Below are 94,052 nucleotides of genomic sequence, written 5' to 3' on the forward strand. Positions count from 1 at the left end.
GGCACCCAAAATCCCTACCGCCAGACCCCCGGCGCTGGATTTTTTATCATCCGGTGGCGCAATACGGTTAGAGACTACGACTAAGCGACCCATAATGTTTTCTCCTATTGTGATGCGCTATTTTTTCTTCTTGTTGCTGGTTAGCGATTTCAGTGATCCACTGCCAGACGCTGGCAACACTCGCCAGTCGCCAATTCGCACAGGTTTCACCCTGCCCGACTTTTACTGATATACCCTTTTCCTGATTCACGACGCTAAAACCGCTTTCATCGGTCAGGTCGTCACCGACAAAGACAGGTGTTCTCCCTTTAAACGGCATTTCGGCCATGAACGCCTTAAGCGCCTCGCCTTTGTTGATGCCTCGTGGTTTGATTTCAACCACGCATTTGCCCGGCTGAATCGCCAGCAGAGCGTTAGCCTCAACAACAGAGGCCGCAAGCTCGGTTATGGCCTGCTCATGCTCAGGGGCACCGCGATAGTGCAGCGCAAAGGCCATCCCTTTTGCTTCCAGTTCCGTCCCCGGAAAATGAGAAAGCGCCGTCGTGAGTTTCGCATGCAGCGTCTTCACGAGCGGTTCAGGGAGAGAGACGATATGCGATTGATCATGGATGTCGCGGCGCTCCGCTCCGTGCACACCGGCAAGCGGAAAACGGTAAGGCCTTGCGAGTTCATCAAGTTCGGCCATTGAGCGCCCTGATATCAATGCCAGAGCGCCCTGATTCAGTTCTGATAGCTGATTCAACATCCGGAGAATATCGGCAGGTATAACCACCTCGTCGGGATGCGGTTTGATCTCCGCCAGCGTCCCGTCGAGATCGAAAAAGAATGCATAATCTCCGGTCAGCACAGGCGGTGCGATTAACGTGTCTGCCACCCTTGTCCTCCTTACAGTTTGAGAGATGTCGAAACGGTTAGCATCTCAGTAGCCATGTAAGTATAGACAGTGTGACGGGGCTCGCCATTTAGCAAACCGCCTACCAGCAAAGCTGGCAAGCGGTTGGAGGGGACGACTAGACTTAAAAGTTGGGTCGTTGGGAGGGGAAAATCGCTTAAACGGTGCGTTTCGCTTTTTGCTTGTAACGGTCGAAAATCACCGCCGCCAGTAGGATCAGGCCGCGAACCACGTACTGAGAGAACGGGGAAATGTTCAGCAGGTTCATGGCGTTCTCTACCGTGCCGAGGATCAGAATACCCGCCACCACATATGAGATTTTTCCGATGCCGCCTTTGAGGGATACACCGCCCAAAACGCAGGCTGAGATGACAATGAGCTCATAACCAATCGACGTCATTGGCTGTCCGCTGGTCATTCGCGAAGCCAAAATAATCCCCGCCGCTGCCGACACCAGCCCGGAAAGCACAAAGATAATAATCTTCGTGCGCACAACCGGGACACCCGCCAGACGCGCAGCTTCTTCATTACCACCAATCGCCAGCGTGTTGCGTCCGAAAGTGGTTCTGTTCAGCAAGAAACCGAAAATGATCAGGCACCCCACCGTGAGCCAGATTGGCGCGGGCAGACCCAGCCAGTTGGCATAGCCCAGCGCAAAAAAGCGCTCGTCTTCAATGCCCACCGCTTTACCATCAGAGATGATGTACGCCAGACCGCGCACAATCTGCATGGTAGCAAGGGTCGTAATCAGTGCGTTGATTTTCAGACGCGCGATAACAAAGCCGTTCACCAGGCCGCTGAGCATACCGAGCAACAGGCCGGCAAAAACACCGATCCACAGGCTTTCCGTCATGTTGATGACAACAGCCGTTGTCACGCCAGCACAGGCAATCACCGAGGCAACGGAGAGATCGAAATCACCGGAAGCCAGACAGAAGAGCATGCCGCAGGCCACCATGCCTGACATGGAAATCGCAAGCCCAAGGCCTTTCATATTAATGAAGCTGGCGAAGTTAGGCACAAATATCGCACAGCCGATAAACAGGACGGCAAACACCACCAGCATTCCGTATTGATCCCAAATGCGACCAAGGCTAAAAGCCGACTTCTGCGTTTGCGATGTAGTAACAGAGGACATCATTAACTCCTTACTCAGGCGACAGCCTGGCTGACTTTAGGCATGGCGAGGCTCAACGCCTGTTGTTCATTCGCCTGTTCATGGTGTAACTCGCCGGCGATATCACCTTCGCGCATCACGATGATGCGGTCCGCAACGCCAAGCACTTCGGGAAGATCGCTGGAAGCAAACAGCACTGCTACGCCGCGTTTCGCCAGTTCATAGATGACGTTATAGATCTCGTGTTTGGCCCCAACGTCGATGCCGCGGGTCGGTTCATCGAGCAAAATGACCTTCATCTCTTCTGACAGCCAGCGGCCCAAAATCGCCTTCTGCTGGTTGCCACCGGAGAGGTTCATGATCAGCTGTTCAGCACCCGGCGTTTTGATATTCAGCGAACGAATATGATGATCCGCATTGCTGGATTCCCAGCCGTCATTAATCAGGCAGCCCGCACGGATAAACTTGCGCCGCGCTGAAATATTAATGTTGTCGCGAACCGAGTGAACCGGAATGATGCCGTCGGCTTTACGGTCTTCTGGACACAGCATCATGCCCGCGCGAATCGCGTGCGCTGGTTTTTGGATATTTACCGGCTGGCCGTCGATGTAGACCTGGCCTTCCGTGATACGCGTCCCGCCAAACAGCCCTTTCATTAATTCACTGCGTCCAGCGCCCACCAGACCGAACAGGCCGACGATTTCGCCGCTGCGCACCGTCAGGCTGATTGGCATTCTTACGCCGGGTGCTTTCACATTCTCAAGGCGCAAACGCTCAGTGCCGTACGGCCGCGGTTGCCAGTGATAGATATCGCCCAACTCGCGTCCGACCATCGCCTGCACCAGCTGATCATGATTGACCTGCTGCATGTCGGTGAAGGTACGCACATAGCGACCATCCTTGAAAACAGTAATCGCGTCGCTCAGGGCAAAAATTTCTTCCATACGGTGTGAAACGTATAAAATGATGCGCCCTTCTTTGCGCAGTTCGCGAATGACGCGGAACAGATTTTCGATTTCACGCGCGGAGAGTGAACTTGTTGGCTCATCAAAGGCGATAATCTTCGCGTTTCTCGCCAGCGCCTTGGCAATCTCCACCATCTGCCACTGACCGATAGACAGGTATTTCAAGGGGATTTGCGGATCAATATCCAGGCCCAGATGTTTTAGCTGCAGCCCGGCTTCATAATTGAGTAATGAGCGATTAACGAAACCGCCTTTGTGCGGGAGTTGCCCCAGATAAATATTTTCCGCTACCGTCATCTCAGGGACCAGATGCAGCTCCTGATAGATAATAGCGACTCCGGCATTTAGCGCAGCGGTGGTATCCGCAAACGCCATCTCTTCACCGCGAATGGCGATGGTTCCGGTGGTAGGGGAATAGTTTCCGCTGAGGATTTTTAACAGCGTGGATTTTCCCGCGCCGTTCTCGCCCATCAGGGCATGAACCTGACCCGGATAGCAGTCAAAGCTGATATCGGTCAGCGCATTAACACCGGGAAACGTTTTACCGATGCCGCGGAAAGAGAGATACGGGTCAGACTGTTGCATAACGTCTCCGTGATTCCAGTAGTGTACGGCTGGCCCCTCGTAATGAGGGGCACAATCACAACGAATTACTTACCGCCCAGTCCTTTTTTGGCGAGTTCCTCTTTGAAGTTGTCACGGGTGATCAGCACCACATCAGTGACCTCCGTAAACTTCGGTGGCTCAGCGTCTTTGGTCACCCAGTTGTAGAGCATTTCGCTGGATTTATAGCCGTGGACATCCGGGCTTGGCAGCAAGGAGCCATAGAAGCCGGTCGCCTGTGCTTTTGACAGCTCGCTCACCGCATCAACACCGTTAATGCCCACACCAATCACATCAGCGGCTTTAAAGCCCTGTCCTTCCGTTGCGCGCACGCCGCCCAGCACGGTGTTGTCGTTCATGCCCAGCACCAGCCAGTGTTTCACTTCAGGATGCTGAACCAGCATGGAGTTAGCGGCATCAAATGCGCCAGGGATATCGTTCGATTTCGTCGGCACTTTATAGATTTGCGCTACCGGGAAACCTGCGGCTTTAAGCGCATCCATGGAGCCGGTTGTACGGCGGCGAGCGGTGTCCAGCTCATCGGCCGTAATCGCCATCACAGCGGTTTCTTTCACGTCCCAACCGCGTTTCTGCATCTCTTTATACAGTTCCTGACCCTGACGCTCCCCGATTTTGGTGGCCGCCATCATCACCAGTGGAACGGTATCCATCGGTTTGCCTTTTGCGGTAACGAACTGATCGTCAACCGCAATGACTTTCATCCCGTAACCCTTCGCTTTAGCGACAATAGCCGAGCCGAGTTTCGGGTCCGGCGTACAAATCACGAAACCTTTCGCGCCGCTTGCCGCGAGGCTATCAATCGCATTTAACGTTTTTTCACCATCGGGAACGGCGATTTTAATGACTTCAAAACCCAGATCTTTCCCGGCTTTATCCGCGAATTTCCACTCGGTCTGGAACCAGGGTTCTTCTGGCTGTTTAACCAAAAAACCGAGTTTTAAATTCTCTGCCATAGCGGATTGTGACATAACGGCAGCCAGACCGATGGCCGCGAGCGTTTTAGTAAATTTGTGCATGGTTATCTCCAGCTTTAGCGTTCTTTTATGTAGGGAACAAAGACGTACTTTTTATTTAATCGGACTTAAAACAAGGTATTAGAGAAAACCTGTTATAAGTGATAGTGCTGGAGATAGTTTTAGCGGGAAATTAATCATCCATAAGAGAGCGCCATCACACCGCAGAATTACAGTAATTGCGTGCATAGATTCAGCGAGAAATGACATAAAAATGACGGGGTTTGTCGGACAAATCAGAAGGGGTTAAGCAAGATTATCCATAAGGTCAGCTAAGAAGTCCCTGTAAGCCGAACGCCATAGCGCCCGGCTCAGAAATTACCAGGTGTAATAAATGTGATCAGCGTGATCGCGAACCGGCGTTTCATCATCCAGTAAACGTGCCGCGAGCGTCAGGGCAAAATCGAACGCATGTCCAAGACCTTTTCCGCTCAGTAGGTTTTGATCCTCAACAACGGGCGCATCGATATATTCGCCGTCGGTTACGGATTGCCATAAATCGCCAGAGCAGACATAGCGCCGTCCCTTGAGCAGCCCATTCCCGCCTAATACCCGCGCCGCTGCAGAACAAATAGGGCATATTAATTTGCCTGCTTCATCATGCATGGATATAAAACGGATAACGTCCTGACTGGCAGCCAGATTCACACTGCCCTGTGGCCCGCCAGGCAATACCACGGCATCGTACAGCGTATCCATCCGCTCCCTTAGCGTGCTGTCAGCCACCATTGGAATATCATGGTAACTCACCACCGCTCGCGACTCAGCACAGGCCAGCATTTCAACGTCAATGTGCATGCGTCGCAGAATATCAATAGTGATAATGGCTTCTGCTTCTTCGAATCCTGGTGCTAACAACACCGCGACTTTCACCATAGAGCCTCCATTTTTGAAATAATTTAAAACAGCGTTTCATCCTCATGGAAAGTGCAAAATCAAAAATACGTCTGGATCACAGTTTTGAGTATTTAAGTTAAAGTGATCCATCTCAAAATAGGCTCTCTAGCGAGAATAATAATGTCATGATATTTATGACACCGAAGAGAATAAATCTTCTAACAAGCTGTAATTTATGAGCAATATAATATTTTTTCTTCCCGAGAAATATGAACAGAGCTTACCGCTAATGCGTGAATAAATAATAAAAAATGTCATTGTTCGTAAATCCAACCGATTAAGCATTTTCTTAGAGCTGCGATAACGCTATGCTGATTTTAGTCAGTAAAGAAAGTGAACAGTCGATCACATTCAGGACATGCTGAACAGCTCTATTCTTGTATCAATGATCGGGTTCCAGAAATAAGGATATTATTATGACGACACCAGGAATGATTCAGAAACTCAACGCCCAGATGAATCTTGAATTCAATACTTCCAACCTTTATCTCCATTTAAGCGACTGGTGCGCCGAGCACAGTCTCAACGGTACAGCCACTTTCCTGCGCAACCAGGCGCAAAGCAACATTACGCAAATGATGCGTGTCTTCGACTTTATGAAAAGTGCCGGGGGTAATCCCGTGGTAAAAGCACTAAATATGACTGATGGCTCATATTCTTCTCTGGAAGAGCTATTCCAAAAAACGCTCGACGATTATGAAACACGTTTTACCACGCTGAACAAACTTGCCGATGAAGCAGAATTCCTTCAGGACAGCGCGACGCTAGATTTTCTACATGATATGGAAAAAGACCAGCAGCACGACGGTGTATTGCTGAAAACCATTCTTGATGAAGTGCGTAGCGCGAAATGTGCAGGACTTTGTGCTGAGCAAACCGATCAACATTTACTGAATTTGGTGAATTGCCAGCGTCATTAATGATGTGGTCTGTGGCCGACTGGCCCACAGACCACGCTATAATTGTTAATCATTCGTTACCAACTCATTGCTTTTATTGAAATTATACAAATCTGATCTGGCTCCCAGCCAATACCCATACAAAATGAAATGATTTAGGCAATTTCATTGTTATTGACGAGGGAGCTTCATGATCACCATCGAGTTTATAGTCATCATTCTTTGCCTGCTGGTTGGAACACGGTTTGGCGGCATGGGGCTTGGGCTGATAAGCGGCATCGGCCTGTTCATTTTAACCTTTATCTTTGGACTCCAACCCGGCAAACCACCTGTTGACGTGATGCTCACGATTCTGGCGGTGATTGGCTGCGCGGCGACGTTACAAACGGCTGGCGGGCTGAACGTGATGATGCAGTTTGCCGAACGCCTGTTAAGACGACATCCTCAGCACATTACCCTCCTCGCCCCCTTCACCACCTGGATGCTGACTTTCCTGTGCGGAACAGGACACGTGGTCTACACCATGTTTCCAATTATCGCTGATATCGCGCTTAAAAAAGGGATTAGGCCGGAACGTCCTATGGCCGTCGCGTCTATCGCTTCACAGATGGCGATAACCGCCTCGCCCGTTTCCGTTGCCGTGGTGTCGTTGGTTTCTATCATTGGCGCGCAACACGGGATTGGACAGGCGTGGGGGATTCTCGAGATCCTGGCCATTTCGGTTCCCGCCTCACTTTTCGGGGTGATGATCGCCGCACTCTGGAGCCTACGTCGCGGGAAAGATCTGGCCGATGACGTGGAGTTTCAGGAAAAGATAAAAGATCCCAAACAGCGCGAGTTTATTTTCGGCAGTACTGAAACCTTAATGAATCAACGATTCCCTAAAGAATCTTACTGGTCCACGTGGATTTTCTTCGCGGGGATAGCCGTCGTAGTTCTGCTGGGTGCGCTTCCTGACTTGCGTCCCGCTTTCGAAATTAAAGGGAAAATGACCGCATTGTCGATGAATCTGGTGATTCAAATGATGATGCTGATTGCTGGGGCCGTCATGCTGATGGTGTGTAAGGTCAAAGCCTCTGCCATCTCGAACGGAGCGGTGTTTAAAGCCGGTATGGTGGCGATTTTCTCGGTATTCGGCGTTGCCTGGATGAGTGATACGTTTTTCCAGGCCCACCTCGACGAGCTGAAAATGGCGCTGGAAGGGGTGGTAAAAAGCCATCCGTGGACCTACGCCATCGTGCTGTTTTTGGTTTCTAAGTTGGTGAACAGCCAGGCTGCCGCGTTGACAGCGGTCGCGCCGATGGGGTTGATGCTAGGCATCGAACCCAAAATGCTGATTGCCTTCTTCCCCGCATCGTACGGCTACTTTGTTCTACCAACTTACCCGAGTGATTTGGCATGTATCGGCTTTGATCGGTCCGGAACCACGCGCATCGGTAAATTTATCATCAACCACAGCTTTATTTTACCGGGCCTGATCGGCGTCAGTTGTGCCTGTGCAGCAAGCTATCTACTGGTACAAACCTTCTTTTAACCTGCCAACAGGGCGACGCTCTCCGTCGCCCTCTGCGTTTTTTATCAAAAACCTTTCTAATTTCAAAACATCGGTTTATTTTAGTGCGACTCACCCTGCGGTGTGAACTTGAGTTCGATTAACGCGATAGCTTTTTGAATTGCGCGAAGCGTAACCGGATCCGCTGCAGCAGGATGGCTGGTGAAATCGATGTTTTTCAGTTGAGTGGACATTTTTTCACGCACTTCGATTGGTGCGATAATGTCTAATACATCAAGGATTTGTTTGATAACCAACTGGCACGCGACGACGTCAGATACCAGTTCCTGATCGGCGCTCAGATTTTGAGACATAGGCTGCTCCTTTAATAAAGAGCGCCATAGTAGCAAAACGCCAGCCCTTTCATCTTCCCTCTCGTCGATCGCAGACATAAAAAAACCTGCCGAAGCAGGTTTTTTTATCAGAACATTGCGCCTGGCGGGACGTCTTTAAACGTATTGCAGTAGTTGGCCCACATGCTTTTCAGGATTTTGCGCAATTTCATGGTCATGCTCCGGTAATTTGTTATGCAGGTGTAATTCTCTATCCGCATATAATATGACCAGAGTCACAAAAATCAATGATTATGTGATGTACATCACAGTTGCCAGACCGGCAATGCTGCCGGATTGTTAATAAAACCAGCGACAAATCCGTGAGTTAGCGCCTTATAAGTTCCAGTAAATTTTTATCATTTTTTTGATACGGCAAGGTAGAGATGACAGAAAATATCAGCGGGAAGCAGAGCCGGGGGATATCCCCAGCGGCACTTTTAGTCGCCGGCGCGTTCTTTATGGAGTTTCTCGACGGAACCGTGATTGCGACTGCCCTTCCGGCTATGGCGAAGAGTTTTGGCGTTGAGGCGGTAGAGTTAAACATCGGTATCAGTGCTTATCTCATCACGCTGGCGGTACTGATCCCCGCCAGCGGCTGGATTGCCGATCGCTTCGGCGCCCGGAAAGTGTTTGCGGTAGCATTAGCTATCTTTACGCTGGCATCGGTATTTTGCGGATTGTCGACAACAGTCGATCAGTTTGTCGCCATGCGCATATTACAAGGCATGGGTGGCGCGCTGATGGTGCCGGTGGGTCGGCTGGCCGTCCTGCGCACCACACCAAAGCATCTGCTGATTACCGCTATCGCAACGTTAACCTGGCCTGCTCTGGTTGCACCGATCATCGGGCCACCGCTCGGCGGATTTATTACTCGCTACGCCGACTGGCGTTGGATCTTCTTTATTAACGTTCCGCTTGGGATCATCGCGATTATTCTGGCGCTGCGTATTATTCCGGACTTGCATGAAGATGCCCGCCGCCCTTTCGATCTGCCGGGATTCATCGCAACAACCCTCGCCATGGTGAGTCTGGTGTATGCGATGGAGTCAATGGGTGCTCAGCAGACAGATAGCGTTGTAACGATCGCGCTTTTGGCTATCGGATGCGTGACGTTATTTTACGCTTTGCGCCATTTCCAACGCGCCAAATGGCCGATGATCCGCCTCGACGCTATGCAGGTACCCACCTTTCGCGTGACGATGTACGGCGGTTCCCTCTTTCGTGCCTCTATTAGCGCCGTTCCTTTCCTTCTGCCGCTGATGTTTCAGGTCGGCTTTGGCATGGATGCGTTTCACTCTGGCCTGCTGGTGCTGGCCGTTTTCGTCGGTAACCTGACCATCAAACCCGCCACAACGCCGCTGATCCGTCGCCTGGGTTTTCGGAAATTACTGCTGATTAATGGTGCATTGAACGTCCTGTCGCTGTTGGCCTGCGCGCTTATCACCCCGCAAACGCCTGTCTGGCTTATCTTGCTGATCCTGTATCTGGGTGGGGTTTTCCGTTCCATTCAGTTTACCGCCGTCAGCACGCTGGCCTTTTCTGATGTGCCTTCCGCGCAGATGAGCTACGCCAACACCCTCTTTTCGACGGCCACGCAGCTCGCCGTGGGACTGGGAATTACACTGGGGGCAATTGGGATACGCATTGGTGAGAAAGTGAGTCATGCGCTAGGTATGGCTGCGATCCCCGGTCTGAGCTTCCGGCTGGCCTTTGTCGCTGTCGCCATCATCTGTCTGGTCGGAATGTTTGATACGCTTAGCCTGACCAAAGATGCAGGCAGCGCGGTCTCGAAAAAAAGAGAATAAAAAAAGCCAGCGCGATGCTGGCTTTTCGACTTAGCGGCTGATCGTAAGATTAGCCGACGATACCGCGAACAAAGGCTTCAATCTCTTTGTCCTGGCAGTTTTCAAAGAAGCACTGCTGGAAGCGCTGACCTGACACGGCGGTTTTCACCAGTTCCGGGTCGATTGCGCGCAGCGTATCCAGGTAGTTGTCCTTCACTACTGCGGCTTTAACCTGATTCAGGATACCGGCATTACGAACCTGCGGCTCTTTACGCTCTGGTGGGTAGCCTTCGCCTTTACGGCCAGTGAATGCTTTTTCAAAGATAAAGCGCACGTTCAGTTCCGCGCCCCAACCGAAGCCTTTGGCAAACGGCAGCGCAAGTGCGTTACCGTTGTTGATCTGGGCAAACAGGAAGGCGTCAGCCGGATCGATACAGTAGCCGCAGTTCACGCCAGGATGGATGTTCAGAGACATCAACGCGCCCTGGCCGGTGCCGCAGCCGGTCACGACGAAATCAACAGCCTTAGAATTGATCAGAATGCTGGCCATGATACCCAGGTGGATATACGTCAGGTGATGATCGTTCTCATCGCTCATCCCAACGTTAAACACCGGGAAGCCTTTCTCATCGGCTACCGCTTTCAATTCATTAAGGATAATGGCGTTTTTTGCCGCCTGGCTGTTTTCCATCATCAGTGCAATTTTCATTCTTTATCTCCTGAATGCGATGCGGGTTTTCCCGCCACAGATAGCTCGTCCACTCAACTCTACTATCTGGCAAACATACTTTCAAATTAACTGAAAAAATGTTTTAAAAAATTAAGGTGACTTCACACATTTCTGTTTTGCGGTTGAAATTTGTGCGCCCGCATAAACTGAAGAAATTTTTACTCGCGAATCCGGCAGTTAGCTAGACTGCATTTAAAAGACAGTAAAATCCTTTGGGGAACATCTGTGAATATGCGCCGCCGGAAGCCTCGCATCACATGGCTAATCGGGTTAATTATCCTTGATGCCCTACTCTGGGCAAGAATATCTTTTGCACAGCCCACACCTGATTCACCCCCCGTTCCCGTCTGGATTTATAACGCCGACAGTTTCGAATTCTGGCGCACTCCTCAGGGTGAATTACTGGGTTTCTACCCCGAACTCGTGCGCGCGATTAACCTCAAATATGACACACATCTGGAACTCAGGCCGGTCGGTGGGTCTGAAATCGGGCAGCGTTTTAATGCCGATAGCTACGGAGTGTATGCCGGAGTCCTGCGAACAGAGTCGAGGGCGCGCACCAAAATCCTCTCATCACAGCTTTTTATCAACGAGGTGGTGGCTGCAAGCCCATCGATGTCGGTGAATACTGCGGAAGAGTTGACGAACGCACGCGTTCTGTTTCGCCAGAATGATGCCACGCTTGAGAGCGTGCAAAAGCGTTATCCGGATCTGACGTTTCGCTCGATTCACCTGGTCGCCACCAGCGAAGAAGCCTTCCGTTTGCTGAGCGAGCGCAAAGCAGATTTCTACATTAATGACGCCAGCGAAATGGAAAACACCCAGCGCTACTACCTGCTCTCCCATCCTTTTCCTGAACTGCGTATCCCCGTGGTGCTAGCGTTCAGCCCGGAGCTGCGCGATTTACGCGAAAAGGTAAATACCTTTATTGGTGAGTGGTACCGCAGCGGGGCGTTACGCCAGGCGCTGGAGGAGAGTCAGCGACAATACCTTCTCAGTCGTATTGTTATTTCAAATGATGAAAAAGCCTGGCTTGCCAATAATCATCTGGAAATCTGGTTACCTAAAAATGAAAACTTTGCGCCGATAATCTGGAAAGACAACCGCGGTTATCAGGGAACCGCGATCAATATGATTAATGACATGCGCGAATTACTCGGCATGGAAGTGGATGTTCATTTTATTGATAATTATGCCGAAACGCTGGAAAAACAGCGCTGGCCTGTTCGTCTTGTTGATGTCGCCGAAAGCAGCAATACCGAGCATGCAGCAGGTCGAATTGGGCCGGACATTGCCTGGCACAACGTCTATTACAATCGAATCAAACAGCCATTTTTGTGGGATGAGGAGAGTATTCGCAGCCAGCGTGTCGGCGTGCTGGAGGGATCGTTCTCCGCCCGCTATTTACAGGAACGATTCGGTAATGACGTCGTTATCGTGACCCAACCCAACCTTAACGGCCTGATCGATGCTATCGAAAATAATAAAATTGACTATATCCTGGGCGATTTAAGTTCGCTGGAGTCGACGCTTCGCGGCAATGAGTTGTTCCGGGGCGTGCTAAAAGTCGCTGGCATCACGCGATCTGAGTTTATTGTCGGCCCCTGGGTTCAGCCCGATCACCCTCTCTTTCAACTGCTCACTCAGATTCACCGCCTCTCCAGCTTCCGTACGCAACTCGAGCGCCAGGAAGAGCCTGATTTCTTTCCTGATTTAACCAAAAACACGCTGAAAATAATCAGCGTCATTTTGCTTGTGACGGCACTGTTTAGCCTGTTTATGCTGATAATGATGCGCCGCCATATAAAAGAGAACCGGTTAATAAACCGCAATATTGTGCAGGCGCTGGAAAAGGTCAACCGTGCGCACGATGACGAGACCGGAAGCCATATCCAGCGTGTCGCGAAATACTGCGCAATGATGGCCCGTGAGCTGAAATTATCCCGCAAGATGATCGCAGAAATTGAACATTTCGCTTCCCTGCATGATGTCGGGAAAATCGCCGTCCCCGACCACATTTTGCGCAAGCAGGGGCCGCTAACGCCTCAAGAATTCAGCGAAATGAAACTGCATACGACGAAAGGCTATATGATTATTCAGGGCCTGGCGCTGGGTCCGGTCGCGGAAAATATTATTCACTTCCATCACGAAAAATGGGACGGCAGCGGCTATCCCGAGGGGCTTCGCGGCGAGAATATTCCGCTAGAAGCACGCATCCTGGCGTTGGCGGATGTGTACGACGCATTGCGGCAAAAACGCGTGTATAAACCTGCATTTAGTCACGAAAAAGCATGCGAGGTGATCTTTGATGGCGCTGGACGCCACTTCGATCCGCAACTCATCGCGTTATTCCGCAAACATCATCTCAAGTTTCGCACGATATTTGACAGTCTGGCGGATTGAGCCCCGCCGTCGCGAAGAGAAAGAGCGGATTGACTGGCTATTCCAGGCATTGCGCGCCGGATCAGACGGTAGGATAGAGTGTTTTCAATGACTCAGAGCGAAATATGAAGAGATTATTCCTTGCAGGCGCGCTTCTGATACTCGCGGGTTGTAATGTGACCCGCCAGGCCGAAGTGAACAGCGTGGACAGCACCAGCGGCGTTGTCAGGCTCAATATGGGTCAGGCAATACTGCAAAATAGCCACTATGATGATTACGTGACTAACGGTACGGCGACACGTGAATGCCAGGCAATGGGTTATGCGACCGCTTCAGCCTATGGCCAGCCGATAAAAACCTGCACTGTTGTCAGCGGTTCGGTGTGCCTGAATGAAAGCGTAACTATCCAGTACAAATGCCAGGGTTACGCGATTAATCCCTCGGCAAAGCAAACCTACTATTAATAGTAGGTATTAATAATAGTGCTGCCAGAATCGCGCTGGCAGCATATTCAAATAAGAAACAGAACAATTCTCATTAAAATATTAACCATTGCCAATGCGTTTTATTCCCATTCGTATTTTAAATAAATAATATCTTTATTTTACCTTTTGCAAATAATTTAATAACAAATTATAGTGACGCTCTGCCCGACTCATTAATAATTATATGGAGCCGCACCATGCTGAAAACTGAAATGATCGATAAGCTCAACGAGCAAATGAACCTTGAGCTTTTTTCATCCCTGCTTTATCAACAGATGAGTGCCTGGTGCAGCTTCCACAGTTTTGAAGGCGCGGCCGCATTTCTGCGTCGTCACGCTCAGGAAGAGATGACGCATATGCAGCGTCTGTTTGATTATCTGGCCGATACCGGCAGTCTGCCGCGCATCAACCCTGTTGCGTCCCCTTTCGCAGAGTATGCTTCTCTGGATGAACTGTTCCGTGCAACCTACGAACATGAACAGCTGATCACGCAAAAAATTAATGAATTAACCCACGCCGCGATGATTGGTCAGGATTATCCAACCTTTAATTTCCTGCAGTGGTATGTGGCAGAACAACACGAAGAAGAGAAATTGTTTAAATCCGTTCTGGATAAATTGTCACTGGCAGGTAAATCCGGCGAAGGTCTGTACTTTATTGATAAAGAGCTTGCCACGCTCGACACACAGAATTAATTAAAAAAGGGAGCCCATTGGCTCCCTTTTTTAATGCCGACATATTTTACTTTCGTGCGTAGAAAACCCTTCCTTTAAGGGAATAAATTTCCCTTTATTCTTCAGCAACTCCACCATCTGCGCGGCCGTCATATTTTCAGCAGAACAGGTATGAAAATGGGCGCTATCGCCGAATCGCATGTGAATAGCCTGAATCAGGCTGGTTTCCGAATAGTGCTCATCAGACTCCAGCATCATATTGAGCACCTCGTGCCCGTGAATTGACGTCATAACCCCTCCGCAAAGAAAGGCTCAGACTACACGCGAAGTCCGTGTCGCGCCTTGCGCTGGCACAGGTTTACATGCACCCGGCACAGCTAGTGCATCGCCAGTCATGAGGGTTAATCGCCTGATAAAAAGCGCGATAATTGTCGGTTTCGAGCGGAATGCCATTGTCGAAGAACAGATCGGTTAGCCAGTCGACGTGTTCAATTATCCACTCATCCTCTTTCAAACCCTGGGCAAAAATCTCATCGTCCGGATCCATAATGTTGTAGATCGCCCACGTCCCCATATCTTTTTCACGACGCGGCTCAGGCAATTCAATTAACTCGCCGTTCCAGTGAATAATCCAGTGTCCGTGACACAGCAAATTGCCTGAACGACTCCATGCGGCCTTAAAGGGATTATCCCCTGCCATCAGCTTCTCACTTTTTTTGATTATTTATATTTACTGTTTAAGGTACGCCTGATTTTCGCGCGAAAGTATTGCCCTTATGAAGTAGGCAAAACCCTCAAAAGTATCAGCCAGTTGCACTAAATATCGTACCCAGCCGGAATCGTAAATATTTTATTACACCACTTGTAACGGTGATTTGACGAATTGGTGCTTTTCACTTACTCTGCGCCGCAGAATGGGTTGCGATTTGTTGTTGCGGTAGAGGAAAGCGTGAGAAATAGAACTCTGGGAAGTATTTTTATCGTCGCAGGCACGACGATTGGCGCAGGAATGCTGGCGATGCCGCTGGCCGCCGCGGGTGTTGGCTTTAGCGTCACTTTACTGCTTTTAGGCTGCCTGTGGGCGCTGATGTGCTACACGGCATTGCTGCTGCTTGAAGTCTATCAGCACGTTCCTGCTGACACGGGGCTTGGCTCGCTGGCGGCACGCTATCTCGGCCGTTACGGTCAATGGATCACCGGTTTCAGCATGATGTTCCTGATGTACGCGCTGACTGCGGCTTATATAAGCGGCGCGGGTGAATTGATCGCCTCGAGTGTGAATGATTGGTTTGGTACGGACATTTCCCCGGCGACCGGCGTTATCTTTTTCACCGTAATCGGTGGCGGCGTGGTGTGTGTCGGGACCTCTCTCGTCGATCTGTTTAACCGTTTTCTGTTTAGCGCCAAAATTATTTTCCTTGTGGTGATGCTCGTTCTGCTTGCCCCGCATGTGCACAAAGTCAATTTACTGACACTTCCGCTTCAGCAAGGCCTGGCGCTTTCCGCCATCCCGGTGATTTTCACTTCATTTGGCTTTCACGGCAGCGTGCCGAGCATTGTGAGCTACATGAACGGTGATATCCGCAAGCTGCGTCGGGTATTTATCATCGGCAGCGCCATTCCATTAATTGCTTATATCTTCTGGCAACTGGTGACGTTGGGCAGCATCGATTCCTCGACGTTTATCGGCTTAATGGCTGACCATTCCGGTTTGAATGGATTCCTACAGGTGCTGCGTGAAGTGGTAGCCTCGCCACATGTTGAGCTGGCGGTTCATCTGTTTGCTGACCTTGCGCTGGCGACCTCTTTCCTTGGCGTGGCGCTGGGTCTGTTCGATTATCTGGCGGACTTGTTCCAGCGCCGTCGCTCCCTCGGTGGCCGCATCCAGACAGGCGTTGTGACGTTCTTGCCGCCACTCGCCTTTGCGCTGTTTTATCCACGCGGATTTGTGATGGCGCTGGGCTATGCGGGTGTGGCATTAGCCGTGCTTGCGCTGCTGCTCCCTTCCCTTCTGGCGTGGAAAAGCCGTCAGCAGCATCCTGACTCAGGCTATCGGGTGTGGGGAGGAACACCGCTTCTGGCGATGGTATTCACCTGCGGGATTGTGGTTATCCTGGTGCAGTTCTCGATTGCAGCAGGATTCTTACCAGAAGTCGGTTAACAAAAAGGGCTCATAATGAGCCCTTTTTTATCAGCGCAATCAATGCAAACAGCAGCTTTTGAATTTCTTACCGCTGCCACATGGGCAAGGATCGTTACGACCCACTTTCGCGCCATTGATAATCGGCTGTTGCGCCACAGTTAGCTGCGGGTTTGCCACCCAGTAGTTGTATAAACGAAGCGCCGCCGGTTTGATTCGTTCAATGCTGGCGTGATATTCGTCTTCGGTTAGTTCATCCAGCTGTTCGGCATTCGCTTCCGTTCCGTGCAGCGTAATGATGTCTAAATCGGCTTTCAGCTCTTCCGGCAACGATGACCAGTCGGTCAGTGCCATCCCGCGCATATAGCCATAGCACCACTCTTCCACCACGGTATAGCTTTTCCCGTCCACGTCGTTAACGCCGAAAACCGGTTCAAACTGATCGGGATAGTCACTCAGTCGCTCGGCAATATCGTTCAGATGCTTAAAGCAGAGATCGATAAAACGGTTCATTTCGCGATCGTTTTTCCATCGCGGAACATACTTTTGACCGCCCCACACCGCCACCAGCCAGGTATCGGGTTCAACGACAACCGGACCCGATAAAACCGCGGTAAGCATGCCGTCAAGCTCGGAAACGTCAATCACAGACGCATCCTCATGACCGTAAGACATTAACGTCTCTTCCAGCCACTCCAGTTCGTTTTCAGTTAATGGGCCTTCAGTCATTGCAGACACTCCTGATAAAAAAAGAAAACGATTTTATCACACAATGCCAAAGGACTTCTCAAACGCCAGCTCCAGGCGCGTGGAGCATGCTGTTTACACGCCGATAACACCATATTCTCCATGGGCTTTCCTGGTGCAAGATAGCTTGAATCGTGACCGTTGCCCACGTGGCGGGCTTTATTGTTAACGAGATGTGATCCCCGCTGTAATTTCAGTTCACGGCGTCAGGTGGCGTAAAACGGCACTCTATACTGAAATAAGTCAAAAACCCGCAATGGGTTATTCACTCTGGCAGCCATTTTGCTTGCTTAATGTTCCTGCCCGTAGAGGGTGACAGGAAATCTCGTCGTATGAGCAGGATATTGTCAGGCTCGCGTTTGTTTCGTGCATTTTGTTCTCGCTTTTGTTTTTGGATTGACTGCGCCATATGCCGTTCAGGTTTAGACCGTGGTGCAAAAACCTCTTTGCTAAGGAACATAACAATGTCGCTGAAATTAATCAGAAGTCCCCTTTCTCTTGTATTAACAGGTTGTCTGGTCACGGCATTTTCCGCCCAGGCGGATATCGTCATCGGCGTCGCGGGGCCCTTCACCGGCCCGAACGCAACCTATGGCGATCAGTATTGGCATGGGGCGACTCAGGCCGCAGAAGATATCAATGCCGCCGGTGGGATCAACGGCGAAAAGATTAAGCTGGTCCAGGGTGATGACGCCTGCGAGCCAAAACAGGCCGTCGCCGTCGCTAACCGTCTGGTTGATCAGGATAAAGTCAAAGCGGTTGTCGGCCATTTCTGCTCATCGTCTACCATGCCGGCTTCTGAGGTGTATAGCGATGCCGGCATTCTGGCTATCACTCCCGGCTCGACCAATCCGTTGATCACCGAACGCGGCATGAGCGATATGTTCCGCATGTGCGGACGTGATGACCAGCAAGGGAAAGTCGCCAGCGATTTTATTATCGATAAGCTGAAGGCCAAACGGGTGGTGATCATTCACGATAAAGACACCTACGGTCAGGGACTGGCGGATGCGACGAAAGCCGCACTGGCAAAACGTGGCGTAAACGATGTGATGTACGAAGGCCTCTCGCGCGGTGAAAAAGACTTTAACGCCCTGGTCACCAAAATCGGCGCGCAAAAACCTGATGTCGTGTTCTTCGGTGGTTGCCATCCAGAAGCCGGTCCGCTGGTGCGTCAGATGCGTGAGCAAGGCGTGCAGGCCAAATTCTTCTCCGGTGACTGTATCGTCAACGAAGAAATGGTCACCGCTGCGGGTGGGCCGAAATACACCAACGGCATTTACATGACCTTTGGCAAAGATCCCCGTTTGATCCCCGATGGTAAAGCCGTCATCGAGAAATTCCGCACCAGCAAGTTTGAACCCGAAGGTTACACGCTCTATTCCTACGCTTCTGTTCAAGCCATCGCCGCAGCCTTTAAAGCGACTGGCGGCACGGATTCTGCCAAAGCCAGCGCCTGGCTGAAAGCTAATCCTGTTGAAACGGTGATGGGCAAAAAAGCCTGGGATGATAAGGGTGACCTGAAAGTCTCCGACTACGTGGTGTATCAGTGGGATGACAAAGGGAAATATACCGAAGTGCCGTAACGGAACGGCGTCACGCTCAACGTCGATAGCATGGCGAATCGATTCGATATACACATCAGGCTGCACGCATGTGTCGTGCAGCCCATAACACGAGCGCGCGGTGATGAGCACATTCTTTCTTCAGCAGTTGATCAACGGCCTAACGCTGGGTTCCGTGTACGGACTCATTGCCATCGGTTATACGATGGTGTACGGCATTATCGGGATGATTAATTTCGCTCATGGCGAAGTGTATATGATTTCCGCCTATCTCAGCGCCATCGGCCTGGCGCTACTCGCCTGGTTTGGCCTGGAGTCATTTCCGCTTTTAATCCTCGGCACGCTGGTGTTCACCATTATTGTGACCGGCGTTTACGGCTGGACCATTGAGCGTATTGCCTATAAACCGCTGCGAAACTCAACGCGCCTGGCTCCGCTGATCTCGGCCATCGGGATGTCGTTAATCCTGCAAAACTACGCGCAAATCAGCCAGGGACCGCGTCAGCAAGGCGTGCCCACGATGCTGGATGGCGTGTTCCGTTTTCACATTGGCGAGGGGTTTGTTCAAGTCACCTACACCAAAGTGTTTATTCTGATTGCCTCATTCGCAGGCATGCTGCTGCTCACCTGGATAATCAGCAATACCCGATTGGGACGCATGTGCCGCGCCGTGCAACAGGACCGCAAAATGGCGTCGATTTTAGGCATAAATACGGACCGGATTATTTCGCTGGTGTTCGTGATTGGTGCAGCTATGGCAGGTCTGGCGGGTGTGTTGATTACCATGAACTACGGCACGTTTGATTTTTACGTCGGGTTTGTTATCGGCATAAAGGCCTTTACGGCTGCGGTTCTCGGCGGCATTGGTTCGTTGCCCGGCGCAATGCTGGGCGGGTTGATTCTCGGGATAGCCGAGGCACAATTTTCGGGAATGGTAAATTCTGACTACAAAGATGTGTTCTCGTTTGGATTACTGGTGGTGATCCTCATTTTCCGTCCTCAAGGACTGCTTGGCCGCCCGGTTGTCGCCAAAGTATGAGGGAGTCAAATATGACATCGCAAACTGATGTGCACGACGGTTTTTCGCTCAAACGCTGCGTTCTGGATGCCATCTTTGCCGGCATGATCGCATTAATCATTTTTGGCCCCATCGTTGGCGTGGTGCTGGACGGCTACAGTTTCAACTTTGAAGGACGACGGCTGGCGTGGATCGTTGCCACCGTGGTGACGGGGCGCTTTTTCCTGAGTGCGTTTTTGATGACGGCTGTGGGTACACGATTTTTATCGCGATTCGACACCGATAACGCAGGTGTTTACGTGCGGCCTCCCGAGTATAAAAGTCGGATGCGCTGGATTATCCCACTGGTGCTGACGCTGGCGGTCTGTTTTCCGTTTATCGCCACAAAATATGTGCTGACGGTAGCGATCCTTGGGCTGATTTATGTCCTGTTGGGGCTGGGGCTGAATATCGTTGTCGGCCTCGCTGGTCTGCTGGACCTGGGATACGTCGCCTTTTACGCGATTGGCGCCTACGGTTTAGCGCTGGGTTATCAATATCTAGGCCTGGGATTCTGGACGATGTTGCCGCTGGCGGCACTGATGGCCGCTGCTGCGGGGGCTTTACTGGGGTTCCCGGTTCTGCGCATGCACGGCGATTATCTGGCGATTGTGACGCTCGGATTTGGGGAAATCATCCGTCTAATTCTCAACAACTGGCTGACCTTTACCGGCGGACCAAACGGCGTTTCGGCCCCGCCCCCCACCTTTTTCGGCCTTGAGTTTGGCCGACGAGCCAAAGAAGGCGGCGTGCCGTTCCATGAGTTTTTCCATCTGACCTACAACCCCAACCTGAAGTTTATTTTCATCTATGTCGTCCTCCTGCTGGTCGTTTTGCTGGTGCTCTACGTCAAACACCGTCTGACGCGTATGCCGATTGGACGCGCGTGGGAAGCGTTGCGCGAGGACGAAATCGCCTGTCGTTCGATGGGGCTTAATCATGTACTGGTCAAGCTCTCGGCGTTTACCCTTGGGGCGTCCACAGCAGGCATTGCTGGGGTGTTCTTTGCGACCTATCAGGGATTTGTTAACCCCACGTCGTTTACGTTTTTTGAGTCCGCGCTCATCCTCGCCATCGTCGTTTTAGGCGGAATGGGATCGACTGTCGGCGTAGTGTTAGCCGCCTTTGTCCTCACCGTGACGCCAGAGCTGTTGCGCAGCTTTGCAGAATACCGCGTGCTGTTATTCGGCATGCTGATGGTCGTGATGATGATCTGGCGGCCGCGCGGTCTGATTCGCATTAACCGCAGCGGATTTGCGGTTCGCAAAGGAGTCGCGCCATGAACGGGACGATATTAAACGTTGAACATTTAATGATGCATTTTGGCGGTATTAAAGCGCTAAACGATGTGAATCTGGACGTCCAGCGTGGCTCAATAACCGCGTTAATCGGCCCGAATGGTGCCGGAAAAACCACGGTGTTTAACTGTCTGACCGGTTTCTACAAAGCCTCCGGCGGCACGATTCTGTTCAATACGCTCAGCAAAACCACCAACGTGATTCAGGTGCTTGGGCAAAAATTTCAGCCCGGAGACTGGATCAATCCAGCGCAGCTTGGCGGGCGTATTTTCTACAAAATGTTTGGCGGGACGCATCTGGTCAACCGCGCTGGGCTGGCGCGCACCTTCCAGAATATCCGCCTTTTTCGGGAAATGTCTGTGGTGGAAAACCTGCTGGTCGCGCAGCACATGCGCGTCAACCGTAACCTGATTGCCGGCGTGTTGAATACCCCCGCGTACCGCCGGGCGGAGAGCGACGCGTTGGATCGGGCATTTTACTGGCTAGAGGTAGTGGATCTGGTGGATTGCGCTAATCGCCTGGCGGGTGAGATGTCCTACGGTCAGCAGCGGCGTCTCGAAATTGCGCGCGCAATGTGTACGGGGCCAGAGATGCTGTGTCTGGATGAACCCGCCGCTGGGTTAAACCCCGTCGAAACGCGTGCGCTGAGTAAAATCATTCGTTTTTTGCGCGACCATCATAAAATCACGGTCTTGCTGATTGAACATGATATGGGAATGGTGATGGAGATTTCAGATCACATTATTGTTCTCGACCATGGCGATGTGATTGCGCAGGGTAAACCGCATGAAATCCAGCATGATGAGAAGGTTATCGCCGCGTATCTGGGCACCGATGAAAGCGAGGTCAGCGTATGAGCGAGACGATGCTGGAATTTAAGGACGTGGATGTGTTTTATGGTGTGATTCAGGCATTAAAGCAGGTTTCTTTGCAGGTGAATAAAGGCGAAACGGTGGCGCTGATTGGTGCTAACGGCGCGGGAAAATCGACGCTATTGATGTCCATTTTCGGCCAGCCACGCATTCGAAAAGGTCAGATCCTGTTTTGCGGCGAGGATATCAGTCATCAATCGACGCATTACGTGGCGTCGGGGGGTATCGCGCAGGCTCCGGAAGGTCGACGTATTTTCCCGGATATGACCGTTGAAGAAAATTTGCTGATGGGGACCATTCCTGTGGGTAACCAACATGCCGCGCACGATCTGCAAACGATGTTTGATTTGTTCCCGCGACTGAAAGAGCGACGCAAACAGCGGGCGATGACCATGTCCGGGGGAGAGCAGCAAATGCTGGCGATTGCGCGTGCGTTGATGAGTCGACCAAAACTCCTGCTGCTTGATGAGCCAAGTCTTGGTCTTGCGCCAATCGTGGTAAAACAAATTTTCCAGACGCTGCGCGAGCTGGCGCGTAATGGAATGACAATTTTTTTGGTGGAGCAAAATGCACATCACGCGCTCAAGCTCTCCGATCGCGGGTATGTGATGGTTAACGGGCAAATCCGACTGAGCGGTAGCGGCGAGGAACTGTTAGGTAATGAAGATGTGCGAAAAGCGTATTTGGGCGGCGTGTAATCCACGGGGAATTTGGTGAATAAAGCAGCTTTCGGAGCTTTCACGACACGGCTTATTGCTTTGATTGCTCTTCGCTTTCCCTTGTAAATGACGCAAGACTTGAATTCGCAGACCGCAAGTGCCGAGAGATTTTAACATCACGCATGTTGTTCATAAAAACTCAGCCGTTATGTAGCTTAATAATTGATTATGGCGAGGAGTTTGTGTGGGCATTGTACAACATGGACTATCTGTCAACGCGCCGGCTGACTCAATTTGTGGTAAACTGCCCTTCCAAGAGAAATTTGTCATGAAATCAGAAGACACCCTCGACTGGTACCCAGCCCAGCTCCCACCCGTAAAAATCATTCTGGGTAATGCAGTGCTCGAAGTCGGTAAAACAGGCCGCCCAATCAACACTCGCACGCTTCTTGAATACCTGCAGGTTACGCAAAAAAAACTATCAGGCAGAGATAATAAAGTCGCAATGCAAACCGCTATCGAAGTGCTCAGGGATAACCAAAAGATAAACGGAAGATTGTAGACGATTGCGCTGCGCGCTAAACATTTTCCGGGCATGAAAGAATGAGCGCTTCATCATCAAAATAGGGATATGAGTTGCGGATTAAATGATGTCTGCTATTCGCTCAAATATTATGAGCCTCATTACAGACGATACCGGTAGATTTTTTCTCAGAAAAAACTTGTATTTCCAAATCCCTGGCATTTTCTAATTCATCGTAAAAAACACGAGTAATTATTATAGTAAACGTGTATCGTGGTCGTCCCTTATATCAGGAGATGCCTATGTCTGGACGTAAAAATTCACAAACCCGTCGTAATTATTTAGTCAAATGCCCATGCCCAAACTGTTCTAAAGACTCAGAACACAGTTTTAGTCGCGTTCAAAAAGGTTCCCAGCTGGTCTGCCCGTTTTGCAGCACCTTGTTCAAGTCATCAAAATGACTGCAAAAAATTGTTGCAGATATGATGAGCGTTGCAACTAACGCCCCATATTTAGCCGTAGTTTAGGGAATACCAAAAATGATGCTGTTGTAGGCCGTCTAATCATTGATGCTCATTACTGTTTATACTGTCAGTTAACGTCAACTTTTAGACTGTTCATGCGAGAGGCCTGCGCTTCATCATTCCGGTCAGCACAACTGAAAAGATGCTGGCCTCATTTTAGAAATTTTCGGCCTTTCAATCATCTTACAGTTATGCCTGCTCGGTTATCCTTCCACTCGATATCGCAGAACCACACCTATTTATTTATCACAAAGTATTACGTTAGAAGCAGCGGGACCTTTGTTACCATTATAAATAGTGTACTCAACCTTCTGTCCTTCAAATAGGGTTTGACAATTATCACCCTTAAGATTCGAAACATGGACTGAGATATCTTTGCCTCCATCAAGAGGAGAGATGAAACCAAAACCTTTATCTTCTTTATACCACTTTACCAGACCTCTGATTCTTGAGGACATATTTACTCCTATTACGCATGATGAGTGGGGTAATAAACGTATAATAATAAACGTATGGACTCAGAAGGAAGGGTATCAGCGATAGCACCTGGTAATGAGGACTGCCCGATAAAATGTTTACGTTCGCTTGTACATCGAACTTATCAGGACATTAAGGCACGGACGGTGACAATAAGCAAAGCATTCTTTACTACCCATCTCATATGCTATGACATTTTGCCGGGCCGAAAGCCTTTCAAGAGAAGATTATCGCCCACACGTTCAAAGCGCTTTTACCTGTTATAAGCTCAAGATTTAAAGACCGCCAAACAATGTCTAACGTCTTAATTTTCTTCATGCTTCTACACATCACTTCTATCCCGGAAGAGTCATATGAAGCAGACTATCGAGTTGCCGTTCTGGACCAAATTATCGGATGATAATCACAAATGTCTGAAAACAACGACCACGCGGTACACGAATGAAGTAAGGCGTGTATGCTTAAATGTATACATTAACAATGCGGGACAGCGACATGTTTAGCTTTTCATCCAACGAATTCGTCACAAACGATGTTGACAGAGTCATAGGCAGCGCTGTCTTTGACATTATCCAGGCCGGCGTAGCTGACCACATAACGCCAAAAATGCTGATTCAGCACCTCACCCGCAAGTATGTGCATATTTACGAAACGAGCGCTTCCGTTGACGAAGCGTTAGCCTATGAAGCCGCAATAAAAAACCTCGAAAAATCAGTTGGTTAATCGAACTTTTATCAATGTATAACACTGTGTGTGACGTCGCAGAAATTGACCTTTCACGCAATGTTATTGATTGGCTGTGATATGAGATGAGAGCCCCTGAGATCAGTATTTGAGGCAATCGTCAGTTCGTCATATCGGTATGTTCACAGCTAAAAAATTCATCTCACCTCCATACTGCAAATTCTTTTAATATTTCATTATCTGCTGCTGAATATGATCTTGATAACGTAACGGTGTGCCAGATACAGAAAAGTGTCCTGTTGACAGTACTCATGACTGCTTATTCTGGAAAACACCTACACCGGTTGACCTGTAAATAATCAATATTATTATCTCTCTAGCTTATTAAACTGACGTAGGGAGGATAGATTGTTGGGTTGGAAATTTCTAATCGGTTTTCTTTTTGTCACCATCGTTCGATTTGCACTATTTGGTTTCGTTTTTTCACTCCAGCAGTTGAAGTAAAACGACGGCCATCTTCTGCTATATGCCATGCCTTGAACGTAAAAAACCCGCTCAAGGCGGGTTTTTTACGTTCACTTATCTGCTCAGGCTGAAGCCATCATCGCTGCCATAAGTGTGCACGGCGTTATCAGCAATTAAAGCGCGGTAACGTTAGCAGCTGCCGGACCTTTGGCACCATTCTCAATCGAGAATTCAACCTTCTGTCCTTCGTCCAGCGTCTTGTAATCGCTGCTCTGAATAGCAGAAAAATGTACGAATACATCTTTGCTACCATCGGCTGGCGTAATGAAGCCGAAGCCTTTTTCAGAGTTAAACCATTTTACTAAACCAGTCATTTTGTTAGACATAGATATTTCCTTAAATTTTCTTGAGCCACACGTGGCGGCGAACATGGCCTGCTTGCAGATGAGGACTTATTGGGCACTTAGGAGAAGGCTCATGCATAAGAGTATCAAAGGATATCGCTTGAAATGAGGACTGCTTTACTAAAACTGCTTTCATAAGGTCTGTATGCCAAACCGATGAGGCATGTTGGACTCTTATGGGATAATAATCAAGGTTACTTTTGTCAGTGATTTGTTGGGAAAATTTACAATTCTAAGAGGGAGTAATCTTAAAAGCCCTGACCATTGCAGCCAGGGCTTTTAAGGTACTACAGGCTTCAGATTTGACATTAATGGACTTAATAGAGTGATACTGCTATTGATACTGCTTTTAAATGTACCCGTTTACTACAGATAATATTGGGTGTATAGACTAAAAACCTCCCTCTATTTATCTCGTTATATACCTGCCTGCGCTTATAAAATCTGAGCGTGGCAACTTGAACAAGCACATCCCCCCTCGCGACATACACTCTTTGATGCGTTGCCCTTTGCCGATCCGGTTACCATCAACAAGCGAAACCACCGACATTAACAAGAAAAACAAGGCCTTACATCGTCGCGCTATCACTACCATTTTGCAAACCAGCACAAACTCTACAAGGCCTGAAAGCAAACTACATCCCAAACAACAAACTTCGTGGCCCGTATAGCAAAATGGTTTAACCCAGTATTTCATACTATTTACTAACGATTTTATTGTGCTGCTGAGTACTAATTTACTCATTTAAGATTCGAGGTCAATACTGTTTTTTAAAACATGTTTTTATTAACAGCAATAGTGACTGAACCGCCCCTACTATGCCCTGTGGCCGCTGTGAGTGAGAGGCTGGTATAACAACCCAACACGAACATGACATCATTAGCACACACATGAGGCATGATAATAATATGCACTATAACCATTATTCCAGTGTGGATATAAAAGACTTAACTTGTTATAAATCACTGTCGTCAAGCCCAAAGGGTAAAAGGTCAGAAGAGATGAACAATATTAACTGGAACTGGGAAACACATTTCAGTATAGACAGCTCGGTACTTCTTAAAATAGGGGTAGTCATTCTTCTTTTATTTTGAGGCTTTGATGAACTGCGGAAAAGAAGGAAAAAGAAACCAAGTGTAGAAGCGTCAATCTACCAAGCCAACGCCAGAGAACGCCACGAGTGGCGCCATGTAAGATACCTATTTAAAATGATACGGGTTGTCTTTGCTCTGTATATTTTATGGTCACTCATTCAGTACCTCTTAACATAAAACAAGCAAAACTATTTTCCGCGCTGAATTTCATTGGCTGACAACTGCTGATTGAGTCTGTCCGATTTTGCAGTTCAAGATCAGCGAAGCGGGCCAGGTCTCCTTTAGGTTTCGCCGGGAAGTCGCACAGAATGCGGCATTACCTTCATATCTGCGCGGCGTAATTAGCCTCAGAAAGATACGACAAGAAATTGTCTATCGTGCCGGTGGTTTGGGCAGTGCCTACCTAACCTTATAGTGAAAGCAAATGGCGGAACGTGATTTACAGGCACAAAAAAACCACCTTTCGGTGGTTTCACGACACTGCTTATTGCTTTGATTATTCTACTTTCCCATGGTACCCGGAGCGAGACTTGAACTCGCACAGCGCGAACGCCGAGGGATTTTAAATCCCTTGTGTCTACCGATTCCACCATCCGGGCTCGGGAAGAAATTGGAGGCGCGTTCCGGAGTCGAACCGGACTAGACGGATTTGCAATCCGCTACATAACCGCTTTGCTAACGCGCCTTTGAATCTTTTTACTGAGCACCCGCTGTTGCCGATACTTATAATTTGGAGCGGGAAACGAGACTCGAACTCGCGACCCCGACCTTGGCAAGGTCGTGCTCTACCAACTGAGCTATTCCCGCAATCATCAAGTCATTATGCTAATCACTTGATTTTACTACCGACTGGCTAAGCGTACCGCCGTTCGATGCGTTGCATTCTACTTATATGACGGTTTGAGTCAACGTTAATTTTTGCTTCCCAGGATCGTTTGCTGAAATTTGCGTCGAAACGATCACTGTTCAAGCAAATCGCCGCGTGAGGCGTTCAGATATTGCAGCATCGACCACAGTGTCAGGACGGCGGCAACCCACAGCAGACCAATGCCCGCCCACTCTACCCACGCATTTGGACGCCACAGCATCCACACCAGCGAAGCCATCTGGGCGGTCGTTTTCACTTTGCCGATCCAGGAAACCGCAACGCTGCTGCGTTTACCCAGCTCAGCCATCCACTCACGCAGTGCAGAGATAATGATTTCACGGCCGATCATGGTGGCAGCAGGCAGCGTCACCCACCAGGTATGGTAATGCTCCGCCACCAGCACCATCGCGATGGCGACCATCACTTTATCCGCAACCGGATCGAGGAACGCACCAAAACGCGTACTCTGATTCCAGCGACGCGCCAGATAACCATCAAACCAGTCCGTCACCGCGGCGATAAGAAAAATGAATGCACATGCGAAAGGTGCCCAGGTGAACGGCAGGTAAAATGCCAGAACAAAGAATGGGATAAGTACGACGCGAAAAAGCGTAAGCAACGTAGGGATATTAAATCGCATAATGACGGTAACTGTCTGTTGTCAGTAAATTTAGCTCTATGTTGCTACAGAGCCCTCAATGTTTCAACGAGTAGTAGATCTTTTCTGCCAGCCCTTGCGAAATACCTGGCACTTTTGCAATTTCCTCCACGCTCGCGTTGAGTAATCCTTGCAATCCCCCCATGTATTTCAACAACATTTGTCGACGTTTTGGCCCAACGCCTTCGATCGTTTCAAGCGTACTGGTATTTTTCACTTTCGCCCGTTTTTTGCGATGCCCACCGATAGCATGATCGTGCGACTCATCGCGGATATGCTGGATGACATGCAAAGCAGGAGAATCTGGCGGCAGGTTGAACCCCTCGCCTTCAGGCTCAAAGAATAGCGTTTCCAGACCCGCCTTACGGTCAGTCCCTTTCGCCACTCCCAGCATCAGCGGATGATGCTTATCCCACGGCACGTCTAGCTCAGCAAAAACCTGTTTCGCCTGACCCAACTGCCCTTTCCCGCCATCGATAATGATGACGTCCGGGATTTTGCTCTCTTCGATCGCTTTTCCGTAGCGACGGCGCAGCACCTGATTCATCGCTGCGTAATCATCGCCAGGCGTGATGCCCGTAATATTATAGCGGCGATATTCCGCGCGCAGCGGGCCGTTCGCGTCGAACACCACGCAAGAGGCGACAGTTTGCTCGCCCATGGTGTGGCTAATGTCAAAACACTCCATGCGCTTCACTTCTGGCAATTTCAACAACGTCGCCAGGGCGAGTAAGCGCTGATGAATAGTCGATTGCTGAGAAAGTTTGGTGGTCAGCGCAGTCGCCGCATTAGTACGAGCGAGCTTCAAATAGCGTGCACGGTCGCCTCGAGGTTTGGTCTGGACGTTGACCCGCCGGCCCGCCAGCTCAGAAAGCGAGTCAGCCAGGAGGGTTTTATCATTCAGATTAAAGTCGAGCAAAATTTCCGACGGCAACGTGCGCATCTGGCTACCCTGCAGATAGAACTGGCCAACAAAAGTTTCCACCACTTCGCCCAATTCAGTGCCACCCGGCACTTTTGGAAAATAGCTGCGGCTACCCAGGACCTTGCCCTGGCGAATAAACAGAACATGTACGCAGGCCAGCCCGGCATCGAAAGAGACACCAATAACATCCAGATCGTCGCCATTATTGGAGACGAATTGTTTTTCCGTCACGCGACGCACAGCCTGAATCTGATCCCGAATGCGCGCCGCTTCTTCAAACGCCAGCGACTGACTGGCCTTTTCCATGCGTTCAATTAGCTGCGTCAGAACCTGATCGTCCTTACCGGCCAGGAACAAGCGCACATATTCAACCTGCTGCACGTATTCCTCTTCGCTGACCAGACCAGCCACACACGGGCCAAGACAACGCCCAATCTGATATTGCAGACATGGCCGAGAGCGGTTGCGATAAACGCTGTTTTCGCACTGGCGAACCGGGAAAATTTTTTGCAGCAGCGCTAGCGTTTCACGTACCGCATAGCCGTTTGGGAAGGGACCGAAATACTCCCCTTTCGCATGCTTAGCACCACGGTGCATGGCCAGGCGCGGATGAGTGTCGCCACTCAGGAAGATAAAGGGATAAGACTTGTCGTCACGTAATAAGACGTTGTAGCGAGGCTGATACAGCTTGATGTAGTTGTGCTCAAGCAGGAGTGCTTCCGTCTCAGTATGGGTGACGGTGACATCGATCTGCTGAATTTGCGCAACCAGCGCTTCAGTCTTACGCGAGGCAAGATTATCGCGAAAATAACTGGAAAGGCGCTTTTTGAGGTCCTTCGCCTTACCAACATAGATAACCGTCTCGCCAGCGTCGTACATACGGTATACGCCTGGCTGGCTGGTTACGGTTTTCAGGAAAGATTTAGAATCGAACACATCACTCACTGACTGGTTAGGGTCTCTGTATTACACAGACCATGACGAATAGCCAGGTGAGTGAGTTCGACATCGCCATGAATGTTCAGTTTACTGAACATACGATAGCGGTAGCTGTTCACCGTTTTCGGGCTAAGATTCAGTTGCTCCGAAATCTCATTCACCTTTTGGCCTTTGGTGATCATCAGCATAATCTGCAATTCGCGCTCAGACAAACTGGCAAACGGTGAACCCGTCTTTTCCGGCTCAATCTGGCTCAACGCCATCTGTTGAGCGATATCCGAGGCGATATAGCGCTGTCCGGAATACACGGAACGAATGGCATTCACCACTTCCTGCGGCGCAGCGCCTTTAGTGAGATAACCGGCTGCGCCAGCCTGCATCACTTTCGCGGGCAAGGGGTTTTCGGTATGCACGGTCAGCATGATGACTTTGGTATCAACGAAGGCGCGGGCGATTTTGCGCGTGGCTTCAAGCCCACCGATGCCAGGCATATTCATGTCCATTAGCACCACATCGGCAGAGTTGCTTCGGCACCACTTCACGGCGTCTTCACCGCAGCAGGCTTCTCCGGCCACTTTAATACCCTTTATATCTTCAAGTATGCGACGTATCCCTGCGCGCACGAGTTCGTGGTCATCAACAAGAAGGACGTTGATCAAAGGAAATGTCTCCAGAAATAGGGATAACGCGACTGACTGCTAATTGGTTTATATTAACGGTTTTCCTCCCAAGTTTAAAACGTTAAAAAGGTGCAGTACGATTCCGTTCTCTTTTTTGGAAATTAGTCTGTACAGCAAGTGGAAAGAAAAACCCTGTCTTAATGGCGTTCTTTGCCCTTTTTAAGCACCTGCATTCAAAAAGTTACAAAAAATAAACACGGCAGGAAGCGCAAAAAACAGAACATATATTTTTGTAACAATAATTAACAGCAGCCAAACCAAGACTAAACAATTAAGGGATATTTAAACACGATAGCAATTATACTTAACCCTAGTTTACCCGAATAAACAAAACGGCAGGATGTTCAAAAAACAACCACTGCTTTTTTTCCTCTGGCTTATGGTATACTCCGCCGCCTTAACTTTCATCGTCGCGCTACAGCGCAGTTTTGTAATGAGGATTATCCATGAGCACACCTGAATTCGCCACCGCGGAAAATAACCAAGAACTGGCGCAGGAAGTATCCTGTCTGAAAGCACTGTTGACTCTTATGCTTCAGGCAATGGGTCAGGCCGATGCGGGCCGTGTGATCATTAAGATGGAAAGACAAATCGCGCAGATGGAAGATCAAAGCCAGGCTGACATATATGCTGGCACAGTTAAGCAAATTAAACAGGCTTACCGTCAGTAAAAAAAGAAACGGCTGAACGCAATGCATTCAGCCGTCTTCGTGTCTGGCACGCAGAACAATGTTGTGGTCAGATGAAACCGGTCGCCGCCGCGTAGCAAGCAATCTGCGTTTTATTCGGCGCATTAAATTTCTTCTGCATATTCTTCTGATGGAAATTGACCGTATTTTCTGAGATCGAAAGAATAATCGCGATTTCAGCCGACGTTTTTCCTTCCGCCGTCCACTTCAGAATTTCCTTTTCACGCTTGCTGAATTTCATCTCAGGTGGCATCACCATTTCATGCTCAAATCGCAGCAATGTGGTCAGCGCCATTTGCACCAACACTTGCAGGCGCAATTCTATTTCATCGCTGTCCATCATTTTACCAAACTGACTGGTGCAAGAAACCGAGAGAAAGCCCAGCGCATGATTGGGCAACATCAAACATTGTGTAATGCCCTTGCGCAGACCGTGGTCGCGCGCGCCGTCCCATAACGCCTGCGCATCCGCAAATAACGCGTCAGTCCAGGGAAGATGCCCCTGCAAGAAATTCTCACGCTTTAATACCGGATCAATAGCGAAATAATTTTCTGACTGATATTGCGAAATCCATTCCGCCGGATAGCTTGAATGAATGGATATTTTAGGACGCGTGAATGGAACCGGATGCCTGACACAGAGTGAGTAATAATCGAATTCAAGTGCCTGAGTTTGTCGTTGAAGTTCTTCATACACTTCATCGGCAGAGCCCATCTCCTGGAATCGCAGGAAGCAATTCCGTCGCCATGTAAAAAAGTCTGTTTCCCTCATACTTACCGAATAAAACCCCTGAAAAAACTAATCATTATTATGGTGAATACAACGTAACACATAAAACTTATTTATATGTATAAAATATTGCCCCAATTGAGAATTAGTTGCGTTTAAGCAGGGTTTGAAATGAAGAAGCAGAATAAAAACACCTCCCATTACGGACAATAGGGGAAAATTTTGCTCCAGATTGGTTTTCTGGAGCAAATTGAGTAAAGCGGACTATTTCGTCAGAAACTTCTCGAGGAACTGACGCGTACGCGGCTGTTGGGGATTGGTAAACAATTCTTTTGCTGGCCCCTGCTCTACAATACGCCCCTGATCCATAAAGATTGCTCTGTCTGCCACGTCCCGGGCAAAGCTCATCTCATGCGTGACAATCACCAGCGTTCGCTTCTCCTGCGCGAGTTGGCGGATGGTGTTCAGCACTTCCCCTACCAGCTCGGGATCGAGCGCCGATGTTGGTTCGTCGAACAAAATAACATCGGGTCGCATCGCCAGCGCACGGGCAATCGCCACGCGCTGCTGCTGACCCCCCGACAGACGACGCGGATAGCTGGTCTCCTTCCCGGACAACCCAACTTTTGCCAGCAGTTCACGGGCGCGTTGAATCGCCTCGTCTTTAGGCTCACCCTTTACGATGACCGGCCCTTCGATAATGTTCTCCATCACCGTGCGATGGGGGAACAGGTTAAAACTCTGGAACACAAAACCGACATGCTGGCGTAGATGGCGAATCAACGTTTTCTGCTGCCCAAGCGACTTCGCGGTATCAATGGTGATATCACCCACGCGAATGGTTCCGCCCTCTGGATGCTCCAGCAAATTAATACTGCGCAGCAGCGTGGTTTTACCAGAACCACTCGGCCCGATAATCGCCACCACTTCGCCCTCCTGCACTTCAAGGTTAATGCCGTGAAGGACAGTTTGCCCGTGGAATTTTTTCGTCAGGTTTTTGACGTCAATTGCACTCATTTCGGATCTCGCTCCTGACGATTAAGCTGATTTTCAAAATAGTTTTGCAGCGCGGACAGTACGGTTGCCATCACCCAGTAAATCAGAGAGGCGGCCAGATACATGGTGAAAACTTCCAGCGTGCGCGACGTAATCAGCTGCGCCTGACGGAACAACTCCGGTACCTGAATCGTCGCGGCGAGGGAGGTATCTTTTACCAGACTGATAAAACTGTTGCTCAGCGGCGGGAGCGCCACGCGTGCGGCCTGGGGCAAAATGGCGCGACGCAGCGTTTGCCACGGGGTCATCCCGATACTGGCCGCCGCTTCCCACTGGCCTTTATCAATGGATGAAATCGCGGCACGCAGCGTCTCAGACGTATACGCCGCCGTGTTCAGCGACAGGCCAATCATCGCCGCCGGAATAGGATCCAGCTCAATACCAAACTGTGGCAGGCCGTAATAAATCATAAACAGCTGGGCGATGAGCGGCGTACCGCGAAATATGGAAATGTAAAAGCGCGCCAGCCAACGCACCGGCAGAACCGGCGACATACGCATCAGCGCTAGAATAAAGCCCAGCACTAAACCAAAGAACATCCCACCCAGACTGAGCTGCAGCGTAAACACAGCGCCCTTGAGCAGGTACGGTAGCGAATCAATAACCAGCTGAATACTTTCTTGCATTATCGTTTTTCTACCTGCTTTTAGACGTGGGGATGATAGGCAAACAACGCAGGCGCTCCGCCCGTATGCACAAACAGAATTGGGCCTTCATCCTTGAAGCGCTTCTGAGTGATACCGTCGATCAGGCCCGCCATCGCCTTACCCGTGTAAACCGGATCGAGCAAGATCCCTTCCAGACGCGCCAGCAATTTTATCGCTTCCAGCCCTTCATCATTCGGCGTGCCGTAGCCTGGCGCAAAATAGTCATCCCATAGCACAATCTCAGCCTGCGCCGGGACTTCCAGCTGCTGCGCAACCGCCTGTTGCAAAGCAAACACTTTTGGCTTTTGATCCGCCACGCTACGCGATACGGTCACGCCAATGAGTTCGACGTCCGGCATCAGTTGCTCAAGCCCTACTGCAAGTCCTGCGTGCGTTCCCGCGCTACCCGATGCCACGACCACCGAGGACAAACTCACCGCGCCTTCACACTGCTGCGCGATTTCAAGCGCGCTTTCTACGTATCCCAACGCACCGAGCGCATTGGAGCCGCCTACCGGAATCACATAAGGCCGAAAGCCCTGCGCTTCTACGCGCGTCGCCAGCGCCTCGAGCTGTTCTGCTGGATAGGTTAATGCGTCGCACATTTCAATCTGCGCGTTGAACAAATCCAGCAGCAGGCGATTTCCGTTGCTGAGATAATTTTCCGCACGCGTGCCAATCGGGTTTTCCAGCAGTGCCACGCAGTTCAGCCCGAGTTTTGCGGCCACCGCCGCCGTCTGGCGAACGTGGTTGGACTGAATCGCACCCGCAGTAATCAGGGTATCAGCCCCTTCGCGCAGCGCATCAGCCGCCAGGAACTCAAGCTTACGCAGTTTGTTTCCGCCCATGGCCGTAGGGGTCACGTCGTCACGTTTAATAAAGATATCGCGCCCTAAGTAATCCGAAAACCGCGGTAAATATTCTAGCGGCGTCGGCGCGCCGATAAACTCGAGGCGCGGAAAGCGCGTTAAATTTTGCAGTGACATGGAACCTCCGGTAACTCTGTTTTTGTTTATTATTTTTATTATGCACGCTAGAACGCCAGAAATAAAAAAGGCGCTTTTAAAAGCGCCTTTTTTTGTCATTTAAGACTTATTTGGTGACGTCAGCACCGAACCACTTCTCAGACAGCGCTTTTAACGTTCCGTCTTTTTGCATCTCAGCGATAGCACCGTCGATCGCTTTGACCAGATCGTCGTTGTCTTTGCGGATGGCAACGCCAGATTCCTGACGCGAGAACGGCTCACCGGCAACGGCCAGCGTGTCTTTGGTTTTCTTCACCAGATCCAGCGCGGCCAGGCGGTCGACCAGGATCGCATCAATACGGCCCACGCGCAGATCCTGATATTTTGTCGGGTCATCATCATAGGTGCGGATATCCACGCCCTGCACGTTCTGGCGCAGCCACTCTTCGTAGTTGGTCCCGAGACCGACACCCACTTTTTTACCTTTCAGGTCCGCAGCGGTTTTGATCGAGCCTTCGTTACCTTTCTTCACCAGCGCCTGAATACCTGACACGGTATACGGCGTTGAGAAATCATATTTCTTTTTACGTTCATCAGAAATGGTGACCTGGTTAATCACCACATCAATACGTTTGGAATCCAGTGAGGCCAACATGCCGTCCCATTTGGTGGGTTTCAGCGACGCTTTCACCCCCAGATGTTTCGCCAGCTCTTCGGCAAACTCAACTTCAAAGCCGGTCAGCTTGCCATCGTCACCCTGGAAACTGAACGGTGGATAGGTTCCTTCCAGCCCAACCAGCAGCGTGCCGCGCTCTTTCACTTTATTCAGTAATCCTTCGGCCGCAAACGTTTTCACGCTCATTCCCGCGACCAGCGCCACAGCCATTACGCCCATCAGCGCCTGACGACCCAGAAGTGCTAATTTCATAAATACCCCGATATAGTGGTTTTTTGAGTAGTGTAAGGCTTTCGCCTTTGGCGTCAAAGGCGAGTCCGCTACATCTTATTCAATTTTAATATATATCAGAAGTCGCTTCGGCGTAGACTTTCTGCGTGACCGTACCCGGCAAATGCGCTTTATATTGCGCGTATTTACGCAGCGCGATGCGATAGTTGTTGGTGCTGGTTGCAGGCAACCACGGTTCCAGGTTTTCATCCATGTAACCGGTTTTCAGCAGATCGCGCGAGATATTTTGTACCGTCAGATGTTGCCCCAGACGACGCAGACGCACGACGTATTCGCGCACGGTCCCGTGACTCATCTCGGTTTGCTCAAAGAGGAATTGTTTGAAGCCGATAATATCGAAAAAGTCGCTCTGCTCTTTGCAATGCAGATCGCCACAAAAACGACACAAAGCGACCCACTCCTGCTGCTCTTCACGCCACGCGGATTCATCCATCAGGGTATCGAGACGGGAGATCGCAATTTTATTGACGATTTCGCCACGACGAACCAGCGTGATACGGTCAAGCAGCTTATTGCAGTGTGCACAATGAGTCTGGCTGTGTTTAAAGTCTTTTAGGTAGCGGCTTAAAGGCCGTCTTTTAGATTGCTGCACCGTCATGATAACTCCTGGTTGTCAATACGTTGTGCGGCATTTTTCGGGCGAATGACTCGCCTATAACTTACCCAGTTTGGTACGTAAGCGTTTAATGGCCTGGCTGTGCAACTGGCTCACCCTGGACTCCCCCACTTCCAGAACCGCGCCGATCTCCTTAAGATTCAGCTCTTCCTGGTAATAGAGGGTTAACACCAACTGCTCACGTTCAGGCAATGCTTCAATCGCATCCATTACGCGTTGGCGTAAATTACCTTCCAGTAATTGGTGTAACGGGTTTTCGTGCTGATTTTCATCAGTCACCAGTTCAACACTATCGCCATGCTCTTCACGCCACTCATCATAAGAGAAGAGTTGGCTGTTATTAGTATCAAGCAACATCTGACGATAATCCTGAACCGCGATCCCGAGACGCTCCGCCACTTCAGTTTCAGTCGCGTTTCGTCCCAGCTCTTGCTCCAGTTGCCCTATAGCATGTGCCACTTCGCGGGCATTGCGGCGAACACTTCGCGGTACCCAGTCACGGCTACGCAGTTCGTCCAGCATCGCACCACGAATACGCTGTACTGCGTAAGTCGTAAATGCCGTTCCTTGCAGAGCGTCATACCGATCCACTGCATTCAGTAGACCAATACCGCCCGCCTGTAGCAGGTCGTCCAATTCAACACTCGCTGGCAATCGCACCTGGAGGCGCAATGCTTCGTGACGCACCAGCGGGACATAACGCTGCCACAGCGAGTGTTTATCCATTACACCATCAGCGGTATAGAGTGTATTCACGATAAACAGCCCTGCGTTAATTGAGTTATCGGCATGATTATCCGATTCTGGAGGGGTTTTAATCGGGTGAATAGTGGGTGAAATGAGGGGTTATTTGAAGGGTAATGATGCATGCCGTAAAACATGCATCATTAAAAACTGATGCTAATTGTTAAAATCAGCCTTTTTTGCACAACAGAAATATGCTTGAACATAAGTCCGGATAATGATGACCTAACTGATAACAACCCTCGAGATATTGTTTTGAAACAATGTCTGTTTGTAAAAGTTTGTCCCATTGGAAATTGGCCATCGCCTTGAAAAATATACCCGTACGATACACCACATCAAGACCGGCAAGTCGCGCATCACGTTCAAGAGTATCAAGGGAATAAGTGCATCGATGCCCGTGTAAGAACTCTGAGTGCGTTACAGCATCATTATGACTAATCAGACCCATTTTAACGGCAATCTGACGGGAAGCCGCATGTGCATTAGGGCAAACAAGGAAGAAATGCCCCCCTTCTGCGAGCCACTCATCATTCACACGTTTCAATAAACTTACCGGATCATCAATATGTTCAAGCACATGTGTCAGCACAATATTATCGTAACGGCGCGGGAGTTCGACATCCTCGAAGCGAGAATGCACATAATTTATCTCTTCGCCGAGACGCTCTCGCGCAGTGTCAAGAGCCTCTTCTGATGCCTCCACACAGGTGATATCAGTGAAGTTAGTCATCAGTCGTGCAGTAAAATCGCCTTTGAAACTCCCTAATTCCAGGAGGCTACCTTTATTGAAAAACGGGCTAAACGAACGAATCATAAACGGATGCATAACATCGAAATCAAAATTGTAGGCATACTGATGATCCGCAGTGTCTTTGATTTCCTGGTTATAGTCTCGGGTTTTCATTTTTTTATCTCGCTTTGGAGCATCATAGTCACTATCGAACGCTGAGTAGCAACCGCGCTAAATCCATATTTATAATAAAGCCGTTGTGCAGTATGATTATTTTCGTCTACCTCAAGGCGGATACGGAATGCACCAGCCTCCTGTAGTTTCTTGATGCAACGCGTCAATAATTGGCCACCTAAACCACACTGCTGAAATTCCGGTATGACCGAAACGTTAGTAATAAATCCTATCCCCGTTTCTCCGTCGAAATATGCAGCAACGAGACCGATAAGTGTCATTCTGTGCCACGCCTCAAAACATTGAGCATGAAGCACAATTTTTGTGGCATAAGATGAAATGTCGATTTTGGCAGCCAGATTCTGCAAGAAAAAATCATCACATCGATTAAAATGCGCAATCACGTTCTCACTCACAACACTATTTTGCTCAAATCGAATTTCGGTCATAACATCATTTCCGCCAGACCAAATCCTTCTTTGCCAAAGGCATTCCCATTGTACAACAAATACACTTTTTCCTCACAACGGAAGAGATGCGGATAGCATTGCATTTCGCTGTCCCATTCACCCTGTGATGATAATTGTGCAACCTGACTGTCATCTCGATTCCAGTTAAGTAAATCGACTGACGATGCATATCCCAGTCTATAGCCCCTTCCACGCTGCGCCCGGAAATCGAAACATTCGCGATAACAGAAGATCATATGATAGCGTCCACCCGCTTCGATAACGGTGGGGAGTGCCTGACATTCATCATCACCCAAAACAGAATCAATGATGGTTTTACTGTCACGTTCCCAGTCGATACCGTCATCCGACTTTGCATGGGCAATTTTGTAAATACGATCTGGCTCAGCCTCGGGTGTCTGTTTTTTCCAGCCAGTGCCAAAGATATACCACATGTGAAAATGTCCATCAGCGTGAATGACAAACGCGTCACCAACAAGATGTGGTTCATTCAGGGACGCCGCCATGACTGGCCCATTAGCGAAGCGCGTGAAGCTTTCGCCTTGATCTTCACTGATCGCAAGCCCAATAGCAGTATCGACAGACACCGAGACTCGACGATTCCATCCTGTCGTCCATGCCAGAATTTTGCCTTCATGTCGCAAAACGTTGAAAGGGAAAATACCATGTTCATCAAAAGTACCCAGTTCTCCTGGGCCGATAACTGGTGCAGGACTCATACGGATAACTTTTTGCAGCGATTTATCCATATCAACATAACAAACGCGACTGATGAATTTCCCTGTGGGGATATCCTGCTCGCGAGTAGAAAAATAGATGCGAATATAATCGTCAAAGACCAATGCTTGTGGCGACTGAGCAAATCCAACCCCGTTCGGCAGAGGCGGATTCTGCGTCGGAGAATAAATCAGGCCATACTTTTCCCAACTGAGCATCAGCATAGCTCCCCTTCCAGTTTTGCCAGCCCAAAGCCATAACGTCCGACCTGATCACCGAGGTAAGCCATATACACTTCGCCATCCAGCTCAAAAACGTGGGGATAGCTGATCATTTCAGCATCCCAACCGAATGCTGAAACATCAATGCCTGCTTTACTGTCTTCTCGATTCCACTCGATGAGATCTGTACTCCACGCGTAACCGATACGATAGCCATTTTGTTTACCGCGATAATTCGCGCTAAAGCGATAGCAAAAGAACATATGGTATTTGCCATTGGCGAAAAAAACGTCAGGGCTAGCCTGAGCCTCATCCTCCTCTATACGACTGGGGATCAGATCTTTGTTGAGTTTTTTCCAGTTAACTCCGTCGGATGAGGTGGCCATACGGATTTTGTATACGGGTTCAGCGCGCCCATCGACTTTCTTCCATTTACGTCCGGCAATGTAGAACAATTGCCACTGCCCGTTGAAGCGTCTGATTTTTGGGCCACTCATAACAAAAGGCTCATCAGGTGAATAACTTATTGCGGGACCCGGGCCTGTTTTTTTAAAGGTTTCACCACCGTCGTAACTTTCAGCCATGCCAATCGCCACGTTAAATGGAACCGATTCGCAACGAGTCCACCCCGCATACCATGCCTTCACCACGCCTTCATCACGCACAACGGAGACCGGATAAGTTCCAAACTCATCAAATTCACCATGCCCACCAAGTGAAAGGATCGGCTTCTTAGCAAAGCGGAGCACGTTAAACAAATCGTGACGTGCAAGGTCTACCCACGCGGAATAACTCACATACATTCCCTTTTCGTCCGCAGGTGGACGGCAGGAAAAATAAACGCGGACAAAATCGTCAAAAACCAACGTAGCAGGTGCCTGAGCAAACTCTTTCAGCCACGGAAGATGCGTTATTTCCTGAGGGGTAAAAACTTTACCCAATTTTTTCCATGTGAACATATCAATTCAACTCATAGCCAGTTTTCAGACGCTGTACGACTTCGTCACGCGAGTTAAACATCATGACGTCTATTATCGAGAGCCAAGGAATAAAATCGGCCTCAGAATGTGAATATTGCCATGGCTTTGGTTGAATAAATTTCAACACAACACCATTGTTTGCAAAATTCTGAGGCGAATAAAGAGAAACACCACCAGGTGGATTTATGTAACATTTTGCGTTAAGCACCCGACAGATATCAAGAACGCGATCCTGAGATTTTAAGTTGTGATCGGCTGGGATAGTCGAAGAAACCAGCAGTTCACTGCGTAAACCTAAAAAATCGCGTAACACAAAAAGAGATTGATATAAATAATCAAATAAATTGCTGCTGTCATTCATGATTATTTTATCGAGTATCGGCATCACCTCTCGAAAATAAGGTGCTCGTTGATACGCACCAGCAATCTGATTACATAATTTCGCGCGATCAAATGAAGGAGAAAGCTCGCGCGCACCTATATCAAGATAATCTGAATCATTTTTCAACGAAAGCGAGATGAGGTTCTCGACACCACGATTTTGTATGCGATTACGATTTATCCAGCCCTTTTTGGTGTACTTAATATTGTCATACACCACAAAAGTATCAACCGATGCCATGAGCTGGAAGTACCCTATGTAAGGGAAAAAATAAGGTTGCATAATCGCCAGGTTCATAATCGCGATTCCTACCCATTGACCACAAGAGCCGGTGCACTGAATAACGATGCAGCATCAAAAAGCTCTTTGATAACAGAAATAATACGAGTCTGATCGGATTCACTCAGCCCAGGGAAAATAGGCAGACATAACACTGCATAAGATATTTCGCTTGCTACAGGTAAATGCTGCGCATTCGCCGTTGGGAAATGGCGATACATTGGAAATGCACTGATCAGCGGATAAAAATAACGACGTGCATAAATATCATGCTGACGTAGCGCAGCATAAATCTCATCGCGACTAACTGCCGAATTTTCCCGAATCAGTACTGGGAAATAAGAGTAGTTCCAGTTGATGTTCTCAGCGGGAGTAATAAATTCAATTTGAGGTAAGACATCACTCAGAAGGTCAACGTAGCGTTGATATATTATGGCTCGTTCATTCAGGGCGCTATCAATATATTTCAGTTGCAACAATCCCATCGCAGCCTGAACTTCATTCATCTTTGCGTTGATCCCCGGCGCCATGACAACTGTTTCATCGGCGAACCCAAAGTTTTTGAGATAATCAATTCGCTGTTTGGTTTTTGCATCATGGCATATGATTGCGCCGCCTTCGAAAGTATTAAATACTTTCGTCGCATGGAAGCTTAACACCGATAAATCGCCATAATTCAGGATACTAATATCATCCTGTTTTACGCCAAAGCAGTGGGCGGCATCATAGATCACCTTCAAACCGTAGGTATCTGCGATCCGCTGGATACGCTCCATGTCGCAAGGAATTCCATAACAATGCACAGGCATAATAGCGGTGGTTTTAGGAGTAATTAACTCCTCAATCCGGTCAGGGTCAATATTGAAGGTTACTGGATCTATGTCAGCAAAAACTGGCGTAAGATCGTTCCACAGGAGGCTGTGGGAAGTTGCAACAAAAGAATAAGGTGTGGTAATCACTTCCCCGGAGATACGTAAAGTTTGCAGTGCCGTTAACAATGCAAGCGTGCCGTTAGAAAACAGGCAGACGTATTTTACTCCAAGATAATCCGCGAGCGCTTGCTCTAACTGCTGATGAAATTGACCACCATTAGTGAGAATTTTACTTTCCCAAAGTTTTTCCAGGTAAGGAATAAACTCCTCCAACGGTGGGAGCAGCGGGCTCGTAATATAGACATTATTTTTCATTTGCGCACCTTCAAAATAAAACGGTATTTACCTTCGCTGGTGGGATTTCTCCGCCACGAATCACCTTACTCTTCTACGGTAAAACTTTGCGCAGATTGCCCCGCACAGTAAATTTGCCATGCTTTACGCAGCGCTTTATCCAACAGATCTGCTACACCAGAACTATCCTGCATGAGTGGCATATTTTTACGCATTCTCTGTCGCCAGCCGTTCAGTTCTTCGAGGTTTCGTTGCCATGCGATGGCTTTCTCGATGTAATCTTCCTGACTCGTCGCGATAAAGGTTTGCAGACCATAAATGTGCATGATTTCCACGCCCTGCCGCGAAGCGGTTGTCGCCCCAGCAATACTCAACGTCGGCACCCCCATCCAGACGGCATGACTGGTCGTGGTACCGCCGGTGTACGGGAAGGAATCGAGCAAAATATCCACTTCATGATGCATTTTCAGATAGTTTTCGAGACCGGTGGTTTTACGGAAAATCAGCTGAGATTCCAGAACACCCAACGCGCACAGTTTTTTGCGATAGCGCGCGATCATTTGGTCATCGTCCATAAAGCCAATCAGCAATTTGGCCGTCGGGTTACGCGCCATGATCTGCGCCCAAAGCGCAAAAACCTGATGGTTGAGCTTTTTAGGGCGATTGAAGCTGCCATAAGTGAAATAGCCATTACTCAGTGCAGGCAGCGGATTCACATCCGGGCTAAGTTCGCTCGGTGCAAAGAAGCTTCGCAGCGGCATATAGAGCAATTTTTCAGTATATTGGTCGTCCATCTCACCCGGTTTTCCAAGTCCCGGGGTGACGATCCGATAATCCATTTGCTCCAACCCGGTGGAGCCTGGGTAGCCTAACCAGGTAATCTGCACAGGTGCTGGTTTAAAGCCAAACACCGGCAACCGGCTTCCCGTTGTATGACCCGACAGGTCGATCAGGATATCAATCTGATCTTCGGCAATTTGTTTCGCCAGCTCCGCGTCACTGTATTCTGTTGCCATGCGCCACAATGTCGCGGTTTGCTCATAATGATCTCGAACATGATCGGGACGGTCGATGGTGCTGTAGGCAATTAAATCGAAATGCTCTCGGTCCAGATTGTTCCAGAACGGCAGGAAGAAATTGCTGACTGGATGGATACGAAGATCGCCGGAAACAAACCCGATGCGCAGTTTGCGGTGCGGATCTTTATTCCCGCCATGAGTGATGGTCACCTGCTGTGAGGCACACCATTCGTTAACCTGATGACCGTATTTTTGGTGAGCCGCAAAAAGCTCCGCTGGCGATACGCTGGCATCATGACTCATGACAAACAGCAGGCTGGTATAGGCGTCAAAATCAGGGCTTTTCAGCGACAACGCCTTTTCGAGGAAGTACCGTGCATCGGTAATTTTTTGGTTATCGCTGAGGATAATTCCCAGAATACTAAGGAAATACGGTACGTCGGCATGAATACGAATCGAGTTACGAGCACACTTCTCAGCAATCGCAATCTCACGGCGTTCGTGATAGATACAGGCCAGCAAATTCCAGCAGTTAGCATTTTGGTCGTCAATACGCAGCAAAGCGCGCAACAGCTTGCGTGCTTCAAGGAGTTCATTAGTCTTGAACAGCGCGGTCGCCAGATCGAAATAACTATCCCAGTGCATGGAATATTGCCCCAGCAAACGGCTGGTAAGAAGTAGCGATGGATGCCAGGCGCCCATCAACAGGTTTGATCGTGCCTGGCAGCGCAGCAAGTGAACATTTTCCGGATCGTCTTTAAGCAAATTAGCGACGCGGTCTCGCCCCTCTTTGTGACGCCCCTGTTTAATTAACGCGTTAACCTCATCGTACAAACTGTCGTACTGTTTATCATCACCGTTAACGGTAAGTTGGAGATTAACCTTCGCTAAGAACCCCCCATACTTTTGTTCACAGCTAAACATCAGCAAGGCGATATAAACTTGCTTGATCACCGCCACATCATTGGATTTCATAAAGCGTTGCAGGGCAATTCGCCAGGCATCGATCGAGCCGGTCAGCAGACCTTTATCACGCAGCGTGCTAAATAACGCCCAACTGGATGCGTCGCTGAACGTCACGCCACGCGTGGCAAATTCCCACTCTTCACGGTTAAGCGTGACGCTTTGTCCCCAGTAATTACTGAGGGTGATGCTCTCTTGCTGTGCAAACGCGTCCTCTGTCAGGGACACAATTGGGCGTAACGCATCGTCTGTCGCCACGTTGTAAGCAGAAGGCACTGCGCTAACAATCAATCCATTGATCGAATTCGCCAGCAGATCCTGCAGCGAGGCAATCAACTCGGCGCGGTTATCACTGTTGGAATTTTCCGGGAAACGGCAGTGGAAAAGCAGTTGCTCGAACGTCAGGCTCAATGGCCAAACTTCCGTCAAGACATCAAGCACTTGCAGAGTGGTGGTATTTTCCGTTTTTAGCGGCGTGCCATCCAGTGTGAGATGACCATTAGCGATAACGCCATAGCTATTTATCTGGCGCTTGAAACAGCCAGCCCAATGTAAATGCTCAACCGATGCCAGGTCTGGCGTGGCGGCAATGCTCTGCGCTCCGGCATGCGCGAGAAGGCTAAAACGTTCACGACGATTAACCGTGAAATCAAGATATTGCTGGCTTTTCTCTCGCGTACTGCCGCTGCCAATCAGGGCATGCATCTGTGCTGTCTGCGTGCCGTAAGTGCTCGCCACTTCGCACTGAGGAACGGCATCCCCAACATAGCTAAAACCCGCATCGGTAATTTGCTGATGGAAATCCGCGAAATAATCGGCCTGATTGATATTGCCGAGATAACGGAACGCGAGGGTCAGATCGCTGCTCTGCTCTGCGTCAGTCACCTGATTTTTCAGGCCACCTTCGGGCAGCGTCATCGCCAGATAGCTAAGCATCCCGCGTGCGGAATCCAGTTGGGCGTCAATACCTTCTGCGCTACCGGCGTGAAAGCTGAGCGAGTCCTGTAACGTTTTCGCATCGTGCGCGCCAGGCAATACCTGCCAGTGAATTCCCATCATGCCCTGGGCGGAAAGATGCGTCTGGCACCACGCCAGTAGCGCAGTGCGCTCGTCCCCCCCCATCAGGGAGAAAAGTCCACGCAGGATGATGTAATCAAACTCCCCCAAGTCGGAGGCCAGCAGATCGGCAAGCCCGGCATGATGCAACTCTATATTCGCCAGGGCGAACTGTGCAATCTGCTGTTGACCGCGCGCGATGTCGTCTTCATTGATATCGACGCCAATCGCCAGGCTGTGTGGCCAGGCCAGCGCGTTGGCAATCAGCGATTCACCCTGCCCGCATCCCAGCTCCAGAATACGCGCCTCTGCGGGATTAACCGCATCAGCGAGATAAAGCGAGGCCGCCGCATGGAGTGCGGCCGGCGTAGAGCGAGAGGCAGAGTAAACGCTTGTCACGATAACGTATCCAAAATAAAGAATGAAACTGTCTTTGCCGGGGCTCAGGCCACTGGCAGATATTTGCTGTGCAACTGGTGTTTATAGTCCTGGTAAGGGCCCGCGACGTTTTTCTTCGTGGTCACCACCCAGCTAAATGCCGCGTCGGAATGCCTGATATCAATAAGTTCTTCCGTCGGTTCGCGACCAATAGCCATCTGCTCCACCGGAGACAAGAGATCAACGGCGAAAGAGAGCGCAATTTGATCGAGGAACCACTCGGCTTTGTCACAAGTCAGGTTAACGTCGATGAAATGACCGACGGCCGCAAAATACTTTTGCGAGATTTCACCGCCGCGGGTAAAAACGAACCCGGCTGGGATCTGTTCCCAGAGCGGTAGCCCTTCATGATTCGAGAAGATCAGCTCGTTATCCTGGTAGCGCGTTTTGACGTCAGCCCACGGCTTTCTCACCAGGCAATCGGCATCCAGCACCATAATCGGCCCGGCGATTTTCTCGATCGCATGGCTCAGGAAGACGAAACGGCGGCAGGCGTAATGCACATTGACCGCTTTAACCGCGGCAAAATATTCGCTGCTGAGTGAGATCGACAGCCCTGGCAGTTTTTCGCCGAGGGATTTCAAATGCGAAATCATTTCTGCGTCGCAGTTATAAATGTGGACATGGACGTTCAGCGCGGTGCCGTTGGTTTCATAGATAGAAAGCAGCAGCGCGACAGCGTGTTCGTAGTAATAACCTTTGTCGCACGCCACCAGCACGGTCGTTTTGCCGTTGTCTTCCGGTGCGATCAGCCATTCGTAGCGGGATGCATCCAGCTTTGGCGCGGGTTCAGCTAGTGGTCGGAAATCAATAAATGAATCCGGATGACCGCCCAGCTTATAAATGCAGCACACCACCATCACCAGCGTCATGCGGTCTTCGCCAATCAGATCGGCATTGGACGTTAACTGCTGAATCACCACGTGCGCCTGGTTGTAATCCTCTTCCATCAGGCAGATGAGCAGCAGGATTTTAAGCACGACTGGCGTTTCGCTGAGCGTTGAAAGATTGTTGGAGATGAGGAACAACACCGAGTCGATTTCATTGACGCGGAACAACAGTTGAATAGACGCCACCAGATAATTCACGTTGTCTGAAAGCTGCATGGCTTCTACGACTTGACGGGTGATCAACGCGACTTTTTCAGGTGCCAGCGGTCCGTCAGAGCGGCCATCAAATGCACCGTTGGCGAGCGCAATGGCACACATCATCAGCTTGAGTGCGCGATCGTTATCCGTGTCTAAATCGGTTTCCGCATCCCATAATTTCGCTTCGAGCGACTCGAAATCGGCATTGGCGTAGTTAAGGATTTCTACCACGAGATGCGCTGGCAGAACATCGGCTTCGGGCAAAGAGATCGTACGGGTAAAAACATCCCGATAAAATTGATGCAGGGCTCGAGTACGAGCGTAATTATTCATATTTTACGTGACCTGTGGTGACACAATTTTTAGCCAATGCTGCAGATGCTGAAAGGTTATCACCGTGGCGGCAACCATAATGGGGGGAACAAAACCTAAATGAAGGGCTTATTTTCGATATTAGAAAGGGAGGGGAATGACGTAATAAAGGAAGAGAGGCAAAAAAAAAGGCTGCTGTTTCCAGCAACCTTTTCTGTATGTTCTGCGAAATTAACGCAGCAGGGACAGCATCGCCTGTGGAACCTGGTTTGCCTGAGACAGTACTGAAGTACCAGCCTGCTGCAGGATCTGCGCGCGAGACATGTTAGAAACTTCGGTAGCGTAGTCAGCATCCTGAATACGGGACTGTGCAGCAGACAGGTTGCTGATAGAGTTGTTCAGGTTGTTGATGGTAGATTCGAAACGGTTCTGAATCGCACCCATGTTTGAACGAGCGCCATCGATTTTAGCGATAGCGGCGTCAGCTGCAGAGATTACGGTCTGTGCAGTTGAGTTGTTAGAAATAGTAGTGCTCAGAGTGGAGCTCAGAGTACCAGAAGTTGCGTTGATCAGCGCGGTGCTGTCAATTTTGATGGTGTCGTTAGCAGAAGTACCAGCACCAACCTGAATGCTCAGGGAAGTAGATACTGCACCGTTCAGCAGGCTCTTACCGTTGAAGTTAGCACCACCAGCGATACGGTCGATTTCAGACAGACGCTGAGTGATTTCAGTGTTAACTGAAGTCAGGTCGGTAGAACCGTTGGTGTCGTTTGCTGCCTGAACTGCCAGCTCACGGATACGTTGTAAGTTGGAGTTGATTTCGTTCAGGTTACCTTCAGCGGTCTGTACCAGAGAGATACCGTCGTTGGCGTTACGCGCTGCCTGAGTCATACCTTTAATCTGGGAGGTCATACGGTTTGCAATCGCCTGACCAGCAGCATCGTCTTTAGAGCTGTTGATACGCAGACCAGAAGACAGACGCTCGATAGCAGTGCCCAGGGAAGACTGAGATTTGCTCAGGTTGTTCTGAGTGGTCAGGGACAACAAGTTAGTATTGATAACAGCCATGGTTAAATTCCTTCAAATTGGTTTTTAGGGTCGGTGTCTAACACTCACGGCGTCTCTCACCGTCAACAAGGTTATCGACGGGTCTCAAAAAGACTTTAGAAAATATCGAAGGATTTTTTTATTTTATTGTTTTTAAAAGGATTATTTTTTCACCCACTCCCTAAGCATCTCTTTTATATGTACAAATCCTCATCTCCGACGCACGTGGTTTGCGCTCTTTATTAATGGCGTTGAAAAGTGATGGAGGGGGTTATGCTTATATAAGCATCCGTTTAAGGGGGTAATTCCGCGATTTATTTTTTTGGGCTTACCGTAAACTTTTCCCGCGTATAGCCGATATATGTCTGAAACTACCATTGACAAGGAACAATGTATGGCGACTATCAGTAACCTCGGCGTAGGTATGGCTGGGCTGTCCGACCTTTACGACAAGTTGCAGGCGGCAGAAGAGACAAAACTAACGGCGATCGCCAAGCAGAAGACCACATACGACGCGCAGATTACCGGTTATGGCAAATTACAAAGCTCACTGACTAACCTGCAAACCGCTGCGGCCAAGCTTGCCAACACTGATACCTGGAACTCAACAACCGTTTCCAGTACGAATACTGCGTTTGCTGCGACCACCTCAACCAATGCTAACGTTGGTGAATTCACGATCAATGTCAGCAAGATTGCGAAAGGTCAGGTTCTGACAACAGCACCTGGCACCATTGATAGCAATACTAAGCAGCTCGGCGGCACCACTGCGGATAACACCCGTACTATTACCATTACTCAGGCTGGTGCTGACAGCAAACCGATGACGGTGAAACTGGCAGACGGTGATACCTCTTTAAATGGTATTGCTAAAGCGATTAACGCAGCCAACGGCGGCGTGACCGCAAGCGTAGTGAAAGCCGATAACGGTGATTACCGCTTGATGCTGTCTTCCAAAACCACCGGTACTGATTCGGACATGACGGTATCGGTGACGGGCGACGACACGCTGAACAACGTGATTGGCAGCGCTGCGCTTAACGAACAGGTTAAATCGCAGAATGCTGTTGTAAACGTTAACGGTATCGACATCATCCGTCAGAGCAATGTTATCAACGACGCGATGCCAGGCGTGACCTTAACCCTGAAAGCACAAAGCACAGCAGATGAAACGCTGTCGGTCACTCGCTCCACCGCGGATAACAAAAAAGCCATTACCGACTGGGTTGCAGCCTATAACTCATTACAGTCGACAATCGCTTCTCTGACCAAATACGAACCGCCTGCGACGGGTGCTACCGCCCAGTCCTCCAGCAACGGCGTCTTGATGGGTGATAGCACCATCAGGGGAGTACAGTCCGATCTGCGCTCTTTATTGACCAATGTACAGAGCGGATCGTATGCGATTATGGCGCAGTTGGGCATCACTCAGGATCCAATCAAAGCCGCTGATGGCGCAGTTGGGAACCTGAAGATTGATGACAAGAAGCTGACCCAGGTGTTAGCGGATAACCCAGCAGGCGTGCAGGCATACTTTGTTGGTGACGGTAAAACCACCGGTTTCGCCACCCAGTTGAATAACAAACTGACCGATATGCTCAGCACATCCGTCGGTAAAGAAGGTGTTATTCAAAATGCGAAAGACGGTATCAATGCCACGCTGAAATCTATCGGTAAGCGTTACGAAGCGATGGAACTCACCATTGATGCCACGATGGCGCGCTACAAAAAGCAATTTAGTGATTTAGATGCCCTGGTCACCAAATTTAATGGTACCGCCAGCTATCTGACTCAACAGTTCAGCAATAAGTAGTAGAAGAGAAAGGAACCTTTATGTATAGCAAATCTGGTGTACAGGCCTATCAGAAGGTAGGTGTTGAATCTGCCGTCTTAAGTGCCAGCCCGCACCAGTTGGTTGTCATGCTATTTGACGGTGTCCATAGCGCGCTTGTTCGAGCGCGCCTTTTCCTTGAGCAGGGTGATATCCCTGCCAAAGGAGAAGCGCTATCGAAAGCCATTAATATTATCGACAATGGACTTAAAGCTGGGCTGAACATGGATGTCGGGGGCACGCTTCCCCATAATCTTTCAGCACTTTACGACTATATGGTACGCCGTTTGTTGCACGCTAACCTGCGTAACGACGTCGAGGCTATCGTTGAAGTTGAAGCACTGCTGCTCAATATTTCCGACGCCTGGAAGCAAATCAATCCAGGTTTTCCTCCCACGCAGGATCAATTTTGATGAACGACTCCAGCTTATCCCTAAAAAAGTGGCATGCACTTTCTGCGCTTAGCAATACCATGCTAAGCCTTGCTCAATCCGGGAAATGGGATGAGCTTATTGAACAGGAGGTCGCCTACGTTTCGCTGGTAGAAAAGATCAGCATTACCCCCTTCCCGCCTGGCAGTAAGCATATACAGGATCAGGCAATGGTGATGCTGAACAATGTGCTGCAGAATGAAATGACGCTCAAAACTCTGCTGCAGGAACGGATGGATGAACTGCACGGTCTGATGGCTCAGACCGGCAAGCAGAAAAATGTGAATATTACCTATGGAAGACTTTCCGGTAACGTTTTGTTTCCCGGTGAGATCAATCAGTAATCCACATTAGCGGTTTATCATCCATACTCCAGAGATTCGCCGATAACGGCCTCTGGAGCACGGAAGATGAAAAATCCCACGCTATTACAATGTTTTCACTGGTATTACCCCACCGGCGGTGAATTGTGGCCGGAAGTAACTGCCCTGGCTCCCAATCTTAATGAAATCGGCATCAATATGATTTGGCTGCCCCCCGCCTACAAAGGCGCATCGGGCGGTTATTCAGTTGGCTACGACTCGTACGATTTGTTCGACCTCGGTGAGTTTGATCAAAAAGGCTCTGTTGCCACTAAGTATGGTGATAAGGCCCAATTGCTTGAAGCCATCGCGGCGTTAAAAAGTAATGATATTGCGGTGCTGCTGGACGTGGTGGTGAATCACAAAATGGGTGCGGATGAAAAAGAGCCCATCCGTGTGCAGCGCGTTAATGAGCAGGACCGGACCCAGATCGACAATGAAGTCATCGAATGCGAAGCCTGGACCCGCTACACCTTCCCTGTTCGCGCCGGTCAATATTCTCAGTTTGTCTGGGATTTCAAATGCTTTAGCGGCATTGATCATATCGAAAACCCGAACGAGGACAGCATCTTTAAAATCGTCAATGATTACACCGGCGAAGGCTGGAACGATCAGGTCGATAATGAGTTGGGGAATTTCGACTATTTGATGGGCGAAAACATTGATTTTCGCAATCATGCCGTGACGGAAGAGATCAAATACTGGGCACGTTGGGTCATGGAACAGACCCAGTGCGACGGTTTTCGACTGGATGCAGTCAAACATATCCCCGCCTGGTTCTACAAAGAGTGGATCGAACACGTCCAGGAAGTCGCGCCAAAACCGCTGTTTATCGTAGCCGAATACTGGTCCCACGAAGTCGACAAATTGCAGCAGTACATTGAGCAGGTCGAAGGCAAAACCATGCTGTTCGACGCCCCACTGCAAATGAAATTCCATGAAGCGTCTCGCCAGGGACGTGACTATGACATGAGCCAGATTTTCACCGGTACGCTGGTTGAAGCCGATCCGTTCCACGCAGTGACGCTAGTGGCCAACCATGACACCCAACCCCTTCAGGCGTTAGAGGCCCCGGTCGAATCCTGGTTCAAACCCCTCGCCTACGCATTAATCCTGCTGCGCGAAAACGGCGTACCCAGCGTGTTTTACCCCGATCTCTTTGGCGCAAGCTACGAAGACACGGGCGGCGACGGCGAAACTTACCCTATCGAAATGCCGATTATCGAACAGCTGCACGAGCTGATCCTCGCCCGTCAACGCTTTGCCCATGGGGTGCAAACGCTCTATTTTGATCATCCAAACTGTATTGCGTTCAGCCGCAGCGGCACGGATGAAGAACCAGGCTGTGTGGTGGTGTTGTCTAACGGTGACGAGGGCGAAAAAGTGATCTGTCTGGGCGAGAATTACGGCAACAAGAGCTGGCGTGATTTCCTCGGCAACCGTGAAGAGACGGTCACTACCGCCGCAGATGGCGAGGGCACGTTCACCTGTAACGGCGGCAGCGTGAGTATCTGGGTGATGGAGGATGTGCTGTAAGGGATAAGATTTTGTTTGCCGGGTAAGGCAGCGTTGCCACCCGGCAAACACGTTATGGCAAGGTGCTTTCGAGAGGATTTTTAGTCAGGTATTGCGCGCATTCCACCGTTGGACGGTCGACGCGTTGTAATTCCATACCATCATATTCCAGGGTATTGCCTTCACGTTCCAGATGATAAATATCCAGTTTGCGCGTGACGTTATAGAAATCATCTGAGCGCAGCATGATTTTACCTGGCACAGCCACCACTCGCTGCCACTGACGACAATCCAGCGTGTCGCCCTCTTCCGTCACCACAAGCGTTGCAATCGCCTGCGGACTCACCATTTTGCTTTGCGGCCCTTTAGACTGCCAGTAGCCCGCCAGATGTGCAGGGACCGGATGTTTAATCACTTCCCGATAATTATCGACCTGCACACAACCGGTCAACGCCAGCAGCACGCCAACCATCACTATTTTTTTCATCATCTTTCCTGCCTGCGAAGAAAAAAATATTGTGGCATTAAAGCGTTAAAGCTGCCAGCGCAAGATTCTGAATGCTTAGCAAGGTCTACACCTGCATCGACATCATTTCCTGATAAGCCGTAACCAGCTTATTTCGTACCTGGATGCCCATCTGTAAAGAGACAGAGGATTTTTGCAAATCGGTCATTACGTCGTTCAAAGCCACGCCAGGTTCGCCGAGAGTGAACTTCTCCGCCTGCGTGCGCGCAGCGTTTTGCGTATCGCTGATGCGATCGAGAGCGGCGTGGAGCTGCCCTGCAAAGCTGATTTCCGGCTGTGTATCCGCCACGCTAGTATTACGGGCCGTCATCGCCGTTGCCTGCAACTGACTGATCACCCCTTCAATGCCCTGTATTGCCATGACTCTCCCCTGGATGGTTTTTTATCAGCGGCAAGACTAGCACCTTGTCAATAAGATAATGGCGCTAAATAGCGTTAAAAAAACGGGTTATTTGACGCATAGAAAATCTCAATTCATCAAATAATGGCGGGGCCATAAATATGGGCCTTTTGTCGTGTTTGCCGACCCGGGAGTCATTTTGTTTCTTTACACAAATAACGTAATCCACATTGAGCCGCGAGGTGCGCTATGACTGCAACAGCAGCAACGGCATCGCAAAATAAATCGCTCGAGTGGATGAACCGCCTGCGTGCGAACCCTAAAATCCCATTGATCGTGGCTGGCGCCGCGGCTATTGCGATTCTCGTTGCGATGGTCTTGTGGGCGAAAAGCCCCGACTACCGCACCTTGTATAGCAACGTGTCCGATCAGGATGGCGGGGCTATCGTCACGCAGTTGACCCAATTGAATATTCCTTATCGTTTCTCTGATAACGGCGGAGCGATTGAAGTCCCTGCAGATAAAGTTCACGAACTGCGTTTACGTCTTGCTCAGCAAGGCCTGCCGAAAGGCGGTGCGGTCGGGTTTGAACTGCTGGATCAGGAAAAGTTCGGTATCAGCCAGTTTAGCGAGCAGATCAACTACCAGCGTGCGCTGGAAGGTGAACTGGCGCGCACCATTGAAACGCTGGGTCCGGTTAAAACCGCTCGCGTGCATTTGGCTATGCCAAAACCGTCTCTCTTCGTGCGCGAGCAGAAGAATCCATCCGCATCGGTGACCGTCACTCTCGAACCGGGCCGTGCGTTGGATGAAGGACAAATCAGCGCGGTGACCCACCTGGTCTCCAGCGCCGTTGCCGGTTTACCAACAGGCAACGTCACCGTCGTCGACCAGAGCGGTCATCTGCTGACGCAATCCAACACCAGCAGCCGCGACCTCAACGACGCACAGCTGAAATACGCTAACGATGTCGAAGGCCGCATTCAGCGCCGCATCGAAGCAATCCTTGGCCCTATCGTGGGCAGCAGCAACATTCATGCGCAGGTTACCGCGCAAATCAACTTTGACAATAAAGAGCAGACGGAAGAACAGTACAGCCCGAACGGAGATGCCGCTCAGGCCGTGATGCGTTCACGTCAGTTGAATACCACCGATCAGATTGGCGGCCAAAATCCTGGCGGCGTGCCGGGCGCGCTCTCTAATCAGCCCGCTCCGGCCAACAGTGCACCCATTTCAACGCCACCTGCTAACCCGCAGAATGGGCAACAAAACGGTCAGCCGAATAATCAGCAACAGCAGACCACGTCAACGGCGGCCAACGCGGGTCCGCGCAATAGTAGCCGTAACGAAACGACCAACTACGAAGTTGACCGTACGATTCGTCACACCAAGATGAACGTCGGCGATGTCCAGCGCCTGTCGGTGGCTGTGGTGGTGAACTATAAAACGCTGCCGGACGGTAAGCCTCTGCCGCTGACCACCGATCAGATGAAACAGATTGAAGACCTGACCCGCGAAGCGATGGGCTTTACCGAAAAACGTGGTGACTCGCTTAACGTCGTGAACTCGCCGTTCACTGCGACCGACGAGACCGGTGGTGAACTGCCGTTCTGGCAACAACAGTCGTTTATCGAACAGATGCTGTCTGCTGGTCGCTGGCTACTGGTTCTGATTGTGGCATGGCTGCTGTGGCGTAAAGCGATTCGTCCGCAGCTCACCCGTCGCGCTGAGGAAGCCAAAGCCGCGCAAGAAATGATGAGTGCGCGTCAGGATATAGAAGAAGCCGTGGAAGTTCGCCTGAGCAAAGACGAACAGACTCAGCAACGCCGTGTGAATCAGCGCCTGGGTGCTGAGGTGATGAGCCAACGCATTCGCGAAATGTCAGACAACGATCCGCGCGTCGTCGCGCTGGTCATCCGCCAGTGGATGAGTAACGACCATGAGTAATTCAACGCTTTCAGGTACGGATAAAAGCGTCATCCTGCTGATGACCATCGGTGAAGATCGTGCGGCAGAGGTGTTCAAACACCTCTCCGACCGCGAAGTCCAGACGCTGAGCCAGGCGATGGCTAACGTGCGTCAGATTTCAAACTCACAGTTGACCGACGTGCTGGCCGAGTTTGAGCGTGAAGCTGAACAGTTTGCTGCACTTAACGTCAACGCCAACGAATACCTGCGTACGGTTCTGGTGAAAGCCCTGGGTGAAGAGCGTGCCTCCAGCCTGCTGGAAGACATTCTCGAAACGCGCGATACCGCCAGCGGTATCGAAACGCTCAACTTTATGGAACCGCAGAGTGCCGCCGACCTTATTCGCGACGAGCACCCGCAGATCATCGCCACCATCCTGGTGCACCTCAAACGTGCGCAGGCGGCCGATATTCTGGCGCTGTTCGACGAACGTCTGCGTCACGATGTCATGCTGCGTATCGCCACCTTCGGCGGTGTCCAGCCAGCGGCGCTGGCGGAATTGACCGAAGTACTCAACAGCCTGCTCGATGGTCAGAACCTCAAGCGCAGCAAAATGGGCGGCGTGAGAACGGCAGCAGAAATTATCAACCTGATGAAAACGCAGCAGGAAGAAGCGGTTATGTCCGCAGTGCGCGAATTCGACGGCGAGCTGGCACAGAAAATTATCGACGAGATGTTCCTGTTCGAAAACCTGGTCGAAGTCGACGATCGCAGCGTCCAGCGCCTGCTTCAGGAAGTGGACTCCGAATCTCTGCTTATCGCGCTCAAAGGCGCCGAGCAGCCGTTGCGCGAGAAATTCCTGCGCAACATGTCTCAACGTGCGGCGGATATCCTGCGCGACGACCTTGCCAACCGTGGCCCGGTGCGTCTGTCTCAGGTGGAAAACGAACAGAAAGCAATCCTGCTTATTGTTCGTCGTCTGGCAGAGACCGGCGAGATGGTGATTGGTGGCGGAGACGACGCATATGTCTAATGAGCTGCCGTGGAAGCGCTGGACGCCAGACGACCTTGCGCCTCCTGTCACAGAATTCATGCCTGCGATGGTCGCCCTGAGCGACGAAGACAGTGACGCGGAAGAACAACCGGAGCTGACGGAAGAAGAGCAGCGCGTTCAGATGCTGGCACAGCTGCAAATGCAAGCGCATGAGCAGGGCTACACCTCAGGTATGAATGAAGGCCGCCAACTGGGACAAGAGCAAGGTTATCAGGAAGGATTGGCAAAAGGCCTTGAACAAGGCCTGGAGCAGTCGCGTCAGCAGCAAGCACCAATCCACGCCCGCATGCAGCAATTAGTCAGTGAATTTCAAAATACCCTCGATGCGCTGGATAGCGTGATTGCCTCGCGTCTGATGCAAATGGCACTCGAAGCCGCACGTCAGGTGATTGGCCATACGCCTCCGGTGGACAATTCATCGCTGATCAAACAGATTCAGGGATTACTCCAGCAGGAGCCGTTATTCAGCGGGAAACCTCAGTTGCGCGTACATCCCGACGATTTACAGCGCGTCGAAGAGATGCTTGGCGCCACGCTTAGCCTGCACGGCTGGCGTCTGCGCGGCGATCCGGCGTTACATCATGGCGGCTGCAAAGTCTCGGCCGATGAAGGCGATCTGGATGCGAGCGTGGCAACGCGCTGGCAGGAACTGTGCCGTCTGGCTGCTCCGGGAGTGATCTGATGACAGCTCGACTCACGCGTTGGTTGAACACGCTCGATAACTTCGAAGCGAAAATGGCGCAACTGCCTTCCGTGCGTCGTTATGGTCGTCTGACCCGCGCAACCGGTCTGGTACTGGAAGCCACCGGTTTACAACTCCCGCTCGGTGCTACCTGCGTGATTGAACGTCAGGATGGTAACGAGACGCAAGAAGTCGAAAGCGAAGTCGTGGGCTTTAACGGCCAACGCCTGTTTTTGATGCCGCTGGAAGAAGTCGAAGGCATTTTGCCCGGCGCACGCGTGTACGCCAAAAATAATTCTGGCGACGGACTGCACAGCGGCAAGCAATTGCCACTCGGTCCGGCGCTGTTAGGTCGTGTACTGGATGGCGCAGGCAAACCGCTTGATGGCCTGCCCTCCCCTGATACCACCGAAACCGGCGCGCTGATCACTCAGCCAGTTAACCCGCTGCAACGTACGGCGATCGAACATGTGCTTGATACGGGCGTGCGTCCGATTAACGCCCTGCTGACGGTCGGTCGTGGTCAGCGTATGGGTCTGTTTGCCGGTTCAGGTGTCGGTAAATCCGTCCTGCTCGGCATGATGGCGCGTTACACGCAGGCGGATGTGATCGTCGTAGGCCTGATTGGCGAGCGTGGTCGTGAAGTGAAAGACTTTATCGAGAACATTCTCGGTGCAGAAGGCCGTGCGCGTTCCGTGGTGATCGCCGCGCCAGCAGACGTTTCTCCGCTGCTGCGTATGCAGGGTGCGGCTTACGCCACGCGCATTGCAGAAGATTTCCGCGACCGCGGTCAACACGTCCTGCTGATTATGGATTCCCTGACGCGTTATGCGATGGCTCAGCGTGAAATCGCGCTCGCCATCGGTGAACCGCCTGCGACCAAAGGTTATCCGCCATCCGTGTTTGCCAAACTTCCGGCGCTGGTTGAGCGTGCGGGGAACGGGATTACCGGTGGCGGTTCCGTTACCGCATTTTATACGGTGCTGACCGAAGGCGATGACCAGCAGGACCCAATTGCTGACTCCGCGCGAGCGATTCTTGATGGCCACATTGTGCTGTCGCGTCGTCTGGCGGAAGCCGGTCACTATCCAGCGATTGATATCGAAGCGTCCATCAGCCGTGCCATGACCTCGCTTATCACGGAAAAGCACTACGCCCGCGTGCGTAACTTTAAACAACTTCTTTCAAGTTTCCAGCGTAACCGCGACCTGGTGAGCGTGGGCGCGTATGCCAAAGGCAGCGATCCGATGCTCGACAAGGCCATTGCCGTTTGGCCGCAGTTGGAAGCTTTCTTGCAACAAGGTATTTTTGAACGTGCCGACTGGGAAGACTCAACGCAAGCGTTAGAGCTTATTTTCCCGCAGGTGTAATAAAGGTGGAGGGCGGAGATTATGGCGGAACATGGCGCATTAGCTACGCTGAAAGATCTGGCTGAAAAAGAAGTAGATGATGCCGCATTACAACTTGGTGCGATGCGGCGCGGCTGTCAGCAGGCCGAAGAACAGTTATCGATGCTGATCGATTATCAGCATGAATACCGTACCAACCTGAATACCGATATGACACAGGGCATTGGCAGCCAGCGCTGGATTAACTATCAACAGTTTATCCAGACGCTGGAAAAAGCGATTGAACAGCATCGCCAACAGCTGACGCAGTGGAACCAAAAAGTGGATAAGGCGCTTGATTTCTGGCGTGAGAAGAAGCAGCGACTCCAGGCCTGGACGACGTTACAGGACCGACAGAGCGCAGCGACACTGCTTGCCGAGAACCGCCTTGATCAGAAAAAAATGGATGAGTTTGCCCAGCGCGCATCAATGAGGAAATCTGAATGATCACACTGCAACAACTGCTGATGACCGACAGCGACCTGTCCGGCGGTACGCAGACGGGTAAAGGCGCGGATGGCGCGCAAGATTTTCTCTCCCTGCTGGCAGGTGCATTAACCGACGCCACAGGCCAGGGAAAAGACGCCCCGTTGACGTTGGCCGATCTTAAAGCGGCTGGCGGCAAACTGTCGAAAGCGGCCTTATTACAGGACGGCGATAGCGCCATCCCGAGCAAACTCGCCTCTTTGCTGGCGCGTCAGGATCTGTTCAAAGCCGACGATGCGGCACAAGCGGCCACTGCCGAAACCACAATCCAAAGCCTGGTCTCCGGGCTGTTGCCTGCGACGCACAGCGATGCGTTGAAAACGCTCGTGGCTGACGCACAAAAAGAAGACAGCAAAAGCGATCTGAGCGAAGAAGATCTGGCCGGGTTAAGCGCATTGATGGCGATGCTCCCGCATCAGCAAACCGCGACGGCTCGGGCTACACCTGCTAACGAAGTGAACGCGGTGACCACGCAGGCGGCACTCTCTCAGCCAGGAGTTGGCCGTCAGGCAGCACTGAATGATGATGCGTCTACCCTCGGCAAAACCAAAACACAAACCACTGATGTGGACAGCAAGCTGTCCGCCAGCGCGCAATTAACGCAGGTTGCCACAGCCGCGGCGGAAAAGCATGAAGCCGCGAGTACCTTCTCGTCCGCATCACCTTCTGCTTCTCTCGCACCGATCATGACAAACGGCACGACGCCACCAGCGCCAACTAACGTCGCATCGGCGCCATTACTGAGCCAGCCGCTGGGCACGCAAGAGTGGCAACAGGCAGTCAGCCAACATATCACGCTGTTTACTAAACAAGGCCAGCAGAGCGCTGAGTTGCGTTTGCACCCTGAAGATTTGGGTCAAGTTCAAATCTCAATTAAAATGGATGATAACCAGGCTCAGTTGCAGATGATTTCTGCGAATGGTCATGTGCGTTCGGCACTGGAAGCGGCGCTCCCTATGCTGCGCACGCAGCTTGCTGAAAACGGCATTCAGTTATCACAAAGCACTATCAGCAGTGACAGCTCTGCAAACCAGCAGCAGTCGTCTTTCCAGCAGCAACAGCATGCTTCTCGTTCCGGCCAACAGGGCGAAATGAACGATGAAAATGATGAATTGCTGATCACGCCTGCTGCATTACAGTCTGCAGCGCGCGGAAATGGCGCGGTAGACATCTTTGCCTAAACGCCAGAGGTAACGTGATTATCTTCGTTTGTTCCACGCTTTGACAAAAGCAGAACACGGGATAATCACTCTATTAGCTGTACCGAAACAGGAAGCACGTAACCGATGACTGACTCCGCAATCACCAAAAAAGGCAAGCGTTCCATTTGGATCCCGCTGCTAGTGTTGATTACGCTCGCCGCATGCGCCACTGCTGGCTATAGTTACTGGCGGTCGCAGCAAGCGCCGTCAGCCACTGCTAAAGCAGAACCCCCACCGCCTCCGGCCCCGGTCTTTTTCCCAATGGATACGTTTACCGTTAACCTCGGTGACGCGGATCGCGTGCTTTATATCGGCATTACATTGCGTTTGAAAGACGAAGCCACGCGCACACGTCTGAGTGACTATTTACCCGAAGTCCGTAGCCGCCTGCTGCTGCTGTTCTCTCGTCAGGACGCCACAGGGCTGTCAACTGATGACGGTAAGCAGAAGCTGGTCGAGGCCATCAAGCAAACGCTGGCACCACCACTGGTAACCGGTCAACCTAAGCAGGAAGTCACTGACGTTCTGTACACAGCTTTCATCCTGCGGTAGAGACATGGGCGATAGTATTCTTTCTCAAGCGGAAATCGATGCGCTGCTTAACGGCGACAGCGAGAAGAGCGATGATCCAAAACCGGGTCTGGGCGGCGAGCCAGAAATTCGTCCCTACGATCCCAATACCCAGCGTCGCGTGGTGCGCGAGCGCCTTCAGGCGCTGGAGATCATCAACGAACGTTTTGCACGACAGTTCCGTATGGGCCTGTTCAACCTGCTGCGTCGTAGCCCGGACATCACCGTCGGTGCGATTCGCATTCAGCCGTATCATGAGTTTGCCCGCAACCTGCCGGTGCCAACTAACCTTAACCTGATCCATCTGAAACCGCTGCGTGGCACCGGCCTGTTCGTGTTTTCTCCGAGCCTGGTGTTTATCGCGGTCGATAACTTGTTTGGTGGCGACGGTCGCTTCCCGACGAAGGTGGAAGGACGTGAATTTACGCACACTGAACAGCGCGTGATCAACCGCATGCTGAAGCTGGCGCTTGAGTCGTACAGCGACGCATGGAAAGCGATCAACCCGCTGGAAGTGGAGTATGTGCGTTCCGAGATGCAGGTGAAATTCACCAACATCACGACATCACCTAACGACATCGTGGTGAACACACCTTTCCACGTTGAGATCGGTAACCTGACCGGCGAATTCAATATTTGTCTGCCGTTCAGTATGATCGAGCCTCTGCGTGAAGTGCTGGTTAACCCGCCGCTGGAAAACTCCCGCAACGAAGATCAGAACTGGCGTGAGAATCTGGTCCGTCAGGTTCAGCACTCGCAGCTGGAACTGGTGGCAAGTTTTGCGGATATTCCGTTACGGTTATCTCAGATACTGAAATTACAACCGGGCGATGTTCTGCCGATAGAAAAACCTGACCGTATTATTGCCCATGTGGATGACGTACCTGTATTGACCAGCCAGTACGGCACCGTAAACGGTCAATATGCGCTACGTGTTGAGCACTTGATCAATCCGATATTGAATTCGCTGAATGAGGAACAGCCCAAATGAGTGATATGAACAATCCGTCCGATGCAAACAGCGGAGCGCTGGACGATCTGTGGGCTGATGCATTAAACGAGCAACAGGCACCCGCGAGCAAAAGCGCTGCGGATGCGGTGTTCCAGCAGTTAGGCGGCGGTGACGTAAGCGGCACCCTGCAAGATATTGACCTGATTATGGATATCCCGGTCAAGCTGACTGTTGAGCTGGGTCGTACGCGTATGACCATCAAAGAGTTACTGCGCCTGACGCAGGGCTCCGTTGTGGCACTTGATGGCCTGGCGGGTGAACCGCTGGACATCCTGATCAACGGCTATTTGATTGCTCAGGGCGAAGTTGTGGTTGTGGCTGATAAATACGGTGTTCGTATTACCGACATCATCACCCCTTCCGAACGTATGCGTCGTCTGAGCCGTTAAGTATGAAAACCCAGGCAATCGTCTCACAGCCCTCTGCGGTTCCAGGCTCACCGCTGCTTCAGGTAAGCGGTGCGCTGTTGGGTATTATTGCCTTTATTTTGATGATGGCGTGGCTCGCGAAACGCTTTGGTCTGGCGGGTAAAACCGCCAACACGCGCGGTTTGAAAGTGAGCGCCAGCACCTCGCTGGGCCCACGCGAGCGCGTGATTATCGTCGACGTTGAAGATGCGCGCCTGGTACTTGGCGTCACCGCATCACAAATCAATGTACTACATAAACTGCCTCCTGCGCCTGTTGCGGGCGAGGATAACGCAGAGAATCCAGCGGATTTTCAGTCCGTGTTAAAGAGTTTGCTTAAGCGTTCCGGGAGATCGTGATGCGCCGTTTGTTGTCCCTTACGCTTGCAGGCCTCGCCCTGTTTGCTCCCGCCGTGTATGCGCAATTGCCAGGCTTGATTTCCACACCGATGGCCGGAGGAGGACAAAGCTGGTCTTTGCCGGTGCAGACTCTGGTCTTTATTACCTCGCTGACGTTTATCCCGGCTATTTTGCTGATGATGACCAGCTTTACGCGCATTATTATCGTCTTTGGTTTGCTGCGAAACGCGCTGGGTACACCGTCCGCGCCGCCTAACCAGGTGCTGCTCGGTTTAGCGCTGTTTCTGACCTTCTTTATCATGTCGCCGGTCATCGATAAGATTTATGCCGACGCCTATCAGCCGTTCAGTGAAGATAAAATTTCCATGCAGGTGGCGCTGGAAAAAGGCGCGCAGCCGCTGCGTGAATTTATGCTGCGTCAGACCCGCGAGGCGGATCTTGCGCTGTTTGCCCGTCTGGCTAACGAAGGCCCGATTCAGGGACCGGAAGCCGTGCCGATGCGCATTTTGCTGCCGGCCTACGTCACCAGCGAATTGAAAACGGCCTTCCAGATTGGTTTTACTATCTTTATCCCGTTCCTGATTATCGACCTGGTGATCGCCAGCGTGCTGATGGCTTTAGGTATGATGATGGTGCCCCCTGCCACCATTGCCCTGCCCTTTAAGATTATGCTTTTCGTACTGGTAGATGGCTGGCAATTGCTTGTCGGGTCGCTGGCGCAAAGTTTCTACAGTTGAGGAGCGCGCAATGACACCTGAATCGGTCATGATGATGGGCACGGAAGCGATGAAAGTCGCTATTTCCGTCGCCGCGCCTTTACTGTTGGTGGCCCTGGTCACCGGCCTTGTGATCAGTATTTTGCAGGCCGCCACCCAGATTAACGAAATGACCCTGTCGTTCATTCCTAAAATCATCGCCGTGTTCGTGACCATCATTGTCGCCGGACCGTGGATGCTCAACCTGTTGCTCGATTACATGCGCAACCTGTTTACCAATCTGCCGTACATCATCGGCTGATTATCTGAATGCTACATTTCACCAGCGATCAATTCATAGAGTGGCTTGGCCTCTATTTCTGGCCGTTGCTGCGCGTGATGGCGTTGATCATGACTGCGCCGATCCTGAGCGAAAAATCCATTCCTAAACGCGTCAAAATTGGCCTGGGAATGTTGATTACGTTTGTTATTGCGCCGACGTTGCCACCGGTGAATGTTCCTATTTTCTCCCCGCAGGCAATCTGGCTTGCGCTTCAGCAGGTGCTGATTGGCGTGGCGATTGGATTCACCATGCAGCTCGCCTTTGCAGCGATCCGTACCGCCGGTGAGCTGATCGGCCTGCAGATGGGATTGTCGTTCGCCACCTTCTTTGACCCAGGCAGCCACCTCAATATGCCCGTGCTGGCCCGCGTGATTGATATGTTGGCCATGCTGCTGTTCCTGACATTCAATGGTCACCTGTGGCTGATTTCGATGCTGGTGGACACCTTCCATACGTTGCCCATCGGCGGCAATCCGGTCAACAGCAATGCATTTCTGGCACTCACCCGTGCCGCTGGGTTGATTTTCATCAATGGGCTGATGCTGGCGCTGCCGGTCATCACGCTTCTGCTGACCGTAAACCTGTCGCTGGGCTTGTTGAACCGAATGGCACCGCAGCTCTCGGTATTTGTCATCGGTTTCCCGATCACCCTGACGGTCGGTTTGATTTTAATGGGACTATTAATGCCGCTGATTGCCCCTTTCTGCGAGCATTTATTTAGCGAAATATTCAATCTCTTATCCGATATTGTTCGTGAGCTACCTCGAAATACTAACCCCTGATGTTTATAGTGTCTCTCTGAGGATATTCCTAAAATAAAACAAGCAAAACATCTACCAGGATATATCTGGTGCGGTTTATTTGTTTTTATGCCCTTCACAATACTTAATATTTACTTTACTTTAAGATGATTCCTGGCAAATTATACGTAACTTTACGGGATAGTGAGTCCGCCTGAAAGTCTTTGTATTGCTCACAGGTTAATACCTTTTTTATCCATCCCGTATGGCTGTTTTGAGCTCTCAGGCAGATGGTGAATTATCGTTACGCATTGAGTGAGGGTATGCCATGTCAACGATCATTATGGATTTATGCAGTTACACCCGGCTAGGGCTAACCGGGTATCTTGCAAGTAGAGGGGTCAAAAAACGAGACGTCAATGATGTACACGATGTTGACGAACTTGCAGCCGCTTGTGAAGCATACAAGCCCGGCGTGGTGTTTATTAATGAGGACTGTTTCATTCACGATCCAGCCAACAGTCAGCACATTAAGCAAATCATTAATCAGCATCCTAAAACCCTGTTTATTGTTTTTATGGCAATTGCGAATATCCATTTCGATGAGTATTTGTTGGTGCGTAAAAACTTATTGATCAGTTCGAAGTCGATTAAACCCGAGTCACTGGATGACATTTTGGGTGATTATTTAAATAAAGAAGCGAAGAGTGTAGGAGAATTTAACTTACCCACGTTATCATTAAGCCGTACTGAATCAAGTATGTTGCGAATGTGGATGGCGGGACAAGGGACAATTCAGATTTCCGACCAGATGAATATCAAAGCAAAAACCGTTTCATCACATAAGGGAAATATTAAAAGGAAAATTAAAACGCATAATAAACAAGTTATCTATCATGTTGTTCGTCTGACGGATAATGTGACAAATGGCATCTTTGTGAACATGCGTTAATCGTTTTATTCTCTTTTGCGCCCCATCAATCTCTGGCCTCGCCAGAGATTTTTCGTTCGATGAAGTGAGTCGGGTAAGCAGCATCTCACCCGACACGCCACTACTCAGCGAGTTCGACAAAGATCCCGTCGGAATGCCCCATCTCGTTAAAGAACCAGATCCCAAGCGGATAATCTTCCAGCGACACCAGGTACATCACGCCTTCACTAAATTGTTCGACTGCCAGCACTACGCCCGGACGGCGCGGTCCACCGTCTGTCTTTACGGTTACCCGATCGTTGACCTTCATAAAATCCTCCTGTGGTTTTGAGCCAGTGTAGAACAATTCGCAACAACTGGCAGCGTCTGCCTGAATGATTGCCGCTTTTGTGGGCAGTCTATACTTAACGCTGAATCCGGTGAAATGAGGTATGCGTAATGAAAACCGCGAAAGAGTACAGCGAGACCGCCAAACGAGAAGTGAACGTGGATGTCGATGCCCTGCTGGCCGCCATTAACGAGATCAGTGAAAGCGAAGTGCGTCGCACTGAAGATGACCCCACCCGCGTGGTTGTCAATGGGCACGACTACCACACCTATCGCGAACTGGCAGAGGCGTTCGAATTAGATATTCATGATTTTAGCGTGACGGAAGTGAATCGTTGAGACGAAAAAAATCCCGGTCATGGGGATGACCGGGATGAACTTGCTTATGCAAGAAGCACTTGTAAATTCGTTACACCAGGAAATCTGATGTGGGATTTACCTTATCCCCAATTTTTTTGCATGACAAGGATATATTCCGGTCATAAATACTTTGTTCTATGACCCCTCGTTTTAGTTATAAATACCCAGCACTGACGGCTAAAGGGTTGTTGGGATCGTTTCCATTATCGCGCACGTAAAAGCACGATTTATTTTGGGATTTATCTTAGGTCTGTTCTGAAAACAACGGTTAATCAGGAGACGCCATGTCTTTACTCAAGGAGACGCTTTTAGTCTTTACCGATCTCGATGGAACGCTGCTGGATATCCATACCTACGACTGGCGACCCGCCTCTGCGTGGCTGGATAAGCTGCAGGATCACCAGATCCCCGTCATTCTGTGCAGCAGCAAAACAGCCGCAGAAACGCTTGAAATCCAGCGGGATTTGGGGCTGGATGGATTGCCGTTTATTGCCGAGAACGGCGCGGTCATCCAGCTGGATGTGCGTTGGGATGACCATCCCGATGCGCCGAGGCTGATCAATGGCACGCCGCACAGCGATATTTGCGATGTTATTAACTCTCTTCGCGCGCGCGACGGCTATAAACTCACGACGTTTGATGATGTTGATGAACAGGTTATCGGCGAGTGGACCGGGCTTAATCGCGAAAGATCATCCCTGGCGCGACTGCATGAGGCGTCGGTGACCCTTATCTGGCGGGACAGCGATGAACAGATGACGAAGTTTGAAGCTGAGCTGGCCCAGATGGGATTCAAATTCATTCAGGGCGCGCGGTTCTGGCACATTCTGGATGCGCGCGGCGGGAAAGATCAGGCGGTCAACTGGTTAATTGACGAATACCGCAAGCGCGAGGGGTTTGTGCCGACCACCATCGGCCTTGGCGACGGTCCAAACGACGCCCCGCTGCTTGATAATGTCGATTACGCCGTGGTGGTCAAAAGCATCAATCGACTCGGGATCCGGCTCCAGGAGGATATCCCCGAACGGGTGTATCACACTCAACAGGCGGGGCCTGAGGGCTGGCGAGAAGGGCTGGATCATTTTTTATCCGGGCCGCGACACACCACCTGATTTCGGCCCTGCTGTTTCGCCAGATAAAGACGCGCATCGGCAATGGACTGCAACTGCTCAAAATCGAAATTGGCGTTCTCTTCCGTGCTGCTGACGCCAAGCGAGGCGCTGACCCGCGCCGTGGTGCTCTTCTTCACCAGGATCTCTTTTCGGTTAATGGACACCCGAATGCGCTCCGCCACACTGGCCGCCTGCTCCGCTGTCGCGCCCGGCAGCACTACGCAAAACTCCTCACCGCCCACTCGGCCTGCCACATCGCTACTTCGCAACGCATGAGTAATCAGCCGGGCCGTGTGGGACAGCACTTTGTCACCCGCCTGATGACCGAAGCGATCGTTAATGCTTTTGAAATGGTCGAGATCGAGCTGTATGACGGAGAACGGCAGTTGCTGCTGGCGGCACTCCTCGGCCAACGCCTGTGCCCGGTCAAAGAGCGCACGACGGTTGTTGAGTCGGGTTAACGGATCGTGCCAGGCCTGCCACTGCAATGAATTTTGCAGCGTAAACATGTTGCTCACCATCCGACGGATCACCAGCCACGAAATCAGCAGCGTCGCCGTAAAGAGCGCCCATAACGACGCGAGGGCAATACTGATACTGCCAAATTCCCCCCGCACGCCGTCTTTGAGGGAGTGGACTCGCAGCACCACACCATCAAAATGTTCCAGGCGTTCCCAACTGATAAACCGCGTGTTTAACCGCAGGCCACCTTGTGTATCGTTTTCCACCGCCTGCGCGATTTGAGCGAGCTCTTGCGCATCAAATTGAATGACGCTGTCGGCGTTTTCTTCAGAGGTCGCAATCAAATTGAGACGATTGTCATACAACTGGTATTCACAGTCTTTGCGCTGATCGACGGCGTCCATCAGCAGTTGTGTCATGGTCGGAAGCGTGAAATCCATCGCCAGCACACCGTACCAGTAGTTGTCCTGATACACCGGCACGCTGGCGGTGATCAGGCGTTCATTCTGTGATGCGGAAGCGGGAGCCATAAACCAGCGCACCGCGCGGGCGCGATTGTCGCGGTCAGTCTGGTGAGTAAACCACGGGCGAGTCACCAGAGTGTAGTAACGAGAAACGATGGAGTTGTTGAGCGCGGCGGGTTCCGTCGACACAAAAAAGCCCGCACGCGAGACGTAGGTGATGCGCTTTTCTTTATTATTGGCGCGCGAGACGGCAAGGCGCAGCAAATAGCCCACCTCCAGCGCCGCAGAGAGTTCCCCGCCGAGACGTTGGTCATCGCGTGTCAGAAGTGTGGTCCGCTCAACCATGCCATCTGACACGCCGTTTATCGGCAATGCACGCCGCTGCTCAACATCCAGCTGCCAGAAGGATTTAGTGCGCAAATGGTTAAAACTCAGGACGGCATCGTGCAAGGCGCGCAGCCCAAGTGGTGTTTGCAGCGCGTCACCCATGCTCTGGCGGAAAAAGAGCAGTTTATTGACACTGTACTGAAGCTGCCGGTCCAGCGAATTGGCCACGTTTTGCAGATGGTTTTGCTGGCTTGAGATGTACGCGTCTTCCAGCACGACGACTTCTCGCCATGTCAGAATCGTGGAAACAATGAGAACAACCAGAAAACATACGTTAACGATTTGCCCAGGATGGTGACGTAACCGTTCCAGCAGATTTTTCTTGATGACAAAGGTATCGCGCTGCACACAAACTCCCTGCTCACATCTTCACTGTACGCATCATACCTAAGCTCGACGGTCCGATACATTGAGTCACGCATCGCCTGAAGCGATAGTCAACAAAAAGCCCGGACATGCCGGGCTTTACGTGATTAAGCCGTATCGCGTCGCTGCGGTTTGTCACCCGGCTGTAGCTCCTCTTCACGAAAAGCTTCTCGCTTGATGCCGAAACCGTCATGCCACCGGCATTCCACCATGCCACTAGAATATCCCGTGACAATCATACGTGGGCCACCATTTTTAGGCTTAACTTCATCACTGACCACAAAGACCATAACCGCCTCCAGTATCAGGGTGAAACTGTTTCAATCTAGACGAGGAATGGCCCTTTTTCCATAGCGCGGGTAGAACATTTAGTGCGAAACACCGCGCAGTTTGGCGATACCTTTCACGCCCGCGATGACGATGGCCCCAATGATAAAGCCAATCACCAGATTGACGATCATCGGTAAAATCGCGGCCACCACGCTCCCCTGCCCCTGAGCGAAATGTTCAATGGCGTGATGCAGCGGTGCAATGCCATGAACCACAATCCCGCCACCAACCAGGAACATCGCCAGCGTGCCGATCACCGACAAACTTTTCATTAGCCATGGCGCCAGTACCAGCAATCCTTTGCCGACGATTCTCGCCACAGCATGAGATTTTTCCACCAGCCAGTAGCCCATGTCATCGAGCTTAACGATCACCCCGACAAGGCCATAAACGCCAATCGTCACGGCAATCGCGATACCGGAGAGCACCAGCACCTGATTCAGCAGCGGGGCTTCTGACACAATCCCCAGCGTGATGGCGACGATTTCGGCTGACAGAATGAAATCAGTCCGAATCGCGCCTTTGACCTTATCGCGTTCAAAGGCGAGCGGGTCCTTCGCGGCAAGCGCCTCCAGGCGCTGCTGGCGAGCCTGCGGCGTCTCTTCATCCTTGCGTGAGGCAAACGAGTGCAGCACCTTCTCAACGCCCTCATAACAGAGGAACGCACCGCCTATCATCAACAACGGCGTAATGGCCCACGGGATAAACGCGCTGATCAGCAGCGCCAGCGGCACCAGAATCACCTTATTGAGAAATGACCCTTTTGCCACGCTCCACACCACGGGCAGCTCGCGGTTGGCGCGAACGCCAGACACTTGCTGAGCGTTAAGCGATAAGTCGTCGCCCAATACACCAGCCGTCTTTTTCGCGGCCAGTTTCCCCATCAGCGATATGTCGTCCAGCAACGTGGCAATATCATCCAATAATGTTAATAAGCTACTTCCTGCCAAAATCTGATCCTTCTTATTTTGATAATTAAGTGAATAGTATGGAGCAAAAATCCGAACCTCGAAACCTGCACCTTAAGTCAACAAATAATTCACATCATTGATACAACTAAAGCACTCGCCAGCACGATAGTTTTGACGTTTACTATGAGCGACCTTTTTAATTCGCCGTGAGGGACTATGCGTTTCAGGCAACTATTACCGCTTATTGGAGCACTTTTTTCGCTGTATATCATTTGGGGTTCCACCTATTTTGTCATTCGCGTCGGTGTGGAAAGCTGGCCCCCGCTGATGATGGCAGGCATCCGCTTTTTATCGGCTGGCGTGTTGCTGCTGGCCTTTTTACTGCTTCGTGGTCATCGATTACCCCCGCTGCGTCCGATGATAAACGCGGCGCTGATCGGCCTGCTCCTGCTCGCTGTCGGTAATGGTTTTGTTACGGTGGCTGAACATCAGAACGTGCCGTCAGGCATTGCAGCCGTAGTCGTCGCGACGGTTCCCCTGTTTACGCTGTGCTTTAGCCGTCTGTTCGGCATTCGCACCCGCAAACTGGAATGGATGGGCATTGGTATTGGCCTGGCGGGAATTATTTTACTTAACAGCGGCGGCAACCTGAGCGGTAATCCGTGGGGAGCGCTGTTGATCCTGATGGGTTCCCTGAGCTGGGCGTTTGGTTCCGTCCTGGGATCGCGCATCGAATTACCGTCCGGGATGATGGCGGGCGCGATTGAGATGCTGGCAGCGGGAATTGTGCTGTTAATCGCCTCCACGATCACCGGCGAAAAGCTCACAGCCATACCGGGTCTTTCTGGTTTTCTGGCGGTGGGTTATCTGGCGATTTTCGGCTCGATTATCGCCATTAACTCTTATATGTTCCTGATCCGTAACGTCAGCCCAGCCGTCGCCACCAGCTACGCGTACGTTAACCCGGTGGTGGCCGTGCTGTTAGGGACATCGTTTGCAGGCGAGACGCTGTCATCCGTCGAGTGGTTAGCGCTGGGCGTGATTATCATGGCGGTGGTGCTGGTCAAGCTCGGGAAATACCTTTTCCCGGCAAAACCCATTGTTACGCCGTGTGAGGTGGAAAAACCGTAAGCAGATGAATTCCTGACGTATCGATCTGCGCGGTCTGGCCACCGCCGCAGATCCACTCTTCCAGGCGCTCCGTCAGGGCAGCGTCATCAAGTTTTAGCCTGCCACGCAGCGCGCACTCCCAGACAATAAGCACTCGCCATCCCTGAGCCAGTAAAATGGCGTTATCGCGTTTATCACGCTCGACGTTTTTACCAATTTTCGCCAGCCAGAACTCGGTGCGCGTGGCGGGCACTTTGAACAAATAACAGTCGTGATGGTGCCAGAAACAGCCGTGGGTGAAGATGATGCACTGATAGCTGTCGAGCACGAAATCAGGCCGCCCCGCCAGCGCGGTATCCTGAACGCGAAACTCAAAACCCGCTTGCGTTAACAGGCCTGAAAGCCGTTTTTCAATTGCAGTATCACGCGTGCCGATAGCACGCATGTTTTTGCTGCGCGTCGCCTTACTGTGCACATCCGTCATTGACGGCCTTACCCTGGCGCAATTTGACCGCCTGTTTAATTCTCGATTCCAGCAGTTTTGCCACCGCCGCAAACGCCGGAACGACCACGGAATTGCCAAACTGTCGATAGGCCTGGGTATCAGAAACCGGAATGCGGAAACTGTGCCCCTGAGGCGACTCGAATCCCATCAGACGCGCGCACTCACGCGGCGTCAGCCTGCGCGGACGATGGCGCTGATTCTGCGGATCGTCAAAATTAATTTCGCCCAGGGCTTTATCCCAGCCGCGGTCAATGAGGATCTCGGCGCCATCTTTGTAATAGCGCGCAGACAACGTGCGGGTGACACTGTGCGGATTGCGCGGGTCCACCATCCCAAAACCAAAACCGTTGCCCTTCGCCTGATGCTTTTTGGCATAGCGATAGAGATATTTCCACAGCACGGGGGTCAGGATAAATTTGGCGTCGAATGCGGGTTCCAGCAGTTCAGCAACGGACGGACGATGCGCCGGATACAGCGAAGGAATATCCCGCAGGGTAAAATCACCTTTCAGGTTTAAATCGCGGCGAAACCCGACCAACACAATGCGCTCACGGTGCTGAGGCAAGAAATGTTTGCCATCAATAATTTTGGGATCGTTCGCGCCCATATCCTGGGCATCGGCCACGTCGTAGCCGAGTTCATCGAGCGTTTGCATAATAATGCGGAAGGTTTTCCCGCCGTCGTGACTTTTTAAGTTTTTGACGTTTTCGAGGACAAAAATAGGCGGGCGACGTGCGTCGATAATGCGCACCACGTCAAAAAACAGCGTGCCTTGCGTATCGCAGGCAAAGCCATGGGCACGTCCGAGGGCGTTCTTTTTGGACACACCGGCCAGCGAAAACGGCTGACACGGGAAGCCCGCCAGCAGAACATCATGCGCCGGAATGGTGCGTCGGATATGGTCAGCCGCTTCAGCATCCGTAACGCCACTTTTATGGCTTAACGTGACATCGCGAATATCTTCATTGAACTGGTGGGTGTGCGGATCGCAGTACCAGTTTGCTTTATAGGTACGCACCGCATGTTTATTCCATTCGCTGGTAAAGACGCACTGTCCGCCAATGGCCTCAAAACCATGGCGTATGCCTCCGATACCCGCAAACAGATCGACGAAGCGGAAAGCATAATTAGGATGAATCGCTGGTGGGCGTGGGAGCAGATTGTGCAGGAGCGCAAACTCCCCCTCGCTCAGCCGATGGCCGGCCCGCTCGCTGGAAACCAGCCGTTTAAGAATTGCCGGGCTCCAGTGGCTTTCGCCTTGCGCATTCAGTTGATTGACCAGCGTTTTGGCGTCATAGATGGTCAGCAGTTTGCACAGTAAATCCTGCACCGCTGCCGTTGATTTCTCTGCCAGCATGAGTGCGGGCTCAGTCACTGATAGTTTTTCCTGCATACCTTCAACCGGACGAAAAAGACTGGTAACAGATTACCATAGTTCAGCGTGACAGACTGCGCTGGAATCGGCTCAACACCTGCGAATCGATGCCAGGATAATCGCCCTGCAATTCTGCGCTCAGTTTCGCCATAAAGTGCACCAGGAAATCGGCGTTATGACGCGCAAATTCGCGCCCCATTTCGGTTTGCATGGTATCAGGCAGACGTAATAGCTTGGTCTGAAAATGGTCAAGCGCAAAGGTTTTATCATTCAATTCGCGCGACTCAGCAAAGGGATCGTTGGCATCAAACAGGGCAACACCCAGCGCGCCTGACACCGCAAAAACGCGAGCCAACCCAATAGCGCCGAGGGCCTCTAACCTGTCAGCATCCTGCACAATTTTCGCCTCAAGAGTTTGCGGTGCAATGCCCGCGCTAAAACTGTGCGCTTCGATGGCGTGTTGTACGGCGGGGATAATTGCCTGAGGAAAATCGGGGAAGTCGTCGTGCAGAATTTGGCCGGTTTTGCGCGCCGCAAGCCGCGAGGATTGGCCGCGCTCAGGGTGATTTTTTGGCAGGCTGACAATATCATGGAAATAACATGCCGTAAGAATGACCAGCGGGTCGACGGATTGCCCGAACATCATTCGCTGCGCCGTCATCCATACGCGGCGAAAATGCGACATGTCATGGGCGGTATCATCCGTGTCATGATTTTCTGTTTGCCAGTTTTCGAAGCGTTGCTGCCACTGGGTAAGCGCCATAATCCCTCCTTCATTAAAGCGTTCACCATAGCAACTTTCTGTCGCCCTGGCACTTGGGGGGGCCCATAGATTGACGATAAATCACTGTGCGTTTACTTATCTCAGGCATTGCATTTCAGCATTTACGTATGGGAATTCATTACAAATATAAAATTGGTGATAATAAACCTATAAAAATTCAATATATTAAAACCTTTATAATTACATTTATTATTGAAAATTAATTTTATGTTTCGAATAGTATCGCTGATGTAATTACGGAGAGTGATTACGTATATTCACGTGAATGACATTCAAAAGGAATATATAATGAAAAGAAAAGCATTGGCTATTTTAGTGCCTGTTTTACTGGTCACAGGTGCGGCGAACGCGGCAGAAACTTATAACAAGAATGGCAATAAATTAGATCTTTACGGCAAAGTGGATGGTCTTCACTACTTCTCTGAGGATACTGGCGCGGATGGCGATCAGTCTTATGCACGTCCGGGCTTTAAAGGCGAAACGCAGATCAATGAGCTGCTGACGGGTTACGGTCAGGGGAATACAACCTCCAGGCCAATAACACCGAGAGCTCAACCAACCAGTCCTGGACGCGCCTGGCCTTCGCAGGTCTGAAGTTTGGTGATTATGGTTCATTCGATTACGGTCGTAACTACGGTGTGCTGTACGATGTTGAAGACTGGACAGATATGCTGCCAGAATTTGGCGGCGACACCTACAGTAAAGCAGATAACTTTATGACCAACCGCGCCAACGGCGTGGCGACTTACCGCAGCACGGATCTTTACGGTCTGGTGGAAGGCCTGAACTTTGCGCTGCAGTATCAGGGTAATAATGAAAGCGAGGGCAATGGCAACGAAGGCACCAATAACGGTCGCGATGTGCGTCATGAAAACGGTGACGGCTTCGGTATTTCTTCAACCTACAATATCGGCATGGGCTTTAGCGCCGGTGTAGCATTCGCCTCGTCTGACCGTACAACCGATCAGGTGAATTCCACCACGGCAGCTGGCGGCGAACAAGCAGAAGCCTGGACGGCGGGGATTAAATATGACGCCAACAATATCTATCTGGCGGCCATGTAATCTCAGACCCGTAATATAACGCCGTACGGCAATAAAAATTACGTAGTCGCTAACAAAACTAAAAACTTTGAAGGCACCGCGCAATACCAGTTTGATTTTAGCCTGCGTCCGGCATTGTCTATTCTGATCTCTAAAGGTCAGGATCTGAATACCGTCTTCGGCAGTGAAAAAGATCTGGTTAAATATGCTGATATTGGCGCAAGCTATTATTTCAAAAAAAATATGTCCATTTATGCAGATTATAAAATTAACCTGCTGGATGAAGACGATATGTTCTGTCAGGTGAATGGCATCAGCACCGATGACATCACCGCGGTAGGCATGGTTTATCAGTTCTAATCGTTATCGATTTTAAAGGCCGCTATTGCGGCCTTTTTTATTAGCAGCGCAGAAATATTACGGTGCTTCCTGTAACGCGACGCGAATAAAACCATTATTCTGCTCCAGCAAATCGCGCGCCTGCCAGGCATCCAGACCAGTCATGACCATCAGTACGGCTGTTTTGCAGTGATAATTACTGCTTTCTAGCGCCGCTTTCGCCACGTTACGCGTACACCCGCCCGCTTCCATCACTATCGCGATTTGTCTTTCGGCCCACCGGGTGTTTTTGGCTTCCAGATCCACACGCATATTGCTGTAAACCCGCCCTGAACGGACAGCTAACCCGGTCGAAATCATATTCAGGATCAGTTTTTGCGCCATCGCAGCTTTGACGGTATGAAAACCAGCGACCACATCCGCTCCCGTTTGCGGAGCAATCACCATACTCGCCAGCTGCGCCGCTTCGCTCCGCTCGTCGCTGGTGATGATGGCAACCGGCGATCTTAGCGACCAGGCATGCCGCATAGCGCCCCAGACCCACGGCGTTTTGCCACTGACCGTCAGTGCCAGCATCATATCGTGCTCGCCAAAATTAATCGCCTGAAGGTCAGCTACGCCCCGATCATAATTTGCAGCGCCGTCTCCGGCTTCAAGCGCTATGACGGGATGTTTGCCTGGCGCAAATTCTAAGGCAGCCTGAATCGCCGCCCGGCCTGACGCCCCTGCACCAACGATGACCAGGCGGCCACCGTGACTCAATGTCGCGGCCGCATTATCGACAATGCGGGCAATGACGGGTAAAAACGGCGTGATGGCGTCGGTAATTTTTTTATCATCCTGATGAATCACATTCAGCATGTCCAGGGTCGACAACCTGTCGATATCCGCCGTATCCGCGTGACGTCTTTCCTTGACCAAACCGTTCAGCTTAACGCTCATAAACTGCCTCCTTGTATGAATTCCCGTACACTATAAAGTGTTTTATATAGGTCACCTGCGAAGGGGGTCACGAAAAGGTATGTATTCGTAAGCTTTTACATGGCTTTAAGAAAGCGCCGTCATCAGCGATAATTACCCCTTAATAATTAGCCATGGAGTGCGGATGAGCGATGTGCAGCCTTTAGTCATGACGCGCAAGCGGCCAATGAAACTCAACACGTTGGTCACGCTGATGGTCAGCAGCGTGATTGGTTCGGTGTTGCTGGTCATTTTTGCCCTCTACTTTATGCAGATCACCAAGGCGACGCGGGACGGCGTGAAAGACACCGCCCTGGCCATCGCCAGAACGCTGGCCGACAGTCCTGACGTCAAGCGTGGCCTGCTGTTATCCGCAGAGAAGAGTCAGATTCAGCCCGTCGCGGAGGCCATCACCCGACGCAACGATCTGCTTTTTGCCGTGGTTACCAACATGCAGGGTGTACGGTATTCTCATCCTGATACCCGCCTGATCGGCCATCATTTTATTGGCGAGGATCTTAAACCCGCGCTTGCCGGAAATGAGAATGTGTCGGTCAACCACGGTGTGCTGGCAGAAGCCCTGCGCGTTTTCACGCCGGTTTATGACGACCAGCACCGGCAAATCGGAGTGGTAGCGATTGGCATATCGCTCAAAAAAGTGGATGAAGAGATCAGCCGCAGCCGCTGGGGTGTTATCTGGACGGTATTATTCAGTGCGTTAATGGGTACGCTGGGAACCTGGGGCCTGGTACATTTGCTGAAACGCATTCTGTTTGGTCTTGAGCCTTACGAAATTTCTGCGCTGTTTGAACAGCGTCAGGCGATGCTGCAATCCCTGAAGGAAGGCGTGATTGCTATTGATAGTCAGGGCCGCGTGACAATGATTAATCACACCGCCCGCCAGATTCTGCTTCTGCCGACCCAAGGCGCGGATATGCCCCGTCACGTTCCGATGCTCGCCTCGCTGCGCAGGGTATCGCAAACGGGTAAGGCATTGCAGGATCAGGAGATCGACTGCAACGGCCGACTGCTGCTTTGCAACACCTTTCCTGTCAGAAGCCAGAACGCAGTGATTGGCGCGATCAGTACGTTTCGTGACAAAACCGAGATCCGGGAATTGATGCAGCGAATGGATGGAATGGTGAGCTACGTGGACGCCCTGCGGACCCATTCCCATGAGTTTATGAATAAGCTGCATGTAATTCTGGGCCTGCTGCACATGAAGCGCTACGACAAGCTGGAAGAGTACATTATCCAGACGGCACAAAATTATCAGACGGATATTGGCGCCATTCAGAACAAAATCAAATCCCCGGTGATTGCCGGTTTCCTGCTGGGGAAAATGAATCGCGCCAAGGAAGCGGGGATTAGCCTGACGCTAGCGGAAGAGTGTCAGGTGCCGGACACGCCAAATACAGAACACGTCACGGTGCTGATCACGGTGCTGGGAAATCTCATCGAAAACGCACTCGACGCGATGTCAGACCAGCCCGAAGGCGAAATTAGCCTGCTGATGCATTATCAAAACGGCTGGCTAAGCTGTGAGATTAGCGACGACGGTCCCGGTATTGACCCTTCGCGTCTGGCGCACATTTTTACTAAAGGTTTTTCGACGAAAGGCGAAAACCGTGGTGTGGGATTATTTCTTGCCCGCCAGCAGCTCGAAAAACTGGGCGGTGAAATCGCCGTAGAATCAGAGCCTGGCGTGTTTACTCAATTTTTTGTTCAGATCCCCTGGGATAGCGAGAGGAAAATCGCGTGATAAATGTCTTAATTGTCGATGATGATGCCATGGTGGCTGACCTTAACCGACTGTATGTGAATCGTGTTGAGGGTTTTAGCTGCTGTGGTGTCGCCTCCACGCTCAGTCAGGCCCAGTCCATCATTAGCAACCCTACCCAGGCTATCGATCTGGTGCTGCTGGATGTTTATATGCAGCAGGACAATGGTCTGGATTTGCTGCCAATTATCCGTGCTTCTGGGCGCGCCATCGATGTGATCATGATTTCATCGGCCTCCGATGCCACCACCATTCAGACCTCTATGCACTATGGCGTGGTGGACTATCTGATTAAGCCGTTCCAGTTTCCGCGGTTTGAAGAGGCGCTCAACGGCTGGAAGGAAAAGAAACATCTGATGGGTTCACATCAATATTATGAACAGGCGGACGTTGATCGTCTCCTGCACGGCGGCGCGCCGGAACTGGCAGACAGCAAACGCCTGCCGAAAGGCTTAACCCCGCAGACGCTGCGCACAATTTGTCAGTGGATTGACGGGCATCCCGACATGGAGTTTTCCACCGATGATCTGGCGAACGCGGTCAGCATCTCACGCGTATCCTGTCGTAAATACCTGATCTGGCTGGCACAAATTAATATTTTGTTTACCAGCATTCATTACGGGGCTACCGGTCGTCCGGTGTATCGATACCGGCTCCAGCCGGAACAGATCGGGCTGCTCAGACAGTATTGCCAGTAAGACGATAGCGGTTGTCGAGCAGCGTAAAACGAAAGTAACGCATCGATGAGAACACAATCTCGCGTGCTTTAGTCACGAAAACCGCTTCAATGTCTGGCCGCGCACTCAGCGCGGCACAGCCTTTCTCAACGCCCAATCCGTAAACCAGCGTGGTCCAGAGATCGCCGTCGATGGAGTCCGTCGAAATAATGGTCACGCTGTCGAGTTCGTTATCCAGCGGATAACCGGTGCGTGGGTTTAAAATGTGGTGATAACGCGTGCCGTCGCGCTCGAAATAGCGCTCATAGGTTCCAGATGTCACCACCGATTTGTTTTCAATTTGCAGCGAACCGATTAGCGCATCCGCAGCGCCGAACGGTTTTTTAATGCCGACCGTCCAGCCCCCTTCAGGTGAGCCAAGCGTCTGGATGTTACCGCCCAGATTAATCAAGCCCAGCGTTTCGCCCTCTTTACGCAGAAAATCCCGTACCCGGTCAGCAATGTAGCCTTTGGCAATGGCGCCAAGGTCGATCTCCATTCCCGACCGAGCAAGAAACACGCTGCATACCGCCTCATCAAGCACCACTTCCGTCGGATCGGTTAACGTCAGCAGAGTGATGATTTCATCGGCTGGCGGGACGCTGTCGCCCTGAAAGCCAATTTTCCAGCGCTTAACCAGCGGACCGATGGCCAGATTAAATGCGCTGTTTTCCAGCAAACTGGCCGCTTTTGCACAGCGAATCAACTCAAATACCGGTCGACTGACGGCGACGGGGTGCCTGCCAGCAGCGAGGTTAATATCCATCACCTGGGAGTGTGCGCGGTTGACGGTCAGTAAATCTTCGTACTGTTTGATTAAACGAAACGCTTTCGCGGCGAGCGCTTCGTTATGCGAGAAGAGTTTGAGAAGAATGGGAGAGCCCATCAGAACGGCGGAATAACTGTAGACGCGGTCGTCATCTGGCATAGGAGTGGCTCCTGACGGTAGCCCCGGCGGGCAAACGCTGCCGGGGAAATGACCGTAACACCTCGTTCCGGTCAACAAAAACGGCTGAGCTAGGCTTTTTTCGAACGCATCGCCGCCTGATGTCCGGCAAGCGTACCAAAAATAATGATATCTGCCACCGCGTTACCGCCAATGCGATTTCCGCCGTGAATACCACCGACCACTTCACCCGCTGCGAATGCGCCAGGAATGACGTTGTGGGCGCTATCCAGAACACAGGTTTCCGGATTGACAGTCACGCCACCCATGGTGTGATGCACGCCGGGCGCGATGCGGATCGCATGGAATGGCCCTTCATGGATTGGTGCACGCAGCGCCGTGGTGCGACCGAAATCATCGTCGTGCTGCTTTTCAACAAACCCGTTATAGCGTTCAAGCGTAGCCAGGAAAGCGTGATGGTTCATCCCCAACGCTTCCGCCAACGCTTTCGGCGAGCTGGCGCTGGTCACCAGGCCTTTGGCGATGTATTCATCAGCGGCTTTGTTTTTGGCGCGAACGTGCTCATCAAAAACGATGTACGCGTATTTCTCAGGTAGCGCGATAATTTGAGCGGACACTTTGTCGCGCGTCTCCATCTCGTTAAAGAAACGGTTCCCCTGCTGACTCACCAGAATCGCGCCGCCGCCGCGAATGGATTCAGAAATCAAATAGGAGGTGTTCTGCTCAACGGTTGGGTGAATCTGAATTTCGCCCATATCCACGGTCCCTGCGCCAATACGTTCCAGCAATGCAATCCCGCCGCCCGTCGCGCCTTTGTGGTTCGTGGTAACAAAACCGTCCAGATCCGGGCGATATTTCACCACCATCTGACTGTTGGCGCTAAACCCGCCGGTCGCCATGATCACGCTTTTAGTGGTGACGGTGACCGTTTCATTCTCTTCCGTGGTCAGCCGCACGCCTGTCACTTCCCCGTTTTCGACAATAATATCGCTCACAGAAGTGTCCAGCATCACGTCGATATGGCGTTTATTGACGTTGCGTACCAGACCGCTTACCAGATAACCGCCCACCGCAGAACCGTCTTTTGGACGGTGTGTACGATCGATGCTCATCCCACCGGTGGTGGTGATGTCATTGAGCATAATGCCGCGCGTTGCCAGCCATTCGATAGCCTCTGGTGCGTTTTCCACAAAGCGGCGCAGCAGTTCCGGGTTGTTCCTGTTCTGCCCACCTTTCAGCGATTCCTGATAGAACAGCTCTTTGCTGTCCTGAATCCCTTTGACTTGCTGGAAGCGGGTTTCTGCGGCATTCATCCCCGCAGACGCTTTAATGGTGTTCCCGCCAATGGTCGGCATTTTCTCGACAATCAGCACGCTCGCCCCGTCGTCATAAGCCTGAATCGCCGCGGCCAGCCCTGCACCACCGCTGCCCACTACTACGACATCAACACATTTCGCCGCGTTAGGATCGACACCCTCTTCTGTCGCCAGGGCTTTGGCGGATTTCACCATCGCTTTCGAGACGGCTTTTTTCACCGCTTCACTCTGGCTGGTAGCGCCAGTAATGGCGTCAACATGGGGGGTATTCGCATCGAGAATACGGCTGCGGATCTCCTCAAAACTGGTCACAAACTCCACGTCGTGGTCAGAGCCGGATGCCAGCTCAATGTCACTGATACGATCGGTTTCGAGACTGACGCTAACCACCAGCTCGCTGGCGTCATCCTGGACTGTTTCGATAAACGTGCCGGGTTTGAATTTTGACTCGCCCATGCTCATGTCGCGGATCATCGCTTCTACCAGCGAGAAACGCCACAGCGGCTCCGGAATGTGCAGCGCTTCTCGCTTTGTGCTGTCCATAAACAGTTCCAGCGTTTCACCCTGCGCAATGCGATCGGTCCAGTCCGGGTAGGCGATCGTGGCGCGCCCCACCGCAATCAAGTCGTAGCCGTGGTCAATCGCCTCGTTCACATCAGCTGCGTTGACTACCCCACCGACGCCCATGACCGGAATCTGCGCGAGCGTGTCTGAACGCATGGCGCAATATTTTTCGATAAGCGGCGTCGGATCCTGGGTTTCGACAATCGATGGGCGCAACGTCGCACCTACTGAAAAGTGCAGATAATCCACCCCGCGCACCGCCAGTTTTTCCAGCAGGTACATCGTGTCTTCGAAGCGGATACCCGGCACCTCCATCTCTTCCGGAGAGAAGCGGTAGCCAATGATGAAGGCATCATCAGCGTACTGGCGCACCATTTTGTGGGTGATGTCGAGTACCGCCAGCGGGAATTTGGCGCGGTTATCGCGACTGCCGCCCCACTCATCATCACGCTGGTTGGAGTTCGGGGAGTAGAACTGCTGGATTAAATACGTATTTGCACCATGAATTTCAACGCCGTCAAAACCCGCCTGGATGGCGCGACGTACGGCTTCACCGAACTTGCCGACCATTGCACAGACGTCTTCACCACTCAATGCGACTGGCGTGGCTGCCCCGTCACGCGGCGCGGCAACGGCGCTTGGCCCCACAGGCGTGCGCCCGCCAATCAGTTTCGGGTCAACCATACGGCCGCCATGGTAGATCTGCAGCAACGCTTTGGAACCTTTCGACTTAATAGCATCGGCAATTTTTGCCAACCCGGCGATTTTCTCGTCGTTATCAATGCCGATTGCGCCGGGGAACGCCAGCCCTAAATCATCGACAAAACAGCATTCAACGATGATGGTGCCGATGCTACCTGAACGCGCGCGATAGTACTCCATCAGCTCGCTGGTGACCGTCCCGTCGTAATACCCTGTGCAAGTGGTCATTGGGGCCATTAACAAACGGTTTTTTAACTCGGTGCCATTCGGTAATGTGAAGGGGCTTAGAATGCGTTCGTTAGTGCTCATAATAGAAACTCCAAACTTTAAAAATGAAATTCGAAAATTCTTTATCGGTCCGGTTTATGGTTAATTTTTTTGCCGATGTCATGACATTAATATAAAGATATTTTTAGTTACTAAAGCTATTACGTTAGTTAATAAACTATTTAATTCCTTCGATAACATAAATAATACATTGGTGTTAGTTTTTTTAATGTTGATTGTTTACATTTAAATTAAAGCAGTTAACTTTTTGATTACGTAACCAGAAATCATAAATAAATTAAAATACATATAAATCAACAGGGTATGTGATTTAATCGTTTGCAAAAAAAAATTCAAGTTGAGAATTAACTTCAATCCAAACGCTATATCCACATAACTCATTGGGGTTATTAATGGTGCCTAAAAATACATCTCCAATTCTCATTTCATGATCCCGATCAATAGAATCCATCTTTAAAAGCGCAATATATAAATATCACTACTTTTTAATTCACCGCATTCAATTTTGCGTTGGATTGTTATTCAAGAAATAAGAAACCTGAGTCTTAAATAACTAAAGAAAGCAAAAAAACGTAAAAAAGACCTCGCGCTTATTTCGGACAAACCGTATTCCTGACAACTTAAGACGCAAACTATGAATGATAAAACTGCTGTAACGCCCCTGGCGGCGAGCAAACCAAAGGATGGTCAAGCACGCCGTCTGTTCATGATGGCGCTCCCCATCATTGTGGCCATTTTGCTGTTATTTGTGCCGGTGCCCGATGGACTTCCGCCTTATGCCTGGCATTACTTCGCCATTTTTGTTGGGGTGATCGTCGGTTTGATTTTTGAACCGCTACCCGGCGCAGTGATTGGTCTGACCGGCGTAGTCGCCATCGGTCTGTGCAGCCAGTGGGTGCTGTTCAGCCCGGAGCAGCTGGCCGATCCGAAGTTCAAACTGGCAGGTGCCTCGTTTAAATGGGCGGTCAGCGGCTTTGGTAACTCCACCGTCTGGCTGATTTTCGGTGCCTTTATGTTCGCGGCTGGGTATGACAAAACACGCTTTGGTCGCCGACTGGCGCTGATCCTGGTGAAATATCTGGGTCGCCGCAGCCTGACGCTTGGTTACGCCATCACCTTCGCCGACCTGCTGCTGGCACCGTTTACGCCGTCCAACACCGCGCGAAGCGGTGGCACAATCTACCCGATTATCGCTAACCTGCCGCCGCTGTATGGCTCAAAACCTAACGATCCCAGCGCGCGTAAAATCGGATCATATCTGATGTGGGTCGCCATTACGGCGGCCTGTATTACCAGCTCAATGTTCCTGTCTGCGCTCGCCCCCAACCTGCTGGCACTGGCGTTGGTAAAAAGCATCGTGGGCATTGATATCTCCTGGGGCACCTGGTTTATCGCCTTTCTGCCGGTGGGTGTGCTGCTGATTCTGGTGATGCCGCTGCTGGCGTACTGGTTCTACCCGCCGGAAGTGAAAGTGAACGATGAAGTGCCGCTGTGGGCATGCCGTGAACTGGAGAAGCTGGGCAAACTGTCGCGCAATGAAATCCTGCTGCTGGTCTTTGTGTGCTGCGCGCTGATGATGTGGATTTTCGCGGCGGCGTGGATTGAACCCGCCATGGCAGCGCTGTTAATCGTGGGCCTGATGTTGTGGACGGGCGTGCTGGAGTGGAACGATATCACCGGCAACAAAGCTGCGTGGAATACTTTCGTCTGGTTTGCCACGCTGGTTGCGCTGGCCGACGGTTTGTCCTCCACGGGATTTATTAGCTGGCTGGGTAAAGAGGGCGGCATGTTGATGAGCGGCATCTCTCCAGGCACCGCAACCATCGTGCTGTTGCTGGCGTTCTATCTGCTGCACTACCTGTTTGCCAGCACCACCGCGCATACCACCGCGCTATTACCGGCCATGCTGACCATCGCTGCCACAATCCCGGGCATCAATATGGAAGTGTTCGTCCTGCTGATGGTCACATCGCTTGGCATCATGGGGATTATTACCCCCTACGGCACCGGCCCAAGCCCGATTTATTACGGTAGCGGCTACCTGCCGACCAAAGATTACTGGCGCCTTGGCACCATCTTCGGCGCGATTTTCCTGGCCGCACTGCTGCTGATTGGGTATCCGTGGATGTCCATGATGTTCTGATTCCTGGCCGCCGGGCTACACCTCCGGCGGTTTCATTTTTGTGGAGCAACACGTTATGTCGAACAAACCCTTTTATTATCAGAATCCCTTCCCGCTCGAAAACGACGACACCGACTATTATCTGCTGACCAAAGAACACGTCTCCGTGGCAGAATTTGCGGGCCAGGAAATCCTTAAAGTCGAACCCGAAGCCCTGACGCTACTCGCGCAGCAGGCTTTCCACGATGCGGCTTTTATGCTGCGCCCATCGCACCAGAAACAGGTCGCGGCCATTCTTCACGATCCTGACGCCAGCGAGAACGATAAATACGTGGCGCTTCAGTTCCTGCGTAATTCGGAAATCTCTGCCAAAGGCGTCTTACCTACCTGCCAGGATACGGGTACGGCCATCATCATGGGCAAAAAAGGGCAACGCGTGTGGACCGGCGGCGGTGACGAATCAGCATTAAGTCAGGGCGTGTACAACACTTATATCGAAGACAATCTGCGCTACTCGCAAAATGCTGCGCTGGATATGTACAAAGAGGTGAATACCGGGACCAATTTACCGGCGCAAATCGACCTGTATAGCGTTGATGGCGATGAGTATAAGTTCCTGTGTATGGCAAAAGGCGGCGGGTCAGCCAACAAAACCTATCTGTATCAGGAAACCAAAGCGCTCATTACCCCTGCGAAATTAAAAAATTATCTCGTGGAAAAAATGCGCTCGCTGGGGACCGCTGCCTGCCCTCCGTATCACATCGCGTTTGTCATTGGGGGGACGTCCGCAGAAAGTACGCTGAAAACCGTCAAACTGGCGTCGACCCGTTACTACGATGGTTTGCCAACCGAAGGAAATGAGCATGGTCAGGCGTTCCGTGACGTTCAGCTCGAACAGGAACTGTTACAGGAAGCACAGAATCTCGGTTTAGGTGCGCAGTTCGGCGGTAAATACTTCGCCCATGATATTCGCGTGATTCGATTGCCGCGCCACGGAGCCTCCTGCCCTGTCGGCATGGGCGTGTCCTGCTCGGCTGACCGCAACATCAAAGCCAAAATCAACCGTGACGGGATCTGGATTGAAAAACTCGAGCACAATCCGGCGCAATACATTCCTGAATCGCTGCGTGAGCAAGGTGAAGGCGACGTCGTCAGCATCAATCTGAACAGTCCGATGAACGAGATTCTGGCGCAGCTTTCCGCACATCCGGTTTCGACCCGTCTTTCGCTGAACGGCACTATTATTGTGGCGCGCGACATGGCCCACGCAAAGCTCAAAGAGCTGATCGATAATGGCGAAGAGCTGCCGCAGTACGTTAAAGATCATCCGATTTATTACGCAGGTCCGGCTAAAACACCTCAAGGGTATGCATCCGGGTCATTAGGCCCCACCACAGCGGGTCGTATGGACTCGTATGTGGATTTACTGCAATCGTACGGTGCCAGTATGGTAATGCTGGCGAAAGGCAACCGCAGTCAGCAGGTGACCGATGCCTGCCACAAACACGGCGGGTTCTATCTCGGCAGTATCGGCGGCCCGGCTGCCGTGCTGGCGCAGAACAGCATTAAAAGCCTGGAATGTGTAGCGTATCCGGAACTGGGAATGGAAGCGATCTGGAAAATCGAAGTCGAAAATTTCCCGGCATTTATTCTTGTCGATGATAAAGGCAACGATTTCTTCCAGCAGATCCAGAACAAGCAGTGTACCGGGTGCTCTCAGCGTTAGCCTGGAATTAAGTTGAATACTGCGTATTAAGAGATGACATTTTTATTAATGTCATCTCCAATAAATACGTTAAAAATTCAAAATGAAATTAGCATTATAAATTCAGACCCGTAGATAAAGTCAGGACAGATAACGCCTACCGCTTTATTTTAAGCGGTAGGCGTCTACTAGCGGCAAACGATATCAGCAACTAAGTTCGCTGGAACTGTCATCTGCCATCCTTTAGGCTTTATTTGTATGACAGAACTCTCCCCTGGAATTTTTTGAGCCTTGCAAAGCTCACGAGAAAAATATTCATTTACTGCAGTTCGTTTGACAAACTCTTTTCTTTCCAGGATCGAACTTATATTCCAAATATATACAACCAGCAAACACACACCGATAACCGCGGCAACCCGATGGCTTAATCGAGAAAAAGTGCACTGAGATAAGCACGCGACAAACAGCAATAACGCCAATATGTTAGACCCAACAAAATAGCGATCGGGGAAGGTTCCTGTATAATGATTTAGAAAATCAGTTAATCCAACCCTCCCTACTACCGTTGCAGCTATATTAATCACCAACGTCATCAGCATTGCTAGCAGGAATTTCCTGGCATTCCTGTCTTCAGTTTTGAAAATAACAAACAAACAAAACGCAAAATAGACAATTGATAAACAAACTGATATCAGATCGTTTAACTTCTCATACCACGGGAATACAAATGGATAAAGTAGTAAACGTGCTGAAACTAATTCAACTATATTATGGGGATTATAAGCGTGATTATCTACCCCACCTGAACCATTAAGCCTTGGCAAGATGATTAAAGCGAGCACAAACATTGATAATGCGAGAGGAAACAAATCCTTGACCAGTTTAATTTTATCTTTGGAGACAGCAAATTTAGCAAGATAAAACAAACCGACAATTGGGAATACAACTGGATTGGTTGCTGCCGCGAGAAATATCAACAAATCGATAAATGTTTTATGGAACTTACTATCGATATTTTCTCGGTATAAAATCAAGCAAAGCGCCATCATTGGCATATAAAAGCCAATCTGGAGTAAATGCCCTATCGTCTCGTTTTGTGATAATCCTAAAGGCACATAGAGAATAAGCAAAAACGCTAAAATAGCATAACCTACGTTAGAAATTCTCAAAACAGCAGCATAAGCCATTGTCGATACAACTGTATAAAACAGATATGAAACAAGAGCGATCGATTGTGGAAGGAACAAGAGTGGATTCCCACTCACTATATTACTTATTGTAGTGGATACAAAAAGGAAGAAAATATTAAAAAATACAAAGTAATCATCTCTAGCATGAATAAATGCGTTTATCCAGCCATGACTTAAAGCATTTGCAACCCAAACTCCATCCTCAGCATATATAGATGGATGAATGAGGGGAACAGGGTTTCTTATTGCAAGTAAAATCATCCCAATGACAATAAGAACTAAATAGTTTTTTTTATTTAGCTCAATCATGCTTTTTCTCAACATTATAGAAGCCGAGGCAAGCTTTAAATAACACCATTAATACGGATAGATTACCTTTAACGCTACTAATTTTAGTTGGTACTTCACCAACAGGATAACGACGAACAGTGGGTAATTCTACACAATGGAAATTAAGTTTTGGAGCTCGATAAGACAGATAAGCTAATAACTCATAGCTCATAAATACATCTCTAAATGGTGCTATATCTGGAGAAAGAAGCATCCGACTACTGTATGCACGGAACCCTTGAGTAGTATCAGTCCATTTAAAACCAGAAAAAAGACTTAGGCAAGGAGCATGAATATATCTAATCGCAAAATCACGCGATTTTGGAGTATTCTCCTGCACACCGCCAGGTAAGAATCGTGATGCCTGCACAAAATCCACGCCGCCCTCAAGCGACGCTATAAATTGAGGGATAGCTGCCGGATCGTCTTTATCGTTGCCATCAATTGTCACAATTCCTTTATAACCTTGTTCAAGAGCAAATGCATATGCACAACGTAATTGTGCACTCAGCTTCCCAGGGGCTGTCTTTAAAATAAGTCCACGGACTTCAAGTTGCTTCAAAGATTCTTTTTCCAGGGAGCCGTCTGTACTGCCACCATCCACAATGATGATGTCGGCATAAGATGAAACCTTGATCGCGGCCATTTTAGCCAATAAATGGCGAATACGATCACCTTCATTGATAACTGGAATTACAACACAGTAATTTTGCGATTTTCCCAACCATAATTGGCGTTCGTAAGCCGGAACTTCCCATTTGGTCTTGAGAGTTTGAGGTAGCATTTCAGTCATTTCGGTTCAACTTATTTAACTTTAAGAGTAATCAATGCGACGCCACCTATTACCATCAAAATTCCGGCAATAGTGGACCAATACATAGGCTCCCGAAAAAGGATCACCGAGAGCAACGCAACGCAGGCTATCGCACCTGAGGTAAGAATCGGATGTGCAACGTTCAGCGGGAGGAACGCTAAAGCAGCGGCATATAACAGAAACGCCATTCCATAGAGAAAAATACCCAACCACAATGGCCAATTGGAAAACATTGCCAGCGGTTCAGCAAGACTTGGTAACTTTCTTGGCGGCGTCATGGCCATTTTGATTAAAACACTTGCAGACGCATTCGACGCAATGCCTAATATTAAAATGAGCCATTTCATGAACCGACTCCTGCTGATTGACGATAATGGCGAATCGTGAAGGACAGCGCTTCTTCAATGGTCGTTAAGGCAGATTCGTCTTTTGTTTCAAGCATTTCAATGGTAGCGATCTTATGGGGAAGCGTGCTGTGCAAAGCGTGGGATATCTCAGCATGGTTGACCTCATTTCGACCCAACGGGACGAGATCAGGTTCACTGAGATGTATATGTCCAATAATGTCAGCATCGCGCTCAAGAATTTCCCAGATATTTTCCTGGTTAATCGCAATTGCTCCGGTATCTAATTGCATCTTGATTGCCGGATGATCAACCATACGAACTGTTGAGGCAGCCTCAGCACTGTTTGTCATAAAATTAGCGCCATAGCATATCGGGTTAGGCTCAAGACAAAAGCTAACGCCCTCTCGTTTTGCAATGTCACCCAAGCGGCGGAAAAAACTTATTGCGATGTCATTCGTTTTTTCATCACTCAAACCCTGGCGATCGCGGTTTCTTGGTGAACCAAAAACTAAGACGGGAATGCCTAACCCTGCTGCGATGCGGCTGACAGCTTCTAAATGATCCAGCATTCTTTGTTGCACCGTGTGATCTGCAAAGAGATTCAGTCCCTGAGTGCCGAACAGTAATGATTGCATACCCACCAGCGAAATATCACGCTGTTGCCAGAATTGACTTACTCTAGCAATCTCATCGGTACCAACGTGTAGCGGATCGGGAAAATATTTACCCGGGACGATATCTATCGCATCAACTTGCCATGAACGCAAAAGTTTGGCGACAGCATTATCTTCGTCTTTATTCCAGGCCATGCCTGAAAGTGAAATTCTCATGATGTTTTTTTGCCTTGTTCAGATTGCACATAGGCACGGATGGCCATCAATGACTCTCGTTGGTTATACTGATAATCCTCGTTGTCAGTAAATAAAGAGCTGTGACAGCTTTTAATCTGGTAATGACCTGGTGTTTGCTGGATATGATTAGTAAACTCAAAACCAAATCCAAGGCTGGCAACCTCTGCAACACTCAAAGGAGCTGCGGTTAAGTGCACAAGGGTCAATCGATTTTGCAGTGCAATATTAATATCGAACCAAAGATTTATCATGGGATAAAACTGAAAGACGCCACGACTTTCGATTTGAGAAATATTATTATCATTTAAGAAATCATAAATAATGTTTTTCTTTAGTCCTGGACCAACTAATCCAGGTAAGCGAACGATTAATGCATTAGGAAAATATTCACTGACAAATTTTTCTAAATAATAGCGATGCAAACCATAAGCATGTAAACCTTCGGTTTCAATTTCACTATTTTCATTTACGTTGACCGGATTCTGAAAAACATCCACGGTACTGATCAAGATAAACTGATTGCAAGTAACCGTTTTTAATTTTTCAATGAGGGCTTCTATTTTTTGTAAATCATCGACAGGATCTTTATTCGCCAGCCATTTTTGCGCTGGGGCGCCAGCACAAACGACTGTATCGAATGATTTTCCAACGATCTCATCAATATTCGTTGAACGATAAAGAGAGTCAAAATGGCGTTGTTTCAGCAAAGTAGAGCCCACAAAGCCGGAATATCCAATTAAAGCGTCCATTAGTCCCTCGCACTTGAAGCAGAAAAACCGTCGCGACCTGTTTGTACAAGGTTCAACTCTGGCGAAATAGATGTATTCGTTACGTTTACCCGATCTGCATTAACCATAACTTCACTTGTGCGTTCGTACACTACGGCATATTCCGATTGAGCACTGCTTTCATCAAGTAAACGACCGAGATACTCGCCAAAAAACGCCATCATTACAAATTGAATAATAAATAATGATGACATAAATAATATTGTGGTTGTCCAGCCTTCAACGACAAGTCCACTGAACAAGTGAAGTAACACGCTATAACTGGCAAAAAGGAAACCAGAAATGCTGCCAATGAACCCTAATACGGACATCCAACGTAGCGGTCTTGAAGAATTAAAGACCACCAGGCGCATTAATCGGCGTAAAGACCTTACGATGCCACTGCCCTCTGCATCTTTCAGTGGAGTGTACTGCAGTACACTCGCGGGATATCCCGTCTTATGAATGCGAAGATAGAATTGATGATGGAAACGACCGATTCTTGTGACCGCATTGACTGCACGACGGCTCAAGCACCGCAAATTTGTTGAATTGGAGGGGATTTCATAATCGATGGCACGTAATACGATATTCATCAGCCGACGGATGGCGCGATATCGCAGTGAACGAACATGATTCGATACGCCCACAACAACATCACTACCGTCGCGACACTGATTAACACTTTGCGGTACAACTTCGGCTGGATCCGACAGCGGGTTCCATAATACAACAAAATCACCGATCGCATTTTCTAGACCAGCAGCAAGTGCTACATCATGAAAAACAGGGGTTGAAAGATGGATGATCCTCACGCAGGGGATGTTTTTAAGCACGCGATCTTCCGCTTCGGCATTCGTGCTATCTAAACCTGGCGCGATAACGACTAATTCGTAGTCACTGTAGGTTTTTTCTAACAGTGATGCCACATCCTCTAAGGCCATGTAAATGTCATTTAAATGGGTCGGAATGACAATAACTACAGAAACAAATGATTCGCTTTTCATTACTCGCTCAACTCAATAACGCGCTCAATTTCTTGCAGCGCATCGTAAATATTGTCAATTTTTCCACCCATGACACAGTGTAGCCCTTTCAAACCATGGTTAGCGCGGAAAAGGATTGGACGTGAATCATCGCTGTCACTGCGCGGCAGGATAGTTTTCACTTCCCAGATTGAACGCTGATACTGGCATTCACTCAATCCCGGCACATAGCGTTGCGCATCGCGAATCATATGGCCCCATGCCGACTGACGGTGATTATGATCATATTTAAGATGTGCATCTTCATAGGGTTGGGTGGCGCTATCGCTCCACTGATAATGAGGTGTATATCGCACATGACTAAATGAGTGCAATTGCGCCGATGGAAAAGGCATCACAGAAAAGAAGGGGCCGCACATCAGTGTTAGCCCCATTTTTTTAAACTCATCAGGGACATCTACCAGGCACATTTCAGTCATTTCATGACGCAAAGGGATCAATTCTATTTCTGAACTGTTTAATAAATAGTTGATGCGCGAGTAAGTACAGTTAAACAGATGGTCAACATAGCTGCTTTCCTGCTGTCCAGAAATTGTTGTGAAGACCTCAAGACCCTCTCCGTATTTGCGCACTTTTTCAACGACCGCATCAGTTACTATACTCACGCCAGCAGCGTCGAGCCGTTTAAGGATAATGTCACGCAACTTGTGAGCATCAAAGGCGTACTCGCGCGTGGTAAACACCGAGTCGATCATTGCGGGATTAACCAGTCTTTTTACTGAGGCCGGTGCATCTTCGCACTCTGCTCCGATACGCTGACAAAATCGACGGAATTGCTCGCCTGTGACTTTACTTAGCGAACCCGCAACGAGGTAATATTTTGAAAATTCGTCATCTATGCAGTCGCTGAATTCTTCAACAAAACGAGGGAAAGAGAGTCGCGAACGAAGCGCAGTGAGGATACTTCTTGGGTAATGATAGCCATTATGCACTCGGGCTTGATTGACATAAGAAGCGCGCGACATCAGCTGCGGACTTTTTTCATACACGGTGACATGGCAACCTTTTAAGGCCATTTGCTCCGCCAAATACAAACCAAAGAAGCCTCCTCCTGCGATCGCTATGTTTTTACGCGCCATTTCCGTCTTCCCGAGAAATTCTTGTTCATCAAAATCAATACAACAAATCTAAATTCATGATTTACTGAATTAATCTACTTTTTCATTGTTTTTTTTTAGAACTTATAATGATACTTATCTTTTAACAAAATTAAAATACTCTCAGTAGGGAATTGAAGCCAATGTAGGTCGCTCAAAGGCAGAGTGATGATTGTGAATAGAGATGACCAAAGCGGGAGCGAAATTGCGTCTAAATCAATGGCGGTACGAAAATGGCATGGAAGAAAAATCATTTAGAATCACTCTGCTGCCCCCTCTGATACCATGCCTTCGGGTAAACTCAGTTCAAAAACTGATGTGAACAAATGCTACGGTGCGAAACAAGACGATGTTTCGGTCGAGTTTCATGGCTACGATTTCGCTCACAAAATTAACGACATAGTTCTCATGCTACTATCTAAAGATCCCCGCAAGGTGGTAGTGTCTTTCGTGACATTTATTCCGATATTTGGCATGTTAAGTGATCCTAACCCTGCAATTTATTCAAGTGATGAGTTTGCGAGCGAAGCGATGATTAAGTGGCCCTGGAAATCGAACGAAACCGCACCTGACGCGCTATTGCCGTGGGATGAAGCGTTGGCAATTCCTGTCCTCGCCAGCCTTTCAGCGGACGAGCAAAGCAGATTGGTGCAGTTAGCCGATCGTTTTTTGCAGCAAAAACGTCTCGTCCCCCTTCAGGGATTTGAGCTGGATGAACTGAAAAGTGCGCGCATCGCCCTGCTGTTCTGTTTGCCTGTGCTGGAGCTGGGCATTGAATGGCTGGACGGCTTTCACGAGGTGTTGATTTATCCGGCACCGTTCGTGGTTGACGATGAGTGGGAAGACGATATTGGTCTGGTTCACAATCAGCGCGTGGTGCAGTCCGGACAGAGCTGGCAGCAAGGTCCGATTATCCTGAACTGGCTGGATATTCAGGACTCGTTTGACGCCTCCGGCTTCAATCTTATCGTTCATGAAGTGGCGCATAAACTGGATACCCGCAATGGCGATCGCCCCAGCGGTGTGCCGTTTATCCCGTTGCGTGAAGTCGCAGGCTGGGAACACGACCTGCACGCGGCGATGAATAATATTCAGGATGAAATCGATCTGGTGGGCGAAAGCGCAGCCAGCATTGATGCCTATGCGGCGACCGATCCGGCGGAATGCTTCGCCGTATTGTCAGAATATTTCTTCAGCGCTCCCGAGCTTTTCGCCCCGCGTTTTCCGGCGTTATGGCAGCGTTTTTGTCATTTCTACCAACAAGATCCGATGCAGCGTTTGCGTGAAAATGCAGGCTATGACGATAACGCTTCTCCGCAAGTACACTAAAAGCACAGGTTGAGTCTTAATTAATCATTTGAATCAGCATGTTGAATTTAGTGTTGACACAAAATAGCGAGGCCATTAACATGCGCCTCGTTCACACGATTCCTCTGTAGTTCAGTCGGTAGAACGGCGGACTGTTAATCCGTATGTCACTGGTTCGAGTCCAGTCAGAGGAGCCA

The 94,052-nt window shown here is 50.3% G+C and carries 94 protein-coding genes, 4 tRNA genes and 1 pseudogene (1 of these 99 running past the window's edge); 44 read left to right on the forward strand and 55 right to left on the reverse strand.

Annotated features, from left to right (window positions below):
- The 6 genes from otsA to ACKI5T_RS21240 form a co-directional block, all read right to left on the reverse strand.
- Positions 1–93 carry the 5' portion of an alpha,alpha-trehalose-phosphate synthase gene (gene otsA, locus ACKI5T_RS21215; RefSeq protein ID WP_407440004.1) on the reverse strand. Its footprint begins 1,332 nt before the window's first position, so 93 of the gene's 1,425 nt are visible here — the first part of the coding sequence; it begins with the start codon at positions 91–93; the stop codon falls past the left edge of the window.
- Entirely contained in the window at positions 68–874 is an 807-nt protein-coding gene (gene otsB, locus ACKI5T_RS21220; RefSeq protein WP_407440005.1) for a trehalose-phosphatase, read from the reverse strand. Before otsB ends, otsA begins: the two co-directional genes overlap by 26 nt.
- A 175-nt stretch (positions 875–1,049) precedes the next feature.
- Positions 1,050–2,030 carry an L-arabinose ABC transporter permease AraH gene (araH, locus tag ACKI5T_RS21225; RefSeq protein ID WP_015959476.1) on the reverse strand — a complete coding sequence of 327 codons (981 nt, stop codon included), beginning with the start codon at positions 2,028–2,030 and terminating at the stop codon, positions 1,050–1,052.
- A 14-nt stretch (positions 2,031–2,044) separates the two neighbouring features.
- Entirely contained in the window at positions 2,045–3,559 is a 1,515-nt protein-coding gene (gene araG / locus ACKI5T_RS21230; RefSeq protein ID WP_407440007.1) for an L-arabinose ABC transporter ATP-binding protein AraG, read from the reverse strand.
- A 65-nt stretch (positions 3,560–3,624) separates the two neighbouring features.
- Positions 3,625–4,614 carry an arabinose ABC transporter substrate-binding protein AraF gene (araF, locus tag ACKI5T_RS21235; protein WP_015959478.1) on the reverse strand — a complete coding sequence of 330 codons (990 nt, stop codon included), beginning with the start codon at positions 4,612–4,614 and terminating at the stop codon, positions 3,625–3,627.
- Between the two features lie 315 nt (positions 4,615–4,929).
- Positions 4,930–5,487: a DJ-1/PfpI family protein gene (locus ACKI5T_RS21240; RefSeq protein WP_407440008.1), complete on the reverse strand. Its 558-nt coding sequence runs from the start codon at positions 5,485–5,487 to the stop codon at positions 4,930–4,932.
- A 437-nt stretch (positions 5,488–5,924) separates the two neighbouring features.
- Here ACKI5T_RS21240 and ACKI5T_RS21245 point away from each other — a divergent pair, with 437 nt between their 5' ends.
- Both ACKI5T_RS21245 and ACKI5T_RS21250 read left to right on the forward strand, forming a co-directional pair.
- Complete coding sequence (locus ACKI5T_RS21245; protein ID WP_015959480.1) at positions 5,925–6,428, forward strand: non-heme ferritin-like protein; 504 nt, start codon at positions 5,925–5,927, stop codon at positions 6,426–6,428.
- Positions 6,429–6,597: 169 nt separating this feature from the next.
- Entirely contained in the window at positions 6,598–7,941 is a 1,344-nt protein-coding gene (locus tag ACKI5T_RS21250) for an anaerobic C4-dicarboxylate transporter (RefSeq protein ID WP_015959481.1), read from the forward strand.
- Positions 7,942–8,021: 80 nt separating this feature from the next.
- Here the strand turns inward: ACKI5T_RS21250 and ACKI5T_RS21255 are convergent, their stop codons facing one another.
- Complete coding sequence (locus ACKI5T_RS21255; protein ID WP_015959482.1) at positions 8,022–8,273, reverse strand: DUF2766 family protein; 252 nt, start codon at positions 8,271–8,273, stop codon at positions 8,022–8,024.
- A 107-nt stretch (positions 8,274–8,380) separates the two neighbouring features.
- On the reverse strand, positions 8,381–8,464 hold the full coding sequence (gene azuC, locus ACKI5T_RS21260) for a stress response protein AzuC (RefSeq protein WP_014832437.1): 84 nt from the start codon (positions 8,462–8,464) through the stop codon (positions 8,381–8,383).
- A gap of 213 nt (positions 8,465–8,677) precedes the next feature.
- Here azuC and ACKI5T_RS21265 point away from each other — a divergent pair, with 213 nt between their 5' ends.
- Positions 8,678–10,099: an MFS transporter gene (locus ACKI5T_RS21265; RefSeq protein ID WP_407440011.1), complete on the forward strand. Its 1,422-nt coding sequence runs from the start codon at positions 8,678–8,680 to the stop codon at positions 10,097–10,099.
- Between the two features lie 49 nt (positions 10,100–10,148).
- Here the strand turns inward: ACKI5T_RS21265 and ACKI5T_RS21270 are convergent, their stop codons facing one another.
- Entirely contained in the window at positions 10,149–10,787 is a 639-nt protein-coding gene (locus ACKI5T_RS21270) for an RpiB/LacA/LacB family sugar-phosphate isomerase (protein ID WP_015959485.1), read from the reverse strand.
- Between the two features lie 252 nt (positions 10,788–11,039).
- Here ACKI5T_RS21270 and ACKI5T_RS21275 point away from each other — a divergent pair, with 252 nt between their 5' ends.
- From ACKI5T_RS21275 to ftnA, 3 genes are all read left to right on the forward strand, one after another.
- A complete protein-coding gene (locus ACKI5T_RS21275) occupies positions 11,040–13,211 on the forward strand; it encodes an HD domain-containing phosphohydrolase (RefSeq protein ID WP_407440111.1) in 2,172 nt (723 codons plus the stop codon).
- 104 nt (positions 13,212–13,315) lie between these two features.
- Positions 13,316–13,654: a YecR family lipoprotein gene (gene yecR / locus ACKI5T_RS21280; protein ID WP_407440012.1), complete on the forward strand. Its 339-nt coding sequence runs from the start codon at positions 13,316–13,318 to the stop codon at positions 13,652–13,654.
- A gap of 218 nt (positions 13,655–13,872) precedes the next feature.
- Positions 13,873–14,370 carry a non-heme ferritin gene (ftnA, locus tag ACKI5T_RS21285; RefSeq protein WP_015959488.1) on the forward strand — a complete coding sequence of 166 codons (498 nt, stop codon included), beginning with the start codon at positions 13,873–13,875 and terminating at the stop codon, positions 14,368–14,370.
- Positions 14,371–14,400: 30 nt separating this feature from the next.
- On the opposite strand, the gene ACKI5T_RS21290 is transcribed toward ftnA, so the two are convergent.
- Both ACKI5T_RS21290 and ACKI5T_RS21295 read right to left on the reverse strand, forming a co-directional pair.
- The gene (locus ACKI5T_RS21290) at positions 14,401–14,640 is read right to left on the reverse strand and encodes a YecH family metal-binding protein (RefSeq protein ID WP_407440013.1); all 240 of its coding nucleotides are present in this window, start codon (positions 14,638–14,640) and stop codon (positions 14,401–14,403) included.
- Positions 14,641–14,707: 67 nt separating this feature from the next.
- The gene (locus ACKI5T_RS21295) at positions 14,708–15,049 is read right to left on the reverse strand and encodes a hypothetical protein (protein WP_407440014.1); all 342 of its coding nucleotides are present in this window, start codon (positions 15,047–15,049) and stop codon (positions 14,708–14,710) included.
- 249 nt (positions 15,050–15,298) lie between these two features.
- Here ACKI5T_RS21295 and tyrP point away from each other — a divergent pair, with 249 nt between their 5' ends.
- Positions 15,299–16,510 (forward strand): tyrosine transporter TyrP, encoded by a 1,212-nt coding sequence (tyrP, locus tag ACKI5T_RS21300; RefSeq protein WP_407440015.1) that lies wholly within the window; start codon positions 15,299–15,301, stop codon positions 16,508–16,510.
- A gap of 39 nt (positions 16,511–16,549) precedes the next feature.
- On the opposite strand, the gene ACKI5T_RS21305 is transcribed toward tyrP, so the two are convergent.
- Positions 16,550–17,218 (reverse strand): YecA family protein, encoded by a 669-nt coding sequence (locus ACKI5T_RS21305; RefSeq protein ID WP_015959492.1) that lies wholly within the window; start codon positions 17,216–17,218, stop codon positions 16,550–16,552.
- 482 nt (positions 17,219–17,700) lie between these two features.
- On the opposite strand from ACKI5T_RS21305, the gene ACKI5T_RS21310 reads away from it, so the two are divergent.
- From ACKI5T_RS21310 to ACKI5T_RS21340, 7 genes are all read left to right on the forward strand, one after another.
- The gene (locus ACKI5T_RS21310; RefSeq protein ID WP_407440016.1) at positions 17,701–18,822 is read left to right on the forward strand and encodes a branched-chain amino acid ABC transporter substrate-binding protein; all 1,122 of its coding nucleotides are present in this window, start codon (positions 17,701–17,703) and stop codon (positions 18,820–18,822) included.
- A gap of 103 nt (positions 18,823–18,925) precedes the next feature.
- Complete coding sequence (locus ACKI5T_RS21315) at positions 18,926–19,840, forward strand: ABC transporter permease subunit (protein ID WP_407440017.1); 915 nt, start codon at positions 18,926–18,928, stop codon at positions 19,838–19,840.
- 11 nt (positions 19,841–19,851) lie between these two features.
- Positions 19,852–21,141, forward strand: a complete 1,290-nt coding sequence (gene livM / locus ACKI5T_RS21320) for a high-affinity branched-chain amino acid ABC transporter permease LivM (RefSeq protein ID WP_407440019.1) — start codon at positions 19,852–19,854, stop codon at positions 21,139–21,141.
- The gene (locus ACKI5T_RS21325; protein ID WP_059179654.1) at positions 21,138–22,013 is read left to right on the forward strand and encodes an ATP-binding cassette domain-containing protein; all 876 of its coding nucleotides are present in this window, start codon (positions 21,138–21,140) and stop codon (positions 22,011–22,013) included. The genes livM and ACKI5T_RS21325 overlap by 4 nt, the downstream gene beginning before the upstream one ends.
- Positions 22,010–22,726, forward strand: coding sequence for an ABC transporter ATP-binding protein (locus ACKI5T_RS21330; protein WP_015959497.1), 717 nt, complete (start codon positions 22,010–22,012; stop codon positions 22,724–22,726). The genes ACKI5T_RS21325 and ACKI5T_RS21330 overlap by 4 nt, the downstream gene beginning before the upstream one ends.
- Positions 22,727–23,015: 289 nt before the next feature.
- Positions 23,016–23,249, forward strand: a complete 234-nt coding sequence (locus tag ACKI5T_RS21335; protein ID WP_407440112.1) for a hypothetical protein — start codon at positions 23,016–23,018, stop codon at positions 23,247–23,249.
- Positions 23,250–23,512: 263 nt separating this feature from the next.
- On the forward strand, positions 23,513–23,671 hold the full coding sequence (locus ACKI5T_RS21340) for a YnfU family zinc-binding protein (protein ID WP_216979987.1): 159 nt from the start codon (positions 23,513–23,515) through the stop codon (positions 23,669–23,671).
- A gap of 302 nt (positions 23,672–23,973) precedes the next feature.
- Here the strand turns inward: ACKI5T_RS21340 and ACKI5T_RS21345 are convergent, their stop codons facing one another.
- The gene (locus ACKI5T_RS21345) at positions 23,974–24,192 is read right to left on the reverse strand and encodes a cold shock domain-containing protein (protein ID WP_407440021.1); all 219 of its coding nucleotides are present in this window, start codon (positions 24,190–24,192) and stop codon (positions 23,974–23,976) included.
- Positions 24,193–24,676: 484 nt separating this feature from the next.
- Here ACKI5T_RS21345 and ACKI5T_RS21350 point away from each other — a divergent pair, with 484 nt between their 5' ends.
- Positions 24,677–24,934: a hypothetical protein gene (locus ACKI5T_RS21350; protein WP_407440022.1), complete on the forward strand. Its 258-nt coding sequence runs from the start codon at positions 24,677–24,679 to the stop codon at positions 24,932–24,934.
- A 599-nt stretch (positions 24,935–25,533) separates the two neighbouring features.
- Here the strand turns inward: ACKI5T_RS21350 and cspA are convergent.
- From cspA to uvrY, 7 genes are all read right to left on the reverse strand, one after another.
- Positions 25,534–25,746 (reverse strand): RNA chaperone/antiterminator CspA, encoded by a 213-nt coding sequence (cspA, locus tag ACKI5T_RS21355; protein ID WP_015959500.1) that lies wholly within the window; start codon positions 25,744–25,746, stop codon positions 25,534–25,536.
- 1,625 nt (positions 25,747–27,371) lie between these two features.
- A tRNA-Leu gene (locus ACKI5T_RS21360) sits at positions 27,372–27,458 on the reverse strand.
- Between the two features lie 12 nt (positions 27,459–27,470).
- Positions 27,471–27,544 (reverse strand) — tRNA-Cys (locus tag ACKI5T_RS21365).
- 46 nt (positions 27,545–27,590) lie between these two features.
- Positions 27,591–27,666: transfer RNA gene (locus ACKI5T_RS21370), tRNA-Gly, on the reverse strand.
- 152 nt (positions 27,667–27,818) lie between these two features.
- Positions 27,819–28,367 carry a CDP-diacylglycerol--glycerol-3-phosphate 3-phosphatidyltransferase gene (pgsA, locus tag ACKI5T_RS21375; RefSeq protein ID WP_015959501.1) on the reverse strand — a complete coding sequence of 183 codons (549 nt, stop codon included), beginning with the start codon at positions 28,365–28,367 and terminating at the stop codon, positions 27,819–27,821.
- A 55-nt stretch (positions 28,368–28,422) separates the two neighbouring features.
- Positions 28,423–30,255 (reverse strand): excinuclease ABC subunit UvrC, encoded by a 1,833-nt coding sequence (gene uvrC, locus ACKI5T_RS21380; RefSeq protein ID WP_407440024.1) that lies wholly within the window; start codon positions 30,253–30,255, stop codon positions 28,423–28,425.
- Positions 30,252–30,908 carry a UvrY/SirA/GacA family response regulator transcription factor gene (uvrY, locus tag ACKI5T_RS21385; RefSeq protein WP_407440026.1) on the reverse strand — a complete coding sequence of 219 codons (657 nt, stop codon included), beginning with the start codon at positions 30,906–30,908 and terminating at the stop codon, positions 30,252–30,254. Before uvrY ends, uvrC begins: the two co-directional genes overlap by 4 nt.
- Before the next feature lie 467 nt (positions 30,909–31,375).
- Here uvrY and ACKI5T_RS21390 point away from each other — a divergent pair, with 467 nt between their 5' ends.
- Entirely contained in the window at positions 31,376–31,600 is a 225-nt protein-coding gene (locus ACKI5T_RS21390; RefSeq protein ID WP_407440028.1) for a DUF2594 family protein, read from the forward strand.
- A gap of 67 nt (positions 31,601–31,667) precedes the next feature.
- Here ACKI5T_RS21390 and sdiA read toward each other — a convergent pair whose 3' ends face one another.
- The 16 genes from sdiA to ACKI5T_RS21470 form a co-directional block, all read right to left on the reverse strand.
- Positions 31,668–32,390 carry a transcriptional regulator SdiA gene (gene sdiA / locus ACKI5T_RS21395; RefSeq protein ID WP_407440029.1) on the reverse strand — a complete coding sequence of 241 codons (723 nt, stop codon included), beginning with the start codon at positions 32,388–32,390 and terminating at the stop codon, positions 31,668–31,670.
- A 222-nt stretch (positions 32,391–32,612) separates the two neighbouring features.
- A complete protein-coding gene (gene tcyN, locus ACKI5T_RS21400; RefSeq protein ID WP_407440031.1) occupies positions 32,613–33,365 on the reverse strand; it encodes an L-cystine ABC transporter ATP-binding protein TcyN in 753 nt (250 codons plus the stop codon).
- Entirely contained in the window at positions 33,362–34,030 is a 669-nt protein-coding gene (gene tcyL, locus ACKI5T_RS21405) for a cystine ABC transporter permease (protein WP_407440032.1), read from the reverse strand. The genes tcyN and tcyL overlap by 4 nt, the downstream gene beginning before the upstream one ends.
- Positions 34,031–34,050: 20 nt before the next feature.
- Positions 34,051–35,037 (reverse strand): D-cysteine desulfhydrase, encoded by a 987-nt coding sequence (gene dcyD / locus ACKI5T_RS21410; RefSeq protein WP_407440034.1) that lies wholly within the window; start codon positions 35,035–35,037, stop codon positions 34,051–34,053.
- A 106-nt stretch (positions 35,038–35,143) separates the two neighbouring features.
- Positions 35,144–35,944: a cystine ABC transporter substrate-binding protein gene (tcyJ, locus tag ACKI5T_RS21415; RefSeq protein WP_407440036.1), complete on the reverse strand. Its 801-nt coding sequence runs from the start codon at positions 35,942–35,944 to the stop codon at positions 35,144–35,146.
- 85 nt (positions 35,945–36,029) lie between these two features.
- A complete protein-coding gene (fliZ, locus tag ACKI5T_RS21420) occupies positions 36,030–36,581 on the reverse strand; it encodes a flagella biosynthesis regulatory protein FliZ (protein ID WP_407440038.1) in 552 nt (183 codons plus the stop codon).
- Between the two features lie 54 nt (positions 36,582–36,635).
- Positions 36,636–37,355: an RNA polymerase sigma factor FliA gene (locus ACKI5T_RS21425; RefSeq protein WP_015959511.1), complete on the reverse strand. Its 720-nt coding sequence runs from the start codon at positions 37,353–37,355 to the stop codon at positions 36,636–36,638.
- Positions 37,356–37,512: 157 nt separating this feature from the next.
- A complete protein-coding gene (locus tag ACKI5T_RS21430) occupies positions 37,513–38,250 on the reverse strand; it encodes a class I SAM-dependent methyltransferase (RefSeq protein ID WP_407440040.1) in 738 nt (245 codons plus the stop codon).
- Positions 38,247–38,699 carry a GNAT family N-acetyltransferase gene (locus tag ACKI5T_RS21435; RefSeq protein ID WP_407440042.1) on the reverse strand — a complete coding sequence of 151 codons (453 nt, stop codon included), beginning with the start codon at positions 38,697–38,699 and terminating at the stop codon, positions 38,247–38,249. Before ACKI5T_RS21435 ends, ACKI5T_RS21430 begins: the two co-directional genes overlap by 4 nt.
- The gene (locus ACKI5T_RS21440) at positions 38,696–39,661 is read right to left on the reverse strand and encodes a hypothetical protein (protein ID WP_407440044.1); all 966 of its coding nucleotides are present in this window, start codon (positions 39,659–39,661) and stop codon (positions 38,696–38,698) included. Before ACKI5T_RS21440 ends, ACKI5T_RS21435 begins: the two co-directional genes overlap by 4 nt.
- Entirely contained in the window at positions 39,655–40,617 is a 963-nt protein-coding gene (locus ACKI5T_RS21445) for a glycosylase (protein WP_407440046.1), read from the reverse strand. Before ACKI5T_RS21445 ends, ACKI5T_RS21440 begins: the two co-directional genes overlap by 7 nt.
- A 1-nt stretch (position 40,618) precedes the next feature.
- Positions 40,619–41,317, reverse strand: a complete 699-nt coding sequence (locus tag ACKI5T_RS21450; protein ID WP_407440048.1) for a WbqC family protein — start codon at positions 41,315–41,317, stop codon at positions 40,619–40,621.
- 11 nt (positions 41,318–41,328) lie between these two features.
- Complete coding sequence (locus ACKI5T_RS21455; RefSeq protein ID WP_407440050.1) at positions 41,329–42,486, reverse strand: DegT/DnrJ/EryC1/StrS family aminotransferase; 1,158 nt, start codon at positions 42,484–42,486, stop codon at positions 41,329–41,331.
- A gap of 65 nt (positions 42,487–42,551) precedes the next feature.
- A complete protein-coding gene (locus ACKI5T_RS21460; RefSeq protein WP_407440051.1) occupies positions 42,552–45,902 on the reverse strand; it encodes a methyltransferase regulatory domain-containing protein in 3,351 nt (1,116 codons plus the stop codon).
- A gap of 44 nt (positions 45,903–45,946) precedes the next feature.
- Complete coding sequence (locus tag ACKI5T_RS21465) at positions 45,947–47,362, reverse strand: hypothetical protein (RefSeq protein WP_407440052.1); 1,416 nt, start codon at positions 47,360–47,362, stop codon at positions 45,947–45,949.
- Positions 47,363–47,572: 210 nt separating this feature from the next.
- Positions 47,573–48,409, reverse strand: coding sequence for a flagellin (locus ACKI5T_RS21470; protein ID WP_015959524.1), 837 nt, complete (start codon positions 48,407–48,409; stop codon positions 47,573–47,575).
- A 373-nt stretch (positions 48,410–48,782) separates the two neighbouring features.
- Between ACKI5T_RS21470 and fliD the strand changes: the two genes are divergently transcribed.
- The 4 genes from fliD (at position 48,783) to amyA (ending at position 52,548) form a co-directional block, all read left to right on the forward strand.
- Positions 48,783–50,201: a flagellar filament capping protein FliD gene (fliD, locus tag ACKI5T_RS21475; RefSeq protein WP_407440054.1), complete on the forward strand. Its 1,419-nt coding sequence runs from the start codon at positions 48,783–48,785 to the stop codon at positions 50,199–50,201.
- A 20-nt stretch (positions 50,202–50,221) separates the two neighbouring features.
- Positions 50,222–50,632, forward strand: coding sequence for a flagellar export chaperone FliS (gene fliS / locus ACKI5T_RS21480; protein WP_015959526.1), 411 nt, complete (start codon positions 50,222–50,224; stop codon positions 50,630–50,632).
- Positions 50,632–50,994, forward strand: coding sequence for a flagella biosynthesis regulatory protein FliT (fliT, locus tag ACKI5T_RS21485; protein ID WP_015959527.1), 363 nt, complete (start codon positions 50,632–50,634; stop codon positions 50,992–50,994). Before fliS ends, fliT begins: the two co-directional genes overlap by 1 nt.
- Positions 50,995–51,060: 66 nt before the next feature.
- Positions 51,061–52,548 carry an alpha-amylase gene (gene amyA / locus ACKI5T_RS21490; protein WP_407440055.1) on the forward strand — a complete coding sequence of 496 codons (1,488 nt, stop codon included), beginning with the start codon at positions 51,061–51,063 and terminating at the stop codon, positions 52,546–52,548.
- Between the two features lie 52 nt (positions 52,549–52,600).
- On the opposite strand, the gene yedD is transcribed toward amyA, so the two are convergent.
- Together yedD and fliE are read right to left on the reverse strand one after the other, a co-directional pair.
- Positions 52,601–53,014, reverse strand: a complete 414-nt coding sequence (yedD, locus tag ACKI5T_RS21495) for a lipoprotein YedD (protein ID WP_407440114.1) — start codon at positions 53,012–53,014, stop codon at positions 52,601–52,603.
- Positions 53,015–53,099: 85 nt separating this feature from the next.
- Positions 53,100–53,414 (reverse strand): flagellar hook-basal body complex protein FliE, encoded by a 315-nt coding sequence (gene fliE / locus ACKI5T_RS21500; RefSeq protein ID WP_015959530.1) that lies wholly within the window; start codon positions 53,412–53,414, stop codon positions 53,100–53,102.
- Positions 53,415–53,642: 228 nt separating this feature from the next.
- On the opposite strand from fliE, the gene fliF reads away from it, so the two are divergent.
- The 14 genes from fliF to rcsA all read left to right on the forward strand — a co-directional run bounded on the left by fliF (position 53,643) and on the right by rcsA (position 65,191).
- Positions 53,643–55,340, forward strand: coding sequence for a flagellar basal-body MS-ring/collar protein FliF (fliF, locus tag ACKI5T_RS21505; RefSeq protein WP_407440056.1), 1,698 nt, complete (start codon positions 53,643–53,645; stop codon positions 55,338–55,340).
- Positions 55,333–56,334, forward strand: coding sequence for a flagellar motor switch protein FliG (gene fliG / locus ACKI5T_RS21510; protein ID WP_015959532.1), 1,002 nt, complete (start codon positions 55,333–55,335; stop codon positions 56,332–56,334). The genes fliF and fliG overlap by 8 nt, the downstream gene beginning before the upstream one ends.
- Complete coding sequence (gene fliH, locus ACKI5T_RS21515; RefSeq protein ID WP_407440058.1) at positions 56,327–57,037, forward strand: flagellar assembly protein FliH; 711 nt, start codon at positions 56,327–56,329, stop codon at positions 57,035–57,037. Before fliG ends, fliH begins: the two co-directional genes overlap by 8 nt.
- The gene (fliI, locus tag ACKI5T_RS21520) at positions 57,037–58,407 is read left to right on the forward strand and encodes a flagellar protein export ATPase FliI (protein WP_407440060.1); all 1,371 of its coding nucleotides are present in this window, start codon (positions 57,037–57,039) and stop codon (positions 58,405–58,407) included. The genes fliH and fliI overlap by 1 nt, the downstream gene beginning before the upstream one ends.
- A gap of 21 nt (positions 58,408–58,428) precedes the next feature.
- Positions 58,429–58,872, forward strand: coding sequence for a flagellar export protein FliJ (gene fliJ, locus ACKI5T_RS21525; RefSeq protein WP_015959535.1), 444 nt, complete (start codon positions 58,429–58,431; stop codon positions 58,870–58,872).
- Positions 58,869–60,092: a flagellar hook length control protein FliK gene (gene fliK, locus ACKI5T_RS21530; RefSeq protein ID WP_407440061.1), complete on the forward strand. Its 1,224-nt coding sequence runs from the start codon at positions 58,869–58,871 to the stop codon at positions 60,090–60,092. The genes fliJ and fliK overlap by 4 nt, the downstream gene beginning before the upstream one ends.
- A gap of 105 nt (positions 60,093–60,197) precedes the next feature.
- Positions 60,198–60,665, forward strand: a complete 468-nt coding sequence (gene fliL / locus ACKI5T_RS21535; RefSeq protein ID WP_015959537.1) for a flagellar basal body-associated protein FliL — start codon at positions 60,198–60,200, stop codon at positions 60,663–60,665.
- Between the two features lie 4 nt (positions 60,666–60,669).
- Positions 60,670–61,674: a flagellar motor switch protein FliM gene (gene fliM, locus ACKI5T_RS21540; protein ID WP_059179617.1), complete on the forward strand. Its 1,005-nt coding sequence runs from the start codon at positions 60,670–60,672 to the stop codon at positions 61,672–61,674.
- Positions 61,671–62,084, forward strand: coding sequence for a flagellar motor switch protein FliN (gene fliN / locus ACKI5T_RS21545; protein ID WP_015959539.1), 414 nt, complete (start codon positions 61,671–61,673; stop codon positions 62,082–62,084). Before fliM ends, fliN begins: the two co-directional genes overlap by 4 nt.
- A gap of 2 nt (positions 62,085–62,086) precedes the next feature.
- Entirely contained in the window at positions 62,087–62,461 is a 375-nt protein-coding gene (fliO, locus tag ACKI5T_RS21550) for a flagellar biosynthetic protein FliO (protein ID WP_407440063.1), read from the forward strand.
- A complete protein-coding gene (gene fliP / locus ACKI5T_RS21555; protein WP_331389883.1) occupies positions 62,461–63,198 on the forward strand; it encodes a flagellar type III secretion system pore protein FliP in 738 nt (245 codons plus the stop codon). Before fliO ends, fliP begins: the two co-directional genes overlap by 1 nt.
- A 10-nt stretch (positions 63,199–63,208) precedes the next feature.
- On the forward strand, positions 63,209–63,478 hold the full coding sequence (gene fliQ, locus ACKI5T_RS21560; protein WP_015959542.1) for a flagellar biosynthesis protein FliQ: 270 nt from the start codon (positions 63,209–63,211) through the stop codon (positions 63,476–63,478).
- A gap of 8 nt (positions 63,479–63,486) precedes the next feature.
- Positions 63,487–64,281, forward strand: coding sequence for a flagellar biosynthetic protein FliR (fliR, locus tag ACKI5T_RS21565; RefSeq protein WP_015959543.1), 795 nt, complete (start codon positions 63,487–63,489; stop codon positions 64,279–64,281).
- Between the two features lie 286 nt (positions 64,282–64,567).
- A complete protein-coding gene (gene rcsA / locus ACKI5T_RS21570) occupies positions 64,568–65,191 on the forward strand; it encodes a transcriptional regulator RcsA (RefSeq protein ID WP_015959544.1) in 624 nt (207 codons plus the stop codon).
- A gap of 100 nt (positions 65,192–65,291) precedes the next feature.
- Here rcsA and dsrB read toward each other — a convergent pair whose 3' ends face one another.
- Positions 65,292–65,480, reverse strand: a complete 189-nt coding sequence (gene dsrB, locus ACKI5T_RS21575) for a protein DsrB (RefSeq protein ID WP_015959545.1) — start codon at positions 65,478–65,480, stop codon at positions 65,292–65,294.
- Between the two features lie 128 nt (positions 65,481–65,608).
- Between dsrB and yodD the strand changes: the two genes are divergently transcribed.
- Positions 65,609–65,836: a YodD family peroxide/acid resistance protein gene (yodD, locus tag ACKI5T_RS21580; protein WP_015959546.1), complete on the forward strand. Its 228-nt coding sequence runs from the start codon at positions 65,609–65,611 to the stop codon at positions 65,834–65,836.
- 305 nt (positions 65,837–66,141) lie between these two features.
- Complete coding sequence (locus ACKI5T_RS21585) at positions 66,142–66,969, forward strand: mannosyl-3-phosphoglycerate phosphatase-related protein (protein ID WP_407440066.1); 828 nt, start codon at positions 66,142–66,144, stop codon at positions 66,967–66,969.
- On the opposite strand, the gene dgcQ is transcribed toward ACKI5T_RS21585, so the two are convergent.
- From dgcQ to ACKI5T_RS21600, 3 genes are all read right to left on the reverse strand, one after another.
- Positions 66,936–68,630, reverse strand: coding sequence for a cellulose biosynthesis regulator diguanylate cyclase DgcQ (gene dgcQ / locus ACKI5T_RS21590; protein ID WP_407440067.1), 1,695 nt, complete (start codon positions 68,628–68,630; stop codon positions 66,936–66,938). The genes ACKI5T_RS21585 and dgcQ overlap by 34 nt on opposite strands.
- Before the next feature lie 125 nt (positions 68,631–68,755).
- On the reverse strand, positions 68,756–68,938 hold the full coding sequence (locus ACKI5T_RS21595; protein WP_015959549.1) for a YodC family protein: 183 nt from the start codon (positions 68,936–68,938) through the stop codon (positions 68,756–68,758).
- Between the two features lie 78 nt (positions 68,939–69,016).
- Positions 69,017–69,928, reverse strand: a complete 912-nt coding sequence (locus ACKI5T_RS21600; RefSeq protein ID WP_407440069.1) for a DUF808 domain-containing protein — start codon at positions 69,926–69,928, stop codon at positions 69,017–69,019.
- Between the two features lie 177 nt (positions 69,929–70,105).
- Between ACKI5T_RS21600 and yedA the strand changes: the two genes are divergently transcribed.
- A complete protein-coding gene (gene yedA / locus ACKI5T_RS21605) occupies positions 70,106–71,020 on the forward strand; it encodes a drug/metabolite exporter YedA (protein ID WP_407440071.1) in 915 nt (304 codons plus the stop codon).
- On the opposite strand, the gene ACKI5T_RS21610 is transcribed toward yedA, so the two are convergent.
- Genes ACKI5T_RS21610 through ACKI5T_RS21620 form a run of 3 tightly spaced genes read right to left on the reverse strand, consistent with a single transcriptional unit; the run spans position 70,992 to position 73,642 of the window.
- Entirely contained in the window at positions 70,992–71,483 is a 492-nt protein-coding gene (locus tag ACKI5T_RS21610; protein WP_407440073.1) for a very short patch repair endonuclease, read from the reverse strand. The two genes, yedA and ACKI5T_RS21610, sit on opposite strands and share 29 nt — an antisense overlap.
- On the reverse strand, positions 71,464–72,897 hold the full coding sequence (locus ACKI5T_RS21615) for a DNA cytosine methyltransferase (RefSeq protein ID WP_407440074.1): 1,434 nt from the start codon (positions 72,895–72,897) through the stop codon (positions 71,464–71,466). The genes ACKI5T_RS21610 and ACKI5T_RS21615 overlap by 20 nt, the downstream gene beginning before the upstream one ends.
- A gap of 43 nt (positions 72,898–72,940) precedes the next feature.
- On the reverse strand, positions 72,941–73,642 hold the full coding sequence (locus tag ACKI5T_RS21620; RefSeq protein ID WP_407440076.1) for a phosphohydrolase: 702 nt from the start codon (positions 73,640–73,642) through the stop codon (positions 72,941–72,943).
- A 309-nt stretch (positions 73,643–73,951) separates the two neighbouring features.
- Here ACKI5T_RS21620 and ompC point away from each other — a divergent pair.
- Positions 73,952–75,066 (forward strand): annotated as a pseudogene (gene ompC, locus ACKI5T_RS21625) (porin OmpC).
- Positions 75,067–75,123: 57 nt separating this feature from the next.
- On the opposite strand, the gene ACKI5T_RS21630 reads toward ompC, so the two are convergent.
- Complete coding sequence (locus ACKI5T_RS21630; RefSeq protein WP_407440078.1) at positions 75,124–75,987, reverse strand: N-acetylmuramic acid 6-phosphate etherase; 864 nt, start codon at positions 75,985–75,987, stop codon at positions 75,124–75,126.
- 163 nt (positions 75,988–76,150) lie between these two features.
- On the opposite strand from ACKI5T_RS21630, the gene ACKI5T_RS21635 reads away from it, so the two are divergent.
- Positions 76,151–77,767, forward strand: coding sequence for a sensor histidine kinase (locus tag ACKI5T_RS21635; RefSeq protein WP_407440079.1), 1,617 nt, complete (start codon positions 76,151–76,153; stop codon positions 77,765–77,767).
- Positions 77,764–78,483: a two-component system response regulator DcuR gene (dcuR, locus tag ACKI5T_RS21640; protein WP_407440081.1), complete on the forward strand. Its 720-nt coding sequence runs from the start codon at positions 77,764–77,766 to the stop codon at positions 78,481–78,483. Before ACKI5T_RS21635 ends, dcuR begins: the two co-directional genes overlap by 4 nt.
- Here dcuR and ACKI5T_RS21645 read toward each other — a convergent pair.
- Together ACKI5T_RS21645 and ACKI5T_RS21650 are read right to left on the reverse strand one after the other, a co-directional pair.
- Positions 78,464–79,429, reverse strand: coding sequence for an FAD:protein FMN transferase (locus ACKI5T_RS21645; protein ID WP_407440083.1), 966 nt, complete (start codon positions 79,427–79,429; stop codon positions 78,464–78,466). The two genes, dcuR and ACKI5T_RS21645, sit on opposite strands and share 20 nt — an antisense overlap.
- An 89-nt stretch (positions 79,430–79,518) precedes the next feature.
- A complete protein-coding gene (locus ACKI5T_RS21650; RefSeq protein WP_407440085.1) occupies positions 79,519–82,299 on the reverse strand; it encodes a flavocytochrome c in 2,781 nt (926 codons plus the stop codon).
- 613 nt (positions 82,300–82,912) lie between these two features.
- Here ACKI5T_RS21650 and ACKI5T_RS21655 point away from each other — a divergent pair.
- Both ACKI5T_RS21655 and fumA read left to right on the forward strand, forming a co-directional pair.
- Complete coding sequence (locus tag ACKI5T_RS21655; RefSeq protein WP_015959561.1) at positions 82,913–84,421, forward strand: anion permease; 1,509 nt, start codon at positions 82,913–82,915, stop codon at positions 84,419–84,421.
- Positions 84,422–84,476: 55 nt separating this feature from the next.
- Complete coding sequence (fumA, locus tag ACKI5T_RS21660; protein ID WP_407440087.1) at positions 84,477–86,126, forward strand: class I fumarate hydratase FumA; 1,650 nt, start codon at positions 84,477–84,479, stop codon at positions 86,124–86,126.
- 167 nt (positions 86,127–86,293) lie between these two features.
- On the opposite strand, the gene ACKI5T_RS21665 is transcribed toward fumA, so the two are convergent.
- Genes ACKI5T_RS21665 through ACKI5T_RS21695 form a run of 7 tightly spaced genes read right to left on the reverse strand, consistent with a single transcriptional unit; the run spans position 86,294 to position 92,529 of the window.
- A complete protein-coding gene (locus ACKI5T_RS21665) occupies positions 86,294–87,604 on the reverse strand; it encodes a hypothetical protein (RefSeq protein WP_407440089.1) in 1,311 nt (436 codons plus the stop codon).
- Positions 87,597–88,418: a glycosyltransferase family 2 protein gene (locus ACKI5T_RS21670; protein WP_407440091.1), complete on the reverse strand. Its 822-nt coding sequence runs from the start codon at positions 88,416–88,418 to the stop codon at positions 87,597–87,599. Before ACKI5T_RS21670 ends, ACKI5T_RS21665 begins: the two co-directional genes overlap by 8 nt.
- Positions 88,419–88,429: 11 nt before the next feature.
- Positions 88,430–88,786 (reverse strand): EamA family transporter, encoded by a 357-nt coding sequence (locus ACKI5T_RS21675; RefSeq protein WP_059179596.1) that lies wholly within the window; start codon positions 88,784–88,786, stop codon positions 88,430–88,432.
- On the reverse strand, positions 88,783–89,616 hold the full coding sequence (locus ACKI5T_RS21680; RefSeq protein WP_407440093.1) for a sugar phosphate isomerase/epimerase family protein: 834 nt from the start codon (positions 89,614–89,616) through the stop codon (positions 88,783–88,785). The genes ACKI5T_RS21675 and ACKI5T_RS21680 overlap by 4 nt, the downstream gene beginning before the upstream one ends.
- Entirely contained in the window at positions 89,613–90,386 is a 774-nt protein-coding gene (locus tag ACKI5T_RS21685; RefSeq protein ID WP_407440095.1) for a pyridine nucleotide transhydrogenase, read from the reverse strand. The genes ACKI5T_RS21680 and ACKI5T_RS21685 overlap by 4 nt, the downstream gene beginning before the upstream one ends.
- A complete protein-coding gene (locus tag ACKI5T_RS21690; RefSeq protein ID WP_407440097.1) occupies positions 90,386–91,411 on the reverse strand; it encodes a glycosyltransferase in 1,026 nt (341 codons plus the stop codon). Before ACKI5T_RS21690 ends, ACKI5T_RS21685 begins: the two co-directional genes overlap by 1 nt.
- Positions 91,411–92,529: an FAD-dependent oxidoreductase gene (locus tag ACKI5T_RS21695; RefSeq protein WP_407440099.1), complete on the reverse strand. Its 1,119-nt coding sequence runs from the start codon at positions 92,527–92,529 to the stop codon at positions 91,411–91,413. Before ACKI5T_RS21695 ends, ACKI5T_RS21690 begins: the two co-directional genes overlap by 1 nt.
- A 549-nt stretch (positions 92,530–93,078) precedes the next feature.
- Here ACKI5T_RS21695 and mtfA point away from each other — a divergent pair.
- On the forward strand, positions 93,079–93,876 hold the full coding sequence (gene mtfA / locus ACKI5T_RS21700) for a DgsA anti-repressor MtfA (protein ID WP_407440116.1): 798 nt from the start codon (positions 93,079–93,081) through the stop codon (positions 93,874–93,876).
- 100 nt (positions 93,877–93,976) lie between these two features.
- Positions 93,977–94,052, forward strand: a tRNA-Asn gene (locus ACKI5T_RS21705).

Source organism: Lelliottia sp. (assembly GCF_045627565.1).
Taxonomy (GTDB): Bacteria; Pseudomonadota; Gammaproteobacteria; order Enterobacterales; family Enterobacteriaceae; genus Enterobacter.

Bases quoted from the DNA above. Each gene is read 5' to 3' on its own strand.
- araH (WP_015959476.1), bottom strand. From the start codon at position 2,030: ATGTCCTCTGTTACTACATCGCAAACGCAGAAGTCGGCTTTTAGCCTT.
- araG (WP_407440007.1), bottom strand. From the start codon at position 3,559: ATGCAACAGTCTGACCCGTATCTCTCTTTCCGCGGCATCGGTAAAACG.
- araF (WP_015959478.1), bottom strand. From the start codon at position 4,614: ATGCACAAATTTACTAAAACGCTCGCGGCCATCGGTCTGGCTGCCGTT.
- ACKI5T_RS21240 (WP_407440008.1), bottom strand. From the start codon at position 5,487: ATGGTGAAAGTCGCGGTGTTGTTAGCACCAGGATTCGAAGAAGCAGAA.
- ACKI5T_RS21245 (WP_015959480.1), top strand. From the start codon at position 5,925: ATGACGACACCAGGAATGATTCAGAAACTCAACGCCCAGATGAATCTT.
- ACKI5T_RS21250 (WP_015959481.1), top strand. From the start codon at position 6,598: ATGATCACCATCGAGTTTATAGTCATCATTCTTTGCCTGCTGGTTGGA.
- ACKI5T_RS21255 (WP_015959482.1), bottom strand. From the start codon at position 8,273: ATGTCTCAAAATCTGAGCGCCGATCAGGAACTGGTATCTGACGTCGTC.
- azuC (WP_014832437.1), bottom strand. From the start codon at position 8,464: ATGAAATTGCGCAAAATCCTGAAAAGCATGTGGGCCAACTACTGCAAT.
- ACKI5T_RS21265 (WP_407440011.1), top strand. From the start codon at position 8,678: ATGACAGAAAATATCAGCGGGAAGCAGAGCCGGGGGATATCCCCAGCG.
- ACKI5T_RS21270 (WP_015959485.1), bottom strand. From the start codon at position 10,787: ATGAAAATTGCACTGATGATGGAAAACAGCCAGGCGGCAAAAAACGCC.
- ACKI5T_RS21275 (WP_407440111.1), top strand. From the start codon at position 11,040: ATGCGCCGCCGGAAGCCTCGCATCACATGGCTAATCGGGTTAATTATC.
- yecR (WP_407440012.1), top strand. From the start codon at position 13,316: ATGAAGAGATTATTCCTTGCAGGCGCGCTTCTGATACTCGCGGGTTGT.
- ftnA (WP_015959488.1), top strand. From the start codon at position 13,873: ATGCTGAAAACTGAAATGATCGATAAGCTCAACGAGCAAATGAACCTT.
- ACKI5T_RS21290 (WP_407440013.1), bottom strand. From the start codon at position 14,640: ATGACGTCAATTCACGGGCACGAGGTGCTCAATATGATGCTGGAGTCT.
- ACKI5T_RS21295 (WP_407440014.1), bottom strand. From the start codon at position 15,049: ATGGCAGGGGATAATCCCTTTAAGGCCGCATGGAGTCGTTCAGGCAAT.
- ACKI5T_RS21305 (WP_015959492.1), bottom strand. From the start codon at position 17,218: ATGACTGAAGGCCCATTAACTGAAAACGAACTGGAGTGGCTGGAAGAG.
- ACKI5T_RS21310 (WP_407440016.1), top strand. From the start codon at position 17,701: ATGTCGCTGAAATTAATCAGAAGTCCCCTTTCTCTTGTATTAACAGGT.
- ACKI5T_RS21315 (WP_407440017.1), top strand. From the start codon at position 18,926: ATGAGCACATTCTTTCTTCAGCAGTTGATCAACGGCCTAACGCTGGGT.
- livM (WP_407440019.1), top strand. From the start codon at position 19,852: ATGACATCGCAAACTGATGTGCACGACGGTTTTTCGCTCAAACGCTGC.
- ACKI5T_RS21325 (WP_059179654.1), top strand. From the start codon at position 21,138: ATGAACGGGACGATATTAAACGTTGAACATTTAATGATGCATTTTGGC.
- ACKI5T_RS21330 (WP_015959497.1), top strand. From the start codon at position 22,010: ATGAGCGAGACGATGCTGGAATTTAAGGACGTGGATGTGTTTTATGGT.
- ACKI5T_RS21335 (WP_407440112.1), top strand. From the start codon at position 23,016: ATGAAATCAGAAGACACCCTCGACTGGTACCCAGCCCAGCTCCCACCC.
- ACKI5T_RS21340 (WP_216979987.1), top strand. From the start codon at position 23,513: ATGTCTGGACGTAAAAATTCACAAACCCGTCGTAATTATTTAGTCAAA.
- ACKI5T_RS21345 (WP_407440021.1), bottom strand. From the start codon at position 24,192: ATGTCCTCAAGAATCAGAGGTCTGGTAAAGTGGTATAAAGAAGATAAA.
- ACKI5T_RS21350 (WP_407440022.1), top strand. From the start codon at position 24,677: ATGTATACATTAACAATGCGGGACAGCGACATGTTTAGCTTTTCATCC.
- cspA (WP_015959500.1), bottom strand. From the start codon at position 25,746: ATGTCTAACAAAATGACTGGTTTAGTAAAATGGTTTAACTCTGAAAAA.
- pgsA (WP_015959501.1), bottom strand. From the start codon at position 28,367: ATGCGATTTAATATCCCTACGTTGCTTACGCTTTTTCGCGTCGTACTT.
- ACKI5T_RS21390 (WP_407440028.1), top strand. From the start codon at position 31,376: ATGAGCACACCTGAATTCGCCACCGCGGAAAATAACCAAGAACTGGCG.
- sdiA (WP_407440029.1), bottom strand. From the start codon at position 32,390: ATGAGGGAAACAGACTTTTTTACATGGCGACGGAATTGCTTCCTGCGA.
- tcyN (WP_407440031.1), bottom strand. From the start codon at position 33,365: ATGAGTGCAATTGACGTCAAAAACCTGACGAAAAAATTCCACGGGCAA.
- tcyL (WP_407440032.1), bottom strand. From the start codon at position 34,030: ATGCAAGAAAGTATTCAGCTGGTTATTGATTCGCTACCGTACCTGCTC.
- dcyD (WP_407440034.1), bottom strand. From the start codon at position 35,037: ATGTCACTGCAAAATTTAACGCGCTTTCCGCGCCTCGAGTTTATCGGC.
- tcyJ (WP_407440036.1), bottom strand. From the start codon at position 35,944: ATGAAATTAGCACTTCTGGGTCGTCAGGCGCTGATGGGCGTAATGGCT.
- fliZ (WP_407440038.1), bottom strand. From the start codon at position 36,581: ATGACGGTGCAGCAATCTAAAAGACGGCCTTTAAGCCGCTACCTAAAA.
- ACKI5T_RS21430 (WP_407440040.1), bottom strand. From the start codon at position 38,250: ATGAAAACCCGAGACTATAACCAGGAAATCAAAGACACTGCGGATCAT.
- ACKI5T_RS21435 (WP_407440042.1), bottom strand. From the start codon at position 38,699: ATGACCGAAATTCGATTTGAGCAAAATAGTGTTGTGAGTGAGAACGTG.
- ACKI5T_RS21440 (WP_407440044.1), bottom strand. From the start codon at position 39,661: ATGCTGATGCTCAGTTGGGAAAAGTATGGCCTGATTTATTCTCCGACG.
- ACKI5T_RS21445 (WP_407440046.1), bottom strand. From the start codon at position 40,617: ATGTTCACATGGAAAAAATTGGGTAAAGTTTTTACCCCTCAGGAAATA.
- ACKI5T_RS21450 (WP_407440048.1), bottom strand. From the start codon at position 41,317: ATGAACCTGGCGATTATGCAACCTTATTTTTTCCCTTACATAGGGTAC.
- ACKI5T_RS21455 (WP_407440050.1), bottom strand. From the start codon at position 42,486: ATGAAAAATAATGTCTATATTACGAGCCCGCTGCTCCCACCGTTGGAG.
- ACKI5T_RS21465 (WP_407440052.1), bottom strand. From the start codon at position 47,362: ATGAATAATTACGCTCGTACTCGAGCCCTGCATCAATTTTATCGGGAT.
- ACKI5T_RS21470 (WP_015959524.1), bottom strand. From the start codon at position 48,409: ATGGCTGTTATCAATACTAACTTGTTGTCCCTGACCACTCAGAACAAC.
- fliD (WP_407440054.1), top strand. From the start codon at position 48,783: ATGGCGACTATCAGTAACCTCGGCGTAGGTATGGCTGGGCTGTCCGAC.
- fliS (WP_015959526.1), top strand. From the start codon at position 50,222: ATGTATAGCAAATCTGGTGTACAGGCCTATCAGAAGGTAGGTGTTGAA.
- fliT (WP_015959527.1), top strand. From the start codon at position 50,632: ATGAACGACTCCAGCTTATCCCTAAAAAAGTGGCATGCACTTTCTGCG.
- amyA (WP_407440055.1), top strand. From the start codon at position 51,061: ATGAAAAATCCCACGCTATTACAATGTTTTCACTGGTATTACCCCACC.
- yedD (WP_407440114.1), bottom strand. From the start codon at position 53,014: ATGAAAAAAATAGTGATGGTTGGCGTGCTGCTGGCGTTGACCGGTTGT.
- fliE (WP_015959530.1), bottom strand. From the start codon at position 53,414: ATGGCAATACAGGGCATTGAAGGGGTGATCAGTCAGTTGCAGGCAACG.
- fliF (WP_407440056.1), top strand. From the start codon at position 53,643: ATGACTGCAACAGCAGCAACGGCATCGCAAAATAAATCGCTCGAGTGG.
- fliG (WP_015959532.1), top strand. From the start codon at position 55,333: ATGAGTAATTCAACGCTTTCAGGTACGGATAAAAGCGTCATCCTGCTG.
- fliH (WP_407440058.1), top strand. From the start codon at position 56,327: ATGTCTAATGAGCTGCCGTGGAAGCGCTGGACGCCAGACGACCTTGCG.
- fliI (WP_407440060.1), top strand. From the start codon at position 57,037: ATGACAGCTCGACTCACGCGTTGGTTGAACACGCTCGATAACTTCGAA.
- fliJ (WP_015959535.1), top strand. From the start codon at position 58,429: ATGGCGGAACATGGCGCATTAGCTACGCTGAAAGATCTGGCTGAAAAA.
- fliK (WP_407440061.1), top strand. From the start codon at position 58,869: ATGATCACACTGCAACAACTGCTGATGACCGACAGCGACCTGTCCGGC.
- fliL (WP_015959537.1), top strand. From the start codon at position 60,198: ATGACTGACTCCGCAATCACCAAAAAAGGCAAGCGTTCCATTTGGATC.
- fliM (WP_059179617.1), top strand. From the start codon at position 60,670: ATGGGCGATAGTATTCTTTCTCAAGCGGAAATCGATGCGCTGCTTAAC.
- fliN (WP_015959539.1), top strand. From the start codon at position 61,671: ATGAGTGATATGAACAATCCGTCCGATGCAAACAGCGGAGCGCTGGAC.
- fliO (WP_407440063.1), top strand. From the start codon at position 62,087: ATGAAAACCCAGGCAATCGTCTCACAGCCCTCTGCGGTTCCAGGCTCA.
- fliP (WP_331389883.1), top strand. From the start codon at position 62,461: ATGCGCCGTTTGTTGTCCCTTACGCTTGCAGGCCTCGCCCTGTTTGCT.
- fliQ (WP_015959542.1), top strand. From the start codon at position 63,209: ATGACACCTGAATCGGTCATGATGATGGGCACGGAAGCGATGAAAGTC.
- fliR (WP_015959543.1), top strand. From the start codon at position 63,487: ATGCTACATTTCACCAGCGATCAATTCATAGAGTGGCTTGGCCTCTAT.
- rcsA (WP_015959544.1), top strand. From the start codon at position 64,568: ATGTCAACGATCATTATGGATTTATGCAGTTACACCCGGCTAGGGCTA.
- dsrB (WP_015959545.1), bottom strand. From the start codon at position 65,480: ATGAAGGTCAACGATCGGGTAACCGTAAAGACAGACGGTGGACCGCGC.
- yodD (WP_015959546.1), top strand. From the start codon at position 65,609: ATGAAAACCGCGAAAGAGTACAGCGAGACCGCCAAACGAGAAGTGAAC.
- ACKI5T_RS21585 (WP_407440066.1), top strand. From the start codon at position 66,142: ATGTCTTTACTCAAGGAGACGCTTTTAGTCTTTACCGATCTCGATGGA.
- ACKI5T_RS21595 (WP_015959549.1), bottom strand. From the start codon at position 68,938: ATGGTCTTTGTGGTCAGTGATGAAGTTAAGCCTAAAAATGGTGGCCCA.
- yedA (WP_407440071.1), top strand. From the start codon at position 70,106: ATGCGTTTCAGGCAACTATTACCGCTTATTGGAGCACTTTTTTCGCTG.
- ACKI5T_RS21610 (WP_407440073.1), bottom strand. From the start codon at position 71,483: ATGACGGATGTGCACAGTAAGGCGACGCGCAGCAAAAACATGCGTGCT.
- ACKI5T_RS21615 (WP_407440074.1), bottom strand. From the start codon at position 72,897: ATGCAGGAAAAACTATCAGTGACTGAGCCCGCACTCATGCTGGCAGAG.
- ACKI5T_RS21620 (WP_407440076.1), bottom strand. From the start codon at position 73,642: ATGGCGCTTACCCAGTGGCAGCAACGCTTCGAAAACTGGCAAACAGAA.
- ACKI5T_RS21630 (WP_407440078.1), bottom strand. From the start codon at position 75,987: ATGAGCGTTAAGCTGAACGGTTTGGTCAAGGAAAGACGTCACGCGGAT.
- ACKI5T_RS21635 (WP_407440079.1), top strand. From the start codon at position 76,151: ATGAGCGATGTGCAGCCTTTAGTCATGACGCGCAAGCGGCCAATGAAA.
- ACKI5T_RS21645 (WP_407440083.1), bottom strand. From the start codon at position 79,429: ATGCCAGATGACGACCGCGTCTACAGTTATTCCGCCGTTCTGATGGGC.
- ACKI5T_RS21650 (WP_407440085.1), bottom strand. From the start codon at position 82,299: ATGAGCACTAACGAACGCATTCTAAGCCCCTTCACATTACCGAATGGC.
- ACKI5T_RS21655 (WP_015959561.1), top strand. From the start codon at position 82,913: ATGAATGATAAAACTGCTGTAACGCCCCTGGCGGCGAGCAAACCAAAG.
- fumA (WP_407440087.1), top strand. From the start codon at position 84,477: ATGTCGAACAAACCCTTTTATTATCAGAATCCCTTCCCGCTCGAAAAC.
- ACKI5T_RS21665 (WP_407440089.1), bottom strand. From the start codon at position 87,604: ATGATTGAGCTAAATAAAAAAAACTATTTAGTTCTTATTGTCATTGGG.
- ACKI5T_RS21670 (WP_407440091.1), bottom strand. From the start codon at position 88,418: ATGACTGAAATGCTACCTCAAACTCTCAAGACCAAATGGGAAGTTCCG.
- ACKI5T_RS21675 (WP_059179596.1), bottom strand. From the start codon at position 88,786: ATGAAATGGCTCATTTTAATATTAGGCATTGCGTCGAATGCGTCTGCA.
- ACKI5T_RS21680 (WP_407440093.1), bottom strand. From the start codon at position 89,616: ATGAGAATTTCACTTTCAGGCATGGCCTGGAATAAAGACGAAGATAAT.
- ACKI5T_RS21685 (WP_407440095.1), bottom strand. From the start codon at position 90,386: ATGGACGCTTTAATTGGATATTCCGGCTTTGTGGGCTCTACTTTGCTG.
- ACKI5T_RS21690 (WP_407440097.1), bottom strand. From the start codon at position 91,411: ATGAAAAGCGAATCATTTGTTTCTGTAGTTATTGTCATTCCGACCCAT.
- ACKI5T_RS21695 (WP_407440099.1), bottom strand. From the start codon at position 92,529: ATGGCGCGTAAAAACATAGCGATCGCAGGAGGAGGCTTCTTTGGTTTG.
- mtfA (WP_407440116.1), top strand. From the start codon at position 93,079: ATGATTAAGTGGCCCTGGAAATCGAACGAAACCGCACCTGACGCGCTA.